The sequence below is a fragment of the Enterobacter chinensis genome, assembly GCF_034008295.1.
Taxonomy (GTDB): Bacteria; Pseudomonadota; Gammaproteobacteria; order Enterobacterales; family Enterobacteriaceae; genus Enterobacter; species Enterobacter chinensis.
This window is the reverse complement of sequence record NZ_JARDVI010000004.1, coordinates 115344-228787: the sequence shown is the minus strand read 5'-3', so window position 1 is coordinate 228787 and position 113444 is coordinate 115344. Positions and strand designations below refer to the sequence as shown.

Here is a 113444-nt window from a genome sequence, read left to right as displayed (position 1 = left end):
GACGCTCTGCCGGTGGCGTTCGACCATGACTGGTGCGGCGTGACGCAGCTCGGCTGGGATGATAAGAGCCAGCAAAAAATCACGCAGATGCTGTCGCTGGGTCTGCCTGACGAGGTTGCCCGCGCGGTGAGCCCACAGCAGGTGGCTGAAACCGCTGGCGTTGAAACGGGCTGCGGCGGTATTCAGTATCCCCTCGGCGGCTGGCTGTGCCCGGCTGAACTGACCGCTGCGGTGATTGCTCTTGCGCAGTCGCGCGGGCTGACGGTGCATTATGCCCACAAGGTGGAATCGCTGAGTCGGATAGAACACTGGAATCTGCGTTTTGCTGATGGGAAAGAGGCGAGCCATGCCAGCGTTGTGCTGGCAAACGGACATAACATCAGTCAGTTTATCCAGACAGAGACGCTGCCGGTTTATCCGGTCGGCGGTCAGGTGAGCCATATCCCGACCGCCCCCGAATTGAGCAAACTGCGCCAGGTGCTGTGCTATGACGGCTATCTGACGCCGCAAAATCCGTCAAATGGTCATCACTGCATCGGGGCCAGCTATCATCGTGGCGAGACGGATATGCGCTACAGCGAGGCGGATCAGACGCAGAACCGCCAACGCCTGATTGACTGTTTCCCGGATGCGGCGTGGGCGAAAGAGGTCGACGTCAGCAAGGGAGAAGCGCGCTGCGGCGTGCGCTGTGCCACCCGCGATCATCTGCCAATGGCGGGAAATGTGCCGGACTACGAAGCCACGCTTGAAGCCTATCATGATCTGGCTGAACACAAGGACACAGCGGTGGCCGCACCGGTCTATCCGGAGCTGTTTATGCTGGGCGGGCTGGGTTCTCGCGGGCTGTGCTCTGCGCCGCTGCTGGCTGAAGTGTTAGCCGCGCAAATGAGCGACGAGCCGATTCCGCTGGACAGGGTTACGCTTGCGGGACTTAATCCAAATCGCTTGTGGGTAAGGAAACTGCTGAAGGGGAAGAAGGTTAAGTAGGGTATGGTCTGGTGCCCTCACCGCGTCCCTCTCCCACAGGGAGAGGGAGGTGAAACGCTTACTTCGCTTTCGCCTGCTTGAACAAATTGTCCCACATGCCCAGCACCAGAGACTGGTCGCGTGGAGAGAGTTCCCCTGCCTGAATGGCTTTCTCCAGGCTGCGGGTCACTTCGTCGTGAACGGCCTCGGCAGAGTGATCGTCCCCTGCCTCCAGCTCGGCAACAGCCAGCGTCAGGTGACCACGCAGATAACCGCTGGCGAACAGCTCATCATCACTGGCGTGTTCCACCATGTCATCAATTAACGCCAGAATGCGTGATTCAAATTCTGCGATCATCTTCTTTCCTCTGTTAAAGATCTTCCGGCCAAGGGAAGCATTCCGCCGTCATCTCCGGCGTGTGGTAATAATTCTGTAAGGCCTTGATCAGACGTGCCGGACGTTCCGGGATGCCCTTCTCAAGATATTCCATCACCTGCGCGTGAACGCGGCGCTGGAAGACGATACGGTCCGGCTCGAAGTCGCCTTCGAGGTTGTCGCAGCTAACGTTGAACGGGAAGCCCGCCGCCACGCAGAATAGCCACTCCAGCGCCTGCGGTTTCACTTCCACATCTTCAAACTGCCCCTGCGTGGCGGCGTCACGTCCGTCCGGGCAGTACCAGTAACCGAAGTCCACCAGCTCGCGACGCGCTTTCCCCGCGATGCACCAGTGAGAAATCTCGTGAAGACCGCTGGCGTAAAAGCCGTGCGCAAAGACGATACGGTTGTACGGTACTTCCGCATCAGCAGGAAGATAGATCGGTTCGTCGTCGCCTTTAATCAGACGGGTATTAAAATCATCAGCAAAACAGCCGTCAAAAATCTCAATCAGCTGTTCGTATTTATGCGTACTGTTCATTAGTTCATCCCCAACCAGGTGAGGATCTCCTGTCCATGGCTGTCATAAAGCAGTTTGGCGCTCATTACCGCCGAGACGATAACAATCATCGGGCGAATCAGTTTTTGTCCTTTGCTTAACACCAGACGTGAGCCCGCGCGCGCGCCCAGAAACTGCCCTGCCATCATCACAAAGCCGGTTGCCCAGATGACCTTGCCGCCAATGATAAACAGCAGCAGGCCGCCGACGTTCGAGGTCGCGTTGAGCACTTTGGCATGAGCGGTGGATTTGGCAAGGTTAAACCCGGCCAGCGTCACAAACGCCAGCGCGTAAAACGAGCCTGCACCCGGGCCAAAGAAACCGTCGTAAAAACCCACACAGCCCCCGGCAATCAGGGCAAACGGCAGGCCGTGCAGACGACGCTGGCGATCCTCTTCACCGAGCTTGGGCATCAGCAAGAAGTAAAGACCGATGCAGATAACCAGAATCGGCAGGATCTGACGCAAAATATCAGACTGCACGTGCTGAACCAGCAGCGCGCCCGACGTCGAGCCGATAAAGGTCATCAGAATATTCAGCTTCTGATCGGCAAGGTTTACCACTTTTCGCCGAATAAAGTAGAGCGACGCGGAGAGCGATCCGCCGCAGGCCTGAAGTTTATTCGTGGCGAGCGCCTGGGCAGGGCTCATCCCCACCGCCAGCAGTGCCGGAACGGTCAACAAACCGCCCCCACCCGCCAGGGCATCGATAAAACCGGCTAACATCGCAACAAAAAACAGTGCCGCCAGCATCCACGGTGACACCATAAACAAATCGACGAAATTATCCATTAAAGTACATGCTCATCCAGTAGCGCCTGGCAGGAAGGCGGCAACGGAGGCGGTGTCTTCTTCTCAGGCTTAGAGGTTCCAGGTTTTGCCGGTTCAAACCAGCTTTGCAGTTCCGCACCGCAGCCATCGCCTGGCGGAGGTAACGGCTGATCTTCACACTCCAGGCTGTTCGCCGGGCAGCGCAGACGAACGTGCATATGCGCACGATGCTGGAACCACGGGCGCACTTTGCGCAGCCAGTCGCGATCGGTTCCGGCATCCAGGCAGAGCTGCTGCTTGATGGCCGGGTTGACGAAAATCCGCGTGACGTCGTTATCTTCTGCCGCCAGCTTGATCATGCTGGAAACATCCCGCGTCCAGAGTGATGGCACAACGCGCTTACCGTCGCTCGCCACCAGATCCAGCGCCTGCGGTTTCAGCAGTTGGGCTGACGTCCAGCGCGCTTTCGGCAGCTGCAGGAAGATATCAACATCCAGTCCGGTCTGGTGACTGGCGTGTCCACCGTTAAAACGACCGCCAGCAGGCATCCCCATATCGCCGATCAGCATCGTGCCCAGCCCCAGGTTATGCACCTGGTTTCCCAGACGCTGGATGAACAGCACCAGATCCGGGTGGCCGAAATAGCGTCGCTGATCGGTACGCATCACCTGGTAGGTATCAGACTGCAGAGGCAGCTCCTGAGCACCAACGATACATCCGTTCGAAAAGGCGCCAATAGACTGGGCGCTCCCCGCTACCGGGTGGGTGATTTTTTGCCATGGCGTCGCGGCCAGACTGGCCCCACTGACCAACAACGCCAGCAGAGCAATTGCGGTTTTTTTCATGTTTACCAGCGTGGAATGGTGGTCGTCACATCCGCATTCTGCGCGCGCTGGCGCAGGAAGTGATCCATCAGCACGATCGCCAGCATCGCTTCTGCGATCGGCACCGCGCGGATCCCCACGCACGGATCGTGACGTCCTTTGGTGATCATCTCAACTTCTTCGCCATCGCGGTTAATCGTGTGGCCCGGCACGGTAATGCTGGAGGTTGGCTTCAGCGCGATGTTGGCGATAATCTGCTGTCCACTACTGATCCCCCCGAGGATGCCGCCCGCGTGGTTGCTCTGAAAACCCGCTTTCGTGATTTCGTCGCGGTTCTGGCTGCCACGGAGCTGAACCACGTCAAAACCGTCGCCAATCTCTACGCCCTTCACCGCGTTGATGCTCATCAGCGCGTGGGCAATGTCGGCGTCGAGACGGTCGAATACCGGTTCGCCCCAGCCAGCCGGGACGCCGTCGGCAACTACGGTCACTTTCGCCCCAATGGAGTCGCCCTCTTTTTTCAGGCCGCGCATCAGTTCATCCAGCGCTTCAAGCTTGTCTGCGTCAGCGCAGAAGAACGGGTTTTGTTCTACCTGATCCCAGTCTTTGATCGCCAGCGGAATGTCGCCCATCTGGGTCAAACAGCCGCGGATGACGATGCCAAACTTCTGCTGCAGATACTTTTTAGCAATCGCCCCTGCTGCCACGCGCATCGCGGTTTCACGCGCCGATGAACGTCCGCCGCCGCGATAGTCGCGAAAGCCGTACTTTTGTTCGTAGGTGTAATCAGCGTGCCCCGGACGGAAGACGTCTTTGATAGCACCGTAGTCCTGAGAGCGCTGATCGGTATTTTCGATCAGCAAACCAATGCTGGTGCCGGTGGTGCGGCCTTCAAAAACGCCAGAGAGAATTTTGACCTGGTCCGGCTCGCGACGCTGCGTGGTGTAGCGAGAGGTACCCGGACGACGACGGTCAAGGTCGTGCTGTAAATCTGCTTCGGTCAGTTCTATGCCTGGCGGTACGCCATCAACGATACAGCCCAGCGCCAGCCCGTGCGACTCACCAAACGTGGTCACCCGGAATACCTGTCCAATACTGTTTCCTGCCATCACGGCTCCGATGTTGTTGTTTGTGTTTGAGCGTTGTGAAACGGGCCGAAGCCCGCTGGATTAATCTTTATAGATGCTGAAGTGTTCGCGCGCGTCGAGCAGCTGCGCTTTGGTCAGCATAAAGACGCCGTCACCGCCGTTGTCGAACTCAAGCCAGGTGAATGGCACATCCGGGTACTGCTCTATCAGATGTACCATGCTGTTGCCTACTTCACAAATCAGAACGCCGTCATCGGTCAGATAATCCGGCGCGCAGGCCAGGATGCGGCGGGTCAGCTTCAGGCCGTCAGAGCCTGACGCCAGACCCAGCTCCGGCTCGTGACGGTATTCGTTTGGCAGATCGGACATGTCTTCAGCATCGACGTACGGCGGGTTCGTGACGATGAGATCGTACTGCAGCGTCGGCAGGTCGCGGAACAGGTCAGAGCGAATTGGCGTAACGTGATGGATCAGGCCGTGCTCTTCAATGTTGTGCTCGGTCACGGCCAGCGCATCGGTGGAGATATCTACGGCGTCGACTTCCGCTTCCGGGAAGGCGTAAGCGCAGGCAATGGCAATGCAGCCGCTGCCGGTACACATATCCAGAATGTGCTGCGGCTGATGGCCAATCAAACCTTCAAAGTGGTTGTTGATCAGTTCACCAATCGGCGAGCGCGGCACCAGCACGCGTTCATCGACATAGAACTCATGGCCGCAGAACCAGGCTTTGTTGGTCAGATAGGCGACCGGAATGCGCTCGTTCACGCGACGGATCACGCGCTCAACGATACGGTGTTTTTCGCTGGAGGTCAGACGCGCGGTGCGCATGTCTTCCGGGATATCCAGCGGCAGGTAGAGGGATGGCAGCACCAGCTGCACGGCTTCATCCCACGGGTTATCGGTACCGTGACCGTACCAGATATTAGCGGCGCTGAAGCGGCTAACCGACCAGCGCAACATGTCCTGTATGGTATGCAGCTCGTTTACTGCTTCATCGACAAATATTTTATCCACTCTTTCCTCCAGGGCATGCTCGCATAATTTTCGGCGGCTAGTTTGCCATGAAGACGGCGATAAATCAGCAATGACGCGTCGCGCTTGAGGTTAAAAAATGCGTTTAGTCGGGTACACTATCGGAAATACGAGATGAGAATGACAAATGAAAAAGAAAACATCGCTCAGCGAGGAGGATCAGGCGCTCTTCCGGCAGCTGATGACCGGGACGCGTAAAATCGCGCAGGACACCATTGTCCATCGCCCGCAGCGTAAAAAAATCAGCGAAGTACCGGTCAAGAGACTGCTGCAGGAGCAGGCGGATAACAGCCACTATTTTTCAGATGAATTTCAGCCTCTGCTCAACACGCAAGGGGCTGTGAAGTATGTCCGTGAAGACGTAAGCCATTTTGAGCTGAAAAAGTTACGCCGTGGGGATTATTCGCCAGAGCTGTTTCTCGATCTGCACGGGTTAACGCAGATGCAGGCCAAACAGGAACTGGGGGCACTGATCGCAGCCTGTCGTCGCGAACATGTTTTTTGCGCCTGCGTGATGCACGGCCACGGTAAACATATCCTCAAGCAACAGACACCGCTGTGGCTGGCTCAGCATCCACACGTGATGGCTTTTCATCAGGCACCCAAAGAGTACGGCGGAGATGCCGCATTACTGGTGTTGATTGAAGTGGAAGAGTGGCAGCCGCCGGAATTACCCTGATACGACGGCGGGAGGCTGATATTGTTCCCTCCGCGCTATCGTACGTCACGTCAGATGGCTTTTGCCATCTTCAGGTTGCACGGACTCATTTGCCAGTTGAAGACACCTTTGCCCGTTTCGTCCAGGGAAACATTGGCAATGGCAGATGTCGTGAACATCGGCGGGGTTTCGCCCGGGCACAGCTCAGATACCAGATAGCCAACCAGTGGCAGGTGGGAAATGACCAGCGCGGAAGCGACACCTTCATTGCACAGCGCCTGGAGATAAGCGCTGACAAGGCCTACATCGCCACATGGGGTGAGTTCAGGGAGAACATCCACACTGGCCGGCAGGTTCATACACTCCCCCACCACATCCAGCGTCTGTTCTGCACGCAGGAACGGACTCACCAGAACGCGTTCGATGTCCACTTTTTGACCGTTAAGCCAGGTCGCCATCTGACGAGATTCGTCGCAGCCACAGACGGTCAAAGGACGTACTGAGTCACTGGCGGCATCGAGTGCCGCGTCGCCGTGACGCATGATAAAAACTTGCATATTGCACCGCTTTTGTTAACCAGAATCACCGGCGTTAACTACCCGCTATAAATACTGAGAGGTAGAAAACCCGATGGTCGGGCATTGTGCCTGATCCATTCGGTGAATGAAACGCTGTTTTTTACCTCAATGGCGTAAGTATAGTCAATCTCTGTTTACAAAATCGCCAGAACAGGTTCATTCACTTCAGGATTTACCCTTCTTTGACCTCAGCTTACGAGGACAGTTTCCCTTGCAGGCCAAAATGTCTGGCCCCGTTCCGCCATCTGCAATAATTCGTCACACGGTGTAAACCGGGGACCATATTGCGAAGCCAGACGTTGCAGGATAGCAACCACTTCACCCGCGCCGAGCGTATCCATGTAACGGAACGGACCGCCAAGGAATGGCGGGAAACCAATGCCAAATACCGCGCCGATGTCACCATCGCGCGCGCTCTTGATCACCTGCTCACCAAAGCAGCGCGCCGCTTCATTGAGCATCATCATCACACAGCGTTCAGCACACTGGACGGCGGACAGTTTTCCCTGACCGGTGGTCGAAATAAGTCCATAAACCGAAGGGTCGACCTGTTTCCTGCTTTTACGCCCTTTCGCGCCGTAAAGATAGAAACCGCGTTCATTTTTTCTTCCTTTGCGATCGTCCTTCAAAATTGCAGAAACAATGTTTGCAGGTGGGCTAAAACGATCGCCATATGCAGCTTCCAGCACTGGTATAATTTTAGTGCCGGTATCTATTCCCACCTCATCCAAAAGTTGGATTGGGCCAACGGGGAAACCAAACTTTACCAGCGCCTCGTCGACGTGCTCTATCTTCTCGCCTTCCGTCAGCAGCCGCATGGCTTCATTAATATAGGGTGCCAGAATGCGGTTGACGTAAAAGCCGGCTTTGTCCGCCACCACGATCGGCGTCTTGCCCTGCATTTTAGCCAGCTTCACTACGGTGGCGATGGTTTGCGGGCTGGTCGTGGCATGTGGGATCACCTCCACCAGCGGCATTTTTTCAACCGGACTGAAAAAGTGCAGGCCTATCACCTGCTCCGGACGCACGGCGTTAGCCGCAATATCGCCAATCGGTAATGACGACGTGTTTGAGGCAAAAATGGTATGCGGCGCGCAATGTTGCTCAACGTCAGCGACCATCTGCTGCTTCAGCGCCAGGTCTTCAAACACGGCTTCAATCACCAGATCGCGATGCGCAAAACCGCTATAATCCGTCGTGCCGGAGATCATCGCCAGGGTCTTATCGCGCTCGCTTGCTCTGATATGGCGGCGTTTAACCTTTTGATCAAGGTTCTGCCAACTGTACTGCAGCGCATGGTTGATCCCTTTCGCAGCGATGTCTTTGATCCGTATAGGCAATTTACCTTTGCTTGCAGTAACAAATGAAATGCCTCCGCCCATGAGTCCCCCACCCAGCACGCCAATAGCACGCAGCGGCGCAGGCTGCGCCTCGCTACCGGGATCTTTTTTCACGTCAGTGCTGGCGAAGAAGATGCTGCGCAGCGCCTGCGACTGGGGCGTCATCGCCAGTTCGCCAAAGGCTTTAGCCTCCGCGGCATAGCCGCTGCTGCTTCCCTGGGACAACCCGGTTTCAATAACCTCCAGGATCCGCTTTGCCGCCGGGTAGTTGCCTTTGGTTTTTTGTTCGGTCTTTTTGCCCACCATGTTGAACAGGAGCGTTCTCCCCAGCGGACCGGCCAGCACGCGCTCGCGTACCGGCAAAGGACGCTTTGCCTGACGTCCTTTCAGCGCAAGCTCAACGGCGGCCTCCAGCAAAATGGAATGCGGTACGACGTCATCGACCAGACCTACCTTCTGCGCCTGGCGGGCACGCAGCTGTTTACCGGTTAAGATCATCTCCAGCGCCGTGCTGACGCCTACCAGGCGCGGCAGACGTTGCGTTCCGCCGGAGCCAGGCAGCAAGCCGAGCTGCACTTCAGGCAGTCCTAAAACGGTTTTTGCATCGTCAGTGCAGATGCGGCTATGACAGGCCAGTGCCAGCTCCAGTCCCCCGCCCAGGCAAGCGCCGTGGATCGCTGCGACGACCGGGATCGGCAGGCCGCTAATCTCCGCCATTACCTGCTGGCCCTGACGTGCCAGTTCTTCAGCTTCCAGAGCGCTTTGCGCCCGGGCAATCATGTTGATATCGGCCCCGGCAATAAAGTTGTCCGGCTTGGCAGAGATAAACACCAGACCGCGGATAGCCTTGTTTTCGCGGATCTGCTTTAGCATTGCGCGCACCTGAACACCAAACTCGGCTTTCAGGGTATTCATCTTTTCACCAGGAACATCAATGGTTATCACGGCGACGTTATCGAGGCGAACCGTCAGATTAAAGGCAGATGTCATTTCCATTATTCAGCCTCCAGAACCATTGCTGCACCCAGTCCACCCGCCGCACAGGCGGTGACGAGACCAAAACCACCGCCACGGCGGCGTAGCTCGTGTAATGTTTGCGTAATCATCCTCGCCCCTGTCGCCGCAAATGGATGACCATAGGCGATGGAGCCCCCCAGCACGTTAAATTTACTCTGATCCACTTCGCCTGTGGCATGCGCGCGGCCCAGCACATCGCGCGCAAAACGCTCGCTTGCCAGCAGCTGTACGTTAGCCAGGGTTTGCGCGGCGAACGCTTCGTGCATATCAATCAGGGTTAAATCAGCCAGCGTCAGCCCCGCGCGATCCAGCGCCAGCGGCGTGGACCAGGCCGGACCTAACAGCATGTCCTGCCAGACATCAATGGCGGTAAAAGCATAGCTGCGTAAATAGCCCAGCGAAGTGATGCCCAGCTCTTTTGCGCGGGATTCGGTCATCAGGATCACAGCGGCAGCCCCATCCGTCAGTGGCGTACTGTTAGCCGCCGTCACCGTGCCATGTTTACGGTCAAACGCAGGGCGCAGTTTTGCGTAATCCGCCAGCGTCGAGGTGCCGCGAATATTGTTATCTTCCGCGAGCGGTTCGCGGTAGGGCGGAATATAGGCAGTCATGACTTCATCGGACAGCTTGCCTTCCGACCAGGCTTTTGCCGCAAGCTGATGTGAACGATGCGCCAGGGCATCTTGCTGTTCACGGGTAATGCCGTACGTTTTTGCCATCTGCTCAGCGGTATCTCCCATGCGCAGGCCGGTAGAGTATTCCGCTACGGCAGGTGGCACAGGCATGAGGTCGCGCAGGCGTAAGCGCGAGAAGAGTTTGAGTTTCTGACCCGTCGTGCGGGCTTTGTTGGCATCCACCAGGATGCGCGCCAGCTTTTTACTGACCCCAATCGGCAGTACCGAAGAGGAGTCCGCCCCACCTGCAATCCCGGCGCGGATCGTGCCCGCCATCAGGCTTTCGGCAACGTTAGCAACGGCCTGGAAACTTGTCGCACAGGCGCGGCTAACGCTGTAGGCATCGGTATGAACGTTCATCCCGGTACCGAGTACAATTTCCCGCGCAATATTGGGGGCTTCCGGCATCTGCACGACCTGGCCGAAAACCAGCTGCTCGATAACTTCAGGCGGAATTTCGCTGCGAGCCAGCATCTCTCCCACTACCATTTTCCCCAGGTCGACAGCCGGTATGCCATGAAACGCCGTTGCCTGACGCGCAAATGGCGTGCGCAATCCGCTGACGATGGCAATGCGATCGCCCTGACGGGTAATAAGCGGTAATGCCTGACTCATAACACTCCCCTGTAAAAATTATCTCAAACATAAAGTGGTCTGACCTGATAATAGTCTTAACCATTTTTTTACATTCAGCCAATCGGGGAAACGAAAAAGTGCGAGCTAAGACACAGAGAAGAAAAAGAAAATGCCCCGAGGTAAAAGCAAAACGGTAACCCATAGGTTACCGTTTTTAGTGTTTGCCCCCTCTCCCGTGGGAGAGGGCTGGGGGTGAGGGCATCAGGCCGCAGAGATTAACGCAGGCCTAACTGGAAAATCAGCGTTTCGGCTTCGCAGGCGAAGACAAAATCGATGTCCAGCTGCACGCCACCGTCCACCTCGGTGAAGGTAGATTTGATTTCGCACGGTTCGGATTCAACATCGCGCGCACGCTTGCTCAGCGCGGTCAGGGTCTCTTCCGCTTCGGCACGGTTGGTGAATACACGGCTGTAAGAGGCGGTGCAATCGGTGTTGTCCATGATGGTCCCAACATCCATACAGCAGCAAACCGGGGTTTCATCAGCACTGCATTTACTCATAGCTCAATTTCCTCTGTATTCGCGCAGCGCGCGAGATAAACACGATGCTGATATTTTACGCCCCGGCGCTGGCTCTCTCCAGCCGTTAATGGCGTAAAAGCGGATAAGTGACCAATATCACACTAAAAAATGATCTAAAACAAAAACCACCCTTTTGGGTGAGTCGCGATGGTCACAATTTTGCCAACCAGATCTCGTTTCACGAAACATGTTTGAAAATATTAACAAACAAACTTGCAACATTCTAGCTGGTCAGACCTATACTCACGCCACTGGTCTGATTTGTATGTCATACCTCAGACCCTACACTTCGCGCTCCTGTTACGGTATGTAACAATTATTGAATAAAAATAACTCAATGAGGTTATGGTCATGAGCCAGAAAACCCTGTTCAACAAAACTGCGCTGGCAGTCGCAGTGGCAATCGTGTCAACTTCCGCCTGGTCAGCGGGCTTTCAGTTAAACGAATTTTCTTCCTCTGGCCTTGGCCGTGCGTATTCCGGGGAAGGTGCGATTGCAGATGATGCGGGTAACGCGAGTCGTAACCCTGCGCTGATCATGATGTTTGATCGTCCGACCTTCTCTGCTGGTGCTATTTTTGTCGATCCCGGCGTTGATATTTCAGGTCGTTCTCCGACAGGCGCCAGCCTGAAAGCGGATAACATCGCGCCAACGGCATGGGTGCCAAACATGCACTTCGTCGCGCCAATCAACGATCAGTTTGGCTGGGGGGCCTCCGTCACCTCTAACTACGGTTTAGCGACTGAGTTTAGCGACAACTACGCCGCTGGGGCGTTTGGCGGTAAAACCGACCTGGAAACCCTGAACCTGAACCTGAGCGGTGCTTACCGTCTGGACAATCACTGGAGCTTTGGCGTTGGCTTTGACGCTGTGTATGCCAAAGCGAAGATCGAACGCTACGCGGGCGACCTGGGCAAAATCGTGGCTGGCTCAGGCGCACTGCCACCGGCACTGGCGCAGCGAGTGGCGGGAATTCCGGCAGACACCCAGATTGCGTATCTGAAGGGTGACGAGTGGGGCTTTGGCTGGAACGCCGGTATCTTGTATGAACTCGATAAAAACAACCGTTACGGTTTTACTTACCGTTCCGAAGTGAAAATCGACTTTGATGGCGACTATAAGAGCAGCCTGCCTTCCGCTTATAACCAAATCCTCGGCAACTTCGGTCTACCTATGGGTACCAACGGCCGTACCACCGGCGGTTCTCTGAGCCTGCACCTGCCAGAAATGTGGGAACTGTCAGGTTATAACAAAGTGGCGCCGCAGTGGGCAGTTCACTATAGCCTGACCTATACCAGCTGGAGTCAGTTCCAGGAGCTGAAAGCAACCAACAGCAAGGGCGACACGCTCTTCTATAAAGATGAAAGCTTCCGCGACGCTTACCGCATCGCGCTGGGTACGACCTACTATATGGATGACAACTGGACGTTCCGTACCGGTATTGCCTTCGATGACAGCCCGGTCCCAGCAGACAAGCGTTCCATCTCAATTCCGGATCAGGACCGCTTCTGGCTGAGCGCAGGTGCGACCTATGCCTTCAACAAAGATGCCTCGGTTGATGCCGGTATCTCTTATATGCATGGTCAAAAAGTTAACTTCAAGGAAGGTCCGTATGAGTTCTCTTCCGAAGGTAAAGCCTGGCTGTATGGCATGAACTTCAACTACGCGTTCTAATCGCGCTTGAAGCAAAAAAGGTGAGCATTGCTCACCTTTTTATTTACTGCGAATCGATATCTTTTAGTTCGTTTTCGATAGCCTTCGCGTTTGGATTCTCTTCCGGCTTCAGCTTACCGCCGTTGGCAATAAAGTCATGATTCTGGAAGTACGCTTCACGCACCATAATGTACGGATCTGAAGACTGACGCAGCAGGCCATCAGAGTCGAGCAGTTGCGCGCGCGTTTCAATCCCTTCTACCGTCCATTTACCAATCGACAGCGGCCAGGTCAGCCACGACAGGACCGGATACAGCGTATCCACCATATCGCCGCCCTCATCACGGATCGTAAAGCTACCGTAGAACGGTAACTGCACGTAAGGGCCATATCCGACGCCATAATGTCCCAGCGTGCTGCCGAAACGGTGCGGCTGTTCACGCTGCAGTTTCTGGTTAGCCATGCCGGCAACATCAATAAAGCCCCCCATACCCAATATGGAGTTGAGGAAGAAGCGGGTAAAGTGCACCATCCCCTGATACGGGTCACCCTGCAGGAAGTAGTTCACCATTACCGCAGGCTCTTCGAGGTTGCTGGTAAAGTTACTTAATCCGTTACGCGCAGGTTGGGGAACGTAATCACGCCATGCTACAGCCACCGGACGAACCACATACGGGTCCAGCACGTTGTAGTTGAAGCTATACATTGAACGGTTAAATCCTTCGAGAGGATCGGAGCGTCCCGTTTGCTCCCCGGAGCTGGCGCAGCCCACAAGCATCGTCGCGCCCAGCGCAAGCGCCGACAGCCGAAGTTTCATAAATATCTCCCTGTTCAGTATGGCTATCGTTGATTGCCATCCGTAACGGAGCCGTTGACGCTCCGTCTGTAAACGTGCAAGCGATTGTAACAGCACGTTTACCGATGTCTATGAGCACAATTACGGGCAGTAACCACCGTGACTCTGATCTCAGCATAGCCTGGCTTTTGGAATTCGTTTCGCTGGCAATTTTATAATGTCTTTGAAAGAGATGTATCACCTTTGTTGTCATTCCCGCCAATTTAAGACCATCCCCACAGGCATCCCGATAAAAGCCGCTACGCTTAACAGAAAGATCAACCTCCGGGAGCAGATATGAAAGAAGTGGGCGAAGAAAAAATTGGCGAGAGCAGTGAGGAGCTTGAAATTGAAAGCGAGGAGAAAGCGCGCGGCGAGAAGATAGAAATTGATGAAGATCGCCTCCCTTCCCGCGCAATGGCGATCCACGAGCATATACGTCAGGATGGCGAAAAAGAGATGGAGCGCGATGCCATGGCCCTCTTCTGGTCTGCTATCGCTGCTGGTCTGTCAATGGGCGCATCTCTGCTCGCAAAAGGGATATTTCATGTTCAGCTGGAAGGTGTGCCCGGTGGGTTTTTACTCGAAAATCTCGGCTACACCTTCGGCTTTGTGATTGTCATCATGGCCCGCCAGCAGCTGTTTACCGAAAACACGGTGACGGCCGTTTTGCCAGTGATGCAAAACCCTACCCTCGGCAATTTTGGTTTATTGATGCGTCTGTGGAGCGTGGTCCTGCTGGGTAATATCATCGGCACGGGCATTGCGGCCTGGGCATTTGAGTATATGCCGATCTTTGATGAACCCACCCGAGACGCGTTTGTGAAAATTGGCATGGACGTGATGAAAAATACGCCAATCGAGATGTTCTCAAATGCCATCATCTCCGGCTGGATTATTGCCACGATGGTCTGGATGTTTCCTTCAGCCGGCAGCGCCAAAATAGTGGTGATCATATTGATGACCTGGCTAATTGCGCTCGCCGACACCACGCATATTGTGGTCGGTACCGTGGAAATCCTCTATCTGGTCTTTAACGGTACGCTTCACTGGAGCGATTTTTTCTGGCCGTTCGCCCTGCCGACGCTTGCGGGAAACATCTGCGGCGGAACGTTTATCTTCGCGCTGTTAAGCCATGCCCAAATTCGTAACGACATGTCTAACAAACGCAAAGCTGAACTTAAGGCGCGGGAAAATGATGATAAATCGACAAAAAAATCGACCTGAACGGTGACTCTTTGAGCAGTCAGGCGGCAATGCGCTTAACGCAAAGTGTAAATAAGGCTATACTCGTGCCGCCTCGTCCCCTTAGTTAAATGGATATAACGAGCCCCTCCTAAGGGCTAGTTGCAGGTTCGATTCCTGCAGGGGACACCATATTCAGTCGGTCTTTTCAGCACAACGATAAACCGGCACGCGTCGGGTCGTTCCGGTCAGATTCTCAAATACCTCTGTTTCAGCCGTTGTAATCCTCATGCCCGCCTTTCTCAGGCGCGACACCTCAGCGGCAATCCGTTGGATGCCAAACCAGAAAAGCGCGTCCAGTGCGGTCACTTCCAGGCCGCTCAGCAGCGCACGCTTCAGGCGTTCAGCGGGAGGCTTAATCTCTTTCGCAATCTGCAAAAAAGGTTCCGCGGTTTGATTGACTGACCCCAGTCGTCGTATACGGGTGGATAGACGGTATTGAAAATGTTCAGGAACATCGCTCAGATCGGTTTTCACACTCCAGACGCAACCGAAGCGTTTACCGTTAAAAATGACGTTCTTCTGGCTGAGCTGCAGCTCATTGCGAAGCCCGGCTATTAACTGGGGCGTGCGCACGAGCAGCAGGCGGAAAGGCAGCTCAAAGCTGGTCACGTAATCGACATTGAGCAGGGCAATACGTAAGCGCTCCTCGGCCCCGGCTTTACTCTCCCGGCACTCGCTCAACACATCACTCCACTGCTTTGTGAGGCGGGAAGATTCATTCACTTCCGTAAAACTGTACTTTTCAATCTGATAATCGATTCGCTCAGTCACCCGGGGTTTTCCTGTCAGCCACGTTTTAGCCCATAAAAGAGACTTTATCAGTACCTATTGTAATGCTCCACAGATGACGCGAAACATCGTTGAAATCTATAAAAACTGTAAAATCAAACACCTCCCAAACTGCCGCTTTTTTAATCAAAAACGAGTAATAGCACATATCGTATAACGGTGTTACATTATACCGCCCACCCAATGTCAGCTATGGCCAGGTAACGTCGTAAAGATCGGTAAAGCCTGCAACCATGACCTTGTACTACGGTCTAATAGGCACGTGGTATCGCTCTATGCGTTACTTTCACCGGCTCTACATAGGTTTCTCTATTTTGTCTCAATCCAATTTCAAGCGCGAATTTTTGCACCCGCGTTACTGGTTTACATGGTTTGGTCTTGGCTTGCTCTGGTTGCTAGTACAGCTTCCTTATCCGGTGATTCGCATACTGGGCTCAAGGCTCGGTAGTACATCCCGCTATTTCCTGAAACGTCGCGAGTCCATCGCGCGTAAAAATATTGAGCTTTGCTTTCCGCAGTACAATGCCGAACAGCGTGAAAAACTCATCGCTGAAAACTTCAAGTCTATCGGCATGGCGCTGCTTGAAACCGGCATGGCCTGGTTCTGGCCAGATGAGCGCGTCCGCAAGTGGTTTGATGTGGAAGGACTGGATAACCTTAAACGCGCGCAGATGCAAAAACGCGGCGTGATGGTCGTCGGGGTTCACTTTATGTCGCTGGAACTGGGTGGTCGCGTGATGGGTCTGTGTCAGCCAATGATGGCCACCTACCGTCCTCACAACAGTGCGCTGATGGAATGGGTTCAGACCCGTGGCCGCATGCGTTCCAACAAGGCGATGATCAGCCGTAATAACCTGCGCGGTATGGTCGGTGCCCTGAAGAAAGGTGAGGCCGTCTGGTTTGCACCCGATCAGGATTATGGACGTAAGGGCAGTAGCTTTGCACCGTTCTTCGCGGTCAAAGACGTTGCTACGACCAACGGCACCTTTGTCATTTCGCGTCTGTCGGGTGCCTCCATGCTGACCGTGACGATGGTGAGAAAAGCGGATAAATCAGGCTATCGTCTGCACATCTCCCCTGAAATGGCTAACTATCCGGAAAACGAGTGCGAAGCCGCAGCGTTTATCAACAAAGTCATCGAAACTGAAATCATGCGTGCGCCAGAGCAGTATCTCTGGATGCATCGTCGTTTCAAAACGCGCCCACTTGGCGAAGCCTCGCTCTATATTTAAGCCCTTATGAAGGTTAGTTTCGCTAAGAAACTAACCTTTTCAATCACCTGCCATCCCGTACCCAAACCGTCTTTTATTGCGTCGCTCAAAGTGAATTTATTGCGTTGCGAAATCAAACTGTCGCCGTTCCACGACACTCGTAAGTGACGGAAATTATTTAAAAAAATCCCTCTTGTCACCCCCCATTTTTAGGCGTACATTAGCGCCGTCTGGCAACAGGAAAGCACAGAATTCTGAGCGGGAGTCGGCGGCGTAACGGGAAAATTCTCATTTCCGTTTTGACCGGATTTCAGTTCTCTATAATCAGGTGGACTCTGTTTTTAAATGCGTACCACAAGATACGCGGAGCGATGAAACGTGAAATATTTCTTTATGGGCATTTCGGTGATTGTTTTAGTCTGGGCCGGAACCTTTGCCCTGATGATCTAGTGAAGAATATGCAGTCAAAAAAACAGGAGCCATTGGCTCCTGTTTTTTTATGTCATGACGACGCGGGGTTCTCAGCGACGCTCTTTGAGGAGAGCAGCCCGTCGGCCCGGAACATACTCTTGATGCCCCTCACCGCCTGACGAATACGGTCGCTGTTTTCAATCAGGGCAAATCGCACATGGGTGTCACCATAATCACCAAAGCCAATGCCCGGTGATACACACACCTTCGCGTCCTGAAGCAGTTTTTTGGCAAACTCCAGGGACCCCATCGCCGCGTACGGCTCCGGAATTTTAGCCCAGACGTACATGGACGCTTTCGGCATTTCTACCATCCAGCCCGCTTCATGTAACCCTTTTACCAACACGTCGCGGCGGCGCTTATACTGAGCCGCAATCTCGTGAACACATTGCTGATCGCCCTCCAGAGCAGCGATAGCAGCGACCTGTAGCGGCGTGAAGGTGCCGTAGTCGTGGTAACTCTTAATACGCGCCAGTGCATTCACCAGCGTTTTGTTACCCACCATAAAGCCAATACGCCAGCCCGCCATGTTGTAGCTTTTCGACAGGGTAAAGAACTCTACCGCCACGTCACGCGCGCCCGGGACCTGCATAATCGACGGAGCCTTCCAGCCGTCATAGACGATGTCAGCATAGGCTAAATCGTGAACCACCAGCACGTCATAACGCTTAGCCAGCGCGACAACTTTCTCGAAGAAATCGAGCTCCACGCACTGGGCCGTTGGGTTCGACGGAAAACCGAGGATCATCATCTTGGGTTTTGGATAACTTTCGCGAATCGCACGTTCCAGTTCGTTAAAGAAATCGACACCTTCCACCAGCGGCACAGAACGGACCTGCGCCCCGGCAATCACCGCGCCGTAGATATGGATTGGGTAGCTTGGGTTAGGGACCAGCACCGTGTCGCCATGATCCAGCGTGGCCAGCATCAGGTGTGCCAGCCCCTCTTTCGAGCCAATGGTGACAATGGCTTCACTTTCAGGATCGATATCAACCTGATAGCGATCCTGATACCAGCGCGAGATCGCGCGACGTAATCTGGGAATACCGCGAGACGTTGAATAGCCATGGGTATCCGGGCGCTGGGCAACCGTGCAGAGTTTCTCAACAATGTGCGGTGGCGTGGGGCCGTCAGGGTTACCCATACTGAAATCGATAATATCTTCGCCGCGCCGACGCGCAGCCATCTTCAGTTCAGCGGTGATGTTGAAAACGTAAGGGGGGAGACGATCGATACGCGTAAAACGGCGTTCAGGACTGAATTCAGCCATAGATTCCTCAGATTAACGTTAGCGCCCGGACCGTCCGAGCGACGCTGCCACTGATGTGGCGTGTTTAGAAAATAACCTGAAAAAAAACATGCTGTCGAGAGGGAAATGAAAAAAAAAGCGTTCGCACGAAAACCGGAAGCCGGCTGGGCGTAAAAGCGGAAGCCTCTGTTCCGGAATCATCGTTCTGATAGCTGTTATTTAACATCATGATATCAAAACAGTTACCAGATGCCGAGCAGACGATTAAAAACCGGTACGGGTCAATCTCTGACAGATAATCCCCTTTGTAAATTATGGTTTTTCCCCATTTGATAAACCTGACGGATAGCTGGTCAATACGCGCCAGGTTTTTTATCATGGTTCTTTCCCGTTTTCCCAGGTCCACTCGTGCACGAAATATTTACTATGCTGCTGGCGGTTTTTGACCGTGCGGCATTAATGCTGATTTGCCTGTTCTTCCTTATCCGCATTCGCCTGTTTCGCGAGCTGTTGCACAAATCAGCCCACTCGCCAAAAGAGCTGCTGGCCGTCACCGCCATCTTTTCGCTGTTCGCCCTGTTCAGCACCTGGTCCGGCGTGCCGGTAGAGGGTTCGCTGGTTAACGTGCGCATTATCGCCGTCATGTCCGGCGGGATTTTATTTGGCCCGTGGGTGGGCGTAATCACCGGTCTGATTGCCGGGACACACCGCTACCTGATTGATATCGGTGGCGTAACGGCGGTACCGTGCTTTATCACCAGCATTATCGCCGGGGTGCTGTCCGGCTGGATCAGCCGCAAAATCCCGAAAAAACAGCGCTGGCGCGTCGGGATCGTCGCAGGCATGGTATGCGAAACGCTGACCATGATCCTGGTCGTCGTCTGGGCCCCCACCACCGCGCTGGGGCTGGATATCGTCTCGAAAATCGGTATTCCGATGATCCTCGGCAGCGTTTGCATCGGTTTTATCGTGCTGCTGGTGCAGAGCGTTGAAGGGGAAAAAGAGGCCAGCGCCGCGCGTCAGGCCAAGCTGGCGCTGGATATCGCCAACAAAACGCTGCCGCTTTTTCGCCACGTTAACGCAGAATCGTTGCGTCAGGTCTGCGAGATTATCCGCCACGACATCCATGCTGATGCCGTCGCCATTACCAATATCGACCACGTGCTGGCCTACGTCGGCGTGGGGGAGCACAACTATCGCGACAACGATGACACCATAAGCCCGACCACCAGACAGGCGATTAACTACGGTAAAATCATTATTAAAAACAATGACGAAGCCCACCGAACGCCGGAAATCCACTCGATGCTGGTGATCCCGCTGTGGGAGAAAGGCATCGTAACGGGTACGCTGAAAATTTATTACTGTCACGCGCATCAGATAACCTCCTCACTGCAGGAGATGGCGATTGGCCTGTCGCAGATTATCTCTACCCAGCTTGAGGTTTCCCGTGCAGAACAACTGCGTGAGATGGCAAATAAGGCAGAGCTGCGCGCGTTGCAGAGCAAAATCAATCCCCATTTCCTGTTTAACGCCCTGAACGCTATCTCCTCTTCCATTCGTCTTAATCCGGACACCGCGCGCCAGCTGATTTTCAACCTGTCGCGCTATCTGCGCTACAACATCGAGCTGAAAGATGACGAGCAGATCGACATTAAAAAAGAGCTGTATCAGATCAAAGACTACATCGCGATTGAGCAGGCGCGCTTTGGTGACAAACTCACGGTCATTTACGATATTGATGAAGAGGTCAACTGCGTGATCCCGAGCCTGCTTATCCAGCCGCTGGTCGAAAACGCGATCGTTCACGGGATACAGCCCTGTAAAGGCAAAGGTGTCGTCACCATCAGCATCACCGAAAGCGGCAACCGCGTGCGAATTGCCGTGCGCGATACCGGCCACGGGATTGATCCAAAAGTCATTGAGCGCGTGGAGTCTAACGAGATGCCCGGGAATAAAATCGGCCTGCTGAACGTGCACCACCGGGTCAAACTGCTTTATGGCGACGGACTGCATATTCATCGTCTTGAACCGGGTACCGAAATTGCTTTTTACGTCCCGAATGAACGCTCTCTCGTTCATACGACGACATCACTGTTACCCCATGTGGAGTAACCCATGAAAGTCATCATCGTAGAAGATGAATTCCTGGCTCAACAGGAGCTAACCTGGCTTATCAAAACCCACAGCCAGATGGAGATTGTGGGTACCTTTGACGATGGTCTGGACGTGCTGAAGTTTCTGCAGCATAACCGGGTCGACGCCATTTTCCTGGATATCAATATTCCGTCGCTGGATGGCGTATTACTGGCGCAAAACATCAATCAGTTTGCCCATAAGCCGTTTATCGTTTTCGTCACAGCCTGGAAAGAGCACGCCGTGGAGGCTTTCGAGCTGGAGGCGTTTGACTATATTCTGAAGCCTTATCAGGAGTCGCGGATTGTCAGCATGCTGCAAAAGCTGGAAGCCGCCTGGCAGCAGCAGACTGCGCCCGCGAACGCCAGCCCAACGGTACGGGAAAACGACACCATTAATCTGGTCAAAGATGAGCGCATCATCGTGACGCCGGTCAATGACATCTACTATGCCGAAGCCCATGAAAAGATGACGTTTGTTTATACGCGGCGGGAATCGTACGTGATGGCGATGAACATCACCGAATTTTGCAGCAAGCTGCCAACGGCACACTTTTTCCGCTGTCACCGGTCGTTCTGCGTGAATTTAAACAAGATCCGCGAGATCGAACCGTGGTTTAACAACACCTATATTTTGCGTCTGAAAGATCTGGATTTTCAGGTGCCGGTGAGCCGCAGCAAGGTGAAAGAGTTCCGTCAGCTGATGCACCTGTAAAGCGCCCTCTCCTGCCGGAGAGGGCTCTGTGTCAGAGGATTTGACCGAGAACCTGACGCAGGTGAGCACCCGAGCCAAGCAGGCCAGGGTTATCATGCACTATCAGATAAACCGGAATGTCCTGCACATAGCTTCTGAAACGGCCTTTATCTTCAAACCCGCCGCGGAAGCCTGAGGCTTTAAAGAAGTCGAGGAAGCGCGGTACGATCCCGCCGGCAATATAGACCCCACCGAAGGTGCCCAGCGTCAGCGCCAGGTTGCCACCGAAACGACCCATGATTACGCAGAACAGCGACAGCGCGCGGCGGCAGTCAATGCAGCTGTCCGCCAGCGCGCGTTCGGTGACGTCTTTCGGCTGCAGGTTTTCCGGCAGACGACCGTCCGATTTCACAATCGCACGGTACAGGTTCACCAGCCCCGGACCGGAGAGCACACGCTCGGCAGAGACGTGGCCGATTTCAGCGCGTAATTCTTCGAGGATAATGCCCTCCTCTTCGCTGTTTGGCGCAAAGTCCACGTGGCCGCCTTCACCCGGCAGGCTCACCCAGCGCTGAGCCACATGCACCAGATGCGAAACGCCCAGACCGGTACCGGCCCCGTACACCGCAATCGGCTTGCCTTCAACCGGTTCAGCGCCGCCAAACTGGATCAGATGCTCTGGCTTCAGCATCGGGATCGCCATGGACACCGCGGTGAAGTCATTGATGATTTCAAGATGCGCAAAACCGAGGTTTTTTTTCATCTCGGCGATGGAGAATGCCCAGGTATGGTTGGTCATTGCGACCCAGTCGCCGGTTATCGGGCAGGCAATCGCGATGCAGCCGTCTTCAACGCTCACCTGCTGCTCTTCCAGGTAGACGAGGACAACAGCCTCAAGGCTTGGATAATCCAGCCCTGAGTAGGTTTTCGCCCGGGAAATTTCACCGCTACTTACATCGCATAATGCGAGGCGCGCGTTCGTGCCACCCACATCACCTACCAAAGCATACTTTGTCATTCTTCTACTGCTCCGCTAAAGTCAGAATAAATCTTTTGGGACACTGTAAATTCAAGGCGTGATAACAACAACGACCGGAAGGTGAATGCCCATGGATTATCGATCTTCGTCACAGAATAACTTTACCGTTTCAGCACCTTTTGCACTATTGCCATAAAGCTGATTGTGCAAAGTAACGTAATACCGTTTTGTACAAGGAAATCATCATGCTCCACCCGCGAGCCAGAACCATGCTGTTGCTGGCAATCCCGGCGTTAATCATTGGCGTGGCCTCAAGCCTGGTGCTCATTGTCGTGATGAAAGTCGCGTCAGTGCTGCAAACGATGTTATGGACAGCGCTTCCGGCAAAACTGGGCGTCAGCGCTGATTCCTCTGCCTGGATCATCATGATGCTGACGTTGACCGGTATTGCAGTGGGCCTGGTGATCCGTTTCAGTCCCGGGCATGCTGGACCAGACCCGGCGCAGGAACCGCTGATTGGTGCCCCGGTTCCGCCTTCTGCGCTGCCGGGGCTGATCGTTGCGTTGATTGTGGGCCTGGCCGGCGGCGTTAGCCTGGGGCCTGAGCATCCCATCATGGCCGTAAATATTGGTCTGGCGGTTTTCCTCGGTTCACGCATTTTACCCCGCGTTGGCGCGCTGGACTGGACCATTCTCGCCTCCGCAGGCACCATCGGGGCGCTTTTCGGCACGCCCGTTGCTGCGGCACTGATCTTTTCTCAGACGCTCAGCAGCAATAACGATGTCCCGCTGTGGGATAAACTCTTTGCTCCGCTGATGGCCGCAGCCGCCGGGGCGTTGACGACCAGCCTGTTTTTCCACCCCCATTTTTCCCTCTCCCTGCCCCACTACGGGCAGATGCAAATAGCCGATATTTTCAGCGGCGCCATCGTCGTCGCGATTGCCATCGCGCTGGGGATGGTGGCGGTATGGTGTCTTCCACGTCTGCACCGGCTGATGCATAAACTCAAACACCCGGTATTGATTCTGGGGACCGGCGGTTTGATCCTTGGTGTTTTAGGAGCAATCGGCGGGACGGTGACGCTGTTTAAAGGTCTGGACGAAATGCAGCAGCTGGCTTTCAGCCAGGTGTTTAGCGTGTCCGATTATCTGCTGTTTGCCGTAATCAAACTGGCCGCGCTGGTAGTGGCTGCAGCCTGCGGTTTTCGCGGCGGACGCATCTTCCCGGCGGTCTTTGTCGGCGTAGCGCTGGGGCTGATGCTGCATGAGCACGTCGATGCCGTTCCGGCAGCAATTACCGTTTCCTGCTCGATTCTGGGGCTGGTGCTGGTAGTCACGCGCGACGCGTGGCTGAGCCTGTTTATGGCCGCTGTGGTGGTTCCGGATACCACCCTCATTCCGTTACTTTGCATCGTGATGTTGCCCGCCTGGCTCCTGCTGGCGGGCAAACCGATGATGATGGCCTGGCGAAACGACAGGTAATCAGGCGCTATTGCGCGCTTCCAGCGCTTTGGTAATCGCCCCCAACAGCGGCGGGATGTCGGCTTTCGGCAGCATCACCTCAATCAGCGAGAGCCGCTCGTGGTGCGCCACTTTTTCAAGGACGTCCGCCAGCTGCTCCGCTTCACTGACCCGCCAGCACTGGGCCTGAGGATCAAGGCTCAGCGCCTGTGGGATTTGCGTCCAGTTCCATAACGCAATGTCGTTATACCGCTGCTCAGGCCCGTGGATCGCCCTTTCCACCGTGTACCCTTCGTTGTTAAGGACCAGAATGATGGGGTGTTGTTTATCCCGCAGCATCGAGCCGAGCTCCTGAATGGTGAGCTGCGCCGCACCGTCCCCCGTCAGCACAATCACGCGACGGTTCGGGCAGGCGGTTTGCGCGCCAAATGCCGCCGCCAGCGTGTAGCCAATCGACCCCCACAGCGGCTGGACGATAAAATTCACGTCTGCCGGAAGGCGAAGATCGATCGCACCGAAGGCTGAGGTTCCCTGATCCGCAAGGATAATGTCTCCCGGGCGAATAAACGTCTGCAACGTTCTCCAGAAATTCTCCTGGGTCAGCGAGCCATCCGGCTGCGGGTAGGACATCGCGCTTTGGGACAGTGGAACAGGCGTGCCGTGCACGTGCTGCTTGCACAGTTCCACCAGCGTCTCGATCGCCTGCAGCATAGGGATACCGGTAAACCAGATATCACCGACGCGGACGGCATGAGGCTGAACTTCTATCGTTTGCGACGGGGTTAACTGGTGGGTGAAGCCGGCGGTCAGGGTATCGGTAAATCGCGTGCCGATGCACAGCACCGTGTCAGCCCCTTCAATCGCCTCTTTTACCGCGCCGGCGCTCGCCGAACCGCTGTACGTACCATAAAAACCGGCGTGACGCTCGTCAAATATACCTTTGCCCATCAGCATGGTAGCGTGCGCCATCGGCACTTCCTTGACCCATTTCTGTAGTGCATGTTTCAGACCATGGCGCAGGACGAGGAAATCGGCCAGCAGCGCCGTGCGCTTGCTCATGGCCAGCTTGTTCTCTGCGGCATCCCGGAACGCCTTCAGGCAGGCACTATCGGCATGCGCATGTCTGAAAGTGAGAGCGTTTACAGGCGGTGTGGCGGCTTTTTTTGCCACATCGGCAGGCAACATCAGGTAGCCAGGCCGGCGTTCCCGAAGCATGGTAGTTAACACCCGGTCAATCTCATAGCAGGCATTTTGTTCGGTCAGGATCGCCTGTGCGGCAGTGATCGGTTCGCTCATATGGTAAAAGTGACGAAATTCACCGTCGCCCAGCGTATGGTGCAGCAGCTCCCCTCGCTGCTGTGACGCCGTTCCCGGCGCCCCCACAATATGTAACACCGGAACGTGCTCAGCATAGCTGCCCGCTATGCCGTTCATGGCGCTTAACTCTCCTACGCCAAATGTCGTCAGCAGCGCGGCGAAGCCCTTACATCGGGCATATCCGTCAGCGGCATAAGAGGCGTTTAATTCGTTGGCACAGCCCACCCAACAGATATCCGGGCTGTCTATCACGTGGTCGAGAAACTGCAGGTTATAGTCGCCCGGCACGCCAAACAGATGATCGGCTCCACAATCTGTAAGACGGTCCAGCAGGTAATCGGCGACGCAGTATGGGGTACGCATGAACAGGTATCCTTCTAATGTTGACCTCACTTTGAGTATTAAAGAAGCGTGATGGCTGTCCAGAATTGGCGGTAAGAAGGGCATGGAAAGAATGCTTTACAAAAAAGGCTGCGCTATGCTGCTTTTAATCACGCGAATGTAAACGTATACACAGATTTTTCTCTTCAGCGCCAGAGGTCATAAGAATGGGTTATCAGCCGGACAAAAATCGTTATCAGACAATGGAGTATCGCCGCTGCGGGCAAAGCGGACTCAGGTTGCCCGCCATCTCGCTAGGGCTGTGGCATAATTTTGGCGACACCACGCTTATCGAAAATAGCCGTCAACTTTTACAGCGTGCGTTCGATCTGGGCATTACGCATTTCGACCTTGCCAATAACTATGGCCCGCCTCCCGGATCTGCCGAACGTAATTTCGGACGTATTTTGCAGGACGATTTCCTGCCCTGGCGCGATGAGCTAATCATCTCCACCAAAGCGGGGTATACCATGTGGGATGGCCCCTACGGCGACTGGGGGTCACGCAAATACCTGCTGGCAAGCCTGGATCAAAGCCTGAAACGCATGGGGCTGGAGTATGTTGATATCTTCTATCACCACCGTCCTGACCCACAAACGCCTCTGCTCGAAACCATGAAAGCGCTTGACCATGTGGTGCGTCAGGGAAAAGCCCTGTATGTCGGGTTATCCAACTATCCTGCTGAGCTGGCCCGCAAGGCGATTGATATCCTTGATGACCTCGGTACGCCATGCCTGATCCACCAGCCGAAATACTCCCTGTTTGAACGTGCGCCGGAAGAGGCGCTACTGGACGTGTTGCAGGAAAAAGGGGTCGGCTGCATTCCCTTCTCACCGCTGGCCGGCGGGCAACTGACCAACCGCTATCTGAACGGCATTCCGGCAGATTCACGCGCGGCAAGCGACAGTCAATTCCTTAACCCTGACCAGATCACCGAAGAGAAGCTGGAGAAGGTAAGAAAGCTGAACGCCATGGCGGAAGACCGCGGCCAGAAGCTGTCGCAGATGGCGCTGGCCTGGGTATTACGCCATGAGAATGTGACGTCAGTGCTGATTGGGGCAAGTAAAGCGGCTCAGATTGATGACGCGGTGGGTATGCTGGAAAACCGCCATTTCTCCGCCGAAGAACTGGCCCGTATTGAAGCCATTCTGAACAGCTCAAAATAAAATCACTTTTAGCAAAAAGTGCTCTCATTCAGGAATTCGGAGTTGAGGCGATGAAACGAGGCTTTACCAACTCGTAATATTGCGTTAACAGGCCCAACAAAGGCCCCGATCGTGAAGGAGAAAGAGTATGTTCAGGTCACTGATTCTTGCAGCGGTATTACTGGCTTCGGCCCCGCTCATCGCCACTGCGGGCGAAATCACCCTGTTGCCATCAGTAAAATTACAAATTGGCGATCGTGACGACTACGGCAGATACTGGGACGGTGGCTACTGGCGCGACCGTGACTACTGGCATCGTAACTATGAGTGGCGCGGCGATCGCTGGTGGAAACATGACAACGGCAGACACCGTGGCTGGTATAAAGATAAAGCTTATGAGCGCGGCTACCGTGAAGGCTGGAACGATCGTGACGACCGCCGCGGCGGCTGGGGTCGCGGTAGAGGTCACGGACATGGCCATCACGGTCATGACGACTAACAGCAAAAAGGAGCCTCCCGGCTCCTTTTTCTTTTAGAGTCCCAACGCGGTGCCAATCAGCAGCCACAGGTTCAGCGCCACCACCACCACCACGATGGCCCACCCGGTCCGTTTCACCAGCGTCGTGTTGACCAGTTCGCCCATCAGGGTTTTGTTGCTGGTAAAGATCAGCAGCGGCACCAGCGCCAGCGCGATACCAAAACTCAGCAGCACCTGGCTCATGACCAGAATTCGCGTTGGGTCGAGCCCCATCAGAATCACGATAAATGACGGGAGCATGGTAACAGAACGACGCACCCACAGCGGAATGTGGAACCGGACAAATCCCTGCATCACCACCTGGCCTGCCAGCGTGCCCACCACCGTTGAAGAGAGACCGGCAGCCACCAGGCTCAAACCAAATATCGTGGCGGCAGCATGGCTCAGCAATGGCTCCAGCGTGAGATAAGCCTGGTCGAGATCGGTAATGCCGGTATGGCCGTTAAAGTGGAAAGCGGCGGCTGCGGTGGCCATCATCGCCAGATTCACAAACCCCGCGATGGTCATGGCGATAGCCACATCCCACTTGGTTGCGGAGTAACGCTCTTTACGCGTCCCACCGTGGAGATGTTGGGTCAGCGAGGAGTGGAGATAAATCACATGCGGCATGATGGTCGCCCCCAATACCCCGGCGGCCAGGAATACCGCTTCGGAGGTTGGCAGGCTTGGGATCACCATGCCTTTACCGAGCTGCGCCAGATTCGGTTGTGAGAAAATCAGCTCGACAATGTACGCCGCCGCGACAAACAACAGCAGACCGCCGATAACCTTCTCCAGCGGTTTTTGACCGCGACGCTGCAGCATCAGGATCAGGAACGTGGCAATCCCGGTCAGCACCGCCCCCTGCAACAGCGATACCCCCAGAATCAGTTTAAAGCCGATCGCTGCGCCGATAAATTCAGCGAGGTCAGTTGCCATCGCGATAATTTCCGCCTGAATCCAGTAGAGCCAGACGGCCGGACGCGGGTAATGGTCACGAATTTGCTCCGCCAGGTTTTTACCGGTGGCAATCCCCAGCTTCGCAGAGAGCATCTGAATCAGCATTGCCATCAGGTTAGCCCAGACAACCACCCACAGCAGCTTATAGCCGAAGCTGGCCCCGGCCTGAATGTTGGTCGCAAAGTTACCTGGATCGATATAGCCAATGGCAGCGATGAACGCAGGTCCCATTAATGCGAACCGCAACTTGCGCGCTGCTCTGCCACTGCTACCCTCTACGCGACTGTTTGTCATTTCTGCCTCTGAAATATAGCCTTTGCTATGTTTAATGCTACCAAAATGAGAATGATTATCAAGATCATTTATGAAGTTTACAGTGATTTCTCTGATAGCTTTGAACGATAGACGGGCGGGTAAGCGGGGGGCGATCTAACGAAAACAGAAATCGCGCGCTCTTTTGTGAAGACTAGCACACAAACTTAACTTTTCACTCATTTACCTAACATAACAAAAATGTATTGTGGATCACTATTTTTGAGACTCGTCACAGGATGTAACTATAGTGTGTTCTTGATCTCGTTTTCTTTTCGCTTGTTACATAGAATGTGCACGAAAATTAAACCTGCCTCATATTTGGAGCAAATATGGACCGCGTCCTTCATTTTGTCCTGGCACTTGTTGTCGTTACTGCACTCGCATTGCTGGTCAGCACAGACCGCAAAAAAATTCGTATTCGTTATGTTGTCCAGTTGCTGGTCATTGAAGTTTTACTTGCGTGGTTCTTCCTGAACTCCAACGTCGGCCTCGGCTTCGTGAAAGGCTTCTCCGAAATGTTCGAAAAACTGCTCGGATTCGCCAATGAAGGGACGAACTTTGTCTTCGGTAAAATGAACGACGAAGGTCTGGCGTTCTTCTTCCTGAAAGTTCTTTGCCCAATCGTCTTTATCTCCGCACTTATCGGTATTCTGCAGCACATCCGTGTTCTGCCGTTCGTGATTCGTGGAATTGGTTTCCTGTTATCCAAAGTGAACGGCATGGGTAAGCTGGAATCGTTCAACGCCGTAAGTTCCCTGATCCTCGGTCAGTCTGAGAACTTCATCGCGTATAAAGATATTCTCGGCAAAATGTCCCGCAACCGCATGTACACCATGGCGGCAACCGCAATGTCTACCGTTTCCATGTCAATCGTGGGCGCGTATATGACCATGCTGGAGCCGAAGTATGTTGTTGCTGCGCTGGTTCTGAACATGTTCAGCACCTTTATCGTTCTGTCGCTGATCAACCCGTACCGCGTTGACGCCAGCGAAGAAAACATCCAGATGTCCAACCTGCATGAAGGTCAGAGCTTCTTCGAAATGCTGGGTGAATACATTCTGGCCGGTTTCAAAGTGGCAGTTATCGTTGCCGCCATGCTGATCGGCTTCATTGCGCTGATTTCTGCGCTGAACGCCCTGTTCGCAGCGGTGCTGGGTATCTCCTTCCAGGGTATTCTGGGCTACATCTTCTACCCTGTTGCATGGGTGATGGGTGTTCCGGCTCACGAAGCGCTGCAGGTGGGCAGTATCATGGCGACCAAACTGGTTTCTAACGAATTCGTTGCGATGATGGATCTGCAGAAAATCGCCAGCACGCTTTCTCCGCGCGCGGAAGGCATTCTGTCCGTGTTCCTGGTCTCCTTCGCGAACTTCTCGTCCATCGGTATTATCGCCGGTGCGATTAAAGGTCTGAACGAAGAACAGGGTAACGTGGTTTCTCGCTTTGGTCTGAAACTGGTTTACGGCTCTACCCTGGTGAGCGTTCTGTCTGCTTCTATCGCAGCACTGGTTCTGTAACGTTTACCGTTAAACAAAAAACCGGGAGCCTGGCTCCCGGTTTTTTTATGCCCGTAATTCTTCCAGCGGTTTGGGCTTGCCTATCAGGTAGCCCTGCAGATAATCCACACCGAAGCGGAGCAGCATCTCGCGCTGCGCCGGTGTTTCTACGTATTCAGCGACGACGCACAGCGATTTTGTCTTCGCCAGATTACACATCGATTGCACGATCATCGCATCCATGTCATCGGTACAAATGTCTTTCACAAAGCAGCCGTCAATTTTAATGATGTCCGCCTGCAGACGCCTGAGACGCTCATAGTTAGCGTAGCCGGTACCAAAATCATCAATGGCAATCCGGAAACCGTAATCCCGCAGCTGCTGGAGATTGCTGATACTGCTTCCTGAATTCGAGAAGGCCTGCTCCTCGGTGATTTCAAGAACGACGGCCTGAGGCGCAATGCCGTACCGTTCAAAGAGGGAGCAAATCTCGCCGGCGACCTCTTTTTGCATCAGCGTGAGCGGCATCAGATTGACGGAGAAGCGGGCGCCAGCCTGCGTTGCAGGATGATCGCGCAGCCACGCCAGTAATTTTTCCATAACGCACATATCGAACCGGTGGCTCAGGTTGAACTGAGCAATCAACGGAATAAAGCGATCGGGTGTAATCATCTCTCCCTCGCTTTCCATACGCGTCAGAATTTCGTAGTACCCGCTTCCATCCGCCTTCTGGATGGGCTGCGCGTATAAGTGGAACTGACCGGCCTCCAGGGCATGCTTAATCCGCGCCAGCATCAGCACGCGCTCTGTCGTTTGTCCTGATGCCGCCTCGAGGCTATTCGTGAGCGCAAGAACGTTATGCGCCCCACAAGATTGCTCTGCCAGCCAGCTCAGTTGCCCCAGCGTGTGGTGCAGCTTTTCGCCGTTTTCGACCATTCCCCAGGACGCGCCAAATTCAATATCCAGCCCGGTGTTGTTCCAGAAAATCTTACGGCTGTTCAGGCGATCGACCATATGCTGAAGACGCTCAGCGGTTTCCGGACCCAGCAATACCAGCACCAGCTCGCTTCCCGGAAGCTGGAAGAGTGCTTCATCTTTTTGCAAAAGCGGCTGAAGCGACGCGGCGATCGTTCGTTTGCAATGGACCCGCATGAGGATCCCATAGTGGCGGCTCAAAAACTCCAGGTTATCCATACGCAGAATGCTTACTTTTGCATCCGGGTGAATTTCAAGATGATCCTCCAGCGCGCGAATATTGGGCAAACCGGTCAGCGGATCGGTGAGCGCCCTACCCTGCCAGCCCCGCTTCAGCCACTCGCTGCGCTGGTAAATTCGCGACATGTAAAGCAAACAGATGGCGAAAGAGATAAGTACGGAGAGGATAAAGGAGAGCGAATGGCCCGATTCCACCCCGTTAAGAAAGTTGTAGTTGTAGGACAACAGCAGGAGCGCAGATGCGGCCCACAGCAGAGAGATAAGCGCATAGGTCAGGCGACTTATCGCTAAGGTAAAAAGAATAAAAATCAGCGGCATCAAATAGCCCGCAATGACGGGTGATTCAAAAGGACCACATAAAATGACGAGAATGAAACTTAAAAGCATCAGCCAGACAAAAATATATAATGAATTCTTGTGAAAAAACACGGGCTTCACGCTTCGCCGCCAGAAGTTCATCGCATAACGAGGATTAATTATCATTCTTAACGGGTAATAGAACATCATGGTGAAAATCAGCGCCGCGCATATCAGGCTTTGTATATCCACAACGTTATAAATTACCGTTCCTTCGCCGAAAAAGGTTGAAATAGTCACCGGAAAATCAAACAAATAGCCCGCCATATACATCGACAGCTTAATACCTATTGGCACGATAAAACCGAGCCAGAATATACGTAAACCGATGTGCTTGTTGGGGATGCAGTAACGCCAACGCTTGCCCAGCATGAGGCGCAGAAGGCCGCACGCCGCGAACAACGCAAAGGTCTGACAAAACAGTAATACTGAATATTGTAGCGGTGCTAAATTAACATAAAATAAATTAGTGACAGTAAAACCTAACAAAATGGGAAGAATGGCCCTGCGTCCAAATAGCAGAATTACCGCCAGCATAACGCTTAGCGGTAACCATGCTAAATAAACGTCGTGACCATTAACAATTGCGCGGGGAGAGAGATAACGGGAGACAGGTACCGCAATCAGGCAAAGTGCCAGGGCAATCATAAATATCTTTACATTATTGTAAGTTTTTCTATTCATTAATCAGGGGCGTTATTTTCCGGGAGAATCATTGACCGGATGGATAATAGGTTTATTAATTGCGCGAATCAAGTTCAAGTCTATTTATAGACTGGTTTATTGATGTCGATTGAGGTGAGGTACAGGAATACCTTCTTTTTGATAACAAAATGCGGCGATGGACTTTACAAACACATAAAAAAACCCCCGTCTTTCGACGAGGGTTTACAATTTTGGTGGAGCTAAGCGGGATCGAACCGCTGACCTCTTGCATGCCATGCAAGCGCTCTCCCAGCTGAGCTATAGCCCCACATGTTACTTTACTGACCGCACTCTGTTGGGTTCAGAGTTTGGTGGAGCTAAGCGGGATCGAACCGCTGACCTCTTGCATGCCATGCAAGCGCTCTCCCAGCTGAGCTATAGCCCCATCGTAAAGCTGTCATGTTGACGGGCGGCATAATATGAATTCCGCTGCAGAGTGTCAACGGCAAAATCAATGACTGCAACTCAATCGCCGAAAAATCATGCAAATGAATCACTTTGCGAGCCTTCTCGCAGTCATGAGTTAAGCCTGTCACGTTTTCAGCTAAAACGGTGCTATAAAATGAGCCGTTAATTAACCCCACGAATATTCAGGAAATTGCATGATCAAGGAACGAATGACGCCAGAAGAGTTAGCCCTGCTCACTGGCTATAGCCGCCAGACCATCAATAAATGGGTACGCAAAGAGGGTTGGATTACATCGCCAAAACCAGGAGTCCAGGGCGGGAAAGCGCGCCTGGTGCATGTGAACGAAAAAGTGCGCGACTTTATCCGCAGCGCACGTCGGGCAACTGAAACGTCCGATTTACCAGAAAGCGCCAACCATGACAGTTCGCTTCACACCCTACTCCTGACGCTGGCCAATGAAATGACGCCGGAAGAGCAGAAGCAGATGACATCGCTATTACTGCGGGAAGGGATTACCGGATTGTTGCAACGTTTAGGAATTCGCGACCAGAATTAATATGAAAAAATTACGTAGCAAAATGACCACGGAAGAGCTGGCGGAAAGTTTAGGCGTTGCCAGACAAACGGTTAATCGCTGGATACGCCAGCAAGGATGGAAAACCGAAGGGCTCAACGGCGTGAAAGGCGGTCGGGCGCGGCTCATTCATATTGATGCCCGCGTGAAAGAACATATTATGAGCCTCCCGGCGATCCGAAACCGTCAGGCAGTTTATCATCTCGCTGAGGTCACCTCTTCCTACAGCGAACCGTCTTCAAACCTGCGTCCGGGCATTATTGAGACGCTGGAAAGTATGACTCAGCCAGAGCAGAAGCGTCTCGACTCCCTGTTGAAACGCGAAGGTATACGCGGCTTTCTTACGCGTCTGGATATTGCTGAATGAAACGCATAAAAAAACGGCAGGTAACACCCCTGCCGTTCTTCTTATCCTGGACTTAACTACTGCTGATTTTCGCGTTCAGCAATAAAGTCCAGCGCCTTGTTAATGCGCGCCACACTGCGTGACTTGCCGATGGCATGGACAGTTACATCCAGCGCCGGAGACTGCCCCGCACCGGTCACCGCAACGCGCAGTGGCATACCGACTTTACCCATGCCGACTTCCAGCTCGTCTGCCGTCGCCTGAATGGCGTGATGCACATTCTCAGCGGTCCACTCGGTGAGTGCGGCCAGCTTGTCGCGCACCACTTCCAGCGGCTGACGCGCAACCGGGCGGAGGTGTTTCTTCGCGGCGTCCGCGTCGAACGCATCAAACTCTTCATAGAAGTAGCGGCAGCTTTCGGCAATCTCTTTCAGCGTTTTGCAGCGCTCGCCGAGCAGTTTCACCAGATCCGCCAGCTCAGGGCCAGTGCGGGTATCAATATTTGCCTGCTCAATGTGCCACTGCAGGTACGTCGCCACATATTCTGGCTGCATGGTATTGATGTAGTGATGGTTCAGCCACAGCAGCTTGTCGGTATTAAATGCGCTCGCTGATTTGCTCACTGAGCTCAGAGAGAACAGTTCGATCATCTCTTCGCGGCTGAAGATCTCCTGGTCACCGTGGGCCCAGCCCAGACGCACCAGATAGTTCAGCAGCGCTTCCGGCAGATAACCGTCGTCGCGGTACTGCATAACACTTACCGCACCGTGACGTTTCGAGAGTTTCTTACCGTCGTCACCGTTGATCATCGAAACGTGTGCATAGACCGGAACAGGCGCATCCAGCGCTTTCAGGATATTGATCTGGCGCGGGGTGTTGTTGATATGGTCTTCACCACGGACAACATGGGTAATTTCCATATCCCAGTCATCAACCACCACGCAGAAGTTGTAGGTTGGGGAACCATCGGTGCGGCGGATGATCAGGTCATCCAGCTCCTGGTTACTGAACTCGATTGGGCCACGGATCTGATCGTCAAAGATCACAGAACCCTCTTGCGGGTTAGCAAAACGCACTACGCAAGGCTCATCAGCAGCATGCTCGCTGTGGTCGTGGCGGCAGCGGCCGTCATAACGCGGCTTTTCACCGTTCGCCATCTGCTCTTCACGCAGCGCATCCAGACGCTCTCTGGAGCAGTAGCATTTATACGCCGTGCCCGCGACCAGCATCTCATCAATGACAGCGTTATAGCGGTCAAAGCGCTTGGTCTGGAAATACGGACCTTCGTCCCATTCCAGATTCAGCCAGTTCATCCCATCCATAATGGCTTCAATTGCTTCCGGCGTGGAGCGCTCAAGATCGGTGTCTTCAATACGCAGCACGAACTCACCTTTATTGTGGCGTGCAAACAGCCAGGAATAGAGAGCGGTACGTGCACCACCGACGTGCAGATAGCCTGTCGGGCTCGGCGCGAAGCGAGTTTTGATTTTCATGAAATGGCCTTACGTTATAAAGATGCCGGCAATCGGCAAATCCTGGGGAAAAAACGATGGGCAATATTCTATCACTGTGGGGGGAATCCTCAATGTTGATCCCTTTATCGTGACCAGGTTTGCGATTTTTGTTTAGAAATCATGCGCCACAGCCCGTTCCGCGATCGTTTTGTTTAATTTTACGACGAACGAATAAAAACTTTAGAAAATGCGTTGACTCATTTTCAACTCTCCCTATAATGCGACTCCACACAGCGGGGGTGATTAGCTCAGTTGGTAGAGCATCTCCTTTACACGGAGGGGGTCGGCGGTTCGAGCCCGTCATCACCCACCATCTACTTCGGTAGACTCGCAGTGTAGATAAGAATTGAGATTGGGCGATTAGCTCAGTTGGTAGAGCATCTCCTTTACACGGAGGGGGTCGGCGGTTCGAGCCCGTCATCGCCCACCATTCTCACCTTATCGCAGCAGTTCCGAAATGGGCGATTAGCTCAGTTGGTAGAGCATCTCCTTTACACGGAGGGGGTCGGCGGTTCGAGCCCGTCATCGCCCACCATTTCGGGTCGTTAGCTCAGTTGGTAGAGCAGTTGACTTTTAATCAATTGGTCGCAGGTTCGAATCCTGCACGACCCACCAATGTAGAAAGGCGCCCTAAAGGCGCCTTTTTGCTATCTGCGATCAATACACTTTCGCCGCCCCATCAATACTGGTTGTGTATTAATGCAACGCCCTGCCAGATATGGCAGTTTTGCTCAAGCTAATCCCGTCGGTGCCGATACCTCTGTTTTATAACGCGAGGAAAAAGTATGACGACCATTCAGGCTTCAACCCAACCTATTCAAACCAGCGGCGCGAGTGGAACTTCGAGCAGTAACGATATCTCTGCGCAAATCACCCGCATTCTCGACAAGATCAAAAAGCTGACTCAGCAGTTAAAAGAACTGGCAAACAGTCCCGTCAGCACCGATGAGAAGAAGAAGCAGCAGGAACTTATTCAGACCCAGATCAAAGTGCTGCAGGCGCAGCTCGCCGCACTGCAGCGCCAGCAGGCCGAAGAGGCCCAGAAAAAGCAGGATCAAAAGCTGGCCAAAGTGGAAGGGGTGAACAGCCCGTCAGACAATAATCAGATTGATATCTACATCTAATCTTCTGATGCGTTAAACAGTGGGTCGCGTATGCGGGCTTCGGTTAATCGTTGTGCCTGGATACGCACCACTTCCCAGATAGCCTGCGCCGCACCCGAGAGTGAACGATTTTTTCGCCGCACCAGCATCAGTTTTCGCTCAACAACGGGCGTTAATCGCTTGACGGCCAGCCGGCTTCCCTGCGGCAGGGGAAGCGCCAGGGCGGGCAAGACGCTGATGCCAATGCCGGCTTCCACCATCGGAAACAGCGTCGCCGGGTGACCAATCTCCTGCACAATCGTTGCCTTTACGCCCTGATTCACCAGCGCGGAATCAATCAGCGGACGGCTGCCAGAGGCATAATCCTGTAAAACCAGGTTCGCGCCCGTCAGGGACTGCCAGCTGACCTCCGGCAACGTGGCCAGCGGATCGTCATCCCGGCAGAGCAGCAAAAAGGGCTCTGAAAGCACGATCTCGCACTCCAGATCGTTCACCTGGCCGGGGTCGATCACAATACCAAAATCCACATCCCCCTGACGGATGCTTTCCAGTACCCACTGTTGTGGCCTGTCATGCAGCACAAAATCGATATCCGGATAGCGGTGGTTACCCTCGGCAATGCACTGCGGGATAAGATGTGCAGAAATGGTCTGGCTGGCCGCCACCCGCACGGTGCCCGAAAGCTGCTGCCCAAGCCTTCCCACGTCTCTGAGCGTGCTGTTCAGTTCGTCCAGCAGCCGTTCCAGGCGCTGCGCCAGCTGTTGCCCTGCCTCGGTAAGCACAACTTCCCGCGTCGTTCTGTCCAGCAATTTCACGCCTGTCTGATTTTCCAGCCCTTTCACGCTGTGGCTGACCGCAGACTGACTCAGCCCGATGATATCCCCTGCCCGGCTAAAGCTGCGGGCATGGGCCACGGTGACAAAAACGCGAAGCTGGCGTAGTGAATAATTCATCTGTTTAATTCATGAATGGATGCAATAAATCAATTTTATTTCTCAAATGGAAAAAAGCACAATAGCGATATCTGATTTCAGGAGTCATTATGAAACTGTTTCGTATCCTTGATCCGTTCACGCTTACCCTGGTTGTCACCGTTTTACTGGCCTCCTTCCTCCCCGCACGCGGCGGTTTTGTCCCGTTCTTTGAAGGACTCACTACGGCAGCCATCGCGTTGCTGTTCTTTATGCACGGCGCCAAACTTTCCCGTGAAGCGATCATTGCAGGCGGTGGTCACTGGCGGCTGCACCTGTGGGTGATGTGCAGCACCTTCATTCTGTTCCCGATACTCGGCGTGCTGTTTGCCTGGTGGGCACCGGTAAACGTCGATCCGGCGCTTTATACGGGTTTCCTCTATCTGTGCATACTGCCCGCTACCGTTCAGTCCGCCATTGCGTTTACCTCGCTGGCGGGGGGTAACGTTGCGGCGGCGGTTTGTTCAGCTTCAGCATCCAGCCTGTTAGGGATTTTCGTCTCACCGCTGCTGGTAGGCTTGCTGATGAACATGCACGGTGCGGAAGGTAACCTTGAGCAGGTTGGCAAAATCTGTCTGCAGCTGCTGCTGCCGTTTGTCCTGGGTCATCTCTCCCGACCGTGGACCGGCGCGTTTGTGGCGAAGCATAAAAAATGGATCTCAAAAACCGACCAGACCTCGATTCTGCTGGTGGTTTACTCCGCCTTCAGCGAAGCGGTCGTGAACGGAATCTGGCACAAGGTGGGCGCAGGTTCACTGCTGTTTATCGTGGTGGTCAGCATCGTCCTGCTGGCGATTGTGATTGCCGTAAACGTCTTTGTGGCACGCAAGTGCGGCTTCAACAAAGCAGATGAAATTACGATTGTGTTCTGCGGTTCGAAGAAGAGCCTGGCGAACGGTATCCCGATGGCCAACATTCTGTTCCCAACCTCAATGATTGGGATGATGGTACTGCCGCTGATGATTTTCCATCAGATCCAGCTGATGGTCTGTGCGGTGCTGGCGCGTCGTTACAAACGCCAGACGGAAAAACTGGCGCAGGAAGAGACCCGCGCCGCGAAGGCTTAAGGGCGTTTCAGGGGCTGAACCAGCTGGGTCAGCCCCTCGGTTTTGATCAGTAACGTGATAGCCATCAGCTCGCCCAGTCGTCCGGCCGGGAATTCATCTTTACGGGCAAACCACAGCAGATACTCCTCTGGCAAATCGATCAGCCTGCGGCCTTTATATTTACCGAACGGCATCTCCGTGTTGGCGATCTCAACGAGCTGCTCTTTCTCCACCTTACTCTCCTAACAGACGCATCATTTCTGCTTCGTCGATAACCGCAATGCCGAGCTCCTGGGCTTTCGCCAGCTTTGAACCGGCGGCTTCTCCGGCAATCACCAGGTCGGTTTTCTTCGACACGCTGCCCGCCACTTTTGCCCCCAGCGCCACCAGACGCGCTTTCGCATCGTCGCGTGAAAGCTGGCTCAGGCTGCCGGTCAGCACCACCGTTTTACCGGCGAACGGGCTGTCGATCTCTTCGGCGTTGACCACCACCGGCGCGGGCCATTTGATGCCCTCTTCCAGCAGTTTGCCAATCACTTCGCGGTTGCTCTCTTCGGCAAAGAAGTTAAAGACGTGGGTGGCGACGACGATGCCGACATCCGGGACTTTCTGCAGCTCATCGATACTCGCTTTTTCCAGCGCCTCCAGCGTGCCGAAGTACGCCGCCAGCCCTGCCGCCGTGGCTTCACCCACTTCACGAATGCCCAGCGCATAGAGGAAGCGGGCAAAGGTCGTCTCTTTTGCGGCGTCCAGGGCATTGACCACATTCTGGGCCGACTTTGGCCCCATGCGGTCAAGTCCAGTCAGTTTACCTGCCGTCAGCTTGAAGAGATCCGCTGGCGTGTGGACATACTCCTTCTCAACCAGCTGATCGATAATCTTGTCACCCATGCCGTCAACGTCCATCGCCCGACGGGAGACAAAGTGCTTCAGCGACTCTTTACGCTGTGCACCACAGATTAAGCCGCCCGTACAGCGCGCCACCGCTTCACCCTCAACACGCTCAACGTCAGAGCCACACACCGGACAATGGGTCGGGAAGACGACCTCGCGCGTATCGTCAGGACGTTCTGACTCAACGACGTTAACCACCTGTGGGATAACATCGCCCGCGCGGCGAATCACCACTTTGTCACCAATACGCAGACCCAGGCGTTCGATTTCATCGGCGTTATGCAGCGTAGCGTTACTCACCAGCACGCCCGCAACCTGCACGGGCTCCAGACGGGCAACCGGGGTAATGGCGCCCGTCCGCCCCACCTGGAACTCCACGTCGCGAACAAAGGTCATCTGCTCCTGGGCCGGGAATTTGAACGCAACCGCCCAGCGTGGCGCACGCGCCACAAAGCCCAGCTGCTCCTGCAGCGCCAGCGAGTTAACCTTGATGACCACGCCATCGATATCAAAGCCGAGCGTCGGACGGTCCTCTTCCACCTTGTGGTAGAACGCCAGAACCGCCTCCGGGGAATCACAAAGCTGAACGCGGTTGCTCACCGGCAATCCCCACGCTTTGAACTGCAGCAGACGGCCGAGATGCGTATCCGGCAGCTCGCCGCCCTCCAGAATACCCACGCCGTAGCAGAAGAAAGTAAGCGGTCGCTTCGCGGTGATACGCGGATCAAGCTGGCGCAGAGAGCCTGCTGCCGCATTACGCGGGTTAGCAAACACCTTCCCGCCGGTGCGACGTGCCTCTTCGTTAATTTTCTCGAAGCCCGCCTGGGGCAGGAACACCTCGCCACGCACTTCCAGACGCGCAGGAATATTGTCACCCTGCAGTTTCAGCGGGATTGCGCGAATGGTACGAACGTTGGTCGTAATGTCTTCACCCGTCGTACCGTCGCCACGCGTCGCGGCACGCACCAGCACGCCGTTTTCGTACAGAAGACTGACCGCCAGACCATCCAGCTTCAGTTCACAGCACCAGGTGAGAGAGTCGCTACTTTTCAGGCGATCCTGCACGCGCTTGTTAAACGCGAGGAAGCTCTCTTCATCGAAGACGTTATCCAGTGACAGCATAGGTACTTCATGACGCACCTGGCTGAAGGCACCCAGCGGCTCAGCACCGACGCGCTGGGTGGGGGAATCCGGCGTGATAAGCTCCGGGTGCTGCGCCTCTAATTCACGCAGCTCACGCATCAGGCGGTCATACTCCGCGTCCGGTACTTCCGGTGCGTCCATGACATGATAGAGATATTCATGATGGCGAAGCGTGGTTCGCAGTTCAGTGAGTTGTTGTTCGATTGAGTCCATATCACACCATCAATGAGAAAAAACCCCCGACATGCGGGGGTTGAGGAGGAGTTGAAGTAAACGCGACGATTACGCGTTGGCTTCCTTAACTTCGCGGATGCGGTCCTGATACTCGCGCAGCTTCTGCGGGGTCATCATTCGACGCTGATCGTCGAGTACCACACCGCCCACTTCGTCAGCAATGTGCTGAGCGGATTGCAGCATCAGCTTAAAGTTCTGCAGTTCGTCGCCGTAGGACGGCACCTGCATAAAGATAGTGACACCCGGCGTCACGAAATCACCGGTCATTTCCGGATCGAAGGTGCCAGGGTTAACCATGTTAGCCAGGCTGAAGAGCGCCGGGCCGCTGCCGTCAGGGCTCAGGTGGCGATGGAAAATATTCATATCGCCAAACTTGAAGCCTGCCTGTTGAATACTGTTAAGCAGCACGTCACCGTTGAGATGGCTGCCGTGATGCGCGGCCACGTTCATGATGATCACTGCTTCTTTACGCTGCGGTTTTTCAACAACCGGTTCAGGCTCTACAACCGGCTCAGGTTCAACGTGCGGAGCCGGAGCGGGCTGCACATGAACAGGCTGCTGCGGTTGTTGTACCGGCTGTGCAGGCTGTTGTTGCACGGAGTGTTGTGCAGGTTGCTGTTGAACCGGCTGTGGCGCAGCAGGCTGCTGCTGAACAGGCTGTTGCGGCGGCTGGCGCACCGGCTCTTCCACAGGCTGCGGCGCGGGCTGGCGCGGCTGTGCAGAAGCATACGGCGGTTGATACTGGTGCTGCGAAGGACGAGGCGCTTCATGCTCCCCATGGCCTGCGCCGGGCGCAGTATTGACCCGATGAACACGAACTTCACCCACGCCGTCGTCGTCGCTGCCGTCGATGTCATCTTCACTGTCATCGTCGTCACGACTGGACTTCATGCGCTTCAGTGGGCGATCGCGAAACATTGAGGAACGCTCTTTACGGCTGGTCCAGAAACCATGTACCAGTAAAGCGATTATGGCGATCGCGCCAACAATGATTAATATCAGACGCAAATCCTGCATCATTATATTCTCTGTTGTTCTAACACCTTGCCACCACGGCAAACATTTACTCACTAAGAGTATTTGCCGTTTACGTCAAGTGCAAGTGTGTGCAGAGCATTCACAGCATAAAGATGAAGGAAATCGTGCTTTTTGCTGGTTTTTCGAACATTTCCGAACTGGTCATTGGTCCGTAAGTGGATAATATAGGCGGGCAATTCCACTGGTTGTGAAAAAAGGAGTACAGCCTGGTTATGGTTTCAACATCTTCTTCTCCGCCGCGCAGCGGTGTCTGGTATTTTTCTCAGGGCTGGAAACTAGTCTCCCTGCCGGGTATTCGACGCTTCGTCATTCTGCCGCTGCTGATCAACATTATTCTGATGGGCGGCGCATTCTGGTGGCTGTTCACAAAGCTGGAGAGCTGGCTCCCGTCGCTGATGAGCCATGTACCAGACTGGCTGCAGTGGCTTAACTATCTGCTCTGGCCGGTAGCGGTGATCTCCGTCCTGCTGGTGTTTGGGTACTTCTTTTCGACGATTGCGAACTGGATAGCCGCCCCGTTTAACGGCCTGCTGGCGGAACAGCTGGAAGCGCGGCTTACCGGCGCGACGCCACCGGACACGGGCGTGCTGGGGATCATGAAAGACCTTCCGCGTATCATGAAACGCGAATGGCAGAAATTTGCCTGGTACCTGCCCCGTGCGATTGTCCTGCTGATTCTTTACTTTGTGCCGGGCATTGGCCAGACGGTGGCACCGGTGCTGTGGTTCCTGTTCAGCGCCTGGATGCTGGCGATCCAGTACTGCGACTACCCGTTCGATAACCACAAGGTGCCGTTTAAAGAGATGCGAACTGCCCTGCGCACCCAGAAGGTCGCCAATATGCAGTTCGGCGCGCTGACGAGCCTGTTCACGATGATTCCTTTCCTCAATCTGTTCATCATGCCCGTGGCGGTGTGCGGTGCGACGGCGATGTGGGTGGACTGCTACCGTGCTAAACATGCGTTATGGAAATAATGCAAAACTGTGTAAATGAGGGAGGGCTTATGCTCTCCCTTATTCCATACTGATCCCCATTATTTCCTTGCAGTATATAGATATGCGAATTCCTTACTTCCCCCTACCTGCTCAACAGGTATGCTGGGTCGGTATCCCAATTTCATACAGTTAAGGACAGGCCATGAGTAAGATTTATGAAGACAACTCGCTGACTATCGGTCATACGCCCCTGGTTCGACTGAACCGTATCGGTAATGGACGCATTCTGGCGAAGGTCGAATCACGTAACCCGAGCTTCAGCGTAAAATGCCGTATCGGTGCAAACATGATTTGGGATGCTGAAAAACGTGGCGTACTGAAGCCGGGCGTTGAGCTGGTGGAACCGACCAGCGGCAATACCGGTATCGCTCTGGCCTATGTGGCTGCCGCGCGTGGCTACAAGCTGACGCTGACCATGCCAGAGACCATGAGCATCGAGCGTCGCAAACTGCTTAAAGCACTGGGCGCGAACCTGGTGCTGACCGAAGGCGCGAAAGGCATGAAAGGCGCCATTCAGAAAGCCGAAGAGATTGTTGCCAGCGATCCGGCGAAATATCTTCTGCTGCAGCAGTTCAGCAACCCGGCTAACCCGGAAATTCACGAAAAGACCACCGGTCCGGAAATCTGGGAAGATACCGACGGCCAGGTTGACGTCTTTATCTCCGGCGTGGGTACCGGCGGTACGCTGACCGGCGTGTCGCGCTATATTAAAGGCACAAAAGGTAAAAAAGACCTGATCACCGTTGCGGTTGAACCGACTGACTCACCGGTTATCACCCAGGCACTGGCGGGCGAAGAGCTCAAACCAGGCCCGCACAAAATTCAGGGTATCGGTGCAGGCTTCATTCCGGGCAACCTGGATCTGAAACTGATCGACAAAGTGGTTACCATCACTAACGAAGAAGCCATCTCTACCGCGCGTCGCCTGATGGATGAAGAAGGCATTCTGGCGGGTATCTCTTCCGGTGCAGCTGTTGCGGCAGCGCTCAAACTTCAGGAAGACGAAGCCTTTACCAACAAGAATATTGTGGTTATCCTTCCTTCTTCGGGTGAGCGTTACTTGAGCACCGCACTGTTTGCCGATCTCTTTACTGAAAAAGAGCTGCAACAGTAATGCCAGCATGTTAATAACGCGTAAAAAAGCACCTTTTCAGGTGCTTTTTTGTGGCCTGCTTCAAACTTTTACCCCTCCTGGCATTGCTTCACCCCGTTGGGTCTGGTATTTAAACCAGCAATTATTTTGATGCGTGAAATTAATCAGTGAACGAAATAGCCTTGCTGAATCGATTTTATGATTTGGTTCAAGTCTTGCTTTCGCTGCATAATGTTTAATGACGATCGAAACGTCAGCGCTAACAATACAGGCTAAAGTTCAGTCGCCAGGCTAGACTTTAGTTCCACAACACTAAACCTATAAGTTGGGGAAATACAATGTTCCAGCAAGAAGTTACCATTACCGCTCCGAACGGTCTGCACACCCGCCCTGCTGCTCAGTTTGTTAAAGAAGCGAAAGGCTTCACTTCTGAAATCACTGTGACTTCCAACGGCAAAAGCGCCAGCGCAAAAAGCCTGTTCAAACTGCAGACTCTGGGCCTGACTCAGGGCACCGTAGTCACCATCTCTGCGGAAGGTGAAGACGAGCAGAAAGCAGTTGAGCATCTGGTAAAACTGATGGCTGAGCTCGAGTAAGTTTCCGGGTTCTTTTAAATATCAGTCACAAGTAAGGTAGGGTTATGATTTCAGGCATTTTAGCATCCCCGGGTATCGCTTTCGGCAAAGCACTGCTGCTGAAAGAAGACGAGATCGTCATCGACCGGAAAAAAATTTCTGCCGACAAGGTTGATCAGGAAGTTGAACGTTTTCTGAGCGGTCGTGCCAAGGCATCTGCGCAACTGGAAGCAATCAAGACTAAAGCTGGCGAAACTTTCGGTGAAGAAAAAGAAGCCATCTTCGAAGGGCACATCATGCTGCTCGAAGATGAGGAGCTGGAGCAGGAAATCATAGCCCTGATTAAAGATAAAGGCATGACGGCCGACGCGGCTGCGCATGAAGTTATCGAAGGTCAGGCAACTGCCCTGGAAGAACTGGATGATGAATACCTGAAAGAGCGTGCGGCTGACGTACGTGACATCGGTAAGCGCCTGCTGCGCAACATCCTGGGTCTGGCCATTATCGACCTGAGCGCGATTCAGGATGAAGTTATCCTGGTTGCCGCTGACCTCACCCCGTCTGAAACCGCACAGCTGAACCTGAAAAAGGTCCTCGGTTTCATCACTGACGCGGGCGGCCGTACCTCCCACACCTCTATCATGGCGCGTTCTCTGGAACTGCCTGCCATCGTGGGTACCGGTAGCGTCACCTCTCAGGTGAAAAATGGCGACTATCTGATTCTGGATGCCGTAAACAATCTGGTTTACGTCAACCCAACCAACGAAGAGATCGATAAACTGCGCGCGGTTCAGGAGCAGGTTGCGACTGAAAAAGCGGAACTCGCTAAGCTGAAAGACCTGCCAGCCATCACCCTTGACGGCCATCAGGTAGAAGTGTGCGCGAATATCGGTACCGTCCGCGACGTTGATGGCGCCGAGCGTAACGGTGCGGAAGGCGTGGGTCTCTATCGTACTGAATTCCTGTTCATGGACCGTGACGCCCTGCCAACTGAAGAAGAGCAGTTCGCGGCATACAAAGCGGTGGCTGAAGCCTGTGGCTCTCAGGCCGTTATCGTCCGTACCATGGACATCGGTGGCGACAAAGAGCTGCCGTACATGAACTTCCCGAAAGAAGAGAACCCGTTCCTGGGCTGGCGTGCAATCCGTATCGCGATGGATCGTAAAGAGATCCTGCGTGACCAGGTTCGCGCGATCCTGCGTGCCTCCGCTTTCGGTAAACTGCGCATCATGTTCCCGATGATCATTTCTGTTGAAGAAGTGCGTGCACTGAAGAAAGAGATCGAAATCTACAAACAGGAACTGCGTGACGAAGGTAAAGCGTTTGACGAGTCAATCGAGATCGGCGTGATGGTGGAAACACCTGCGGCCGCGACCATTGCGCGTCATTTAGCCAAAGAAGTTGATTTCTTTAGTATCGGTACCAATGATTTAACGCAGTACACCCTGGCAGTTGACCGTGGTAATGATATGATTTCACATCTCTACCAGCCAATGTCACCGTCCGTACTGAACTTGATCAAGCAAGTTATTGATGCTTCTCATGCAGAAGGTAAATGGACTGGCATGTGTGGTGAGCTTGCAGGCGACGAACGTGCTACACTTCTGTTGCTGGGTATGGGTCTGGACGAATTCTCTATGAGCGCCATTTCCATCCCGCGCATTAAGAAGATTATCCGTAACACGAACTTCGAAGATGCGAAGGTGTTAGCAGAGCAGGCTCTTGCTCAACCGACAACGGACGAGTTAATGACGCTGGTTAACAAGTTCATTGAAGAAAAAACAATCTGCTAATCCACGAGATGCGGCCCAAATTACTGCTTAGGAGAAGATCATGGGTTTGTTCGATAAACTGAAATCTCTGGTTTCTGATGATAAGAAAGACTCCGGAACTATTGAGATTGTTGCTCCGCTCTCCGGCGAGATCGTCAACATCGAAGACGTGCCGGATGTAGTGTTTGCTGAGAAAATCGTTGGTGATGGCATTGCTATCAAACCAACTGGCAACAAAATGGTTGCTCCAGTTGACGGCACCATCGGTAAAATTTTTGAAACCAACCATGCGTTCTCTATCGAATCTGATAGCGGTATCGAACTGTTCGTTCACTTCGGTATCGACACCGTTGAACTGAAAGGCGAAGGCTTCAAACGTATCGCGGAAGAAGGCCAGCGTGTTAAAGTTGGCGACCCGGTCATTGAATTCGATCTGCCACTGCTGGAAGAAAAAGCCAAGTCTACCCTGACACCGGTTGTTATCTCCAACATGGACGAAATCAAAGAACTGATCAAACTGTCTGGCAGCGTCACCGTGGGTGAAACCCCGGTTATCCGCATCAAGAAGTAATTCTTGCCGCACAGAAAAATGGCGCCTTCGGGCGCCATTTTTGTTTATGCGGGGAGGATAAGCTCGTCGTACCCTTTCGTCTGCGTATACAGCATCACGTCAGTCACCCGATCGCCGGCCATGCGAATGGCATCGGCAACGGTTTTCCCCTCAACGATTCCGCTCACCAGTTCTGAACAGAACAGATCGCCCGTTCCTTTTAGATCGGTTTCTACGCGCGGATGCGCGCTGACGGTAACGCCCTCATGCGTCACCAGCACCACGTGGATGTTTTGCGGGTCGTCAGCGACCGGCGCGCTGGTGATCGCCACCCATTTCAGGGTATCGGAGAGCAATCCCTGAGCCGCCGCGATGGCGCTTTCCGGCGTGCGGCACGGTTTGCCGCTTAGCACTTCCAGTTCATAGACGTTTGGCGTAATCCCCTGCGCCAGCGGCAGCAGGTGCTCCCGATACGCTTGCGGAATATCGGGCTTCACGTACATCCCGCTGTCGATATCGCCGATAACCGGGTCGACCAGCACCAGCAGGTCAGGATGCTGCACTTTCACCGCCTTCAGCCACTGTGCCAGCAGGGCGATCTGGCTGGCGCTGCCCATATAGCCGGTGGTGACTGCTTTAAGCTCGCGCAGGATCTCGCGCTCTTCCAGCGCCTTCAGGTAGCCGCTGAACCACTCGTCGGGGATCACCCCACCGTAGAAGGTGTCATAGTGTGGCGTGTTGCTAAACAGCACCGTCGGCACGGCGGTAACGTTCAGCCTGTGGGTACGAATATTCGGTACCGCAATACTGTTCCCCACGCTGCCGTAAACCACCTGCGACTGCACCGCGACAATATCGGTTTGCTGCGCCCGGGTATTATCCCGGAATAGAATCATCTCCATGACGCTTAAATCCCCGCCCCCTGCGAATAACTCTCTTCACCAAAGACGCCGGTAGACAGATAGCGATCGCCGCGATCGCAAATAATCGCCACCACCACCGCTCCCGGGTTTGCCTGCGCAACCCGAATGGCACCCGCTACCGCGCCGCCCGAGCTGACGCCGCAGAAGATACCTTCGCGCACGGCCAGCTCACGCATGGTATTTTCCGCCTCGCGCTGATGAAGATCCAGCACCTGATCCACCAGCTGCGCATTAAAGATGCCGGGCATATACTCCGCAGGCCAGCGGCGAATCCCCGGAATGCTGCTCCCCTCTTCCGGCTGCAGGCCAACAATGGTTACGGCTTTTTCCTGCTCGCGCAGAAAACGCGATACCCCGGTAATGGTGCCGGTGGTGCCCATGCTGGAGACAAAATGGGTGATCCGTCCGTCGGTCTGCTGCCAGATTTCCGGGCCGGTGGTGGTGTAGTGCGCGTAAGGGTTGTCCGGATTGTTGAACTGATCGAGGAGTTTACCTTCACCGCGCTCGGCCATTTCTAACGCCAGGTCGCGCGCGCCTTCCATTCCCTGCTCTTTGGTCACCAGAATCAGTTCGGCCCCGTAGGCACGCATCGCGGCGCGGCGCTCCTGGCTCATGTTATCCGGCATCAGCAGCTTCATGCGGTAGCCTTTCAGCGCCGCAATCATCGCCAGGGCGATACCGGTGTTGCCGCTGGTGGCCTCAATCAGCACGTCGCCTGGCTTAATTTCTCCGCGTTTTTCGGCCTGGACAATCATCGACAGCGCCGCACGGTCTTTCACCGACCCCGCCGGGTTATTGCCTTCGAGTTTGACCCAGATCTCGCTGCCGTTATCCGGCCCCATGCGCTGAAGTTTGACCAGCGGTGTGTTGCCGATGGTGTGTTCGAGTGTATTCACGATTTTTACTCAATAAAAAGCCCGGTAAGCATTACGCCACCGGGCGAAAACATACTCAATAACCTATCAGGCTGACTCCGCCAGAGCAATATCCTCGCGCGTCTCGATACGTTCCTTCCCGTGATAAATACGGGCATGCTGCAGACCGACAAACAGGCGCTCTCCCCGGTGCGGTGGAACGTCGTCGCGCATAACCACGGTCAGCGGTTCGGTATACCAGCCCAGCGGTTGTACCACCAATTGTGTGTAGTGCCCTTTAGGGCTAGCTTCCAGCACCTGCACCGGCAGCGGTGAATCCAGGCTGGTTCGGCGGCTCACGTCCACTTCCCATGGGCGCAGGAACAGATCGACCGGCCCCTGGTGCGCGGAGGTATAGCCCAGCGGCCAGCGGTGCGCCCCCACGTGGAATTGTCCACCACGAATGGTGCCCTGCAGACGGTTCACTTCACCCATAAACTCCAGCACAAAACGGGTCGCCGGTTCACGCCAGAGCTGCTCTGGCTCGTCAACCTGCTCAATGTTGCCCTGGCTCATGACTACCACGCGATCCGCGACTTCCATCGCCTCTTCCTGATCGTGGGTCACGAAGACGCTGGTGAATTTCAGCTCTTCATGGAGCTGTCGCAGCCAGCGACGCAGTTCTTTACGCACCTGCGCATCCAGCGCGCCGAAGGGTTCATCCAGCAGCAGAATTTGCGGTTCAACGGCTAACGCACGCGCCAGCGCCACGCGCTGTTTCTGCCCGCCAGAAAGCTGCGCCGGGAAACGGTCCGCCAGGTGAGCCAGCTGCACCATCTCGAGCAGTTTGGTCACTTTCGCTTTAATGGCCGCCGCATTCGGGCGCTCGCCACGCGGCAGCACGGTCAGGCCAAATGCGATGTTGTCGTATACGGTCATGTGGCGGAACAGCGCGTAATGCTGGAACACAAATCCAACCTTACGGTCCCGGGCATGCAGGCGGCTCACGTCGGTGCCGTGGAAGCGGATGTGCCCACTGGTCTGATGCTCAAGTCCGGCAATAATACGCAGCAACGTGGTTTTACCCGAGCCAGACGGCCCCAGCAGCGCCACCATTTGTCCGGAAGGGATATCCAGCGAGATATCATTCAGCACCTGGGTGCGACCAAAAGACTTCTTAATATTGGCAATCTCAATGCTCATGATTTCCCTCCTGATGCTGACGTTTTTCCTGATTTTCTAAACGCCACTGCACCACACTCTTCAAAAACAGGGTCAAAATGGCCATCAGCGTCAGCAACGCTGCGGCAGTAAACGAGCCGATGGTGTTGTAGTCCTGCTGCAGTAACTCGATCTGTAGCGGCAGCGACAGGGTTTCACCCCGAATGGAGCCGGAGACGACGGAAACGGCACCGAACTCACCAATCGCGCGGGCATTGGTCAACACCACGCCGTAAAGCAGCGCCCAGCGGATATTCGGCAGCGTCACGCGACGGAACATCTGCCAGCCTGACGCGCCCAGCAGCACGGCCGCTTCGTCTTCGTTGCTTCCCTGGCTTAACATCACCGGCACCAGTTCACGCACCACAAACGGACAGGTCACGAAAATGGTGACCAGCACCATGCCGGGCCAGGCGAACATGATCTGCAGATTATGCTCATCCAGCCAGCCGCCCAACGGGCCGTTGGAGCCGTAAAAGAGCAGATAGACCAGGCCCGCCACCACCGGCGACACGGCAAAAGGAATATCCAGCAGGGTCAGCAGCAGCTGACGTCCCGGGAAGTTAAAGCGCGTAACCAGCCAGGCCAGCAAGGTACCGAACACCAGGTTCACCGGCACGGTGATCAATGCAATCAGTACGGTCAGCCAGATGGCATGCAGCATATCCGGGTTCGCCAGGTTTTCCAGCGCAGGCATCAACCCCTTGCTGAACGCCTGAACGAAGATATAAATCGTCGGCACGACGAGAATAAAGGCGGAAACCAGCACGCCCGCCCCAATCAGAAACCATTTACCCCAGTTGATACGGGGTGCATCGTATCGCTTCAATTGCGTAACTTCCGCCATCAATGACCTACCACACGCCGACCAAAGCGACTTTGCAGAGTGTTAATCGAGTACAACAGCAGCAGCGAGGCCGCAAGGATCACCGAAGCAATGGCGCTCGCCGCCGGATAATCAAACTCCTGCAGACGGATGAAAATCATCAGCGAGGTCACTTCCGTTTTCCAGGCGATGTTCCCGGCGATAAAAATCACCGCACCGAACTCACCGAGGCTGCGGGTAAACGACAGCGCAACACCCGCCATCAGCGCCGGTGACAGCTCAGGCAGAACCACTTTGCGGAAGCTCTGCCAGCGCGTAGCGCCCAGCGTTTCCGCCGCTTCTTCGTATTCCGGACCCAACTCTTCCAGCACCGGCTGCACGGTACGCACCACAAACGGGATACTGGTAAAGGCCATCGCCACCGCGATACCGAGCCAGGTATAAGTCACTTTGATGTCGAATTTCGCCAGCCACTCTCCGTACAACCCGTTCACGGAGAAGAGCGACGCAAGGGTTAAGCCTGCAACCGCCGTCGGCAGCGCAAACGGCAGATCCATCAGTGCATCAAGCAGCGTACGGCCCGGGAAGCGATAGCGGGTTAAGATCCACGCCATCAGCAGGCCAAACACGCCGTTAAAAATGGAGGCGACAAACGCTGACAGCAGCGTCACTTTATAGGCCGCCACCACCTGCGGGTTGGTGATCACGTCCCAGTACTGCGTCCAGCTCATCTGCGCAAGCTGCATCACCAGCGCGCTGAGCGGCAAAAGCAAAATCAGGCAGACGTACAGCAGGCTGGTTCCGAGGCTTAAGGTAAAGCCCGGCAGCACGCGTTTAGTCGATACTGCAAACATTACTTATGCCCCGCCGCCAGCAATTTGTCTAACTCACCGCCGCTGGCAAAATGCGTTTTCATCACATCAGGCCAGGAGCCGAAATGATCTTCCACGCGGAACAGCGCGGTCTGCGGGAATTTGTCTTTCAGTTTGTTCATCACGTCCGGGTTATTCACGCGGTAGTAGTAATCGGTAATGATGGTCTGCGCTTGCGGGCTGTACAGGTAGTTGAGATAGGCCTTTGCCGCTTTCTCGGTACCGTTTGCCTGCACGTTTTTATCCACCCACGCCACCGGGAACTCGGCCAGAATGTTGGTTTTCGGGATAACCACCTCAAAGCCCTGCGCTTCATACTGTTTGCGGATGTTATTCACTTCTGATTCAAAGCTAATCAGCACATCGCCCAAACCGCGTTCTGCGAAGGTCGTGGTTGCTCCGCGTCCGCCGGTATCAAACACTTCGACGTTTTTCAGGAACTGGGTCATGAACTGCTCGGTTTTGGCTTTATCGTTACCGTCAGCCTTGTCCGCCGCCCCCCACGCCGCTAAATAGGTATAACGCGCGTTACCGGAGGTTTTTGGGTTCGGGAAAATCAGCTTCACGTCGGAACGCACCAGGTCGCTCCAGTCGTGGATATTCTTCGGGTTGCCCTTGCGCACCAGGAAGCCCATGGTGGAATAGAACGGCGAGCTGTTGTTGGGCAGACGGCTCTGCCAGTCCGCCGGGATCAGCTTGCCTTTGTCGTGCAGGATCTGCACGTCAGTGACCTGGTTGTAGGTCACGACGTCCGCTTTCAGTCCCTGAAGAATGGCAAGCGCCTGCTTGGATGAACCGGCGTGAGACTGCTTAATGGTCAGCTTATCGCCATTGTTTTCTTTCGCCCACTGCTGTTCAAACGGTGGATTAAGGGCGGCAAACAGCTCGCGGGAGACGTCATATGAACTGTTCAGCAGCTCAGTCGCCTGCGCCTGTGCCACCAGCAGTAAACCTGCCAGCGCCAGAGTTCCTTTTTTCAGTACAGTAACGGCCATTGCGCACCCTTATAAATGTGATGACTATCTTATAGTCATAATATTTATAACGAGGACCAAAGGAGTAACGGTTTTATATACCGTTTGGTGATTTAGAAGCAGAAAAGGGAATAAGGATGCGGGAGAAATTGCCGGGTGGCGCTAACGCTTACCCGGCCTACGCGTGGAGAGCGGTTTTACAGCGCCAGCAGACGCTCAACGGACGGCGCGAAGTAGTAGCCGCCGGTCACCGGTTTGGTGAAGCGCAGCATGGCGTCACGCTTGCCGTCGGTATCGCCGAACATGCTCAGCAGCTGCTGCTCAATGTTATGCAGGCGCGCGCAGTACGCGCAGAAGTAGAGGCCGTGCGTGCCGCTTGCTGTGCCGTACGGCAGGCTCTGGCGAACAATCTTCAGCCCTTTGCCGTCTTCTTTGAGGTCAACGCGGGTCAGGTGAGAGGTGACCGGGCGGTCATCGCCGTCGATCTCTTCGTTGGCTTCTTTGGTACGGCCAATCATCATCTCCTGGTCATGCACGCTCATGCGATTAAGCTGCTTGAGGTTGTGTTCCCAGCGCTGCACGAACACGTAGCTGCCGCCCGCGTCCACGCCGTCTTTGATCACCGCGACTTCACGACGCGTCTCTTCACCCGCCGGGTTTTCGGTTCCGTCGACAAAGCCGCTCAGATCGCGCTCTTCCACCCAGCGGAAACCGTGCACCTCTTCCTGCACCTCAATGCTGTCGCCAAAAGCCGCCACCGCCGCCTGCGCAACCGAGAAGTTCACGTCATGACGCAGAGAGAGAATATGGATCAGCACGTCGTATTGCGTCGCGGGTGCAAGACCTTTGCCGTAGGGGATGAAGTCTTTCAGCTCGTCCGCCCCTTCGCCACCGCTCAGCTGACGCCAGACGTTATTGCCAAAAGCGACAACGGCGCCGAGATGGGCTTCCGGGAATTTAGCCTGGAAGGTCGCCAGCTTATCAACAAACGCTTTACTGGCCGCACACAGGGCATCCACGTCCCCTTTTACATTGGCTTCAATCCAAATCGCCGCGCGGCAATGTTCTGGCAAAATGCCACTCTGAACCTGAGACATCGCTCCTCCTGAAATAAAGATGCCACGTCAGCGTGGCATGGATGGCGGGTATTATACCCGGATTTCAGCGAGGCGGTTTGTTCAGGCGCAAATTACTGCTTCCAGAGTATTTTGCTCACCTTCCAGCTCTTCAGCGTGTCGTCAGACGGCATCAAACCTTCCGGGCCGCTCCAGGTGCCGGTAAAGACGTAGCTGATGTGCTGGCTGCCTTCTGCCTTACACTCCACCGCCACTTTATCGTCGGATGGCGCACTGGTACAGTTACCAAAGGCCTGCTTATAAAGTTCGCTAAACGGCGTACCCACTTTCACACCGCTCGCCGTCGGAATATCTTCATCCATCACGGCAATTCGGTTTACCGTGCCTTTGTCACCGTTGATCACCAGCGCCAACTTGTCGCCCTTCAGCGCTTCGTAATAGCGAACAATATTGCCATTCTCCGTTTTCATACCGCTGCGCAGGCGGTAATCGCTGCTAAGCGCATCCTGAATGGCATTCTGATCCAGCGCCGTCGCGGCGGTAATTTTTCCCACTCCCTGCTCGGTCACTTCCGTTGATGAGCCAAACCAGTTCCACGGATACGCAGCGGACCAGTTAATGGAGGAGAGCGTCGAACAGCCGGTCAATGCCAGCGGGAGAGCGCATAAAAGTAAACGCAGCGATTTCATTGAAACGTCCTTTCTTGTTAAATCAACGCTTGTTGGAGTGCGACATCGGCAAAAAGTGCCGGATTAATCATCCTGATGCGCAAAACAGGCGCGAAGACGAGGGTTAGTCAGCAGCCACAGCAGCGCCACAATATCGGCAACCACCAGCGCAACGCCGAGGCCCGTCAGCGGTTCACCGTACCACCAGAGTACCGGCTGCCAGAAAAGCAGCGCAATCTGCGCAAGGATCAGCAGCCAGCGAAGCGCACGCCACAAACGCGGGATCGCGTGCCGTCGGCCGCTGCACAAAAAAGCCACCACCGCCGGTACGCCCGGCAATAAGCCGAGCCAGAAGGCGTCGTGATCGGGATAAAAGAGATTCAGCAGCGTGTCGCCCTGCCCGCGTGACGCAGCGGCCATCACAAACAGCACCCAGGTGCGGGCCTGCAGCAGCAGAACGCACCAGAATAAAAAGGGCAGCCTGACACGGCCCTGCGCGTCATAATCTGCGGGATGGATCTCAGTACTCTTCATCTTCGATCAGGCGCTTACCTAAACTCAGCACGTCAGCGTGTTCATAGCCCAGGCGTTCATACATGCCCAGCACCACGTCGTTATCTTCCCGCACCATGATCTGGATTTTCGGGCAGCCGCGGGCGATAAGCTTCTTCTCAAGACGATTAAGCAGCGCATTGGCGATGCCACGGGCACGGTATTCCGGGTGAACGCCCAGATAATAGGCCGAGCCGCGGTGGCCATCATAACCGCCCATCACTGTTCCCACGACCACGCCATTGACTTCCGCAACCAGAAACAGACTGACGTCGTGATTCACCTTACGTTCGATATCCATTTCCGGATCGTTCCACGGACGCAGCAAATCGCAGCGTTCCCAAAGGGTGATCACCTCTTCGAAATCTTCCTGGCGAAAAACGCGTATCTCCATGGTATTAACCGCCTTTTCGGGTTTAAAAACAGTGATTATGGCGCGAACGGTGCGTTTAGCCAATAACCGGGGAAAATCTCGCCAAAATTTGGCATAATGTCACTTTGTCACGTATTGAAATGAAAAGTAAAACAATTCTCAATATGGACTGTCGTAACGGGAAACACGATACGATATAACACCAGGACCCCAATTTTTAGTATTCAGGCCGCATGAGCACATTCAAACCATTAAAAGCACTCACATCGCGTCGTCAGGTTCTCAAAGCGGGGCTGGCGGCCTTAACGTTAACGGGCATCGCAAAGCAGGCTCAGGCGAAAGACGAGAGCACGCTCAAAACCAATAACGGACACAGCAAACCCAAAACCAAAAAGCCGGGCGCGAAGCGTCTGGTAATGCTTGACCCGGGCCACGGCGGCATTGATACCGGCGCCATCGGCAAAAACGGTTCGAAAGAAAAACACGTCGTGCTGGCGATTGCAAAAAATGTGCGCGCAATTTTACGCAGTAACGGCATTGACGCCCGACTGACGCGCTCTGGCGATACCTTTATTCCGCTGTATGACCGCGTAGAAATCGCCCACCAGCACGGTGCGGATCTGTTTATGTCGATTCACGCCGACGGCTTTACCAACCCTTCTGCGGCAGGTGCCTCGGTGTTTGCGCTTTCCAATCGTGGCGCCAGTAGCGCCATGGCAAAATATCTCTCCGACCGTGAAAACCGGGCGGATGAAGTCGCCGGGAAGAAAGCCACCGACAAAGATCATCTGCTACAACAGGTACTGTTCGACCTCGTGCAGACCGATACGATCAAAAACAGCCTGACGCTCGGCTCGCATATTCTGAAGAAGATTAAGCCGGTGCATCGTCTGCACAGTAAAGGCACCGAGCAGGCGGCGTTTGTGGTGCTGAAATCACCGTCAATCCCGTCCGTACTGGTGGAAACCTCCTTCATTACCAACCCGGAAGAAGAGCGGCTTCTCGGCACCACGGCGTTTCGTCAGAAGATCGCCAACGCCATTGCCTCTGGCATTATCAGTTACTTCAACTGGTTCGATAACCAAAAAGCGCACTCCAGGAAACGTTGATGAAACCCAATGCTCAACTGGTCAAAACGTTCCTGCTGCAGCTGCAGGATGAGATTTGCCAGAAACTGGCCGCCGCAGACGGCGGTGAATTTCAGGAAGATAACTGGCAGCGCGAAGCCGGCGGCGGCGGGCGCAGCCGGGTGCTGCGTAACGGCGGTATCTTTGAACAGGCGGGCGTGAATTTTTCCCACGTTCACGGAGACGCCATGCCCGCGTCTGCCACCGCACATCGCCCTGAACTCGCGGGCCGCAGCTTCGAAGCGATGGGCGTCTCGCTGGTGGTGCATCCGCACAACCCGTTTGTGCCGACCAGCCACGCCAATGTCCGCTTTTTCATTGCGGAAAAACCGGGGGCCGATCCGGTCTGGTGGTTCGGCGGCGGTTTCGACTTAACGCCCTACTACGGCTTCGAAGAAGATGCCGTGCACTGGCACACCACCGCGCGGGACCTTTGTCTGCCGTTTGGCGAAGACGTTTACCCGAAATTTAAAAAGTGGTGCGACGACTACTTTTACCTGAAGCACCGCGATGAGCAGCGCGGCATCGGCGGGCTGTTCTTTGACGATCTCAACACCCCTGATTTTGATACCGCGTTCAGCTTTATGCGCGCGGTGGGCGAAGGCTATACCGACGCCTATCTGCCCATCGTCGAACGCCGTAAAAATACCGACTACGGCGTGCGCGAACGCGAGTTCCAGCTTTACCGCCGCGGGCGCTACGTGGAATTCAACCTGGTGTGGGATCGCGGGACGCTGTTCGGCCTGCAGACCGGCGGGCGCACGGAGTCGATTTTAATGTCGATGCCGCCGCTGGTGCGCTGGGAGTACTGCTACGAGCCAAAAGAAGGCAGCCCGGAGGCTGCCTTGAGGAAGTTTATTCAGATCCGCGACTGGGTGTAATTTACCTGGCCGTTTTTTTTGCCTGATGACGGCTAGCGCCTAATCAGGCCTACAACTACGACGGCACCGCCCCGTAGGCTGGATAAGACGCAAAGCGTCGCATCCGGCACAATAATGTCATCACACCCACTGGCGCATACGCTGATGCAGCGTCAACGACGGTTTCTCCGCAAACAATTGCTGGTAGTCAGTGGCAAACTGCCCCAAATGCCAAAATCCCCACTGCATGGCGGCGTCTTTTACCGTCGCGCTTTGCGACCACGGGCTTATCAGCTCGCGACGCACGGCGTTCAGACGAATACGTTTTAACCAGGCATTCGGACCAATTCCGAGTATCGTATGAAAGGCGTTTTGCAGCGTCCGACGGCTGACGTGCAACTGATTACACAGGTCGAGTACGGTCAGCGGCTCTGACATATTTTCCAGCACATATTCGCGCGCACGCGACAGCAGGCGACGATAGCTCTGATGGCTGATGCTCTCGGCCGTGATTATCGGCTGCGCTTCTTCCAGCATGGTGCCCATCGCCAGCAGCAGGTTATCGCCCAGCATTTTGCGTACTGCAGGTTGATGGAGGTTTACCGGATTCTCGCTAAATGTCGCCAGCGCCTGCTGCACAAAGCCCCATAGAGCAGCTTTGTGATGTTCTTTCACTTCCAGCGCCGACTGGTTACGCAGCATATGCAGCACCCTTTCCGGGTTATGCAGGAAGTTGGCCTGACGGGCAATCACCTCTTCCGAAATAACGACCCCCAGAATGGTGTAATCATCCGGCGTACTCAGTTCAAACTCCGTCCCGCCCGGGCGGGTGGCAATTTCAGCGTTACCCAGACACTGGGTGCCAATAAATCCCTGTTCGCAGCGCGTGGCCGGAATACCAAACCAGAACGAGTTCGGCCAGACAAGACATGACTGACGCAGCGCCAGTCCGGTGTATTCACGGAACACCTGAATATCGTCGAGCAGGATTTCCGTGAACTCGCCATGAAATTTTCCCGGATGCAGCTGGTCGTATATTTGCTGCCAGGCGGTAATCGTCAGCGCATGCTCATACACATCCGTTGTTCGCCGCTGGTGAACGTTGTCCATCTCCACTTTCGGCGTAAGTTTAACGTCTTCGGGTAATGCTTCATGATAAAGATGGTGCAGGTTTGCAGTTCGGGTCTTTTTCATGATCTTTTAAGCCGGAAGCCTCAACGAAGCCCCCGACCCTCCGACAGGTTAATTTTTTAAGCGATAGCGACTACTGCGTTTACGCAACGCTCCTTGAGAAAAGAGCTGATCCAGCGCCTTTCTGGCTTCATCAAGTGACCAGCCAAAGTGAGCAGCCACTTCCCCTGCAGTCATTCCTTGACGGACCGATGCCAACAGCGTCAGAAGTTGCTCAGAGGATTCAGACGTCAACGGGGTATCCTGCGTCTTCTGCGTATTTACGTCTGTTTTCACTTCTGGCTTCTGTTCTGGTTTCTTCGGCTGGCGCGTAAAACCGCCGATCAGCCACTGGGTGTCATCGTCCGGCCGGCCTATTTCCTTACGGCTGATAACACGGCCTGTACGCGCTGCGGCAGCGCTGCCGGCATCCAGCGCTGCGCGGCACGCAGCCAGATCGCCTTCCACCACCAGCGTCAGCCGGCCAGGATCGAGCACTTCGTGGCTCAGCAGACGCACGTTAGCGGCTTTCAACATGGCATCTGCCGCGTCTACGGCAGCCACCATGCCATCCACTTCCAGTAATCCCAGTGCATTGATCATCACTACCTCTCTTACGCGCGCTGGACTGGATTACGGGCAATATCCAGCACGGCATCAGCAAAGGCGTTACAGGCGGCTTTACAGGCAGCCTGGCTACCGGTCAAAAACGCGGCCGAATAGTTGGTTTCTGACGGTGGCGGCACATAGGTGGCAATCTGCACATCAGCAGATTTCAGCGCAGCATCAATACCAAACGTCGCCTCCAGCGGCGGCGCCACCAGATACGCCATCGGATCGCCAGGTCGGCATCCTACGGTCGCCGAGAGATACGACCCGGTACGCGAAACCACATGTGCCAGGAAAGCGGTATCTTCTGCGTCATTTGCCCACTGGAACGCCGCACCGCTTTCAATATTGGCCACCATCGCGTCCAGACCTGCGCGAACTTCGGCCGGGTTTGGCCCTCCGAGCATAATCAGCACTTCGCCCGAGGTTGGAGAGGGATTGTGCGCCGCGCCGGCATACAGCGAGCGGCCATAAACCACTTCGACCATTGCCTGTTTTGTCGCTTCGTCTGCGGCAATATACGCCACGTCATCAGAATCTGCTGTGATGAGTCCAAGGCTACGTATATGTGGCGGTAATTTAAGTTCACGGGCAAAATCGTCATTTACCGAGGCAATCACGCGCATTGCGGTGACTGAAGGTCTAATCAAATCTAATGCTGGCATGATGCCTCCTTAACGGGTCATATTGATGCCGGATGCTTTTTGCTCCAGCATGCGCCTGGCCAAATCCACAATCACCGCCGCCGCTTCAACCGGTGGCGTACCGCCCTGGTGAATATTCGAGATACAGGTACGGTCAGCTTCAACGGTCGTCGCCACGCACGGCGAATAGACGGCATAACAGGAAAGGCTTTCAGACTGGCCAAGGCCCGGACGTTCCCCAACCAGCAGGATCACCGCTTTCGCACCAAGCAGTTCGCCGATCTGATCTTCGATTTTCACGCGACCATAGCGAACAAAGAACGGCGTCCCAACCTTCAATCCGGCCTGTTTTAAGCCCGACAACAGCGGCGGCAGGATCTCTTCGTAGTTGGCGGTAATGGCGTCGGTAGACAGGCCATCAGAGATAATCACCTGCACATCCGGGTTCATTACACACTGTGATTTCAGCGCTTCAATGGCTTCCGCACTCAGACGACGTCCCAGATCCGGGCGCGTCAGGTACAGGTTTTTGTCACTGATTTCCGAGCGTACTTCCAGCAGCCCCTGGGCTTTTACCCACTCTTCGGGCACTTCTTTCAACACCGTGTCTTTTGAACGCGAGTGATCGGCCAGGAAACGCAGCAGCGCCTGAGTGCGCGGGCGTGGACCGGCACGCCCGGTACATACACGCGCGGCGGTGCTGCGGCGCAGCTCGGTCAACACCTCTGCACGGTGCGGGTTCTCAACGCCAATCCACGCTTTGGCCTCGGCTGAGCCTAAATCCATTGCACAGCTTTCACCCGTTGGTGCAACACACTGCGCGGTGCTACATTTCTCTTCTGGTGACGACGCTTGCGCCTGCGGCTGCGACTCTCCCATTGACGCCATAACGCTGCGTACAATTTCTTCAATCTGTTTTTGATCCATCTGTGTCATCCCCGCGTCATCAGAAGAACAGTGACGGATCGCCCGCCCGTTTGGTCAGGCGACCGTTTGCCATAATGCCCATGGTTTCCAGCCAGCGTTCAAACTCCGGCGACGGCCGTAAATTCAGCAACTGACGGACGGTGGCGGTGTCGTGAAATGCGGTGGTCTGATAGTTGAGCATGATGTCGTCACCGAGCGGCATGCCCATGATGTAGTTGCAGCCAGCGGTGGCGAGCAGAATCATCAGGTTTTCGTTGAGGTTCTGATCAGCCTCAGCATGGTTGGTGTAACAGCAGTCGCAGCCCATTGAGATGCCACTCAGCTTGCCCATAAAGTGATCTTCCAGACCCGCGCGAATAATCTGACGATCGTTGTACAGATACTCCGGCCCGATAAAGCCCACTACGGTGTTCACCAGAAACGGATCGTAGTGACGCGCCAGTCCGTAGTTACGCGCTTCCATCGTCACCTGATCGGCACCGAAGTTAGCGCCTGCGGAGAGCGCAGACCCTTGCCCGGTTTCGAAGTACAGGCAGTTTTCCCCGGCAATGCGGTTGAACTCCGCGCCCACCGTGCGTGCTTCATCCAGCATAGCCAGCTCAACGCCGAACTCTTTTAAGCCTTTCTCGCTGCCGCAGATACTCTGGAAAATCAGCCCACCCGGCGCGCCGCGACGAATCGCTTCAATCTGGGTGGTAACGTGTGCCAGTACACAGCCCTGGGTCGGGATGTTGAATTTATCGATGACGCCGTACACGGTATCCAGTACGCGGCTTAAGTTTTCCACATCATCCGTTACCGGGTTTACGCCAATTACCGCATCGCCCGCACCGAAGGACAGTCCCTCGTAAATTTGTGCCGCAATACTCTGCACGTCATCACGGGTGTCGTTCGGCTGTAAACGGCAGCTGAATGTGCCCGGCAGACCGATAGTGGTGTTGGCCTTTTTGATCACCGGCATTTTCTTACCGCCGTAGATCAGGTCCGCGTTAGAGCATATTTTCGCTACCGCGGCGACCACTTCCGAGGTTAACCCTTTGCGCGTAAAAGCAATGTCATCAACGGAGGTTTCATCGCTCAGCACGTACTCGCGCAGTTCGCTGATGCTCCAGTTTTTGATGCGGTTATAGGCCGTTTCGTTGACGTCATCCTGAATCAGACGCGTGACGCAGTCCTCTTCATAGGAAATCACCGGGTTATTGCGGATATCCGCCACCGTCATTTCTGACAGCACCTGCTTGGCCGCCACGCGCTCCTGCGAACTGGTTGCAGCTACCCCTGCCAGCACATCCCCCGAACGCAGTTCGTTGGCTTTTGCCAGCACCTCTTTCACATCCTTAAACTGATAAACATTGCCGAACAATGTGGTCTTTAGTTTCATAAGTCGTTCCCTCAGGAAGGAAATGCGAGTGATTTCACCGTCACCGGCACAACCGATCCGCCAAAAAGAGGCGTACCAATGTCGATATAGTCCCCCGCCCGGACAACCACCTCATCGATGACCGCCAGCGGGTGTTGCTGTAACTGTGGGCGTAACAGCATGCCCAGGGCTTTACCAAAATCCTGCTCGGCTACCACCAGCAGGGGATGCGGATTCGGATAGCGCGCGACAAAGGCCTGCAGCGCATCAATCACCGTTAATAGCGCGGCGTAGCGCACCGGCAGCGAACCGGGCAGCGCCAGCACGTAGGCGTCCGTTTGCGGATCCAGATCGAGTTGCATCAGCGCTTGCTGCCAGGCGGCAACCAAATCAGCCTCATCAACTGGAATCGCCACCGGCAGATTGCGCAGCGGAAGCGCTACACCTTCCAGCCAGATAGTGCTGCCCGAAAGCGACAGCGTATGCGCTCCGGCACCAATCACCGTGGCACGCACGGTCTGCGCCGGGAACTGCACGTTCATATCACGCAGGCGCGGATGTTCGTGCAGCGCCGTGGCGAGCAGCGGCCCGATATCGGAAAAACAGAACGGATCGGCAGGTTGGTTGCGGTAGCATTCGCCCACTCCCCCTGAAAGCGTAATCACATCCGGTTTCACGCCCGCAGGCAGTAAACCGGTTTGCATCAGCGCCTGCGCCAACGGTGAAAGCGTGCCGTCAATCACCTCCACAATCAGCGCCGCCATCCGTCGAGCCACCTGAACAAGCTGCGCCGCATTGAGGGTTCGGGCGTCAAAGCCCGGACCAAATGCGTCATCAACAATCATCTGTCCCGGTTGATGCGCATGCACCACTCGCCCCTGACCATCCGTTTCCAGAAGCCGTCCGCCAACGTTCAGGCAGGCCGAACCGCTGACCTTTCCGGCATCGAACAGGACGAAGTTCGACGTCCCGCCGCCGATGTCGATATTCAGTACGCGGCACATTTTTTGCTCGGACAGGGTTTGCACTCCCGCTCCTTGACCGGCAATCACCGATTCCAGATGCGGACCGGCGCTGGCAACCACAAAGTCCCCCAGCGACTGGGCGAGCGTCATCACTGCGGGTCGTGCGTTGCGGGTTTTGGCGCTTTCTCCGGTAATGATGATCGCACCGGAATCGACGGCCTCAGGCTTGATGCCCGCCGCCTGATACTGGGCGAGGATCAGTGCCTTAAGTTCGGCCTCTTTCAACCCGCCCTGCTTATCAACGGGGGTAAAGAACACCGGGCTTTGCCAGCTAATTTCGCGTTTGATGAATTCGTAGCGCGGCACCTGCGACACTGCCGCACGGTTGACCAGCTCAAGGCGCGAGAAGATCACCTGAGTGGTAGTGGTGCCGATATCGATACCGACGCTGAGTAGCTGGCGAGTATTCACGATTGCGTCTCCGGATTAGTTTCTGCTGGTGCCGGAACATCTTCGTCTTTTGGTACTAACAGCATAGCCACGCCAATCGCCGTCACACCGCCGATCAACTTGCCGACAATCATTGGGAAGATCATTGCGTTCATGTTGGCAGCGGCGAAGCCTAAGTGGTCACCCAGAGCAAAGGCCGCGGAGACCGCAAAGGCACAGTTGATCACTTTGCCGCGGGTATCCATATTCTTCATCATGCCGAACATCGGGATGTTGTTCGCCAGCGTCGCGACCATCCCCGCAGCCGCAATGTTATTAACGTTTAACAGGTTGCCGACGCTCATCAGCGGTTTTTCAAACCAGCGGGTCAACAGCAGTACCATCGGGTAGGCGCCCAGCAGCACACAGGAGATAGAACCGATAACTTCGATGGCGCGCATCACTTCACCCGGCCTGTCTCCCGGTGCCATGAAGATAGGATCAAGACCCGGAATTAGCTCCCAGCCGAGCAGAAATTTGATCACCGCAGCTGCCAGACCGAGGGTGATCAGCGCCACGAGGAATTTCGCGAAGATCTGGAAGCCGCTGATCATTTTTTCCGGGATGAATTTCAGTCCCAGCGCCACAAGCACGGCCACAATCAGCACCGGGATCATGTTCATCAGGATCAGCGCAAAGGTGAACTCCACCGGCTGACCATTGATTTCGACGCCGGAGTACATCGCGACCAAACCACCCGCAATACAGCCAACTGGAATGGTGACAATACCGGCCAGTACGCCCAGCGCCAGATAACGACGGTCAGACGGTTCAATAATTCCCAGCGCAACCGGAATGGAGAAGACCAGCGTCGGCCCCATCATCGCTCCGAGGATCAGGCCAGAGTACAGCCACGCCGCAACGTCGCCGCCCGCCAGTTCTTTCGCCAGGAAGAAGCCACCCATATCGCACGCCAGCAGCGTTCCGGCAAACATCGACGGGTTTGCGCCCAGCATTTCGTACAGCGGAATAATCACCGGCCCAAGCACATGCGCCAGTACTGGTGCCAGCGCGGTCATACCGACCATCGCCAGGCCCAGCGCGCCCATCGCCATGAAACCTTCTTCAAACTGGCCGCCCGAACCCTCAATACTCTTACCGAACTTACCGAGGAAGCGCGCCGAACCGCCGAACTGCGACAGGATCCTGTCCACGGCGGCAATCAGCATAAAGAACATCATGATGTACATGATGATTTCGTTAATTCCCATAACCTTCACTCCCTGTCATATGTGTATTTATTATGCCGTTGCATACAATGCGATAATGTCGGCATGCGTGGCGGTGCGTGGGTTACTGCGAATACATATATCCTCCAGCGCGGCATGCGCCCATGCGCTGTAATGCTCGAGCTTTGCCCCAACATCAGAGAGTCGTTTTGTCTGGCCCACTTCACTAATCAGCTCGCTGACGGCGTTGATGGCATCGCGATCGTCCGACTTCTTGTTGGTTAACGCCCGTCCGATATGGCTGAAGCGCTCACGACACACCATGCGGTTGAACCCCATTACCGTGGGCAGCAGCATGGCGTTAGCCTGTCCGTGCGGGATATGCAGCGCTGCGCCCGGCTGGTGCGCCATCGCATGACACAATCCCAGTCCCGCGCTGGAAAACGCCATTCCCGCCATGCAGGACGCCAGCAGCATGCTTTCCCGCGCAGCCAGATCCTGACCGTATCCGACGGCCTTCGGCAGCGATTTACCGATCATCGCAATCGCGCCAATCGCCAGGCTGTCGGTAAACGGCGTCGCGTTCAGCGCGCTATACGCTTCAACGGCGTGCGTCAGCGCATCGATCCCGGTCATCGCCGTGACGTGTGCGGGCACACCTTCCGTCAGCGCGGCGTCAAGGATCGCCACATCCGGCATCAGCATTGCGTGGGCCAGCACTTGTTTAAGTCCTGTCGCGGCGTCGATAATCACCGTGACGTTAGTGGTTTCTGAGCCCGTTCCGGCGGTAGTTGGCACCGCAATTAGCGGCAGACGCGGACGCAACACGCTGTGCTCCGTCATGTCAGCCAGCGTCTGCGTGGGGTTGGTCACCAGCAACGCTACTGCCTTTGCGGCATCCAGTACGGAACCGCCGCCGAAGGCCACAACGCTATCGCACTTCGATTCACGCAATTGCGCGACCGCCGCGCAGACATCCGTAATGCACGGTTCGCCCGCCGGACATGGCCACAGCGTCATCGCCACGCCTTTCATCGCCAGGCTGCGTTCCAGTGCAGCAGTCATCCCCGCCTGATGCAGGAAACTATCAACCATGACGAACATATGCGTCAGTCCGCGCGTTTTTGCTTCCTGTCCACAGGTACTCAGCGCTCCCAGTCCACATAACGTAACCGGTGGAACGCTAAACGTTTTTACGCGTTGCAGATTCAGGGTATCGAATGCCTGAAAGAGCGCGGTCTGCAATTCAGCTTGCATAGATTCCTTCCGCTTTTTCTTTTCCGCTATTTGCAATCGCCAGCGGAGTCATAAACAGGCTGTGCTGGGGTAAATGCACCTGCAGCTCCAGGAAACGCTTACGGAACAGTTCATCAACGCCCGGCTGCATACAGGAGCCACCGGCCAGCCACAAGTCAGCGACGCCCTGTCCGGCTATATGGTGAGCCACGATTTCCGCCATCTTTTCGTAGACCGGCTTAACCACTGGCCAGATTTCTTTGCCATTGCTGCGCTTGTACTGCTCGGCTTCCTCCAACTGGATGCGACGGTTCCCGGCCAGCGTCAGAGAAATATGGTGCCCGCCGGTCGCTTCATCGGCGGAATAGATCACTTTGCCCTGTTTAACAATGGCAATCCCGGTGGTACCGCCCCCGATATCCACCACGCCAGCGTTATCGAGCTGCAACAAGTCCGCCAATGCGGTCGGTTCGTCGAGCACATGACTTACTTCAAGCCCGGCAGACTCCAGCACGTTGATCGAAATTCGCCGGTCCGTTCCCGGTGGAAACGAGGTTGCCGCATGAGTAAAGCGGCAACCCAGCTGTTGTTCGAGCGTATCGAGATGGCGACGAACGATGGTCACCGCGCCGAAGAAATCCCAGACGATGCCATCGCGCACAACATCAGCCCAGTCCAGGCAAACCGCAACCGGCTGTCCGTCACTGTCGACAACCATCGACACCACATCACACGTTCCCAAATCAACGCCCAGCCACAGCGGTGAATCGCTCACAGCAGGGGTCTGGTTACATAGCGTTGCCGCTTTTAGCAGCCTGGGTGTCAGCCAACGTTGTTCGTCGTGCGCCATCTCTTTTACTCCTTATACAATTCTGAAGGCGTCAACCAACACACAGCGACGCAGACGCACAAACGTACGCGCGCTGGTCACCCCTTCCCCGGTTGGCGTGGTAATGGTCATTGTGGTCCAGCCTTCTCCGCCGAGCCCAAGACCAGCAATACACGGTCCGTTCTTGACGAAAATACTGGTATCAATGGCGTTTGCCATGCGGTTCATGTTGTCGATATTGCGTGAATGCATCGCCGCCGTATGGTGACAGCCACCTTCAAGCTTGACCGCCAGTTCAATGGCTTCATCGACGCTGGCGACCCGCACGACAGGCAGCACCGGCATCATCAATTCGGTGACGGCAAACGGATGCGTCGCTGAGGTTTCGACGAATAACAGCCGCGTTTGCTCTGGTACGTTCAGACCAATCGTCGCAGCGATTTTTCCTGCATCGCGGCCTACCCAGTCACGACTGACCGTGCCTTTACCGCGCTCATCTATATTTTTCAGCAGCACAGGTTGCAGCTGTTCGGCCTGAGCCGCAGTCATTTTCACCGCATGCTGGCTTTCCATCAGGCGCATCAGTTCGTCGGCAACGCTATCCACGACGATCAGGACTTTTTCATCGGCGCAAATGATGTTGTTGTCAAACGAAGCGCCTTTGACGATCGACTGCGCCGCGCGCGCCAGGTCGGCCGTTTCATCCACCACCACCGGCGGATTACCTGCACCGGCGGCAATCAGACGCTTGTTGGTGTGCTTACGCGCGGCATCCACTACGGCTTCACCGCCGGTTACGACCAGCAGTCCGATGCCTGGGTACTTGAACAACCGCTGGGCGGTTTCGATATCCGGGTTGGCAACGGTAACCAGCAGGTTGGCCGGTCCGCCTGCGGCGACCACCGCCTGGTTGAGCAGAGTGATAGCGCGCTGAGACACGCCTTTAGCAGCCGGATGCGGTGCGAAGACCACGCTGTTGCCAGCGGCAATCAGGCTGATGGCGTTGTTAATAACGGTCGCGGCCGGATTGGTGGACGGCGTCACCGAGGCCACCACTCCCCACGGCGCATTTTCAATCAGCGTCAGGCCGTTATCGCCGGTCAGGACCTGTGGAGACAGGCATTCCACCCCTGGCGTACCGCGCGCCTGCGCCACGTTTTTGGCAAATTTATCTTCAACGCGTCCCATGCCGGTTTCTGTGACGGCAAGTTCCGCTAATTCTCTGGCGTGCTTTTCGCCCGCCTCACGTAGAGCCGCGATAGCCAACTGACGCATGGCGACGCTTTTCAACCCCTGCTGGGCCAGTTTTGCTGCCGTCACTGCGTCATCCAGGGAGGCAAAAACGCCCATGTCTTGAACAGCACTGACGGGCTGGCTGCTGTCTTTCATTTTCAGCAGCACCGCTTTCACGACCTGTTCAATATCCTGTTGATTCATGATTTTCTGCCTTATTTATGGAAGATCACCTGGCCACCTGCCACCACTTCATCGACGATGCCAATCACGCACAGATCGACAGGTGATGATTCGTTACGGTGCGCCTGACGGGCTGAGCTTCCGCTGACCAGCAGCACCCACTCCCCGGTTCCCGCCCCGATGCTGTCGATAGCAACGGCACACTGCCCGTCGGGATTACCGCAGGCATCAATCATTTCCACCATCAGCAACTTGTCGTGCGCGAGCCCCTGATGGCGTACGGTACAAACAATTTGTCCTTTGACGATTGCCAGTTTCATACGCGCCTCCGTGGCATATTTCAGGTAAAACCTCCCCCTACCCTCCGCAGAAGGTAATGTGAAAAGGAGAGAGGGTGACGCCAGCAATGAAGTTTGTGGCGTCACATGGACGACTTACATGTCGCTGCTGTCGCCTTTAAAGCTGATCGGGAACACTTCTTCCAGATCGCCATGCGGACGCGGGATCACGTGTACGGAAACCAGCTCGCCAATACGCTGTGCAGCCGCAGCACCTGCGTCTGTTGCCGCTTTACATGCCGCTACGTCGCCACGGACCATAGCAGTGACCAGACCGCCACCGATCTGCTTCACGCCAACCAGTTTCACACGTGCCGCTTTAACCATTGCGTCAGAAGCCTCAATCAGTGCAACCAGGCCCCGGGTTTCAATCATTCCTAATGCTTCCATTTTGCTTTCCTCTTAAGTCAAAGGGGTCCAGAACGGGACCTTATACAACCAGTGTGTGCGAGGCGTTCTCACGACTCACGTCAGTCTGGCGCGGCACAGCTGCCACCAACGCCAGTTCGATAATTTCCTGTACGCTACAGCCGCGAGAGAGGTCGTGAAGCGGTGCGGCAAGTCCCTGAATCAAGGGTCCAACGGCGCGATACCCTCCCAAACGCTGGGCGATTTTGTAGCCAATATTGCCTGCCTCCAGCGACGGGAAGACCATCACGTTGGCATTGCCCTTTAACGGACTGGCGGGCGCTTTTTGCGCGGCGACATCCGGAACAAAGGCGGCATCAAATTGCAGTTCTCCATCCACGATAAGCTGCGGGGCACGCTCACGAACAATCTCCGTCGCCTGCTGCACGTTAGCGACGTTGGGATGACGAGCGCTGCCATTACTTGAAAACGACAGCATGGCCACGCGCGGCTCTTCACCGGTGATCCCCTGCCATGTCTGCGCGCTGGCAATTGCAATATCCGCCAGCTGTGCGGCGGTGGGCTGCGGCACGACGCTGCAATCGGCAAACCCTAATGACGGCCCGAGGTACTGCGGCAGCATCAGGAAAATTGACGACAGCGTTTTACAGCCTGGCTGTAGCCCAATAATGCGCAAACCGGCGCGCAGCACGTTTGCCGTCGACGATAGATTGCCCGCAATACAGACGTCTGCTTTGCCCGCGCTGACCATTGCCGCAGCGAACATCAGCGGATCGTTGAGTTTTTCCCACGCATCCGCAGGCGTTTTATCTCCCGCGCGGGCCAACCAGCGCAGCGCAAACTCTTCGCGCATTGGCATGTTGCTTTGCGGATCGATAACCTGAATGCCATCCATCGCCACCCGGTGGCTGAGAGCAAACTGGCGCAGCGCAAACGGACTGGCGACGAGAATGGGACGCGCCAGACGGTGCTGACGCAGGTAATTTGCCGCCTGCAGTACCCGAATATCCAATGCATCCGGGAACACCACACGTGCAGGTGAGCGGTGGGCGAGTTGACGAGCACGTTCAATGATCATGGCTTCTCCCCCAGTCGCTGTTGAATTTGGCTAACCGTCAGCGGGTGCTTCGCAACGCTCAGAATCATCATGACGTAGACCGTACTGGAAAGGCGGTTGAGCGCCTGCATGATGTCCGGTCGCATGACTTCAAAACTACGGCTGATGAAAACCTGGGCCGCCACCGTCTCCGTTTCACGGACTTTGGTACGCAGCAGATTAAGCAGCGCGCAATCATGTCCGTGACTGGCTTCAGGCACCAGATGGTCGTGGTCCAGATAGCGCAACGGCTGATGCGAAAGGCGGTGTAAATCGTCGTCACTTAAACCGACGATAGCTTGTGCTGCCAGCAGCTCGTCCATCGCATCGGCGCGCATAATGTTGCCCAGGCGCGAACGGATATCCGAAAGCCACGGCTGCCACGGCTGCCCCAGCTCTATCTGCAACCACACGGCCAGCGCGATGGTGCTGTCCAGCGCGGCGCGAAATCCCAGGAGCGGGTCACTTTTGGCAACCATCTTGTCCGCCGTCAGATGCGTCAGCGTGTCGGGTTTCTTCACCACCGGTTGATGACACAGTTCGCAGCTGGCCTGTTGATGCGTATCGCTGCTGGTTAACCCATGAACCGGCTGCGGCTGCTGGTCTTCGTCAGCAATAAACAGGCTGCCCTGCTCGTCGATAAACTTAATGCGCAGATGTCGGCTTTCCAGTAATTCCCGGGCAGACGGCGTCAGGCGAGCGTCAGCGGGGAGATGAATTTCAGCCCCTTCGCTGAGCGTATGATTCGCTCTGAGCCATGCTTCGGTAATGAAATCCTTCATACATCCGCCTTAGCAGGACTGCCAGTTCGCAGGCCAGGCCACATACAGAAACTTCACCGTCGAGGGCGTACCAAATTCGATGCTGGAGCCTTTCGGGATAAACATCACGTCCCCGGCTTTAGCAATCATGGTTTCGCCTTCGTGACGAACGTGCAGCTCACCTTCCAGAATCATGTCGATTTCGTCGTAGTTCAACGTCCATGGGAAAAAGGCGTTATCCCACTGCATGAACCCGGCGGCCATACTGCTGCCGTCCTGGTCGGTCACCAGATCGGTTAAACCCACACATTGCGGCTGTGCGCCGTCAAAACGACCAAACTTCACGCTACTGCCGTCGATGACTTTGACGCCGCCTTTGCCGGTCACCGAGTTAAAGCTTGGCTGCATTCCGCCCTGCTCCAGCGACTGTTTCTCCTTCATGACTTTGTCCATCAGTTGGGCAACCAGGCTTTCGGTAAACTGTCCTTCCGGTAACTGTGCAATGATGGTTTCGCGAATGCGTTGGTTTTCCGTTTTGCCATCAATCACCGCAGCCGGTTTAGCAGCGGCTACGTATGGCGTGGATTCATCGCATTCGCTAATGGTGACGCCCAGCAGCTCCGCAACTTCGCGCGCCTCCGGGGTGATGATGCTGGCGCGCAGAACAACTGACATTTCCTGTTCGCCGCGTGCGTGGGCCGCACGAATATCGTTAGCTGTAATGAGTTTTTTCACCTGCCCTTTTCTCCTTTTGGCTGAGCTCAGTCAGATAATCCACCAGGTACTGCACGCTGCGCGGGTCATGGCTATTGAGCTCAAAAATCGGCTCCTGAAACCCCATCTCGCGAAGAAGTTGTCGCGTTGCGGCGACGTCGACATCTGGCACGTCCGTTTTGCTGATAACGGCGATTTGTCGTTTACTTGCGCCAATATCCAACAGCCCGGCAGGTAAGCGACTTTCTTTATCATTTGCCGCGTGTATATAAATCAACGTATCGACATCCTGCAGCGTGGTAATCAAGGCGTGATACCAGCGCGGATGGCTAAAATATTCTCCTGGCGTATCGATATCGCCATTCTCATTAAACTCCACGGCCTGCGTTTTTCTGGCGAGGGAATAATTCCCCTGTAGCGCATTAAAGAGCGTCGTTTTTCCCGCCCCCACCGTACCGACAAACGCAATACGTTTCATCGCCGCCTCTGATTAACTTTTTGTCAGATTGCACAATGTGAAATTTAATAACCGGCCCAGACCACTTACCGTTTGTAATAACGCTTCTTCTACCGCGCCTACCGAGCCGTAGATAACCAGCGCACCACTGAATCTATCGAGAAAACCGATATGTACATCTGCCGCCTTCAGGGCTAAGTCACCGGCAATCATCGCAGTTTCCCCTGGCGTCAGCGTCATGATGCCGATGGCACCTGCTTCGGGAACGCCGATCTTTTTCGCCAGTTCCTCTCCGGGGTGTGCAATGAGATGCGCCAGCGTGACCTGTTTCCCCGGCACAAATTCCTGAATAATGCGTTCTTTTTCCATTGCTCACCGCCTCCTCTAAAACTGCCCTCATCGTGGCAATTTTTTGTCAGAGTAAATAACAAAATTCGGCAACCAGGTTTAAAAGGTGAAGTGGATCACTAAGAAAGGGAAAATAAAAAGGCGCGGGAGAAACCCGCGCCGGAAATAAATTAAAGTGATATTACAGCGGCTGCGTCTGCGCCTCCACCACCGCCAGCGCTACCATATTCACGATACGGCGCACAGAGGCTATCGGCGTTAACACATGCACCGGTTTCGCCACACCCATCAGCACCGGCCCTACGGTCACCCCTTCAGAGCTGGAGACGCGCAGCAGGTTATAGCTGATACGCGCCGCTTCCACGTTCGGCATAATCAGTATGTTCGCCGATCCTTTCAGCGGACTGTCCGGCATACGTTCGTTGCGGATGCTCTCCACCAGCGCCGCATCGCCGTGCATTTCCCCGTCAATCATCAGCTCCGGCGCACGCTCGCGCACCAGCTCCAGCGTCTGACGCATTTTGCAGGCCGCCGCGGATTTAGACGAACCAAAGTTTGAGTGCGACAGCAGCGCCACCTTCGGCTCGATACCAAAGCGGCGCACGGTCTCCGCGGCCATCACGGTGATCTCCGCCAGCTCGTCAGGAGTTGGATCGTCATTAACGTAGGTGTCGGCAATAAAGGTGTTCCCGCTCGGCAGCAGCAGGGCGTTCATCGCCCCGGCGGTATGGACGCCGTCGCGATAGCCGAAGATCTCCTGCACCACGCTAAAGTGCTCGTGGTAATCGCCGATGGTGCCGCAGATCAGCGCATCCGCTTCGCCGCGATGAACCATGATCGCGCCGATCACCGTCGTGTTACTGATGACAGCTTTCTGCGCCTGCTCCTGGGTGATCCCCCGGCGCTTCATGATCGCGTAGTATTCGCTCCAGTACTCTTTGAAGCGCGGATCGGATTCGTTGTTGACGATCTCGAAGTCGACGCCCGGCTTAATCTGCAGGCCCAGCTTTTGAATGCGCATCTCAATCACGCTCGGACGACCAATCAGGATCGGCTTCGCCAGACCTAAGGTGATCAGCTCCTGGGTGGCGTGGAGCACGCGCGCCTCTTCCCCTTCCGCCAGTACAACGCGTTTCGCGTCGGTACGCGCCTGCGAGAAGATCGGCTTCATGAACAGGTTGGTTTTATAGACAAACTCGGTGAGCTTATCGACATAAGCGTCGAAATCCTGAATCGGTCGCGTCGCCACACCGGAGTCCATCGCCGCTTTGGCCACCGCTGGCGCAATTTTAACAATCAGACGCGGGTCGAACGGTTTTGGAATGATGTAATCCGGACCAAAGCTCAGATCCTGATCGCCATAGGCTGACGCAACCACTTCGCTCTGCTCGGCGTGAGCCAGCTCCGCGATGGCGTGAACGGCGGCAAGCTTCATCTCTTCGTTGATTGCCGTCGCGCCGACGTCCAGCGCGCCACGGAAGATGAACGGGAAGCAGAGCACGTTGTTAACCTGGTTCGGGTAGTCGGAACGGCCGGTACAGATAATGGCATCTTCACGCACCGCTTTCGCCAGCGGCGGCAGGATTTCCGGTTCCGGGTTTGCCAGGGCCAGGATCATTGGCGCGCGCGCCATCTTCTTGACCATCTCCTGGGTCAGCACTTTCGGACCCGAGCAACCGAGGAAGATATCCGCGCCATCGATGACGTCCTCAAGCGTGCGCTTGCCGTCGTCTTCCACCGCATACGCCGCTTTGGTTTCCGCCATGTTAGGCTCGCGATCTTTATAGATAACGCCTTTGGAGTCGCAGACCACAATGTTGTGTTTCTGCATCCCCAGCGCCACCAGCAGGTTCATACAGGCGATGGCCGCGGCGCCTGCGCCAGAGACCACCATGCGCACGTCAGAGAGATTTTTCTCAACCACGCGCAGGCCGTTCAGAATAGCGGCGGTGCTAATAATCGCAGTGCCGTGCTGGTCATCATGGAACACGGGAATGTTCATACGCTCGCGCAGCTTCTGCTCGATATAGAAACATTCCGGCGCTTTGATGTCTTCCAGGTTGATCCCGCCGAAGGTCGGCTCCAGCGCGGCCACCACGTTGATGAATTTATCGGGATCGAGTTCGTCCACCTCGATATCAAACACGTCGATACCGGCGAATTTCTTGAACAGAACGCCCTTCCCTTCCATCACCGGTTTACCCGCCAGGGCGCCGATATTACCGAGACCCAGCACAGCCGTGCCGTTCGAGATAACGGCCACGAGGTTGCCGCGCGCGGTGTATTTGTAGGCTGCCAGCGGGTCTTTTTCGATTTCCAGACACGGCGCAGCAACGCCTGGCGAATAGGCCAGCGCCAGATCGCGCTGGGTCGCCAGCGGCTTGGTTGGGGAGACCTGGATTTTGCCCGGGACAGGGAACTCGTGAAAATCGAGGGCACTCTGTTTTAACTGATCGTCCATCTTGTTATTCCTTTTACGTATCGGTCAGATAGTATCGCCGCAGGACAGCGCATAAACTTTGAAGGCTGCCAAACTCTCACCATCACACATTAAAAATTGTTATCAATTTATAACAGCCATGTTACCCGTCTCAAAAGCAATGCCTCCCCCGTCTGCTATGCTTTTTTGTTAAGTCCATCATGATTTTCTCAGAAGTGTGAACTAGCGCACTCATCTAACTCTTTTATTTCCAAGGAGTAATTATTTATGAACCAGCTAGACGGCATCAAAAAATTCACCACCGTGGTTGCAGACAGCGGCGATATCGAGTCGATTCGCCACTATCAGCCGGAGGATGCAACCACAAACCCTTCGCTCCTGCTCAAGGCAGCCGGTCTTGCGCATTTTAGTCATCTGATTGATGACGCCATTGCCTACGGTAAACAGCGCGGGAAAACGCAGGAGCAGCAGGTCGCAGAAGCCAGCGACAAGCTGGCGGTTAATTTCGGTGCGGAAATTCTTAAAAGCATCCCGGGGCGCGTCTCAACCGAAGTCGACGCCCGCCTCTCGTTCGATAAAGAAAAAAGTATTAATAAGGCCCGCCGCCTGGTTGAACTCTACCAGGAACAGGGGATCGATAAGTCACGCATTTTGATCAAACTCGCTTCCACCTGGGAAGGCATCCGCGCGGCGGAAGTGCTGGAAAAAGAGGGAATTCACTGCAACCTGACGCTGCTGTTCTCATTTGCTCAGGCACGCGCCTGTGCCGAAGCGGGCGTGTTCCTGGTCTCGCCGTTTGTTGGCCGCATCTACGACTGGTATCAGGCAAAACAGCCAATGGACCCGTACGTGGTGGATGAGGACCCGGGCGTGAAATCTGTCCGTAATATCTACGACTATTACAAGCAGCACCGCTACGAAACCATCGTGATGGGGGCCAGCTTCCGCCGAACCGAGCAGATCCTCGCCCTGGCAGGCTGCGACCGCCTGACTATCTCCCCTAATCTGCTCAAAGAGCTGCAGGACAAAGAAGAGACGGTGATCCGCAAACTGGTGCCCACCTCTACCGTTCTGCCAAAACCGAAAGTCATGACCGAAGCGGAGTTCCGCTGGGAGCACAATCAGGACGCCATGGCCGTGGAAAAACTGGCGGAAGGTATCCGCCTGTTCGCCGTCGACCAGCGCAAACTTGAAGATCTTCTCGCCGCCAAACTTTAACCTTGCCACGGAGTGAACTATGTCCCGTAAAGAGCTAGCCAATGCCATTCGCGCCCTCAGCATGGATGCCGTGCAGAAAGCCAATTCCGGCCACCCTGGCGCACCAATGGGCATGGCTGATATTGCCGAAGTGTTGTGGAACGACTTCCTGAAGCACAACCCCAGCGACCCCACCTGGTACGATCGCGACCGTTTTATTCTCTCCAACGGTCACGCCTCAATGCTGCTCTACAGCCTGCTGCATCTCTCCGGCTACGACCTGCCGCTTGAGGAGCTGAAAAACTTCCGCCAGCTGCACTCCAAAACGCCGGGTCACCCGGAAATTGGCTATACCCCAGGCGTGGAAACCACCACCGGGCCGCTCGGCCAGGGGCTGGCAAATGCGGTCGGGCTGGCAATTGCCGAGCGCACGCTGGCGGCACAGTTTAACCAGCCGGACCACGAGATTGTCGATCACTACACCTATGTATTTATGGGTGACGGCTGCCTGATGGAGGGGATTTCCCATGAAGTCTGCTCGCTGGCGGGCACGCTGGGGCTGGGCAAGCTGATCGGGTTTTACGATCACAACGGCATCTCCATCGACGGGGAAACCGAGGGCTGGTTTACCGACGACACGGCGAAGCGCTTCGAAGCCTACCACTGGCACGTGGTGCATGAGATCGACGGCCACGATCCTGAGGCGGTGAAAAAAGCGATTCAGGAAGCGCAAAGCGTGAAGGACAAACCGTCCCTGATTATCTGCCGCACGGTTATCGGCTTCGGCTCTCCGAACAAGGCCGGCAAAGAAGAGGCGCACGGTGCGGCGCTGGGCGAAGAGGAAGTGGCGCTAACCCGGCAGAAGCTGGGCTGGAAACATCCGCCGTTTGAGATCCCAAAAGAGATCTACAAGGCCTGGGATGCCCGCGAAGCGGGTGAAAAAGCGCAGCAGTCCTGGAACGAGAAGTTTGCCGCGTATAAAAAAGCGTACCCGGATCTGGCCGCCGAGTTTTCCCGCCGCATGAGCGGCGGCCTGCCGGAAGACTGGGACGATAAAACCCAGGCGCTGATTGAAAATCTGCAGTCCAACCCGGCGAAAATCGCCACCCGCAAGGCCTCACAAAACACGCTGAATGCCATCGGCCCTATCCTGCCTGAACTGCTTGGCGGCTCGGCGGATCTGGCGCCCAGTAACCTGACGATCTGGTCCGGCTCGAAATCGCTGAAGGAAGACATTGCCGGGAACTATATCCACTACGGCGTACGTGAATTCGGGATGACCGCCATTGCCAACGGCATCGCCCATCACGGCGGCTTCGTGCCCTACACCGCCACCTTCCTGATGTTTGTCGAGTATGCCCGTAACGCGGCGCGCATGGCGGCATTGATGAAGGCGCGACAGATTATGGTCTATACCCATGACTCCATCGGGCTGGGGGAAGATGGCCCGACGCACCAGGCGGTTGAACAGCTGGCGAGCCTGCGCTTAACGCCAAACTTCAGCACCTGGCGTCCGTGCGATCAGGTCGAAGCGGCGGTCGGCTGGAAGCTGGCGGTAGAACGTCACAATGGCCCAACGGCATTGATTCTGTCACGCCAAAATCTGGCGCAGATTGAGCGTACCCCGGAGCAGGTGAAAAATATCGCCCGCGGCGGCTACATCCTGAAAGACAGCGGCGGCAAGCCGGACGTGATCCTGATTGCGACCGGTTCAGAGGTGGAAATCACGGTGAAAGCGGCGGAAAAACTGACCGCCGAAGGCCACGCGGTACGCGTGGTGTCCCTGCCCTCAACGGATATCTTTGACGCCCAGGACGAAGCGTACCGGGAATCGGTCCTGCCTTCCAGCGTCGCGGCGCGCGTGGCGGTGGAAGCCGGTATTGCCGACTACTGGTACAAATATGTCGGGCTTAAGGGGGCGATTGTTGGCATGCGGGGCTACGGTGAGTCCGCCCCTGCCGACAAGCTGTTCCCGTACTTCGGCTTTACCGTTGAGAACGTAGTAGAGAAGGCGCTGAGCGTGATTTAGTGCGGCCTGCGTGCCCTGTGGCGCTACGCTTACCGGGCCTACATGGTTTGAAACGTAGGCCGGGTAAGGCGCAGCCGCCACCCGGTAAAAGCTACCGCGTGATCCACAGCGTGGGCCAGGCATCTGGCCCGTTCCAGCTATCGCAGCTGGGCTCCTCGGCGTAGCGCACCAGGCGAAAACGCTGGCCGTCAAAGCGCCAGCGCGTCTGGATCCCGCAATCTCCCATGCCGCGCCCGAGCGCGAGCGTGGTCAGCTCGCGCGTTTTCTCATCGAAGCTGGCGTTCATTAACTCCATTTCACTGCTGTCGCTTGACGGCGTAAACGGCAGACGCAGCCTGACGCTGCGGGCAGAGAAGGGTTTTTTACGTGATACCAGCCACGCCAGATCGACCGTATTATAGGCCCCCGCCTCGCAGCTGACGATCAGCAGCGCTTTGTCATCGGTTAATGCAGTAACGCGCACTTCCCGGCGGTTAGGATCCAGCGAACACTGGCTACTGTTCATCCGCCCGGTACCATAATCCAGCAGGTCGTTCAGTTCAGCGTGGGAAAGCGGTGTTGGGGTGGGATTCACGACAGTCACTTTTTTCAGGGCGGGTGCGGGCGGCACGCTTAACGGCGGATCGTCACCTTTCTTAATCCATGCGGTTTCGCTGCCGACACGCTTTTGCTGTGCATCAATGAACAGCAGCGCTGCTTTCAAACCGCTCAGGGAAATAACCTGCTTGCCACCGCTCAGGGTGAGCGCTTTCCCTTCCTGGATATTTTTCAGAAAGGCGGTGATGGTGGCCGCATCGTCCGTTTTCAGATGCCAGGATGTGAACTGCCAGTGCTGCTTGTCCAGCTTCAGGGGGACGTTATCCAGCAGCAGCCGGGGGGCAATCTCTGGCTCTTTGACAGAGGGCGTTTCAAGGCCGCCGAGATCGATACGCAGCGTGGCATCCGTTTTCGCCCCGGCGCTTCGGGTGAGCGTCATGACCAGACCACGGTGTTCACCCGTATTGCGTGCAAGGCAAAAGTTCTGGTTATTGCAGGTCACCTGCCAGTCAGAAAAGGCTTGCTGAGCAGGCGCAGCCCGCACCTGCGGCGCGAGAAGCACACAAAACAGGGAAAATAAAAAGACGCTGTAGCGCATGAATGACACAATCCCGGAACGAAAACGCTTAACTGGGCAGTATCTTCGTGTTCCCGCCGGGGTTGCTCAATCGGATTTATCAGATATACCCGAAAAACACGCTATATCCGTTCGAAAGCGGTGTTCATTAACCCGGTCGTCTGTAAATACTGCAGTAATATCACTGCCTTACCATCCCTGATTTCCCCTGAACGCATCATCTCCAGCGCCCGAGAAAAGGGGAGCTCCAGCACTTCGATATCTTCATCTTCTACGCCACCGCCCCGGTGAGTGCGCTGCGCGTCGCTGTATTCCGCAATGAAGAAGTGAACGATTTCCGTCACGCCGCCGGGCGACATAAACAGCTCGAAGACCTTTTTAACCTCTCCCACTTCGAAGCCGGTTTCTTCTACGGCCTCTTTACGGATGCAGACTTCCGGCTCATCATCATCGAGCAGGCCCGCACAGCTTTCAATCAGACGTCCGTCAGGGTTGCCATTGACCCATGTCGCCACCCTGAACTGACGGATCAGCACCACGCTCTGCTTCTCACGGTTATAGAGCAAAATGGTTGCCCCGTTACCGCGATCGTAAACCTCGCGTTTGTGGCGGATCACTTCACCGTTATTACGTGTAAGATCATAGGTGATGTTACGCAGGACAAAGTAGTTTTCAGAGAGAATTTTGTCTTTGATAACGTCAATTTTCAGGGTCATACGGGCTCCACAACACAATGAGTCATCCTATACTACGCCGTGAATCCCGCTTTGTCGCCCGCCTGTTTAATGATGTTTTGGTGCATTAACCCCAAGCCAGTCGAGCATCCCTTGCGCCGCATGACGCCCTTCCGCCATGGCGGTCACCACCAGATCCGCACCGCGCACCGCATCACCGCCGGCGAAGATTTGCGGGTTGGTCGTCTGGTAACGGTAGCGGCTCTCGACCGAGGCAACGATCCGCCCGCGCTCGTCCGTTTCAACGCCCTGCGCCTGCAGCCACGGCATCGCGTGCGGGTTAAAACCAAACGCCATAATGACCGCATCAGCCGCCATCACAAACTCGCTGCCCGCCACCGGAACGGGCCGACGCCGCCCCTGCGCATCCGGCTCACCGAGTTCGGTACGCAGCATCCGGATACCGTTGACCTTTCCGTCAGGATCCAGCGTCAGTTCAACCGGCTGGACGTTAAATTCAAACGCTGCACCCTCTTCTCTGGCATTCTTCACCTCTTTCTTCGAGCCCGGCATATTGGCCTCATCCCGACGATAGGCGCAGGTGACGTTCGTCGCGCCGTGACGTAACGCTGTGCGGACGCAGTCCATCGCGGTATCGCCCCCGCCCAGCACCACCACGTTTAAACCACGGGTGTCGATGAACGGTTCGCTGGCCAACTCGTCCAGCCCCATAACATGCCGCGTATTGCCTGCCAGGAAAGGCAGCGCGTCATAGACACCGGGCGCGTCTTCATGCGGGATACCTGCCTTCATCGAGCGATAGGTACCCACGCCAATAAACAGGGCGTCGTAGTCGTTCTGTAACTGTGACATCGACACGTCCTGGCCCACCTCGCAGTTCAGCTCGAAGCGGATCCCCATCGCGGTAAATATCTCTCTGCGCCGCGTGAGCAAAGATTTGTCCAGTTTGAATGCCGGGATGCCAAAGGTCAGCAATCCGCCGATTTCCGGATGCCGGTCATAGACCGTCACGTTCACGCCGCTGCGCGCCAGCACGTCGGCACACGCCAGCCCGGCAGGCCCCGCGCCGACAATCGCGACACGTTTACCCGACGGCATGACGGCGGACATATCCGGCCGCCAGCCCATCGCCAGCGCCCGTTCGGCGATATAGCGCTCGATGTTACCGATGGTCACGGAACCCGTCTCGTCACGTAGTGTGCAGGCACCTTCGCATAATCGGTCCTGCGGACAGACGCGGCCGGTAATTTCAGGTAAACAGTTAGTCTGATGAGAAAGCTCGACCGCGCCGGCAATGTCACCCGCGCTGAGGCGCTCAATCCACTGCGGGATGTGGTTGTGCAGCGGGCAGGTCCATTCGCAAATGCTGTGCTCTCCGCACTTCAGGCAGCGCGACGCCTCGCGGGCGGCCTGCTCTGTCCGATACGGCAGGTAAATTTCGTTAAAATGGCCCACGCGCTCTGCGCCAGCCAGTTTATCGGGCTCGCCGCGTGGCAGGGTTGTTTGCATCTGCTGCAGTTTGGTGCGCGGGACGTTCTCTTTGACGGCCTCCGCATGCCAGGGCTGCGCCTCCAGGGAGGCAGCGCGCTGTCGGCGCGATTTCGCCAGATTATCCAGGACAGCAGGCGTCGCCAGGGAGAGGACATCTGCCGGGCAGTTTTCGATACAGGCCGGGCCATGTGGACGCGTCAGACAGAGATCGCATTTATTCGCCGAGGCCTTCACGCTGCCGTTGTCGAGCGGGGTGACGATAATCTCCATCGTGCCAAACGGGCAAGCCACCGCGCAGGCCTTACAGCCGATGCATTTTTGTTGATTCACCTGTACGCTGTCATCACATTTGCTGATGGCGCCGTTCGGGCAGCTTTGCGCGCAGGGCGCATTTTCACAGTGATGACAGGTGACAGGGCTTCGCTTCTCGCCGGATCTCAGGACCGTAATACGGGGATGAAAATGGCGCTCGCTCAGGACATGCTGCTCACCGTTGTGCGCCATCACGCAGGCCACTTCGCAGGCACGACACCCAATGCATTGCTGGCTGTTAGCCATAATAAAACGATTCATAATCACACCTGTTTTTGGTTCAATAACCTTATTCTTTGTATGAATATGGTATTTACGCATCACGGCGCGATCGGGCAATGTTCAAATGCCCAGGATGCCCAATTATTTCCAGTGAACCTGTGGCAGATCAATTTTATTCAGAGAGCCGTTCTGTGACCGTTAAACGACCCGTTTCCGGAAGCCTCGCCTGGGCTTTCTTTTCGATCATTGTCTTATCCGTGCTGACCAGCACCGTCGCGCTGCTGACGCTTGCCAGCAGCCAGCGTGATGCCGAAGCAATTAATATCGCGGGCTCGCTGCGCATGCAGAGCTATCGTCTGGGCTACGAGATGCAGCGCAACAGCCCTTCCCTTGCCGAACATCGCGAGAACTGGCAACAGACGCTGAGTGCGCCAGCCCTGCAGAAGCTGAACCGCTGGTACGTCCCGGACAATGTGAAAGCACGCTATCAGCAACTGCATGTGGCCTGGCTGGAGATGGATGCGCGCATCGCCCGCGGCGACAGCGCATGGTATCAAAGCCACATTGGTGATTTTGTCGGCCGCATTGATGCCTTTGTGCTCGCCCTACAGCACTACACCGAACATAAAATTCAGACGGTCACCCTGCTATCTCTGGCGGGCGCGCTTGGGATCCTGCTGCTGACGCTGTTTACCCTGCGACGCATCCGTCGCCAGGTGGTATTGCCGCTGAACAATCTGGTGGCGGCCAGCGAACGGATTGAGCGAGGCGAGTTTGCGACCCCTGCGCCGGATACCGCCCTGCCGAACGAGCTGGGTCAACTATCGCGTGCCTTCAACCACATGTCCGCCGAGTTAGCCACGCTCTATCGCTCGCTTGAAGCCTCAGTTGCGGAAAAAACGCGGCATTTGCATGACGCCCACCAGCAGCTCGACATGCTGTTCAAATGCTCTCAGGCGCTGAATACCGGCCAGATTGACAGCCACTGCTTCCGGCATATCCTGCAGATTGTCCGTGACTATACGCAGATGAGTTATCTGGAACTGCGCACCAGCGACGACTGGCGGCTGTGTGAAGGGACGGAGTCAAGCGGCCTCCCGCTGCAAAACCTGCCGGTCCTGATGCAGGACACCCTTTACGGCGAGCTGCGCTGGCAAAGCGAGACGGACAGCGTTCCCCTCCCGCTGATGAGAAGCGTGGCGACCATGCTCGGGCGCGGGCTGTACTTTAACCAGGCGCAAAAGCACTACCAGCAGCTGCTGCTGATGGAAGAGCGCGCCACCATCGCTCGCGAGCTGCATGATTCGCTGGCGCAGGTGCTGTCGTATCTGCGCATTCAGCTTGCCCTGCTTAAACGCGCCGTGCCGGAGGAAAATACCCCGGCACAGACCATCATCACCGACTTCTCCCGCGAGCTTAACAACGCCTGGCAGCAGCTGCGCGAGTTGCTCACCACCTTCCGTCTGACGCTGAACCACGCGAATTTACCCGCGGCGCTACAGGAGTCTCTCGACGCCCTGCAGAGCCAGACGCAGGCCAGACTGCACCTCGACTGCCGCCTCTCCTCGCTGGCGCTGGACGCGCAAAAGCAGGTGCATCTTTTACAGATCGTGCGTGAGGCCGTGCTGAATGCCATTAAGCACGCGCAGGCCAGCGAGATCGCGGTGAGCTGCGTGACGGCAGCGGACGGCACGCACTGCGTCAGCATTCGTGACAACGGCATCGGGATTGGCGAGGCCAGCGAGCCGCCGGGGCACTACGGACTGAACATTATGCGTGAACGCGCGCAACGGCTTGGAGGAACGCTACACTTTTCGCAGCCGCAAAACGGCGGCACGCTGGTCAGCGTCACGTTCCCCGTGCCTGAGGCACCGGCGGGTAAATAACGGTAAAGGGGGAAGCGCAGGGAAAAGCGCATGATAATTTACATTATCTCCTTTATTTCTCCACGTTTGGCCTGGGCCTTACCGCTAAAGTTATGCGGGCAATAAACAATAATGACGTGCAGCAAAACGAGGTCACTTTTTCATGGCGAATTTTTTCATCGATCGCCCCATTTTTGCCTGGGTGCTTGCCATCCTGTTGTGTCTGACAGGTGTCCTGGCGATTACATCACTTCCCGTTGAGCAATACCCCGATCTGGCACCGCCAAACGTGCGTGTCACCGCAAACTACCCCGGCGCTTCCGCACAAACGCTGGAAAACACCGTGACGCAGGTTATCGAGCAGAACATGACGGGTCTGGATAACCTGATGTACATGTCTTCGCAAAGTAGCGCGACGGGCCAGGCGACGGTCACCCTGAGCTTTAAGGCGGGCACCGACCCGGACGAGGCAGTGCAGCAGGTACAAAACCAGCTGCAGTCGGCCATGCGCAAGCTTCCCCAGGCGGTGCAGAACCAGGGCGTGACCGTACGTAAAACCGGTGATACCAATATTTTGACCATCGCGTTTGTCTCGACAGATGGCTCGATGGATAAACAGGACATTGCGGACTACGTCGCCAGTAATATTCAGGATCCCATCAGCCGTATCAACGGCGTGGGGGATATCGATGCTTACGGCTCGCAATACTCGATGCGTATCTGGCTCGATCCCAACAAGCTTAACAGCGTCCAGATGACGGCAACCGACGTGACGAATGCCATCAAAGCCCAGAACGCCCAGATTGCCGTGGGGCAACTGGGGGGAACGCCGTCCGTCGATAAACAGGCCCTGAATGCCACCATTAATTCGCAATCCCTGCTGCAGACGCCGGACCAGTTCCGCAATATCACCCTGCGCGTGAATCAGGATGGATCGGAAGTGCGCCTGGGCGATGTCGCCACGGTGGAAATGGGGGCGGAAAAATACGACTACCTGAGCCGCTTTAACGGCAAACAGGCCTCCGGTCTGGGGATTAAGCTGGCCTCCGGTGCGAACGAAATGGCCACCGCGAAACTGGTGCTGGACCGTCTGGATGAGCTGTCGCAGTATTTCCCGCACGGGCTGGAGTACAAAGTCGCCTATGAAACCACCTCTTTCGTTAAAGCGTCGATTGAGGATGTGGTGAAGACCCTGCTGGAAGCCATCGCGCTGGTGTTCCTGGTCATGTACCTGTTCCTGCAAAACTTCCGCGCGACACTGATCCCAACCATTGCCGTTCCCGTGGTGCTGCTGGGGACCTTTGCGGTGCTGTACGCGTTCGGGTATAGCATTAATACCCTGACAATGTTTGCGATGGTGCTGGCGATTGGCCTTCTGGTGGATGATGCCATCGTGGTGGTTGAAAACGTCGAGCGCATCATGAGTGAAGAAGGCCTTTCTCCACGCCAGGCGACGCGAAAATCCATGGGACAAATTCAGGGGGCGTTAGTCGGTATTGCGATGGTGCTGTCGGCCGTCTTTATCCCGATGGCCTTCTTCGGCGGCACAACCGGGGCGATTTACCGTCAGTTCTCCATCACCATCGTCTCGGCGATGGTGCTCTCCGTGCTGGTGGCGCTGATCCTCACCCCTGCACTCTGCGCCACCATCCTGAAGCCGCTGCACAAAGGGGAACATCACGGTCAGAAAGGGTTCTTCGGCTGGTTTAACCGGATGTTTAACCGCAATGCCGCCCGGTATGAATCTGCCGTCGGCGGCGTGCTGCACCGCAGCCTGCGCTGGATGATGGTTTACGTTGTGCTGCTGGGCGGCATGGTCTGGCTGTTTATGCATCTGCCCACCTCGTTCCTGCCGATGGAAGACCGGGGGATGTTCACCACTTCGGTGCAGCTCCCGAGCGGCGCAACGCAGCAGCAGACGCTGAAAGTGGTTCAGAAAGTGGAACAGTACTTCTTCACCAAAGAGAAAGATAACGTCGTTTCGGTCTTCTCCACCGTCGGTTCCGGCCCCGGCGGGAACGGGCAGAACGTCGCCCGCATGTTCGTCCGCCTGAAGGACTGGGACGAGCGCGACACCAAAACGGGAACGTCATTTGCCATCATTGAGCGTGCGACGAAAGCCTTTGCGCACATCAAAGAAGCGCGCGTCTTTGCCAGCAGCCCGCCTGCGATAAGCGGTCTGGGCAGTTCTGCCGGGTTTGATATGGAACTGCAGGATCACGCCGGTGCGGGCCATACGGCACTGATGGCAGCGCGCGATAAGCTGCTAGCGCTGGCGAGCAGCGATTCAGGCCTGACCCGCGTTCGCCATAACGGTCTTGATGACAGCCCGCAGCTTCAGGTGGATATCGATCAGCGTAAGGCGCAGGCGCTGGGCGTCTCGATCAACGATATCAATGACACCCTGCAAACGGCATGGGGCTCGAGCTATGTGAATGACTTTATGGATCGCGGTCGCGTGAAAAAAGTGTATGTACAGTCCGCCGCACCGTTCCGCATGCTGCCGGATGATATTAACCGCTGGTTTGTCAGGAATAATGCCGGCGGCATGGTGCCCTTCTCCGTCTTTGCCAACTCGCACTGGGAGAGCGGTTCACCGCGTCTGGAGCGCTATAACGGCTATTCCGCGGTTGAAATCGTCGGGGAAGCCGCGCCGGGCGTCAGTACCGGTACCGCCATGGACACCATGGAAAAACTGGTGCAGCAGCTGCCCGCCGGTTTTGGTCTGGAGTGGACGGCCATGTCTTACCAGGAGCGTCTCTCCGGCGCGCAGGCCCCTGCGCTTTACGCGCTCTCGCTGCTGGTGGTCTTCCTCTGCCTTGCCGCACTGTATGAAAGCTGGTCAGTCCCGTTCTCCGTCATGCTGGTGGTGCCCCTTGGCGTCATCGGTGCTCTGCTCGCGACATGGATGCGCGGCCTGGAGAACGATGTCTACTTCCAGGTCGGGCTGCTCACCGTGATTGGGCTATCGGCGAAAAACGCCATTCTGATTGTTGAGTTTGCCAACGAGATGAATGCCAAAGGCCACGAGCTGATGGCCGCCACGCTGCACGCCTGCCGTCAGCGCTTACGTCCGATCCTGATGACGTCGCTGGCGTTTGTTTTTGGTGTACTGCCGATGGCAACCAGTACGGGCGCAGGCTCCAGCAGCCAGCATGCCGTAGGCACGGGCGTCATGGGGGGCATGATTTCGGCCACCATCCTGGCCATTTACTTCGTTCCGCTGTTCTTTGTGCTGGTGCGTCGCCGCTTCCCGCTGAAGGAGCGTCTGGAGTAAGTGGTTGAAATAAAAAAAGGCGGCTTTATCGGCCGCCTTTTTATTGTGTGATTAATTCACACTATGGTTATTTTACTTATTTTAGTGCTCTTGCAATTCTTACTGAATGTCATTTACGAAGCATGCCTTCGATAAAATCTTTCCAGTTCCCCAGTTCACGTTCAATCATAACAACCTCTCTTATTATTATGCGCATTCTACAAAAACGGACCATCATTGTGAAGACTCTTTAACCAATTGCTGTGATTGTACCCCACGTCCTGCGGGGATTTATGATAAATATGAACGGATAGCCCTCAATTTTTTGTGACGGCTAGCAATATTTTGAAATAACCCCACGAATGGGTGAATTTTATTTTACCTGCTGAGTTTATTCGAAATTTAAACCTTATGGACATCTATGCTTAAAGGGTGAAAGAATATTCAGCGTACAGTTGTGAGTTGAATTAAGAAGAAGTGTAAATCCAGACGATTCCTGAATGTGTTATATTCTACTTAAGGATATATCTTCGAATTTACTGAACATTTAATCATCATTAGGTCAAAAGGATTCACCATGGTTGTGATGTACGGCATTAAAAATTGCGACACCATCAAAAAAGCCCGCCGCTGGCTGGAAGCAAATAGCGTGGAGTACCGCTTCCACGATTACCGTGCCGATGGGCTTGATGCAGAATTTCTGCATAACGCTATCAACAAACTGGGGTGGGAAGCACTGCTGAATACGCGCGGCACTACCTGGCGTAAACTGGACGAATCTCTGCGCGCCAGCATCAAAGATGCCGACAGCGCGGCAAAACTGATGCTCGAAATGCCGGCAATCATCAAACGCCCATTGCTCTGCGCGCCAGGGCAGCCTATGCTGCTGGGTTTCAGTGAAACCGTTTATTCAGAATTTTTTCGTTGAGGTGTAGTCTATGTCATGCCCGGTCATTGAGCTGACTCAGCAGCTTATTCGCCGTCCTTCCCTTAGCCCGGACGACGCAGGTTGTCAGGCATTAATGATTGAACGCCTGCGTGCCATCGGTTTTACCGTTGAACGCATGGATTTTGGCGATACCCAGAACTTCTGGGCGTGGCGCGGCCAGGGTGAAACGCTGGCCTTTGCCGGGCATACTGACGTCGTTCCCGCGGGTGACGCGGATCGCTGGATTAACCCACCGTTTGAACCGACCATCCGCGATGGCATGCTGTTTGGCCGCGGTGCGGCAGACATGAAAGGCTCTCTGGCGGCGATGGTCGTGGCAGCAGAGCGCTTTGTTGCTCAGCATCCGAACCACAAAAACCGTCTCGCGTTTTTAATCACCTCCGACGAAGAAGCCAGCGCCCATAACGGTACCGTGAAGGTCGTTGAAGCGCTGATGGCGCGTAACGATCGTCTCGACTACTGCCTGGTCGGTGAGCCGTCCAGTACCGAAGTGGTGGGTGATGTCGTCAAAAACGGGCGCCGCGGCTCGCTGACCTGTAACCTGACCATTCATGGCGTTCAGGGACACGTTGCTTATCCGCATCTGGCCGATAACCCGGTCCATCGCGCGGCGCCGATGCTGAGCGAATTAGTGGCAATTGAGTGGGATAAAGGCAACGAGTTCTTCCCGCCGACCAGCATGCAGATTGCAAACGTCAAGGCCGGGACCGGCAGCAATAACGTGATCCCGGGAGATTACTTCGTCCAGTTCAACTTCCGTTTCAGCACTGAACTGACCGATGAGATGATCAAGGCGCGCGTTGTCGCCCTGCTGGAAAAATATAACCTGCGCTACACCGTCGACTGGTGGCTTTCCGGCCAGCCGTTCCTGACGCAGCGTGGCAAACTGGTGGATGCGGTGGTGAACGCCATCGAGCACTATAATGAAATTAAGCCACAGCTGCTGACGACGGGTGGCACCTCAGACGGACGCTTTATCGCCCGCATGGGTGCCCAGGTTGTCGAACTGGGTCCAGTGAACGCAACCATTCATAAAATAAATGAGTGTGTCAATGCGGCAGATTTGCAACTGCTGGCCCGTATGTATCAACGTATTATGGAGCAACTCGTCGCCTGACGAACGCTCTGAGAGGAATAGCGAATGGACTGGCTTTCAAAGTACTGGTGGATTCTGGTGTTGGTTTTTCTGGTCGGCGTATTGCTTAACGTGATTAAAGATCTTAAGCGCGTTGACCATAAAAAATTTCTCGCCAACAAACCGGATCTTCCCCCGCATCGTGATTTTAACGATAAGTGGGACGATGACGACGACTGGCCGAAGAAGGATCAGAAGAAGTAATCGATCTGTTTCCCCTCTCCCAGGGAGAGGGGGCAACCTCACATAAACTCAACAATATGATCGTTATCCGGCTTGCCGCCGCTGAGCGCTTCATCAAAGTAGTGCTTCGGTACGGTATAGCGCAAACGATCGAGCGCAAACTGCATGCTACGGTCGTCAATCGCGTGGCCCAGCTCGTCAACGATATCCAGCGTCACATCTCCACCTTCGCGAATCAGCGCTTCCTGCGCGGCAACCGCATGCGAAAGCTCAATCACCCGGTCTTCACCACCGTGGATCAGGTGGATCGTCGTCTGCGTGGACGCGCTGGTCGGTAGCGTCGCAAAACGACCGTTAAACGCGATCACTCGCGAAACCAGACCTGGCTGCGCTTTTACGCTTTCCAGGGACATGATTGACCCCTGCGAGAAGCCAATCAGCGCGGTTGCGTCGGCACCGACGCCGCTCTGCTGCTGCCAGTAGCGAACAATGTCGATAAACGTGGGCATAATGGCATCAATGCGCGCCTGACGGTTCTCCTCGGTTACACCCTGAACAGAAAACCACTGCCGACCGTTTGGACCACATGGCTCTACGCCACCGATGCTGACAATCAAGGCCTCCGGAAATACAGGCGCAAACCAGCTGCCAATCTGACCCATATTGACGGCGTTATCGCCAACGCCATGAAACAGAAGCAGTAACTGTTTAGCCGGTTTGTCAGGGCTTTGAACAACAAAATGGTCGTGTTTCATGGCGGTCTCCTTAATAGATGACCTGGATTCTACGCCTCGCAGCGGGAATGACCATGCCACTTTACTGAAGAAGTCATTGAAAAAATTGCCATTGCAAAATGTCTTCTTTCAACTGCTGGCAGCGCGGATAATCAAGACTTTCAATCGCTTGCGCGGTTTCACTCCGCAACTTTGCCAGCAACGCTTTTCGCCCGACTTCTTCCGCTTTTCCTTCCATTTTCCCACGCAGGGCCGGAAGCGGCATGTCCACGGTTAACAACAGCCGCGTCAGTGCGGCAACCGAGGTTGAAAACGCCCGGTGGGCGAAGGCAAACCCTGCCAGCTCCAGCCAGTCGTCATGATTAAGGGTAGCTTCCCATTCATCTTCCACCGGGATCTTTTCACCGTTCCAGGCCGATAACACCCGCGCATCGCGCTTCAGACGCTGCTGTGCCTGCTCACACAGCAGGCGCCCGGCCTCACTCTGCGCCAGTAGCGCCATCGCGGTGTAACAGCCGCTGCTGGCTTCACGATGGCTCCCCATCCGCACCAGCACAAACCCGCACTGCTGCCAGAAGCGCCAAAGCTCATCGGTATAGCCAAAGCTCACCGACAGATAATCTTCTCCGCTGGCGCTGCGGATAAGCGCCTGACCAATCCCTTCCCGCTGACGATGAGGGTGCACGGCAATGCGGGTCACCCGTCGGCCCCTGAGCGTTGCCGCCAGCGGGCAGCCGCCGTGCGCCGCCAGAGACTGCGCCACCAGGTTCCCGCGAGGACGCCGGAACCCCGCCCACACGGCGCGGCTAAGCTCAGGGGATAGCCCGCCCTCCTCCACCAGCCAGAGCGCCCCGGCGATGACCGGGTTCGCTTCTGCGACAGCAAACTGCTGCCCGGGCGCGTCCATCATGCGGCGTAAATCGAGCGGCGAGGTACGATAATGCGCGGCGCAGAGTAGCTCGTATATGCTCGCTGCCAGCGTCGGACGGCTTTCCCATGTAGCAGACGTCAGAGAAGTTAAATGCACCTCCCCTTCCGGGCGGCGGTCAAGCAGCGTATCGTCAAACAGCAGCGCGCTGGCGACGACCCGCTCAAGCGGGCAGCCCGAAGCCCAGCGTACCGGCGCTGATAGGCTGTAACGCTGTAGCCCGGCAAACCGACCGCAGAACTTAAGCAAGAATCCCCGGCCCGTCCCTTCATAACCCTGCACCGTGGTGGTCAACAGCACGCGAGGGAAACGACGCACCAGCTTTTCCAGCAGCGGGCCGGGGATCGCGGCAGCTTCATCAACAATCAGCCAGTCAGCCTGGCGTGAAGAGGCAAGCAGCGCGTCCGGAGCCATAAAATAAAAATGCTCTCCGGCAAAGCGGGCGATAATATCCGTTGCCCCCTTCGCCGGGGCGGTGACCACGGCGCTGCCCGCAATGCGGTTCAGCAACATTCCCGCCAGGGCTGACTTTCCGCGCCCGCGCGCGGCGGTAACGGCCACGATGCCACCCTGCATCCCCTGAAGCACATCCAGGATCTCCGCCTGCTCTCGCTGCGGTGCGCCGCTGGCAGGCTGCCAGTCGGGTGTGTCGGGTAAAGGCGGAAGGGATAAATCGCTACCCTGAAGCCAGACGATCGCATCGGGATCGGCGGTAATGGTCTGGCAGAAATGGTGGACAAAATGCGGCGTGGCTATCGCTTCGGCGCTATCGCTCCAGCGTAGTGAATCACTGTCAGGAAGTTCAGCCCACGCGTCGAGCGGCGGCACCCGCAGCACCAGAAGGCTTCCGGCGCTCAGCGTTCCGCTCAGGGCGGCAAACGCGGCGACATCAAACCCGGTACTGGCGTTAAAAACGGCATGCCGGAACTCGCGTCCCAGCAGGCCGCTGATGGCTTGTGAAGGGCGTTCATCCAGCCAAACCCAGTCTCCGGGTAGGGCGTCACGCAGGGCGACCGCCTGGGTTAACGTCCACTGCGCGTCACCGCTGAGCACCACCAGCCGGCGATGGCCGGTGCGCTCAAGCTCGCTTATTAGCTGTTCAAACAGCAGCATTACATCGCTTTACCGAAGGTATTGCACTGCGCCGGATCGCCGCTGTCGAAACCACGTTTGAACCAGCTATAGCGCTGTTGCGAGGTACCGTGAGTGAAGCTGTCCGGCACTACGCGCCCCTGGCTCTGCTGCTGAAGACGGTCGTCACCGATAGCCTGAGCGGCATTTAACGCCTCTTCAAGGTCACCGGATTCCAGAACGCCCTGCTGCTTCATGCTGTGGCCCCAGACGCCCGCGAAGCAGTCCGCCTGCAGTTCCATTTTGACAGAAAGGCGGTTCACTTCAGCCTGAGACGCATTTTGCTGAAGCTGGCGTACTTTTGGCTCAATCCCCAACAGCTTTTGCACGTGATGGCCGACTTCATGCGCGATCACGTAGCCCTGAGCAAAATCACCGTCAGCGCCAAGCTTGCGTTTCATGTCATCGTAAAACGAGAGATCGATATAGACCGTGCCGTCTGCCGGGCAGTAGAACGGCCCCATCACAGATTGCCCGGTACCGCATCCGGTGCGGGTTGCACCACGATACATCACCAGCTTCGGCTGCTGGTAGGTACGCCCCATCTTCTCGAACAGCTGACTCCAGGTGTCTTCTGTTGTGGCGAGAATAACGGAGGTAAATTTGGCCGCTTCATCTTCATTCGGACTGATGGAGCGCTGAGATTGCTGCTGCTGTTGCAGCGGCTGCCCGGTCATTAAACCGGTGAGATCGACGCCGTAATACCCCGCGACCAGCACCACAATCAGCAGGATTATCCCGCCCTTGCCGCTGGGTAACCGGAAGCCGGGCCCGCCCATTGAAGGACCGCCGCCACCATCACTGCGTCTGTCTTCTACATTGTCACTTTCACGACGCCCTTGCCAGCGCATAACCACCTCGAACTATTCCATTTATAATAGCTATGATCGTAGGCGGTTAACGGCAAGATTACCATAGGAAACAAAGGTAAGACGCCAAAGGATGTAAACATCCTTTGGCAAGTGAGGGAGTTAGTCGAGCTTAACGCCTAAACGGTGAGCAACCGCTTCGTACGCTTCAATCAGGCCACCCAGGCTCTGACGGAAGCGGTCTTTGTCCATTTTATCCAGGGTTTCTTTATCCCACAGGCGGCTACCGTCTGGTGAGAACTCATCGCCCAGCACCACTTCGCCTTTGAACAGACCAAACTCCAGCTTGAAGTCGACGAGGATCAGGCCCGCGTCATCAAACAATTTTTTCAGCACGTCGTTGGCTTTGTAGGTCAACTCTTTCATGCGCGCCAGGTTCTCCTTATTCACCCAGCCGAAGGTTTCGCAGTAGGAATCATTAACCATAGGATCGTGCATAGCATCGTTTTTCAGGAACAGATCGAACAGAGGTGGATTCAGTTCGATACCTTCTTCAATGCCCAGACGCTTCACCAGGGAGCCCGCTGCACGGTTACGAATAACGCACTCAACCGGAACCATATCCAGTTTTTTCACCAGACATTCCGTATCGGACAGCAACGCTTCCATCTGAGTCGGGATACCCGCTTCGGCCAGTTTGGTCATAATGAAATGGTTGAACTTGTTGTTCACCATGCCCTTACGATCGAACTGCTCAATGCGTGCGCCATCCCCTGCTGACGTATCATTGCGGAACTCGAGCACCAACAGATCCGGGTTTTCCGTGCTGTATACGGTCTTCGCTTTGCCACGATACAACTCAGCTTGCTTCTGCATCTTCATTACTCCTGGTGTGATGATTTGTGTTCAAAACTGGGGATATTATGCCACGCACACGTTTGCGTGGCACTAAAATAAAAAGGGCTGGATTAACCAGCCCTCGTATTTATTTGCTGAATGCCGCCTGGAAGACAGCGACCAGCGCATCGTTCTGCGACTGGGTCAGCGTGTGACCTTTTGGATCGATAAACTGCAGACTGCTGCGGTTATCAAGGTCGCCAACCTGAATCTTGTAGTCACCGGAGGCAAGCTGAGGATCTTTCGCACCCAGTTCCTGCCACGCGCTGTCGGAGAGCGGCTTATACGTTGCCGTCATGCTGCCGGTCGAACGCGTGCTGTCGGTCACTTTCATGCCCACTTTTTCAAGCGTCGCTGGCAGACGCTGCCAGGTCTGGTTAAACGGTGCACGAACCACCAGCATTGGCAGGCCGGTATCATCCGCACCGCTTTGCACATCGAAGGTCGCACCGTTGCGGCTCTGCGCGGCATTGGCGGCATCGGTAGCGGTCTTATCCAGGCCCGCGGCAATCACGTTCAGCATTTCGGTGCTGTAACGCTGCAGGGACGCGGCATCCGCAACCGGTTTACCCGCCTGCTCCAGGTTCAACAGCTTAACGTTAACCGCCTGCTGATAACCCTGTGGTTTTACGGAGACTTGATAGCGACCGCGGTACTGCTGATCTTCATCCAGACGGTTCCATTCGATCCAGTCGGTGGTTAACGTCTGGCTGGCGTCATCGCGTTTATCGATGGTGTAGTTCTTCGACTGAATAACGCTGACAACCTGCGGCCACAGGGTGCTACCGCGCGCGCTCTCAACCATCAGAGACGCCGTATCACCGGTGAACTGGGTACGCGCCCCGCTCACCAGCGCCAAAGGCTGTGCTGGCGGACGAATATCAAGCGCTTTACCAACCAGGCCGCTGCCGTTGGTCACGGGAATATTATAATCGCCGTTCTGAATCGGCAGGATCATACCAGCCGGTGCGTGAAGTTCAGCAAGCGGGGTCGCATCCAGATAGGATTCATCACCGCTCACCTGGCGCTTGTAGCGCGAGTCTGAACTACAGGCAGCGAGCAGCATAACAAGCGAAACACTCGCAACCTTCGCCAGGCGCGACTTCTGTACTGAATAAGCCATCAAATCTCCCTAAACTTTACAGCAAACCGGCATGCTTCAGCGCTGCCTTGACGATGTCACGACCGTGGTCGGTAATCGGTGTCATTGGCAGACGCAGCGTATCGGTTGCTACAAGCCCCAACTCCTTACACGCCCATTTCACTGGGATCGGATTGGGTTCGACAAATAATTTATTGTGCAGCGGCATCAGACGCTGATTAATGACACGCGCTTCATCAAAGTGACCGGCTGCGGCCAGCTTGCACATTTCAGCCATATCGCGCGCCGCAACGTTTGCCGTTACGGAGATCACGCCATGACCACCGAGCTGCATAAAGTCCAGCGCGGTCGCATCATCACCACTCAACAGGATAAAGTCATCTGAAACCAGCTCTTTGAGCTGATGAACGCGGCTTAAGTTCCCTGTCGCCTCTTTAATAGCGATAATATTTTTTACTTCCGAGAGACGACCAACGGTTTCCGGCAGCATATCGCAACCGGTACGGGACGGCACATTATACAGAATTTGTGGCAAGTCAGTATGTTCAGCGATGGCTTTGAAGTGCTGGAACAAACCTTCCTGGGTAGGACGGTTGTAATAAGGGGTCACCGTCAGACAGCCTACGATGCCGCTGTCGTTAAAACGTTTGGTCAGACTGATAGCTTCTGCGGTTGCATTAGCCCCTGTCCCCGCGATAACCGGAATACGTCCGTCAGCCAGTTCCAGGGTCAGCATAACCACATCGCCGTGCTCTTCGTGGCTCAGCGTTGCAGATTCACCGGTAGTCCCTACCGAAACGATCGCCGAGGTTCCATTGGCGACATGGTAATCAATCAGCTTCTTCATGCTTGACCGGCAGACATTACCTTTTTCATCCATCGGTGTTACAAGCGCGACAATACTTCCCGTGAACATGAGCCATCCTCTGTGCGAACAAGAGCCTCAATGGTACGTTTGGAACTGTAATAAAAGCAAGCGACCTGAGGCCCTCAGGCGGTTGTATGCATGTTTTTTTTATGCTTTCCTTAGGAAGACTTAACCATGCAAAGGAAGAACAGGTTTGACAACCTCATCACAACATTACCTGGTTATCACTGCGCTGGGTGCCGACAGGCCGGGTATCGTGAACACCATCACCCGTCACGTGAGCAGCTGCGGCTGTAATATCGAAGACAGCCGTCTGGCAATGCTGGGCGACGAGTTCACGTTTATTATGCTGCTGTCCGGAACATGGAATGCCATTACGCTCATCGAATCGACCCTGCCGCTGAAGGGCGCGGAGCTGGATTTGCTGATCGTGATGAAACGTACTACCGCGCGCCCGCGTCCGGCCATGCCCGCGACCGTCTGGGTGCAGGTTGAAGTCCCTGACTCCCCCCATCTGATTGAGCGCTTTACCGCGCTGTTTGACAGCCATCAGATGAACATCGCTGAGCTTGTTTCCCGCACACAGCCGGGTGACGAGAGCACGGTTCCTACGCTCTTTATTCAAATTACCGCGCACAGCCCTGCCTCACAGGATGCGTCAAATATCGAGCAAGCGTTCAAAGCCCTCTGTACAGAATTAAACGCGCAGGGCAGTATAAGCGTCGTCAATTATTCGCAGCACGAACAGGATGGAGTTGAGTAATGAATCCACTGAAAGCCGGTGACATCGCACCGAAATTTAGCTTACCGGATCAAGACGGCGAGCAAGTAAATTTGACCGACTTCCAGGGACAGCGTGTTCTGGTCTATTTCTACCCGAAAGCCATGACCCCCGGCTGCACCGTACAGGCCTGCGGCTTACGCGACAACATGGACGAGTTGAAGAAAGTCGGCGTGGAAGTGCTGGGTATCAGCACGGATAAACCGGAAAAGCTGTCACGATTTGCTGAAAAAGAGCTGCTGAACTTCACGCTGCTTTCTGATGAAGATCATCAGGTGTGCGAGCAGTTCGGCATCTGGGGCGAGAAGACGTTTATGGGTAAAACCTACGACGGTATTCACCGCATCAGCTTCCTGATTGATGCTGACGGTAAAATTGAACACGTGTTTGACGACTTCAAAACCAGCAACCACCACGACGTGGTGTTGAACTGGCTGAAAGAGAACGTCTGATACTTGTTGTGCCGGGTGGCGCTGCGCTTACCCAGCCTACATTCCGAGTGTAGGTCGGGTAAGCGCAGCGCCACCCCGACAAACCTACTTCTCTTCCACTGCCGGCACATCCGGCCACGCGTGGACCACGGCTTTAATCAGCGTTGCCAGCGGGATCGCAAAGAACACGCCCCAGAACCCCCACAGCCCGCCGAAAATCACCACGGACAAGATAATCACCAGCGGATGCAGGTTCACCGCTTCTGAGAACAGCACCGGAACCAGCAGGTTACCGTCCAGCCCCTGAATAATCAGGTACACCGCGAAGCAGCTCCAGAACTCCGTCCCCAGCCCGAACTGGAACAGCGCGACCCCAACAACCGGAATGGTCACCACAAACGCGCCGATGTACGGAATCAGGACCGATAGCCCCACCAGCACCGCCAGCAGCAGCGAGTAGTTCAGGCCGAAAATCAGGAAGCCAATCCAGGTGGCTACCCCCACGACAATCATCTCCAGCACCTTGCCGCGAATGTAATTGGTGATCTGCTGGTTCATCTCTTCCCAGACCTGCCCCGCCAGCCCGCGGTTGCGCGGTAAAATACGCCGCACGGCGTTGAGCATCTGGTCTTTGTCTTTCACCAGGAAGAAGACCATCAGCGGCACAAGCACAAGGTAGACCGCCAGGGTGAGCAACCCCACCAGCGAGGCCAGAGAGTATTTCACCACCGAGTCGCCCATCGTCATGATGCGGGCGCGCATATTTTCCGCCATCGCGTCGATGATCCCGGCGTCCATTAACGCGGGGTAACGGCGCGGCAGCGTGGCGGCAAAATCAGAGAGTTTATTCAACATGCCGGGCATATCGCGGATCAGGTAGATCCCCTGCTGCCAGGCGACGGGCATCACCACAAAGGCCATCAACAGCAGGATGCCGACAAACAGCACCAGTACGATGCTGGTTGCCCAGCGGCGGGAACAGCCGATATGTTCCAGGCGCGCCGTTGGCCACTCCAGCAGATACGCCAGCACAATCGCCACCAGCAGCGGCGCAAGCAGACCGCTGAAGAAGAACAGAATACCGAAACCGGCGACCAGAATAACCAACAAAGCAATGGCTTCCGGGTCGCTGAACCGACGCCGGTACCACTGCATTAACATTTCGAGCATACAACCCTTCCCTGAATCGAATGGCGGGAGTGAGACGGTGAATTGTATCTAACTGTCACAAAAAAGACTTTCGCTTTTTGTATCGCCGACACAATCCGCAAAAGCCTGATGAATGGGATTTTCTTCATGCGGTAACACGGCTACACTCGCAGGGCAGCAGAGATGAACGATATGCCGGTTCATTGGTCAAATTAGCACATCCAACATACAGGACAGTGGTTATGTTCAGGCAGTTGAGAAAAACACTGGTTGCAACACTGATTGCCGCAGTTACGGTCGGTCAGGTGTTACCCGCTTTTGCTGACTCGTCCGATTCATTGCCGGACATGGGCACCACAGCAGGAAGCACGCTCTCTATTGGGCAAGAGATGCAAATGGGCGATTACTATGTTCGCCAGCTGCGCGGCAGCGCCCCGCTGATTAACGACCCTTTGTTGGTACAGTACATAAACGGGCTTGGGATGCGTCTGGTGGCGCACGCCGACTCGGTAAAAACGCCTTTCCATTTCTATTTAATTAATAATGACGAAATCAACGCCTTCGCCTTCTTTGGCGGTAACGTGGTACTGCATTCGGCGTTATTCCGTTACTCAGACAACGAAAGCCAGCTGGCCTCGGTGATGGCGCACGAAATTTCGCACGTCACGCAGCGCCACCTGGCGCGTGCGATGGAAGACCAGAAGCGTAACGCCCCGCTCACCTGGGTGGGCGCGCTGGGCTCTATTCTGCTGGCGATGGCCAGCCCGCAGGCCGGGATGGCCGCCTTAACCGGTACGCTGGCCGGTACGCGTCAGGGGATGATCAGCTTTACCCAGCAAAACGAGCAGGAAGCGGACCGCATCGGCATCCAGGTCCTGCAGCGCTCGGGCTTCGACCCGCAGGCCATGCCGAGCTTCCTGGAAAAACTGCTCGATCAGGCACGTTATTCTTCCCGCCCACCGGAAATTCTGCTCACGCACCCGTTACCGGAAAGCCGTCTGTCGGATGCGCGCAACCGTGCCAACCAGATGCGTCCGGTCGTGGTCCAGTCTTCGCAGGATTTCTACATGGCGAAAGTGAGAACGCTGGGGATGTACAATTCCGGGCGTAACCAGCTCACCAGTGACCTGCTGGATGCCCTGGGAAAAGGCAACGTGCGTGAGAAGAACGCCGCACAGTATGGTCAGGCGCTACAGGCGATGGAAGCCAGTAAATACGACGAGGCGCGTAAAGCCCTGCAACCGCTTCTGGCTGCCGACCCGAATAACCCGTGGTATCTCGATCTATCAACGGATATCGATCTGGGGCAGAAGAAACCTGCCGATGCGATCAACCGCCTGAAAGGGGCGAAAGACGTCCGTACCAACCCGGTGCTGCAGCTTAACCTGGCGAACGCTTACTTACAGGGCGGCCAGCCCGGGGAAGCAGCGACCATTCTGAACCGCTACACCTTTAATAATAAAGACGATCAAAACGGCTGGGATCTGCTCGCACAGGCGGAAGCTCAGCTTGGCAACCGCGATCAGGAGCTGGCGGCCCGTGCCGAAGGCTTTGCCCTGGTGGGGCGTCTCGATCAGGCGATTTCCACGCTCAGCAGCGCCAGCGCGCAGGTAAAACTCGGCAGCCTCCAGCAGGCCCGTTACGACGCGCGTATCGATCAGCTGCGCGGCCTGCAGCAGCGCTTTAAGCCTTACGAAAAGATGTAATAAAGGAGAGTTCACGTCATGACAGACGCCGTAAAAATCTATCACAACCCTCGCTGCTCCAAGAGCCGCGACACCCTGAGCCTGCTGAAATCTAACGGCGTTGAGCCGGAGGTGGTGCTGTATCTCGACACCCCACCTGACGCGCAAACCCTCCGCCAGCTGCTGCACATGCTGGGAATGGGCAGTGCAAGAGAGCTGATGCGCCAGAAAGAAGATCTGTATAAGTCGCTTAACCTGGACGACAGCCGCCTCACCGAGGCTGAGCTGATCCAGGCGATGGTTGACAATCCAAAGCTGATTGAGCGACCGATTGTGGTGGCCAACGGCCAGGCACGGATTGGTCGCCCGCCGGAAGACGTGCTCGAAATTCTCTAATCGTTACGCCGCAGCGCTTCGAGAAAGGCCTGCGGCGTCCTCTCTCCTAACTTTTTCTGCGCCTTTCCCCGGTTGTAAAATTCGCATAGCTGAATCAACAGCTCACCTGCCGGCTCACTGTTCAGACGCGGAATGATGTCGCATAGCGGCAGACCAACCTGAACGGCGCGGTATTGCTGTGGGCGTACTTTCACAGCGGCGTTACATTCCAGTTGGCTCACCTCTAAACCGAAAGTCTCAACAGATTGAATATCAGCCGGACAGGCTTCCAGCACGTCGTTCACCCAGCGGGTCAGCAGTTGCGGAGAAATGCCCGCATACAGCCGGGCGTAGCACCAGCCGCTCACGGGTTCACGCGCCCAGAGCAGATGCTGTTGCCCGCCATCGTCCATATGCAGCGACAGAGGCTGATAATGCAGCAGAAGTTTTTGCGGCACGATGCCCGCCTTCAGCGCCTTTTTCCCCTGTAGAGTCGCGCCCTTGTGCTTTGCTGAAGCCGGTTTAAGGTAACGGTTCAGGGTCGCGCGGGAGACGGCGATCCCGAGTCCGTCATTGACCATCAACAGCAGTTCGTCCAGCGGTGCGCCTGTAGCTTCTCGCAAAGCATTCACCAGCGCAACCTGCTCTTGTCTCAGTGCTTTGTGTATCACTTTTGGCGTTGTCTGGTTATCGGTAATCTTTTCGCGGTTACGCCAGCGCCTGACGGTCGTGACAGAGATCCCGAGCTCAGTTGCCAGCTCTCTGTCGCTTTTAGCGGACTGCTGCAAATAGCGACGAATGCGTGGCGTGGTGGTGGCATTGGCATGCAGTTTAATTTCCATCGCAACAATTCCGTTAACTAATCATATGAGATTTATATAGCACAGGCGGTTGCTTTGTGACCGATTTCACCTTTCGCTCGCCACGCTTCACTGATAATCCACAGACATAACATAAACCGCACCACTCAATCTTGTACGGAGTTCACAATGAACAATGTTCTGGGATTTCTTGAAGCAAAGCTGATGCCGCTGGCGGCCAAAACGGCACAGCAGCGCCATCTCGGGGCCATTCGCGGCGCCTACGTGTCGTTCATGCCCTTCATCATCGTCGGTTCTATTCTGCTGGTGATCTCGTCGTTCCCGAATCAAACCTATCAGCAGTTTATGTCTCAGGCCTTTGGTGCCAGCTGGAGCGCCATCATCGAAATTCCGTTCAACGCGGTGTTCTCGACCATGTCGCTGTTTATCAGCTTCCTGGTGGCTTTCCGCCTGGCCGAACACTACGGCGAAGACCGCATCTCCTGCGGCATTCTGGCGCTGGTCGCGTTTCTGATCCTGACCCCGTTTATCAAAGTGGCGGAGAACGGCGGGATCACCGTGATCCCGGTAGAGTGGATTGGCAGTAAAGGGCTGTTCGTGGCGATGATTGGTTCCCTGCTGTGGACGGAGCTGTTCTGCTGGCTCAAGCGCAAGAATCTGGTCATCAAAATGCCGGACGGCGTGCCGCCAGCGGTGCAGGAGTCTTTTGCGGCGCTGATCCCGGCACTGCTGGTCATGATTCTGGTGCTGATTATCCGCATCGTCTTTGAAAACACCCACTACAACACGATTCATCAGTTTATTTATGAGGTGGTTGCCACACCGGTGCGCCACTACGGCACCTCTTACTTTGGCGCACTGATGACGGTGTTCAGCATCACCATTCTGTGGTCAGTGGGCATTAACTCCGGCTCGATGATTAACGGCATTATTCGTCCCCTGTGGATGGAAAACCAGACCGATAATATCGCGGCCATTCAGGCAGGCACGACGCCGCCGCATATTATTACGGAACAGTTTTTTGACATGATCTGGATGGGTGGCGCAGGCGCTACGCTGTCGCTAGTCATTGCGATGCTGATTTTCGCCCGCAGCAAAAACATGCGGGAAGTCGCGCGACTCGGCGCAGGGGCATCGGTGTTTAACATCAACGAACCGATTCTGTTCGGCCTGCCCGTTATCATGAACCCGATCATGCTTATCCCCTTCAACCTTGTCCCGCTGGTGCTAGTCACCGTGCAGTATGCCGCCATGAAAATTGGCGCTGTCGCCGTGACCACCGGGGTCTTTATTCCCTGGACGCTGCCGCCGGTGATCAGCGGTTTTATCGTCACCGGGCATCTCAGCGGCAGCGTGATGCAGCTTATCAATCTGCTGATTGGCGCCATGCTGTATCTGCCTTTTATGCGCATTGTGGACAAGCAGTACCGCGCGGCGGAAGTGGCTACCGCGACGCAAACCGACACGACACTTGCAAAACAGGAGTAAAGCATGTGGGGAATTATCGCCACCTGGCGAATGGCGCTTGAAGGCGTCACGGAGTCTGCCTCTGCGCTGGCTGCGGGAAAACCGGTCTCTGCGGCAGTGGTAGATGCCGTGGCCGCCGTCGAGGACTTTCCATTTTATAAATCCGTCGGCTATGGCGGACTGCCCACCGAAAATGGCGAGGTTGAGCTGGACGCCGCCTACATGGACGGCGACACGCTGGCGTTTGGTGCCGTGGGCAATCTGGTGGATATCGCCAACCCGGTACGCGTGGCGCAGGCGCTTAGCCGCCAGCGATACAACAGCCTGCTGGTCGGCCAGGGCGCGCGCGAATGGGCGCTGAACCAGGGCTTTGCGGACAAAACCATGCTCACCGACCGCGCCATGCAGCATTACCGCAAGCGCTGCCGGGAGACGCTGGATAAAGGCTTAAGCCCGTACGACGGCCACGACACCGTCGGCATTATCGGCCTCGACAAACAGGGGTCGATGAGCGTCGCCACCTCCACCAGCGGCCTGTTCATGAAAAAGCGTGGCCGACTCGGCGATTCGCCAATTATCGGTTCCGGCTTTTACTGCGACAGCGAAACCGGCGCCGCCACCGCCACGGGCGTGGGGGAAGATCTGATGAAAGGCTGTACCAGCTACGAAATCGTCCGCCGGATGGCGCAGGGCATGACGCCGCAGCAGGCGGCGGATTCGGTCGTGTTCGAGCTGGAAGACAAGCTGATGTCGCGCTTTGGCCGCGTGGGCGATCTCTCAGTGGTGTGCATGAATAACAAAGGCGAGTTCGGCGCGGCGACGAACATCAAAACCTTCTCGTTTGTGGTCGCCACCGCCCGCCAGCCGCTTACCGTATTTCGCACCGAGCGCCGGCAGGAGAAGACGCACTATCAGGCCGTGGATGACGAATGGATGCAGGCCTACGCTGCGCGGATCCGCGCGCCGATTGAGGAACAATGATGATTACGTATCAATTTATCACCACGCTGTCAGACGCGAGGCCAAAAAGCCATTTAATCGCCCGCGCCTCCTGCTGCCTGTTGCCGGATACGGCGCTTATCGCTGAAATGCGCGACCAGAACGCCATCGCGGACACGCGCTTTGGCTGCGCGCCTTTTGCCCGCATCTCTTTGCTGCCCGATACGCTCTGGCAGGACAGTCTGACCGAAGGATTACTTGCGGCGCTGCGCCCCCTGCTGGCCTCCCCCGTCAGCCCGGATGTAGTTATAGACATTACTCATATCGATGACGTTGTGCTGGTACAGGTGCTGCGTTTTCTCTTTAACCAGGCGCACAGGCTGAGCGATTTGCAGCTGAAGAAAACCGCCAGCGACGTTCGTCTTGAGCGGATTACCGCGCTCTGCCTGCCGGAACAGCAGGACAAGCTGGAAGCTATCTTCCGCCAGCAGCAGGCTATCGCCAGGGGGATGGTCAGCGCGCGTCGTCTGGCGGATACCCCTTCTGACCGCTGCACGCCGCAGTTTGTGGTCGAAGAGGCGCAAAAGCTGTGTGCCGCCTTCCCGGCCCTGCGGTGTGAGGTGCTCAACGAAACAGATATTGTTGAGCAAGGCATGGGGCTTCTTCATGCCGTCGGCAAAGGCGCCTCCTGCCCGCCGCGGCTGCTGGCGATCCACTATGATGGTGTTTCTGACGGCCCGGTGCGCTGCTATGTAGGAAAAGGTATTACCTTTGATACCGGAGGCCTGTGGCTAAAGGAAGGCGCAGGCATGTACACCATGAAATATGACATGTGCGGGGCGGCAAACGTGCTGGGCCTGATGCTCGCGGTCACAGAACTTGGCCTTCCCGTTCGCATCATGGGCGTGCTGGCGCTGGCGGAAAACGCGATTGGTCCGGACGCCATGCAGCCCGGCACGGTCGCGAGGGCCAGCAACGGCACTACGGTTGAAATCAACAATACCGATGCCGAAGGCCGTCTGGTACTGGCAGACGCGATTGCCTGGGCCAGCCAGCGGCATCCGCAGGCGCGCTATATCATTGATATGGCGACCTTAACCGGTGCGGTGGTGAAAGCGCTGGGATATGAGCTGAGCGGGCTGATGACCCAGGATGAACCGCTGCGTAAGACGCTAACGCAGGCGGGTAAACAGAGCGGCGACGAAGTGTGGTCCCTGCCGCTGGACGCGCGGCTGAAAAAGCAGACCGACAGCGCGATTGCCGATCTGTGCAACACGCCGACCAACAATGCGGCGATCAGCGCCTCGGCGGCGTGGCTGCTGCATCACTTCTGCCCGCCGACCATTCCGTGGGCGCATCTGGATATCAGCGGTACAGCGCTGTGGCGTGAAAACGGACGGAGCGTGGCATCAGGGAGGCCGATTCCGCTGCTGGTGAAGCATCTAATGGGAGATCTCTAGCCCGGTGGCGCTACGCTTACCGGGCCTACGAAACCCGAAGGCTCCTGTAGGCCGGGTAAGGCGCAGCCGCCACCCGGCACAACTACAGCTTGAGAATATCTTTCACAAACGGAATGGTCAGCTTGCGCTGGGCGGTAATGGAAGCGCGATCGAGCTGATCGAGCGTATCAAACAGCGTGCGCATTTCCCTGTCCAGACGCTTAAGCAGGAAACGCCCCACGTCCTCCGGCAGCTCAAATCCACGCTGCTTTGCGCGCAGCTGTAACGCCTGGAGTTTGTCTTCATCCGACAGCGGCTGGAGCTTGTAGATTTGGCCCCAGTCCAGACGGGAAGCCAGATCCGGTAGCCCAAGGTTAAGCTGGCGCGGCGGACGATCGCCGGTGATCAGCAGCCGGGTTTTGCCCGACTCCAGAATGCGGTTATAGAGGTTAAAGATCGCCATTTCCCACGGCTCATCCCCCGCCACGCATTCGATATTATCGATGCAGACCAGCGAGAGATGTTCCATTCCCTCCAGCACGTCAGGCACAAACCAGGTACGTTTATCCAGCGGCACATAGCCTACCGCATCACCCCGCGCGGAAAGCTCCGCACAGGCGGCATGCAACAGGTGGCTGCGCCCCGCGCCTTCGCGTGACCAGATATAGATGTATCCGCTGTGATCCTGGCGCAGCACGTTTTGCAGTGCAGCCAGTAAAGAGGGGTTATCACCCGGCCAGAAACTCGCAAAAGTTTCGTCGTCAGGGAGATAGAGTGGCAGAGAGAGCTGTGCCGGTCCGTTCAGAAGTACCTCAACCAGATCTTACATAAAATCGGAACGGAGTTTAACACGGAACCTGCAAGGAGAGAACCGGGCGATCCTTCGCCCGGTTAAACGATCAATGTGACGATTTTTCGCTATCGTCAGCGTCCAGTATCTCTTCTTCCGGGCGGAGCACAGAGATCAGCTTGAAGATCAGGCTCAGGCCGACACCGACAATAGTCGCCAGCGCCATGCCTTTCAGCTCGGCCGCACCAATGTGCACCTTCGCACCGCTCACGCCGATGATCAGGATAACGGAGGTCAGGATCAGGTTCTGCGCTTTGCTGTAATCCACTTTAGATTCAATCAGCACGCGAATACCGGATGCACCGATCACGCCATACAGCAGCAGAGACACACCGCCCATTACCGGCACCGGAATGATCTGAATCGCGGCCGCCAGCTTACCGACGCAGGAGAGCAGAATGGCAATGATCGCCGCGCCGCCGATAACCCAGGTACTGTAGACGCGGGTAATGGCCATCACGCCGATGTTCTCACCGTAGGTGGTATTTGGCGTGGAGCCGAAGAAACCGGAGATAATGGTCGAGAAGCCGTTGGCAAACATGGAACGATGCAGACCCGGATCGCGGATCAAATCGCGCTTGACGATGTTCGCCGTCACCACCAGGTGGCCGACGTGTTCTGCAATCACTACCAGCGCCGCAGGCAAAATGGTGAAGATAGCAAACCATTCGAAGCGTGGCGTATAGAAGGTTGGCAGAGCGAACCAGTGCGCCTGAGCGATTGGAGTGGTATCCACCACGCCCATTGCGAAGGAGAGCGCATAGCCCGCCAGCACGCCGATCAGGATCGGGATAATCGCCATGAAGCCGCGGAACAGCACGGAGCCAAACACCGTTACGCCCAGCGTTACGAGCGAGATGATAATGGTTTTGGAATCCGGTGACTGGCCGTCAGCTGGCAGCAGACCGGCCATATTCGCCGCCACGCCCGCCAGCTCCAGACCGATGACCGCAACGATGGCGCCCATCGCGGCAGGCGGGAACATGACGTCCAGCCAGCCGGTACCGGCTTTCTTCACGATAAAAGACACCACGCAGAACAGGACGCCACACATAATAAACCCGCCCAGCGCCACTTCATAACCCAACGGCAGCAGCAGTAAAACCGGCGAGATAAAGGCGAAGCTCGACCCCAGATACGCCGGGATTTTGCCTTTACAGATAAAGAGGTACAGCAGCGTACCAATGCCGTTGAACAGCAGCACGGTAGCCGGGTTAATGTGAAACAGGATTGGCACCAGCACGGTTGCGCCAAACATGGCGAACAGGTGCTGCAAACTAAGCGGGATAGTCTGTAAAAGCGGCGGTCTTTCACTCACCCCGATAGCACGGCGCGTCATAGTGTTTTCCTCTGAGTAGTATTGTTGTTGGTGTTTTATTCAAAAAAAAGCCGACTATCAAAGTCGGCTTATTTATCGTTATTCGATTATTTCGTACCAAAGATCTTATCGCCGGCATCGCCCAGCCCCGGGATGATGTACCCGTGCTCGTTAAGGCCCTGGTCGATAGAGGCGGTATACAGCTCAACGTCCGGGTGCGCTTTTTCCAGCGCCGCGATCCCTTCCGGCGCCGCAACCAGCACCAGCACTTTGATGCTGCTGCAGCCCGCTTTTTTCAGCAGGTCGATGGTCGCGATCATTGAACCGCCGGTCGCCAGCATTGGGTCAACCACCAGCGCCATACGCTCGTCGATGTTAGACACCAGCTTCTGGAAGTAAGGAACCGGCTCCAGCGTCTCTTCATTACGGTAGATCCCGACCACGCTGATACGCGCGCTTGGCACATGCTCCAGCACGCCTTCCATCATGCCGAGACCGGCACGCAGGATTGGCACAACGGTAATTTTCTTACCTTTGATCTGCTCAACCTGCACCGGACCATTCCAGCCTTCGATGGTCACTTTTTCCGTTTCCAGGTCAGAGGTCGCTTCGTAGGTCAGCAGGCTGCCGACTTCAGATGCCAGTTCGCGAAAACGCTTCGTGCTGATGTCATGCTCACGCATCAGGCCCAACTTGTGTTTAACGAGTGGGTGTTTCACTTCCACAATCTTCATTCTCTTTCTCCTCTGAGGTGGCATCCGCAAAAAAATCGCGGGATTATACCGCTTTTTTCGGATTAGGCCATACCCATCTTGCTTGACGTATATCAAGCAAAGTGATTTAGAGATAAAAAAACCGGAGGCGAGACTCCGGCTTGGGTGCGGGTTCTGCCCGGTGGCGCTACGCTTACGCGGGCCTACGTGTAGTGTAGGTCGGGTAAGCGTTAGCGCCACCCGACAATTACAGGTTATCGCCGTTACTCGCGATCGCCTGCTTATACCAGTCGAACGACTTCTTCTTGCTGCGGTTCAGCGTGCCGTTACCTTCATTATCTTTATCGACAAAGATAAATCCGTAGCGCTTTTTCATTTCGCCCGTGCCGGCAGAAACGAGGTCGATACAGCCCCACGGGGTATACCCCATCAGGTCAACGCCATCTTCCACTACCGCTTTTTTCATCTCGCGGATGTGTGCGGCCAGGTAGTCAATGCGGTACTGGTCGTCCACCGTGCCGTCGCTCTCCTGGACGTCAATAGCGCCAAAGCCATTCTCAACGATGAACAGCGGCAGCTGGTAGTGATCCCAGAACCAGTTCAGGGAGTAGCGCAGCCCTACCGGGTCAATCTGCCAGCCCCAGTCGGATTTCTGCACGTACGGGTTAGAGACCAGGCTCTTGCTCTCGTCGTAATCCAGCTGCGGGTTATCCGCCGTCGCTTTGGTGGCGAAAGACATGTAATAGCTGAACCCGATGTAATCCACGCAGCCCTGCGTCAGCGCCGCTTTATCTTCTTCGGTGATATCCAGCGCGAAACCGCGACGCTCAAAGTAGTTGAGCAGATGCTGCGGATACTTGCCGCGCACGTGAACGTCGGTGAACCAGTAACGACGGTGCATGGCGTTCATCGCCATCATCATATCGTCCGGCGCGCAGGTCAGCGGATAGATAGGGCACATGGCAATCATGCAGCCGATGTGCAGCGACGGATTAATCTCGCGCCCCGCCTTCACCGCCAGGGCGCTGGCCACCAGTTCATAGTGCGCGGCCTGGAACATCACCGGCTCACGGTCTTCACCCGGCTCATACTTCAGCCCGGAATTGGTGAACGGCGCAAAGTCTTCGTGGAAGTTGGCCTGGTTGTTGATCTCGTTGAAGGTCATCCAGTACTTCACTTTATGCTGGTAGCGCTGGAAAACGACTTGTGCGAAGCGAACGAAGAAGTCGATCAGCTTACGGTTGCGCCATCCACCGTACTCCGTGACCAGATGGAAAGGCATCTCGAAGTGAGAAAGCGTGATAACCGGTTCAATGCCGTATTTCAGACATTCGTCGAACAGATCGTCATAGAATTTCAGGCCAGCCTCGTTAGGCTCCAGCTCGTCCCCTTTCGGGAAAATACGCGTCCAGGCGATAGAAGTACGGAAGCATTTGAACCCCATCTCGGCAAAGAGTTTGATGTCTTCTTTATAGCGATGGTAGAAATCGATGGCTTCGTGGTTCGGGTAGTTTTTCCCTGGCAGCACGCCGTTGGTGATTTCACGCGGTACGCCATGCGCGCCGGCGGTCATGACGTCGGCGACGCTCACCCCTTTGCCGCCCTCTTTCCAGCCGCCTTCCAGCTGATGCGCGGCAACCGCGCCGCCCCACAGAAAACCTGCTTTAAATCCTGACATACTCTTTCCCTCATTCGATGTTGCGGATTGCTGACGGATACTGCTGTCTGAAGTGGTAAACCGCGCCAATTAACCCGGCGCGGTTGCCGTGGCTGGCAACATCGGCGATATCCGCGATGCCAAACCACGAGAGATGGGTGCGGAGCAAATCCATAAACCCGGGCCGCTCCGCAATTCCGCCGCCAATGAATATGGTCTGCGGATCGAAAACATTCGCCAGGTTGTAGAGCCCTGTCGCAATGCCGTTAAGAAAATCATCCACCAGGCGGCGGCACACGGCGTCGCCTGCGTCATAACCGTCAAAAATGGCTTCGCCGGTCACGTCATCAAGCGCCAGCCCGTAAAAATCGCTGTAACGCTTGCGAAGGGTGCGTAACGTGCAGTTTTCATTCATGGAGTGGCGGGCAACGCGTCTTGAGTCCGCCCTTTCCGTGAGCATGTAGCCAAACTCCCCGGCGCGAAAACGTGCCCCGTGAACCAGCCTGCCATTGCAGAAAATCGCCCCGCCGATCCCGGTGCCGATAGTCAGCACCAGAAAGTTGTCGATATCCGTCGCCTTGCCCTGCCAGCGCTCCGCCAGCAGAACGCAGTTAGCATCATTCTCTACAGTGACCGGTAACCCCGTCTGCGCCTCAAGCCAGGCTTTCATCGCGAACTGGTCGAAGCGGCGAATCGCCCCGCCCATGTCGATAAACCCGGTATGCGGATTCACATACCCCGGCGCGCTGACGGCGATCCCCGCAAGCCCGGGATGCGCCGCCACCCAGCCCAGCATCTGCGAAAGGATGGCCTCGCCGTCGCTGTTTTTAATAGGGGCCTTATCCCTCTGCAGCAGCGCTCCCTGCCCTGTCGCGATACCCATTTTTAATGCGGTGCCACCAATATCAAATGCGGCGATGTTCATGCGTTCATCCCTCCTGAATGAAACTGAAACCGGTTTCAGTTTATGATGTTCATTCCGCAAACCGCTTGCAAGCGGATCGCCGAAACCGGTTTCATTTTCGTGAACGGAGTCAAGTTTGCACGCCGTCCGAGACGCAACAGAAAAAAAAATCCTCTTGCCGAGAATAGGCTCGCAAACGTTTGCCTGGACTGTTAGAATTGCGCCGATTTTTCTTACTAGCTATGCAATCGCGTGGGGATTTAAGCCGTGACCAACAAAACTTCTCTCAGCTACAAAGATGCCGGTGTTGATATTGACGCAGGTAATGCGCTGGTTGACCGAATCAAAGGTGTGGTGAAAAAAACCCGCCGCCCGGAAGTGATGGGTGGTCTGGGTGGATTCGGCGCACTGTGCGCGCTGCCGCAAAAATATCGTGAACCTGTTCTGGTCTCGGGTACTGATGGTGTAGGCACAAAACTGCGCCTGGCGATGGATTTAAAACGTCACGACACGATCGGTATCGATCTGGTCGCGATGTGCGTAAACGACCTGGTGGTTCAGGGTGCAGAGCCGCTGTTCTTCCTCGACTACTACGCGACCGGCAAACTGGACGTGGATACCGCAGCCAGCGTGATTAACGGTATCGCTGAAGGCTGCTTACAGTCAGGCTGTGCGCTGGTCGGTGGCGAAACCGCGGAAATGCCAGGCATGTATCACGGCGAAGATTACGACGTCGCAGGCTTCTGCGTCGGCGTGGTAGAAAAATCAGAAATTATCGACGGCAGCAAAGTGGCCGATGGCGATGTGCTGATCGCGCTGGCCTCCAGCGGCCCGCACTCAAACGGCTACTCTCTGGTGCGTAAAATCCTTGAGGTGAGCGGTTGCGACCCACAGACCACCGAGCTTGAAGGTAAACCACTGGCGGACCATCTGCTGGCGCCGACCCGCATCTACGTGAAAAACGTGCTTGAACTTATCGAGAACATCGACGTTCACGCTATCGCTCACCTGACCGGCGGCGGCTTCTGGGAAAACATTCCGCGCGTGCTGCCAGACAACACGCAGGCGGTGATCGACGAATCGTCATGGCAGTGGCCAGCCGTGTTCAACTGGCTGCAGACCGCAGGCAATGTGAGCTCTCACGAAATGTATCGCACCTTTAACTGTGGCGTGGGTATGGTTATCGCCCTGCCGGCAAGTGAAGCGGATAAAGCGGTTAAACTGCTGACAGAGAAAGGTGAAAACGCGTGGAAAATCGGTACGATTAAAGCTTCCGATTCCGAACAGCGTGTGGTCATTGAATGAAAAACATCGTGGTGCTCATTTCCGGCAACGGAAGCAATTTGCAGGCGATAATCGACGCCTGCAAACAGAAGAAAATCAACGGCACCATTCGGGCAGTATTCAGCAACAAGGCCGATGCGTTCGGCCTTGAGCGCGCCCGGGAAGCGAACATTCCCGCGCACGCGCTGGAAGCCAGCCAGTTCGCCGGTCGTGAAGCCTTTGACCGTGAGCTGGTTCAGGAGATTGATGCCTACGCCCCTGACGTCGTGGTGCTGGCGGGGTATATGCGAATTCTGAGCCCGGCTTTTGTCGCGCATTACGCCGGACGTCTGCTGAATATTCACCCTTCGCTTCTGCCGAAATATCCCGGCCTGCACACCCATCGTCAGGTTCTGGAAAACGGCGATGAAGAGCATGGCACCTCCGTGCATTTCGTTACTGACGAACTGGACGGCGGTCCGGTGATCCTGCAGGCGAAAGTTCCAGTCTTTGACGACGACAACGAAGAAGACGTGACCGAACGCGTGCAGACCCAGGAGCATGCCATTTACCCGCTGGTGGTCAGCTGGTTTGTTGACGGGCGTCTGGCGATGCGCGACGGCGCAGCATGGCTGGATGGCGTTAAGCTCCCCCCGCAGGGTTATGCGGCGGAAGAGTAGTTGGTTATGTCGGGTAGCGCTGCTGCGCTTACCCGACCTGTACATCGCATTACCCGATATTCCCTTCTCCAACCTTCTAAAATCCCCAACAAAAAAAATAACTGTCATACTTTTCTGGCACTGTTGGACATATCGTGGAAATGCTCGCCATAATAAGGACGAGACGGATTTACCACGTCCTGTGATTGAACTGGAGTGTGAGCTGTAATGGGTCAGGAAAAGTTATATATCGAGAAAGAGCTAAGCTGGTTAGCATTCAACGAACGTGTACTCCAGGAAGCGGCTGACAAAAGTAACCCGCTGATCGAGCGCATGCGTTTTTTGGGCATTTATTCCAACAACCTGGATGAGTTCTATAAGGTTCGCTTTGCCGAGCTGAAAAGACGCATCATCATTAGCGAAGAACAGGGCTTAAACTCTCACTCGCGTCATCTGCTGGGCAAAATACAGGCCCGCGTGCTGAAAGCCGATCAGGAATTTGACGGCCTGTATAACGAACTCCTGCTGGAGATGGCGCGTAATCAAATCTTCCTGATTAACGAACGCCAGCTTTCCGTTAACCAGCAAAACTGGCTGCGGCACTACTTCAAACACTATCTGCGCCAGCACATTACCCCGATTCTGATCAACCGCGAAACCGATCTGGTGCAGTTCCTGAAAGATGACTACACCTACCTGGCGGTGGAGATCATTCGCGGTGAATCTATCCGTTACGCGCTGCTGGAGATCCCGTCCGACAAGGTGCCACGCTTTGTGAACCTGCCGCCGGAAACCCCGCGCAGACGCAAGCCGATGATCCTGCTGGATAACATCCTGCGCTATTGCCTGGACGACATCTTCAAAGGCTTCTTCGATTACGATGCGTTAAACGCCTACTCGATGAAGATGACCCGTGACGCCGAATATGACCTGGTGCACGAGATGGAAGCCAGCCTGATGGAGCTGATGTCATCCAGCCTTAAACAGCGTCTGACGGCCGAACCGGTGCGCTTTGTTTATCAGCGCGATATGCCAGACGCCATGGTGGAAATGCTGCGCGAGAAACTGACCATTTCGCGCTATGACTCCATCGTGCCGGGTGGCCGTTACCACAACTTTAAAGACTTTATTGGCTTCCCGAACGTCGGCAAAGCCAATCTGGTGAACAAGCCGCTGCCGCGTCTGCGCCATTTGTGGTTTGATAAATTCCGCAACGGGTTCGACGCCATTCGCGAACGCGATGTCCTGCTCTACTATCCGTATCACACGTTCGAGCACGTGCTGGAACTGCTGCGTCAGGCCTCTTTCGACCCGAACGTCCTGGCGATCAAAATCAACATCTACCGCGTGGCAAAAGATTCCCGCATCATCGACGCGATGATCCATGCGGCGCACAACGCCAAAAAAGTCACCGTGGTGGTTGAGCTGCAGGCGCGCTTCGACGAAGAGGCGAACATTCACTGGGCGCGCCGTCTGACGGAAGCGGGCGTACACGTCATCTTCTCCGCGCCAGGACTGAAAATTCACGCCAAGCTGTTCCTGATCTCGCGTAAAGAGGGCGATGAGGTGGTGCGTTATGCCCACATCGGTACCGGAAACTTTAACGAGAAAACCGCGCGAATTTATACCGACTACTCGCTGCTGACCGCCGATGCCCGCATCACGAACGAGGTGCGCCGGGTGTTTAACTTTATTGAGAACCCGTACCGTCCGGTGAGCTTCGATTATCTGCTGGTGTCGCCGCAGAACTCGCGCCGTCTGCTGTACGATATGATCGACAAAGAGATCGCCAATGCCCAGAAAGGGCTGTCGTCAGGCATCACGCTGAAGCTCAACAACCTGGTCGACAAAGGTCTGGTGGACAGGCTGTACGCGGCGTCCAGTTCCGGCGTGCCGGTTAACCTGCTGATCCGCGGCATGTGCTCCCTGATCCCTGAACTGGAAGGCATCAGCGACAATATTCGGGTGATCAGCATTGTTGACCG

108 protein-coding genes and 7 tRNA genes (2 of these 115 cut by a window edge) are annotated in these 113444 nt (G+C 55.6%); 45 read left to right on the top strand and 70 right to left on the bottom strand.

The features are described 5' to 3' along the window. Window positions 1–987, top strand: the end of a protein-coding gene (mnmC, locus tag PYW49_RS13810) for a bifunctional tRNA (5-methylaminomethyl-2-thiouridine)(34)-methyltransferase MnmD/FAD-dependent 5-carboxymethylaminomethyl-2-thiouridine(34) oxidoreductase MnmC (protein WP_320386723.1). 1011 nt of this gene lie to the left of the window's left edge; only the last 987 of its 1998 coding nucleotides appear in the window; its start codon lies off the left edge, out of view; it ends in the stop codon at window positions 985–987. A 58-nt stretch (window positions 988–1045) separates the two neighbouring features. Here mnmC and PYW49_RS13805 read toward each other — a convergent pair whose 3' ends face one another. The 6 genes from PYW49_RS13805 to prmB are packed head-to-tail and all read right to left on the bottom strand — an operon-like array spanning window position 1046 to window position 5597. Continuing rightward, window positions 1046–1324, bottom strand: coding sequence for a YfcL family protein (locus PYW49_RS13805; protein ID WP_134347746.1), 279 nt, complete (start codon window positions 1322–1324; stop codon window positions 1046–1048). A 13-nt stretch (window positions 1325–1337) separates the two neighbouring features. Beyond that, window positions 1338–1883: an elongation factor P hydroxylase gene (locus PYW49_RS13800; protein WP_134347745.1), complete on the bottom strand. Its 546-nt coding sequence runs from the start codon at window positions 1881–1883 to the stop codon at window positions 1338–1340. Next, window positions 1883–2692, bottom strand: coding sequence for a sulfite exporter TauE/SafE family protein (locus PYW49_RS13795; protein WP_131634830.1), 810 nt, complete (start codon window positions 2690–2692; stop codon window positions 1883–1885). Before PYW49_RS13795 ends, PYW49_RS13800 begins: the two co-directional genes overlap by 1 nt. Then, a complete protein-coding gene (gene mepA, locus PYW49_RS13790; protein ID WP_134347744.1) occupies window positions 2692–3516 on the bottom strand; it encodes a penicillin-insensitive murein endopeptidase in 825 nt (274 codons plus the stop codon). Before mepA ends, PYW49_RS13795 begins: the two co-directional genes overlap by 1 nt. Window positions 3517–3518: 2 nt before the next feature. Next, on the bottom strand, window positions 3519–4604 hold the full coding sequence (gene aroC, locus PYW49_RS13785) for a chorismate synthase (RefSeq protein WP_023312577.1): 1086 nt from the start codon (window positions 4602–4604) through the stop codon (window positions 3519–3521). 60 nt (window positions 4605–4664) lie between these two features. Further along, complete coding sequence (prmB, locus tag PYW49_RS13780; RefSeq protein WP_008502612.1) at window positions 4665–5597, bottom strand: 50S ribosomal protein L3 N(5)-glutamine methyltransferase; 933 nt, start codon at window positions 5595–5597, stop codon at window positions 4665–4667. A gap of 145 nt (window positions 5598–5742) precedes the next feature. On the opposite strand from prmB, the gene smrB reads away from it, so the two are divergent. After that, on the top strand, window positions 5743–6294 hold the full coding sequence (gene smrB, locus PYW49_RS13775; RefSeq protein WP_008502613.1) for an endonuclease SmrB: 552 nt from the start codon (window positions 5743–5745) through the stop codon (window positions 6292–6294). A 50-nt stretch (window positions 6295–6344) separates the two neighbouring features. Here smrB and sixA read toward each other — a convergent pair whose 3' ends face one another. The 4 genes from sixA to PYW49_RS13755 form a co-directional block, all read right to left on the bottom strand. Continuing rightward, the gene (gene sixA / locus PYW49_RS13770) at window positions 6345–6830 is read right to left on the bottom strand and encodes a phosphohistidine phosphatase SixA (protein ID WP_134347743.1); all 486 of its coding nucleotides are present in this window, start codon (window positions 6828–6830) and stop codon (window positions 6345–6347) included. Window positions 6831–7039: 209 nt separating this feature from the next. Then, window positions 7040–9187 (bottom strand): fatty acid oxidation complex subunit alpha FadJ, encoded by a 2148-nt coding sequence (fadJ, locus tag PYW49_RS13765; RefSeq protein WP_320386722.1) that lies wholly within the window; start codon window positions 9185–9187, stop codon window positions 7040–7042. Continuing rightward, window positions 9187–10497, bottom strand: coding sequence for an acetyl-CoA C-acyltransferase FadI (gene fadI / locus PYW49_RS13760; RefSeq protein WP_320386721.1), 1311 nt, complete (start codon window positions 10495–10497; stop codon window positions 9187–9189). Before fadI ends, fadJ begins: the two co-directional genes overlap by 1 nt. Window positions 10498–10733: 236 nt before the next feature. Then, window positions 10734–11018, bottom strand: a complete 285-nt coding sequence (locus PYW49_RS13755) for a YfcZ/YiiS family protein (RefSeq protein WP_134347740.1) — start codon at window positions 11016–11018, stop codon at window positions 10734–10736. A gap of 372 nt (window positions 11019–11390) precedes the next feature. On the opposite strand from PYW49_RS13755, the gene fadL reads away from it, so the two are divergent. Then, window positions 11391–12713, top strand: a complete 1323-nt coding sequence (gene fadL / locus PYW49_RS13750) for a long-chain fatty acid transporter FadL (RefSeq protein ID WP_166790901.1) — start codon at window positions 11391–11393, stop codon at window positions 12711–12713. A gap of 43 nt (window positions 12714–12756) precedes the next feature. On the opposite strand, the gene mlaA is transcribed toward fadL, so the two are convergent. Then, window positions 12757–13509 (bottom strand): phospholipid-binding lipoprotein MlaA, encoded by a 753-nt coding sequence (gene mlaA, locus PYW49_RS13745; protein WP_134347738.1) that lies wholly within the window; start codon window positions 13507–13509, stop codon window positions 12757–12759. A 315-nt stretch (window positions 13510–13824) separates the two neighbouring features. On the opposite strand from mlaA, the gene PYW49_RS13740 reads away from it, so the two are divergent. Both PYW49_RS13740 and PYW49_RS13735 read left to right on the top strand, forming a co-directional pair. After that, the gene (locus PYW49_RS13740; RefSeq protein WP_134347737.1) at window positions 13825–14754 is read left to right on the top strand and encodes a formate/nitrite transporter family protein; all 930 of its coding nucleotides are present in this window, start codon (window positions 13825–13827) and stop codon (window positions 14752–14754) included. 75 nt (window positions 14755–14829) lie between these two features. Then, window positions 14830–14904, top strand: a tRNA-Arg gene (locus PYW49_RS13735). 3 nt (window positions 14905–14907) lie between these two features. Here PYW49_RS13735 and PYW49_RS13730 read toward each other — a convergent pair. Next, window positions 14908–15546 carry an ECs1377 family protein gene (locus tag PYW49_RS13730; RefSeq protein ID WP_134347736.1) on the bottom strand — a complete coding sequence of 213 codons (639 nt, stop codon included), beginning with the start codon at window positions 15544–15546 and terminating at the stop codon, window positions 14908–14910. 293 nt (window positions 15547–15839) lie between these two features. Here PYW49_RS13730 and lpxP point away from each other — a divergent pair, with 293 nt between their 5' ends. Beyond that, window positions 15840–16796: a kdo(2)-lipid IV(A) palmitoleoyltransferase gene (gene lpxP / locus PYW49_RS13725; RefSeq protein WP_134347735.1), complete on the top strand. Its 957-nt coding sequence runs from the start codon at window positions 15840–15842 to the stop codon at window positions 16794–16796. A 357-nt stretch (window positions 16797–17153) separates the two neighbouring features. Next, window positions 17154–17225, top strand: a complete 72-nt coding sequence (gene ypdK, locus PYW49_RS13720) for a membrane protein YpdK (protein ID WP_099458937.1) — start codon at window positions 17154–17156, stop codon at window positions 17223–17225. Window positions 17226–17277: 52 nt separating this feature from the next. On the opposite strand, the gene alaC is transcribed toward ypdK, so the two are convergent. Continuing rightward, entirely contained in the window at window positions 17278–18516 is a 1239-nt protein-coding gene (gene alaC / locus PYW49_RS13715; RefSeq protein WP_134347734.1) for an alanine transaminase, read from the bottom strand. A 64-nt stretch (window positions 18517–18580) separates the two neighbouring features. Beyond that, entirely contained in the window at window positions 18581–18874 is a 294-nt protein-coding gene (locus PYW49_RS13710; RefSeq protein WP_320386719.1) for a hypothetical protein, read from the bottom strand. A gap of 29 nt (window positions 18875–18903) precedes the next feature. Between PYW49_RS13710 and PYW49_RS13705 the strand changes: the two genes are divergently transcribed. Together PYW49_RS13705 and PYW49_RS13700 are read left to right on the top strand one after the other, a co-directional pair. Continuing rightward, entirely contained in the window at window positions 18904–20610 is a 1707-nt protein-coding gene (locus PYW49_RS13705; protein WP_320386718.1) for a sensor histidine kinase, read from the top strand. A 3-nt stretch (window positions 20611–20613) separates the two neighbouring features. Beyond that, the gene (locus tag PYW49_RS13700; RefSeq protein ID WP_134347731.1) at window positions 20614–21345 is read left to right on the top strand and encodes a LytR/AlgR family response regulator transcription factor; all 732 of its coding nucleotides are present in this window, start codon (window positions 20614–20616) and stop codon (window positions 21343–21345) included. Window positions 21346–21376: 31 nt separating this feature from the next. On the opposite strand, the gene glk is transcribed toward PYW49_RS13700, so the two are convergent. After that, window positions 21377–22342, bottom strand: a complete 966-nt coding sequence (gene glk / locus PYW49_RS13695; RefSeq protein WP_134347730.1) for a glucokinase — start codon at window positions 22340–22342, stop codon at window positions 21377–21379. A 206-nt stretch (window positions 22343–22548) separates the two neighbouring features. Between glk and PYW49_RS13690 the strand changes: the two genes are divergently transcribed. Then, the gene (locus PYW49_RS13690) at window positions 22549–23784 is read left to right on the top strand and encodes an ion channel protein (RefSeq protein WP_320386717.1); all 1236 of its coding nucleotides are present in this window, start codon (window positions 22549–22551) and stop codon (window positions 23782–23784) included. Here the strand turns inward: PYW49_RS13690 and ipdC are convergent, their stop codons facing one another. Beyond that, entirely contained in the window at window positions 23785–25443 is a 1659-nt protein-coding gene (gene ipdC, locus PYW49_RS13685) for an indolepyruvate decarboxylase (protein ID WP_320386716.1), read from the bottom strand. It lies immediately after the preceding gene. A gap of 185 nt (window positions 25444–25628) precedes the next feature. Here ipdC and mgrA point away from each other — a divergent pair, with 185 nt between their 5' ends. Beyond that, a complete protein-coding gene (gene mgrA, locus PYW49_RS13680) occupies window positions 25629–26627 on the top strand; it encodes an L-glyceraldehyde 3-phosphate reductase (RefSeq protein WP_320386715.1) in 999 nt (332 codons plus the stop codon). A 127-nt stretch (window positions 26628–26754) separates the two neighbouring features. Continuing rightward, complete coding sequence (locus tag PYW49_RS13675) at window positions 26755–27105, top strand: DUF2502 domain-containing protein (RefSeq protein WP_134347726.1); 351 nt, start codon at window positions 26755–26757, stop codon at window positions 27103–27105. 33 nt (window positions 27106–27138) lie between these two features. Here the strand turns inward: PYW49_RS13675 and PYW49_RS13670 are convergent, their stop codons facing one another. Further along, window positions 27139–28377 (bottom strand): Nramp family divalent metal transporter, encoded by a 1239-nt coding sequence (locus tag PYW49_RS13670; protein WP_320386714.1) that lies wholly within the window; start codon window positions 28375–28377, stop codon window positions 27139–27141. A gap of 350 nt (window positions 28378–28727) precedes the next feature. Between PYW49_RS13670 and PYW49_RS13665 the strand changes: the two genes are divergently transcribed. Beyond that, complete coding sequence (locus tag PYW49_RS13665) at window positions 28728–29915, top strand: NupC/NupG family nucleoside CNT transporter (RefSeq protein ID WP_014884725.1); 1188 nt, start codon at window positions 28728–28730, stop codon at window positions 29913–29915. A gap of 45 nt (window positions 29916–29960) precedes the next feature. Here PYW49_RS13665 and PYW49_RS13660 read toward each other — a convergent pair whose 3' ends face one another. The 3 genes from PYW49_RS13660 to PYW49_RS13650 all read right to left on the bottom strand — a co-directional run bounded on the left by PYW49_RS13660 (window position 29961) and on the right by PYW49_RS13650 (window position 32556). Continuing rightward, window positions 29961–32150 (bottom strand): sensor domain-containing phosphodiesterase, encoded by a 2190-nt coding sequence (locus PYW49_RS13660; protein WP_134347724.1) that lies wholly within the window; start codon window positions 32148–32150, stop codon window positions 29961–29963. Window positions 32151–32363: 213 nt separating this feature from the next. Further along, window positions 32364–32439, bottom strand: a tRNA-Ala gene (locus tag PYW49_RS13655). Between the two features lie 41 nt (window positions 32440–32480). After that, a tRNA-Ala gene (locus PYW49_RS13650) sits at window positions 32481–32556 on the bottom strand. Between the two features lie 217 nt (window positions 32557–32773). On the opposite strand from PYW49_RS13650, the gene PYW49_RS13645 reads away from it, so the two are divergent. Both PYW49_RS13645 and PYW49_RS13640 read left to right on the top strand, forming a co-directional pair. Beyond that, the gene (locus tag PYW49_RS13645) at window positions 32774–33136 is read left to right on the top strand and encodes a YfeC-like transcriptional regulator (RefSeq protein ID WP_320386713.1); all 363 of its coding nucleotides are present in this window, start codon (window positions 32774–32776) and stop codon (window positions 33134–33136) included. A 1-nt stretch (window position 33137) separates the two neighbouring features. Continuing rightward, window positions 33138–33521 carry a YfeC-like transcriptional regulator gene (locus tag PYW49_RS13640; protein WP_320386712.1) on the top strand — a complete coding sequence of 128 codons (384 nt, stop codon included), beginning with the start codon at window positions 33138–33140 and terminating at the stop codon, window positions 33519–33521. Between the two features lie 56 nt (window positions 33522–33577). Here PYW49_RS13640 and gltX read toward each other — a convergent pair whose 3' ends face one another. Then, window positions 33578–34993 (bottom strand): glutamate--tRNA ligase, encoded by a 1416-nt coding sequence (gltX, locus tag PYW49_RS13635; protein WP_320386711.1) that lies wholly within the window; start codon window positions 34991–34993, stop codon window positions 33578–33580. Window positions 34994–35251: 258 nt separating this feature from the next. Here gltX and PYW49_RS13630 point away from each other — a divergent pair. The 5 genes from PYW49_RS13630 (at window position 35252) to PYW49_RS13610 (ending at window position 36138) form a co-directional block, all read left to right on the top strand. Further along, a tRNA-Val gene (locus PYW49_RS13630) sits at window positions 35252–35327 on the top strand. A gap of 41 nt (window positions 35328–35368) precedes the next feature. Beyond that, window positions 35369–35444 (top strand) — tRNA-Val (locus tag PYW49_RS13625). Between the two features lie 29 nt (window positions 35445–35473). After that, window positions 35474–35549 (top strand) — tRNA-Val (locus PYW49_RS13620). Between the two features lie 4 nt (window positions 35550–35553). Continuing rightward, window positions 35554–35629, top strand: a tRNA-Lys gene (locus PYW49_RS13615). A gap of 170 nt (window positions 35630–35799) precedes the next feature. Next, window positions 35800–36138 (top strand): FlxA-like family protein, encoded by a 339-nt coding sequence (locus PYW49_RS13610; protein ID WP_320386710.1) that lies wholly within the window; start codon window positions 35800–35802, stop codon window positions 36136–36138. Here PYW49_RS13610 and PYW49_RS13605 read toward each other — a convergent pair. Beyond that, the gene (locus PYW49_RS13605) at window positions 36135–37070 is read right to left on the bottom strand and encodes a LysR family transcriptional regulator (protein WP_320386709.1); all 936 of its coding nucleotides are present in this window, start codon (window positions 37068–37070) and stop codon (window positions 36135–36137) included. The two genes, PYW49_RS13610 and PYW49_RS13605, sit on opposite strands and share 4 nt — an antisense overlap. 89 nt (window positions 37071–37159) lie before the next feature. Between PYW49_RS13605 and PYW49_RS13600 the strand changes: the two genes are divergently transcribed. After that, complete coding sequence (locus PYW49_RS13600) at window positions 37160–38155, top strand: bile acid:sodium symporter family protein (protein ID WP_320386708.1); 996 nt, start codon at window positions 37160–37162, stop codon at window positions 38153–38155. On the opposite strand, the gene PYW49_RS13595 is transcribed toward PYW49_RS13600, so the two are convergent. The 3 genes from PYW49_RS13595 to zipA all read right to left on the bottom strand — a co-directional run bounded on the left by PYW49_RS13595 (window position 38152) and on the right by zipA (window position 41425). Beyond that, the gene (locus PYW49_RS13595) at window positions 38152–38367 is read right to left on the bottom strand and encodes a DUF3820 family protein (protein ID WP_003861328.1); all 216 of its coding nucleotides are present in this window, start codon (window positions 38365–38367) and stop codon (window positions 38152–38154) included. The genes PYW49_RS13600 and PYW49_RS13595 overlap by 4 nt on opposite strands. A 1-nt stretch (window position 38368) precedes the next feature. Beyond that, window positions 38369–40384 (bottom strand): NAD-dependent DNA ligase LigA, encoded by a 2016-nt coding sequence (gene ligA / locus PYW49_RS13590; RefSeq protein ID WP_134347718.1) that lies wholly within the window; start codon window positions 40382–40384, stop codon window positions 38369–38371. Between the two features lie 69 nt (window positions 40385–40453). Then, window positions 40454–41425, bottom strand: coding sequence for a cell division protein ZipA (zipA, locus tag PYW49_RS13585; protein WP_134347717.1), 972 nt, complete (start codon window positions 41423–41425; stop codon window positions 40454–40456). Between the two features lie 230 nt (window positions 41426–41655). Here zipA and cysZ point away from each other — a divergent pair, with 230 nt between their 5' ends. The 5 genes from cysZ to crr all read left to right on the top strand — a co-directional run bounded on the left by cysZ (window position 41656) and on the right by crr (window position 46449). After that, window positions 41656–42417, top strand: a complete 762-nt coding sequence (gene cysZ / locus PYW49_RS13580; protein ID WP_320386707.1) for a sulfate transporter CysZ — start codon at window positions 41656–41658, stop codon at window positions 42415–42417. Window positions 42418–42580: 163 nt separating this feature from the next. Beyond that, window positions 42581–43552 (top strand): cysteine synthase A, encoded by a 972-nt coding sequence (gene cysK, locus PYW49_RS13575; RefSeq protein WP_014884739.1) that lies wholly within the window; start codon window positions 42581–42583, stop codon window positions 43550–43552. A gap of 317 nt (window positions 43553–43869) precedes the next feature. Further along, the gene (ptsH, locus tag PYW49_RS13570) at window positions 43870–44127 is read left to right on the top strand and encodes a phosphocarrier protein Hpr (RefSeq protein ID WP_000487600.1); all 258 of its coding nucleotides are present in this window, start codon (window positions 43870–43872) and stop codon (window positions 44125–44127) included. 44 nt (window positions 44128–44171) lie between these two features. After that, the gene (gene ptsI / locus PYW49_RS13565) at window positions 44172–45899 is read left to right on the top strand and encodes a phosphoenolpyruvate-protein phosphotransferase PtsI (RefSeq protein WP_023332954.1); all 1728 of its coding nucleotides are present in this window, start codon (window positions 44172–44174) and stop codon (window positions 45897–45899) included. Window positions 45900–45939: 40 nt separating this feature from the next. After that, window positions 45940–46449 carry a PTS glucose transporter subunit IIA gene (crr, locus tag PYW49_RS13560; RefSeq protein WP_003861316.1) on the top strand — a complete coding sequence of 170 codons (510 nt, stop codon included), beginning with the start codon at window positions 45940–45942 and terminating at the stop codon, window positions 46447–46449. A gap of 44 nt (window positions 46450–46493) precedes the next feature. Here crr and pdxK read toward each other — a convergent pair whose 3' ends face one another. The 10 genes from pdxK to PYW49_RS13510 form a co-directional block, all read right to left on the bottom strand. Then, window positions 46494–47330, bottom strand: coding sequence for a pyridoxine/pyridoxal/pyridoxamine kinase (pdxK, locus tag PYW49_RS13555; protein ID WP_134347715.1), 837 nt, complete (start codon window positions 47328–47330; stop codon window positions 46494–46496). Window positions 47331–47335: 5 nt separating this feature from the next. Beyond that, window positions 47336–48247, bottom strand: a complete 912-nt coding sequence (cysM, locus tag PYW49_RS13550) for a cysteine synthase CysM (RefSeq protein ID WP_032643539.1) — start codon at window positions 48245–48247, stop codon at window positions 47336–47338. A 66-nt stretch (window positions 48248–48313) separates the two neighbouring features. Beyond that, the gene (gene cysA, locus PYW49_RS13545; protein ID WP_320386706.1) at window positions 48314–49408 is read right to left on the bottom strand and encodes a sulfate/thiosulfate ABC transporter ATP-binding protein CysA; all 1095 of its coding nucleotides are present in this window, start codon (window positions 49406–49408) and stop codon (window positions 48314–48316) included. Beyond that, window positions 49398–50273 carry a sulfate/thiosulfate ABC transporter permease CysW gene (gene cysW, locus PYW49_RS13540; protein ID WP_134347712.1) on the bottom strand — a complete coding sequence of 292 codons (876 nt, stop codon included), beginning with the start codon at window positions 50271–50273 and terminating at the stop codon, window positions 49398–49400. The genes cysA and cysW overlap by 11 nt, the downstream gene beginning before the upstream one ends. Beyond that, entirely contained in the window at window positions 50273–51106 is an 834-nt protein-coding gene (gene cysT, locus PYW49_RS13535; protein WP_134347711.1) for a sulfate/thiosulfate ABC transporter permease CysT, read from the bottom strand. The genes cysW and cysT overlap by 1 nt, the downstream gene beginning before the upstream one ends. Further along, window positions 51106–52119 (bottom strand): sulfate ABC transporter substrate-binding protein, encoded by a 1014-nt coding sequence (locus PYW49_RS13530; protein WP_134347710.1) that lies wholly within the window; start codon window positions 52117–52119, stop codon window positions 51106–51108. Before PYW49_RS13530 ends, cysT begins: the two co-directional genes overlap by 1 nt. 176 nt (window positions 52120–52295) lie before the next feature. Further along, window positions 52296–53195 carry a Dyp-type peroxidase gene (locus tag PYW49_RS13525; RefSeq protein ID WP_320386705.1) on the bottom strand — a complete coding sequence of 300 codons (900 nt, stop codon included), beginning with the start codon at window positions 53193–53195 and terminating at the stop codon, window positions 52296–52298. Between the two features lie 92 nt (window positions 53196–53287). After that, on the bottom strand, window positions 53288–53863 hold the full coding sequence (locus PYW49_RS13520) for an RpoE-regulated lipoprotein (RefSeq protein ID WP_213328106.1): 576 nt from the start codon (window positions 53861–53863) through the stop codon (window positions 53288–53290). Window positions 53864–53926: 63 nt separating this feature from the next. Then, on the bottom strand, window positions 53927–54376 hold the full coding sequence (locus tag PYW49_RS13515; RefSeq protein WP_320386704.1) for a DUF2919 domain-containing protein: 450 nt from the start codon (window positions 54374–54376) through the stop codon (window positions 53927–53929). After that, a complete protein-coding gene (locus tag PYW49_RS13510) occupies window positions 54363–54788 on the bottom strand; it encodes a GNAT family acetyltransferase (protein WP_134347706.1) in 426 nt (141 codons plus the stop codon). Before PYW49_RS13510 ends, PYW49_RS13515 begins: the two co-directional genes overlap by 14 nt. 212 nt (window positions 54789–55000) lie before the next feature. On the opposite strand from PYW49_RS13510, the gene amiA reads away from it, so the two are divergent. Together amiA and hemF are read left to right on the top strand one after the other, a co-directional pair. Further along, on the top strand, window positions 55001–55876 hold the full coding sequence (gene amiA, locus PYW49_RS13505; RefSeq protein WP_320386703.1) for an N-acetylmuramoyl-L-alanine amidase AmiA: 876 nt from the start codon (window positions 55001–55003) through the stop codon (window positions 55874–55876). Further along, window positions 55876–56775: an oxygen-dependent coproporphyrinogen oxidase gene (hemF, locus tag PYW49_RS13500; RefSeq protein ID WP_320386702.1), complete on the top strand. Its 900-nt coding sequence runs from the start codon at window positions 55876–55878 to the stop codon at window positions 56773–56775. Before amiA ends, hemF begins: the two co-directional genes overlap by 1 nt. A gap of 120 nt (window positions 56776–56895) precedes the next feature. Here hemF and eutR read toward each other — a convergent pair whose 3' ends face one another. From eutR to maeB, 18 genes are all read right to left on the bottom strand, one after another. Continuing rightward, complete coding sequence (eutR, locus tag PYW49_RS13495; protein ID WP_320386701.1) at window positions 56896–57948, bottom strand: HTH-type transcriptional regulator EutR; 1053 nt, start codon at window positions 57946–57948, stop codon at window positions 56896–56898. A gap of 48 nt (window positions 57949–57996) precedes the next feature. Next, window positions 57997–58527, bottom strand: a complete 531-nt coding sequence (eutK, locus tag PYW49_RS13490) for an ethanolamine utilization microcompartment protein EutK (protein WP_320386700.1) — start codon at window positions 58525–58527, stop codon at window positions 57997–57999. 11 nt (window positions 58528–58538) lie between these two features. Next, a complete protein-coding gene (eutL, locus tag PYW49_RS13485) occupies window positions 58539–59198 on the bottom strand; it encodes an ethanolamine utilization microcompartment protein EutL (RefSeq protein ID WP_134347702.1) in 660 nt (219 codons plus the stop codon). Between the two features lie 9 nt (window positions 59199–59207). Beyond that, the gene (eutC, locus tag PYW49_RS13480) at window positions 59208–60104 is read right to left on the bottom strand and encodes an ethanolamine ammonia-lyase subunit EutC (RefSeq protein ID WP_320386699.1); all 897 of its coding nucleotides are present in this window, start codon (window positions 60102–60104) and stop codon (window positions 59208–59210) included. Between the two features lie 19 nt (window positions 60105–60123). After that, window positions 60124–61485 carry an ethanolamine ammonia-lyase subunit alpha gene (eutB, locus tag PYW49_RS13475; RefSeq protein WP_320386698.1) on the bottom strand — a complete coding sequence of 454 codons (1362 nt, stop codon included), beginning with the start codon at window positions 61483–61485 and terminating at the stop codon, window positions 60124–60126. Between the two features lie 11 nt (window positions 61486–61496). Next, window positions 61497–62900, bottom strand: a complete 1404-nt coding sequence (eutA, locus tag PYW49_RS13470) for an ethanolamine ammonia-lyase reactivating factor EutA (protein ID WP_320386697.1) — start codon at window positions 62898–62900, stop codon at window positions 61497–61499. Beyond that, window positions 62897–64129 carry an ethanolamine utilization protein EutH gene (gene eutH / locus PYW49_RS13465; protein ID WP_134347699.1) on the bottom strand — a complete coding sequence of 411 codons (1233 nt, stop codon included), beginning with the start codon at window positions 64127–64129 and terminating at the stop codon, window positions 62897–62899. Before eutH ends, eutA begins: the two co-directional genes overlap by 4 nt. A gap of 30 nt (window positions 64130–64159) precedes the next feature. Continuing rightward, the gene (eutG, locus tag PYW49_RS13460; protein ID WP_320386696.1) at window positions 64160–65344 is read right to left on the bottom strand and encodes an ethanolamine utilization ethanol dehydrogenase EutG; all 1185 of its coding nucleotides are present in this window, start codon (window positions 65342–65344) and stop codon (window positions 64160–64162) included. Beyond that, window positions 65334–66173 (bottom strand): ethanolamine utilization protein EutJ, encoded by an 840-nt coding sequence (gene eutJ, locus PYW49_RS13455; protein ID WP_320386695.1) that lies wholly within the window; start codon window positions 66171–66173, stop codon window positions 65334–65336. The genes eutG and eutJ overlap by 11 nt, the downstream gene beginning before the upstream one ends. Window positions 66174–66185: 12 nt before the next feature. Beyond that, window positions 66186–67589, bottom strand: coding sequence for an aldehyde dehydrogenase family protein (locus PYW49_RS13450; protein ID WP_320386694.1), 1404 nt, complete (start codon window positions 67587–67589; stop codon window positions 66186–66188). Between the two features lie 11 nt (window positions 67590–67600). After that, entirely contained in the window at window positions 67601–67888 is a 288-nt protein-coding gene (gene eutN, locus PYW49_RS13445; RefSeq protein WP_134347695.1) for an ethanolamine utilization microcompartment protein EutN, read from the bottom strand. Window positions 67889–68002: 114 nt separating this feature from the next. Beyond that, window positions 68003–68296 carry an ethanolamine utilization microcompartment protein EutM gene (gene eutM, locus PYW49_RS13440; protein ID WP_114680758.1) on the bottom strand — a complete coding sequence of 98 codons (294 nt, stop codon included), beginning with the start codon at window positions 68294–68296 and terminating at the stop codon, window positions 68003–68005. A 40-nt stretch (window positions 68297–68336) separates the two neighbouring features. Then, a complete protein-coding gene (pta, locus tag PYW49_RS13435; protein WP_134347694.1) occupies window positions 68337–69353 on the bottom strand; it encodes a phosphate acetyltransferase in 1017 nt (338 codons plus the stop codon). Then, window positions 69350–70153 carry an ethanolamine utilization cob(I)yrinic acid a,c-diamide adenosyltransferase EutT gene (gene eutT, locus PYW49_RS13430; protein WP_320386692.1) on the bottom strand — a complete coding sequence of 268 codons (804 nt, stop codon included), beginning with the start codon at window positions 70151–70153 and terminating at the stop codon, window positions 69350–69352. Before eutT ends, pta begins: the two co-directional genes overlap by 4 nt. 9 nt (window positions 70154–70162) lie before the next feature. Further along, on the bottom strand, window positions 70163–70867 hold the full coding sequence (gene eutQ, locus PYW49_RS13425) for an ethanolamine utilization acetate kinase EutQ (RefSeq protein WP_320386691.1): 705 nt from the start codon (window positions 70865–70867) through the stop codon (window positions 70163–70165). Beyond that, the gene (gene eutP / locus PYW49_RS13420) at window positions 70845–71324 is read right to left on the bottom strand and encodes an ethanolamine utilization acetate kinase EutP (protein WP_320386690.1); all 480 of its coding nucleotides are present in this window, start codon (window positions 71322–71324) and stop codon (window positions 70845–70847) included. The genes eutQ and eutP overlap by 23 nt, the downstream gene beginning before the upstream one ends. Window positions 71325–71336: 12 nt before the next feature. Beyond that, on the bottom strand, window positions 71337–71672 hold the full coding sequence (gene eutS, locus PYW49_RS13415; RefSeq protein WP_024907587.1) for an ethanolamine utilization microcompartment protein EutS: 336 nt from the start codon (window positions 71670–71672) through the stop codon (window positions 71337–71339). A gap of 160 nt (window positions 71673–71832) precedes the next feature. Continuing rightward, window positions 71833–74112, bottom strand: coding sequence for an NADP-dependent oxaloacetate-decarboxylating malate dehydrogenase (gene maeB / locus PYW49_RS13410; RefSeq protein ID WP_134347690.1), 2280 nt, complete (start codon window positions 74110–74112; stop codon window positions 71833–71835). A gap of 246 nt (window positions 74113–74358) precedes the next feature. On the opposite strand from maeB, the gene tal reads away from it, so the two are divergent. Continuing rightward, window positions 74359–75309, top strand: a complete 951-nt coding sequence (tal, locus tag PYW49_RS13405) for a transaldolase (RefSeq protein ID WP_134347689.1) — start codon at window positions 74359–74361, stop codon at window positions 75307–75309. A 19-nt stretch (window positions 75310–75328) separates the two neighbouring features. After that, window positions 75329–77317 carry a transketolase gene (gene tkt, locus PYW49_RS13400; RefSeq protein WP_320386689.1) on the top strand — a complete coding sequence of 663 codons (1989 nt, stop codon included), beginning with the start codon at window positions 75329–75331 and terminating at the stop codon, window positions 77315–77317. Between the two features lie 91 nt (window positions 77318–77408). Here tkt and PYW49_RS13395 read toward each other — a convergent pair whose 3' ends face one another. The 3 genes from PYW49_RS13395 to aegA form a co-directional block, all read right to left on the bottom strand. After that, the gene (locus PYW49_RS13395) at window positions 77409–78452 is read right to left on the bottom strand and encodes a DUF1176 domain-containing protein (protein ID WP_320386688.1); all 1044 of its coding nucleotides are present in this window, start codon (window positions 78450–78452) and stop codon (window positions 77409–77411) included. A gap of 101 nt (window positions 78453–78553) precedes the next feature. Then, a complete protein-coding gene (gene nudK / locus PYW49_RS13390) occupies window positions 78554–79147 on the bottom strand; it encodes a GDP-mannose pyrophosphatase NudK (protein WP_320386687.1) in 594 nt (197 codons plus the stop codon). A gap of 66 nt (window positions 79148–79213) precedes the next feature. Next, entirely contained in the window at window positions 79214–81190 is a 1977-nt protein-coding gene (gene aegA, locus PYW49_RS13385; RefSeq protein ID WP_320386686.1) for a formate-dependent uric acid utilization protein AegA, read from the bottom strand. Window positions 81191–81342: 152 nt separating this feature from the next. On the opposite strand from aegA, the gene narQ reads away from it, so the two are divergent. Further along, window positions 81343–83037: a nitrate/nitrite two-component system sensor histidine kinase NarQ gene (narQ, locus tag PYW49_RS13380; protein ID WP_134347683.1), complete on the top strand. Its 1695-nt coding sequence runs from the start codon at window positions 81343–81345 to the stop codon at window positions 83035–83037. Window positions 83038–83179: 142 nt separating this feature from the next. Next, window positions 83180–86293: a multidrug efflux RND transporter permease AcrD gene (gene acrD / locus PYW49_RS13375; RefSeq protein ID WP_320386685.1), complete on the top strand. Its 3114-nt coding sequence runs from the start codon at window positions 83180–83182 to the stop codon at window positions 86291–86293. Window positions 86294–86402: 109 nt separating this feature from the next. Here acrD and ypfM read toward each other — a convergent pair whose 3' ends face one another. Further along, a complete protein-coding gene (ypfM, locus tag PYW49_RS13370) occupies window positions 86403–86462 on the bottom strand; it encodes a protein YpfM (RefSeq protein ID WP_015572204.1) in 60 nt (19 codons plus the stop codon). Between the two features lie 387 nt (window positions 86463–86849). Between ypfM and PYW49_RS13365 the strand changes: the two genes are divergently transcribed. Genes PYW49_RS13365 through PYW49_RS13355 form a run of 3 tightly spaced genes read left to right on the top strand, consistent with a single transcriptional unit; the run spans window position 86850 to window position 88560 of the window. Further along, window positions 86850–87200, top strand: coding sequence for an ArsC family reductase (locus PYW49_RS13365; RefSeq protein WP_320386684.1), 351 nt, complete (start codon window positions 86850–86852; stop codon window positions 87198–87200). 10 nt (window positions 87201–87210) lie between these two features. Beyond that, a complete protein-coding gene (gene dapE, locus PYW49_RS13360; protein ID WP_134347680.1) occupies window positions 87211–88338 on the top strand; it encodes a succinyl-diaminopimelate desuccinylase in 1128 nt (375 codons plus the stop codon). A 24-nt stretch (window positions 88339–88362) separates the two neighbouring features. Next, window positions 88363–88560, top strand: a complete 198-nt coding sequence (locus tag PYW49_RS13355) for a YpfN family protein (RefSeq protein WP_014171111.1) — start codon at window positions 88363–88365, stop codon at window positions 88558–88560. Between the two features lie 38 nt (window positions 88561–88598). On the opposite strand, the gene ypfH is transcribed toward PYW49_RS13355, so the two are convergent. From ypfH to dapA, 6 genes are all read right to left on the bottom strand, one after another. Beyond that, on the bottom strand, window positions 88599–89294 hold the full coding sequence (gene ypfH, locus PYW49_RS13350) for an esterase (protein WP_320386683.1): 696 nt from the start codon (window positions 89292–89294) through the stop codon (window positions 88599–88601). Between the two features lie 73 nt (window positions 89295–89367). Continuing rightward, the gene (locus tag PYW49_RS13345; RefSeq protein WP_320386682.1) at window positions 89368–91314 is read right to left on the bottom strand and encodes a tRNA(Met) cytidine acetyltransferase TmcA; all 1947 of its coding nucleotides are present in this window, start codon (window positions 91312–91314) and stop codon (window positions 89368–89370) included. After that, on the bottom strand, window positions 91314–92183 hold the full coding sequence (gene ypfJ / locus PYW49_RS13340) for a KPN_02809 family neutral zinc metallopeptidase (protein WP_134347678.1): 870 nt from the start codon (window positions 92181–92183) through the stop codon (window positions 91314–91316). The genes PYW49_RS13345 and ypfJ overlap by 1 nt, the downstream gene beginning before the upstream one ends. Before the next feature lie 120 nt (window positions 92184–92303). Continuing rightward, window positions 92304–93017 (bottom strand): phosphoribosylaminoimidazolesuccinocarboxamide synthase, encoded by a 714-nt coding sequence (gene purC / locus PYW49_RS13335; RefSeq protein ID WP_008501631.1) that lies wholly within the window; start codon window positions 93015–93017, stop codon window positions 92304–92306. A 109-nt stretch (window positions 93018–93126) separates the two neighbouring features. Beyond that, window positions 93127–94161, bottom strand: a complete 1035-nt coding sequence (bamC, locus tag PYW49_RS13330) for an outer membrane protein assembly factor BamC (protein WP_033146169.1) — start codon at window positions 94159–94161, stop codon at window positions 93127–93129. Window positions 94162–94177: 16 nt separating this feature from the next. Then, a complete protein-coding gene (gene dapA, locus PYW49_RS13325) occupies window positions 94178–95056 on the bottom strand; it encodes a 4-hydroxy-tetrahydrodipicolinate synthase (RefSeq protein WP_320386681.1) in 879 nt (292 codons plus the stop codon). A gap of 145 nt (window positions 95057–95201) precedes the next feature. Here dapA and PYW49_RS13320 point away from each other — a divergent pair, with 145 nt between their 5' ends. Further along, the gene (locus PYW49_RS13320; RefSeq protein ID WP_320386680.1) at window positions 95202–95771 is read left to right on the top strand and encodes a glycine cleavage system transcriptional repressor; all 570 of its coding nucleotides are present in this window, start codon (window positions 95202–95204) and stop codon (window positions 95769–95771) included. Beyond that, window positions 95771–96241, top strand: coding sequence for a thioredoxin-dependent thiol peroxidase (bcp, locus tag PYW49_RS13315; RefSeq protein WP_134347674.1), 471 nt, complete (start codon window positions 95771–95773; stop codon window positions 96239–96241). The genes PYW49_RS13320 and bcp overlap by 1 nt, the downstream gene beginning before the upstream one ends. Window positions 96242–96325: 84 nt before the next feature. On the opposite strand, the gene PYW49_RS13310 is transcribed toward bcp, so the two are convergent. Next, window positions 96326–97390, bottom strand: a complete 1065-nt coding sequence (locus PYW49_RS13310) for an AI-2E family transporter (RefSeq protein WP_024907566.1) — start codon at window positions 97388–97390, stop codon at window positions 96326–96328. A gap of 221 nt (window positions 97391–97611) precedes the next feature. Between PYW49_RS13310 and bepA the strand changes: the two genes are divergently transcribed. Both bepA and arsC read left to right on the top strand, forming a co-directional pair. Then, entirely contained in the window at window positions 97612–99075 is a 1464-nt protein-coding gene (bepA, locus tag PYW49_RS13305; RefSeq protein WP_134347673.1) for a beta-barrel assembly-enhancing protease, read from the top strand. Between the two features lie 18 nt (window positions 99076–99093). Further along, the gene (arsC, locus tag PYW49_RS13300) at window positions 99094–99450 is read left to right on the top strand and encodes an arsenate reductase (glutaredoxin) (RefSeq protein WP_134347672.1); all 357 of its coding nucleotides are present in this window, start codon (window positions 99094–99096) and stop codon (window positions 99448–99450) included. Here the strand turns inward: arsC and PYW49_RS13295 are convergent. Next, on the bottom strand, window positions 99447–100271 hold the full coding sequence (locus tag PYW49_RS13295; protein WP_320386679.1) for an XRE family transcriptional regulator: 825 nt from the start codon (window positions 100269–100271) through the stop codon (window positions 99447–99449). The genes arsC and PYW49_RS13295 overlap by 4 nt on opposite strands. A 147-nt stretch (window positions 100272–100418) precedes the next feature. Between PYW49_RS13295 and celB the strand changes: the two genes are divergently transcribed. The 3 genes from celB to PYW49_RS13280 are packed head-to-tail and all read left to right on the top strand — an operon-like array spanning window position 100419 to window position 104116. Next, window positions 100419–101738: a PTS cellobiose transporter subunit IIC gene (gene celB, locus PYW49_RS13290; RefSeq protein WP_320386677.1), complete on the top strand. Its 1320-nt coding sequence runs from the start codon at window positions 100419–100421 to the stop codon at window positions 101736–101738. 3 nt (window positions 101739–101741) lie between these two features. Then, window positions 101742–102698, top strand: coding sequence for a N(4)-(beta-N-acetylglucosaminyl)-L-asparaginase (locus PYW49_RS13285; protein ID WP_320386676.1), 957 nt, complete (start codon window positions 101742–101744; stop codon window positions 102696–102698). After that, complete coding sequence (locus PYW49_RS13280) at window positions 102698–104116, top strand: leucyl aminopeptidase family protein (protein ID WP_320386675.1); 1419 nt, start codon at window positions 102698–102700, stop codon at window positions 104114–104116. Before PYW49_RS13285 ends, PYW49_RS13280 begins: the two co-directional genes overlap by 1 nt. A gap of 82 nt (window positions 104117–104198) precedes the next feature. On the opposite strand, the gene PYW49_RS13275 is transcribed toward PYW49_RS13280, so the two are convergent. From PYW49_RS13275 to bglK, 5 genes are all read right to left on the bottom strand, one after another. Next, window positions 104199–104900, bottom strand: coding sequence for a DnaA inactivator Hda (locus tag PYW49_RS13275; RefSeq protein ID WP_216821201.1), 702 nt, complete (start codon window positions 104898–104900; stop codon window positions 104199–104201). Between the two features lie 94 nt (window positions 104901–104994). After that, window positions 104995–106284, bottom strand: coding sequence for a uracil permease (uraA, locus tag PYW49_RS13270; RefSeq protein WP_320386674.1), 1290 nt, complete (start codon window positions 106282–106284; stop codon window positions 104995–104997). A gap of 86 nt (window positions 106285–106370) precedes the next feature. Then, a complete protein-coding gene (gene upp, locus PYW49_RS13265) occupies window positions 106371–106997 on the bottom strand; it encodes a uracil phosphoribosyltransferase (RefSeq protein ID WP_008501641.1) in 627 nt (208 codons plus the stop codon). Between the two features lie 226 nt (window positions 106998–107223). Beyond that, window positions 107224–108654: a 6-phospho-beta-glucosidase gene (locus tag PYW49_RS13260; RefSeq protein ID WP_320386673.1), complete on the bottom strand. Its 1431-nt coding sequence runs from the start codon at window positions 108652–108654 to the stop codon at window positions 107224–107226. A gap of 10 nt (window positions 108655–108664) precedes the next feature. Continuing rightward, window positions 108665–109558: a beta-glucoside kinase BglK gene (gene bglK / locus PYW49_RS13255; protein ID WP_320386672.1), complete on the bottom strand. Its 894-nt coding sequence runs from the start codon at window positions 109556–109558 to the stop codon at window positions 108665–108667. Window positions 109559–109804: 246 nt separating this feature from the next. Here bglK and purM point away from each other — a divergent pair, with 246 nt between their 5' ends. The 3 genes from purM to ppk1 all read left to right on the top strand — a co-directional run. Next, window positions 109805–110842 (top strand): phosphoribosylformylglycinamidine cyclo-ligase, encoded by a 1038-nt coding sequence (gene purM, locus PYW49_RS13250; protein ID WP_320386670.1) that lies wholly within the window; start codon window positions 109805–109807, stop codon window positions 110840–110842. After that, window positions 110839–111480 carry a phosphoribosylglycinamide formyltransferase gene (gene purN / locus PYW49_RS13245; RefSeq protein ID WP_320386669.1) on the top strand — a complete coding sequence of 214 codons (642 nt, stop codon included), beginning with the start codon at window positions 110839–110841 and terminating at the stop codon, window positions 111478–111480. Before purM ends, purN begins: the two co-directional genes overlap by 4 nt. A gap of 207 nt (window positions 111481–111687) precedes the next feature. Next, on the top strand, window positions 111688–113444 hold the 5' portion of the coding sequence (gene ppk1 / locus PYW49_RS13240) for a polyphosphate kinase 1 (protein WP_134347663.1). Its footprint extends 304 nt past the window's final position; the window shows 1757 of its 2061 coding nt (coding positions 1–1757); its start codon is at window positions 111688–111690; its stop codon lies off the right edge, out of view.

What these genes read in the sequence shown, in the direction of transcription:
- PYW49_RS13805 (WP_134347746.1), bottom strand. Translation starts at nt 1,324, where the DNA reads ATGATCGCAGAATTTGAATCACGCATTCTGGCGTTAATTGATGACATG.
- PYW49_RS13800 (WP_134347745.1), bottom strand. Translation starts at nt 1,883, where the DNA reads ATGAACAGTACGCATAAATACGAACAGCTGATTGAGATTTTTGACGGC.
- PYW49_RS13795 (WP_131634830.1), bottom strand. Translation starts at nt 2,692, where the DNA reads ATGGATAATTTCGTCGATTTGTTTATGGTGTCACCGTGGATGCTGGCG.
- mepA (WP_134347744.1), bottom strand. Translation starts at nt 3,516, where the DNA reads ATGAAAAAAACCGCAATTGCTCTGCTGGCGTTGTTGGTCAGTGGGGCC.
- aroC (WP_023312577.1), bottom strand. Translation starts at nt 4,604, where the DNA reads ATGGCAGGAAACAGTATTGGACAGGTATTCCGGGTGACCACGTTTGGT.
- smrB (WP_008502613.1), top strand. Translation starts at nt 5,743, where the DNA reads ATGAAAAAGAAAACATCGCTCAGCGAGGAGGATCAGGCGCTCTTCCGG.
- sixA (WP_134347743.1), bottom strand. Translation starts at nt 6,830, where the DNA reads ATGCAAGTTTTTATCATGCGTCACGGCGACGCGGCACTCGATGCCGCC.
- fadJ (WP_320386722.1), bottom strand. Translation starts at nt 9,187, where the DNA reads ATGGAAATGACATCTGCCTTTAATCTGACGGTTCGCCTCGATAACGTC.
- fadI (WP_320386721.1), bottom strand. Translation starts at nt 10,497, where the DNA reads ATGAGTCAGGCATTACCGCTTATTACCCGTCAGGGCGATCGCATTGCC.
- PYW49_RS13755 (WP_134347740.1), bottom strand. Translation starts at nt 11,018, where the DNA reads ATGAGTAAATGCAGTGCTGATGAAACCCCGGTTTGCTGCTGTATGGAT.
- fadL (WP_166790901.1), top strand. Translation starts at nt 11,391, where the DNA reads ATGAGCCAGAAAACCCTGTTCAACAAAACTGCGCTGGCAGTCGCAGTG.
- mlaA (WP_134347738.1), bottom strand. Translation starts at nt 13,509, where the DNA reads ATGAAACTTCGGCTGTCGGCGCTTGCGCTGGGCGCGACGATGCTTGTG.
- PYW49_RS13740 (WP_134347737.1), top strand. Translation starts at nt 13,825, where the DNA reads ATGAAAGAAGTGGGCGAAGAAAAAATTGGCGAGAGCAGTGAGGAGCTT.
- lpxP (WP_134347735.1), top strand. Translation starts at nt 15,840, where the DNA reads ATGCGTTACTTTCACCGGCTCTACATAGGTTTCTCTATTTTGTCTCAA.
- alaC (WP_134347734.1), bottom strand. Translation starts at nt 18,516, where the DNA reads ATGGCTGAATTCAGTCCTGAACGCCGTTTTACGCGTATCGATCGTCTC.
- PYW49_RS13710 (WP_320386719.1), bottom strand. Translation starts at nt 18,874, where the DNA reads ATGATAAAAAACCTGGCGCGTATTGACCAGCTATCCGTCAGGTTTATC.
- PYW49_RS13700 (WP_134347731.1), top strand. Translation starts at nt 20,614, where the DNA reads ATGAAAGTCATCATCGTAGAAGATGAATTCCTGGCTCAACAGGAGCTA.
- glk (WP_134347730.1), bottom strand. Translation starts at nt 22,342, where the DNA reads ATGACAAAGTATGCTTTGGTAGGTGATGTGGGTGGCACGAACGCGCGC.
- PYW49_RS13690 (WP_320386717.1), top strand. Translation starts at nt 22,549, where the DNA reads ATGCTCCACCCGCGAGCCAGAACCATGCTGTTGCTGGCAATCCCGGCG.
- ipdC (WP_320386716.1), bottom strand. Translation starts at nt 25,443, where the DNA reads ATGCGTACCCCATACTGCGTCGCCGATTACCTGCTGGACCGTCTTACA.
- mgrA (WP_320386715.1), top strand. Translation starts at nt 25,629, where the DNA reads ATGGGTTATCAGCCGGACAAAAATCGTTATCAGACAATGGAGTATCGC.
- PYW49_RS13675 (WP_134347726.1), top strand. Translation starts at nt 26,755, where the DNA reads ATGTTCAGGTCACTGATTCTTGCAGCGGTATTACTGGCTTCGGCCCCG.
- PYW49_RS13670 (WP_320386714.1), bottom strand. Translation starts at nt 28,377, where the DNA reads ATGACAAACAGTCGCGTAGAGGGTAGCAGTGGCAGAGCAGCGCGCAAG.
- PYW49_RS13665 (WP_014884725.1), top strand. Translation starts at nt 28,728, where the DNA reads ATGGACCGCGTCCTTCATTTTGTCCTGGCACTTGTTGTCGTTACTGCA.
- PYW49_RS13660 (WP_134347724.1), bottom strand. Translation starts at nt 32,150, where the DNA reads ATGAATAGAAAAACTTACAATAATGTAAAGATATTTATGATTGCCCTG.
- PYW49_RS13645 (WP_320386713.1), top strand. Translation starts at nt 32,774, where the DNA reads ATGATCAAGGAACGAATGACGCCAGAAGAGTTAGCCCTGCTCACTGGC.
- PYW49_RS13640 (WP_320386712.1), top strand. Translation starts at nt 33,138, where the DNA reads ATGAAAAAATTACGTAGCAAAATGACCACGGAAGAGCTGGCGGAAAGT.
- gltX (WP_320386711.1), bottom strand. Translation starts at nt 34,993, where the DNA reads ATGAAAATCAAAACTCGCTTCGCGCCGAGCCCGACAGGCTATCTGCAC.
- PYW49_RS13610 (WP_320386710.1), top strand. Translation starts at nt 35,800, where the DNA reads ATGACGACCATTCAGGCTTCAACCCAACCTATTCAAACCAGCGGCGCG.
- PYW49_RS13605 (WP_320386709.1), bottom strand. Translation starts at nt 37,070, where the DNA reads ATGAATTATTCACTACGCCAGCTTCGCGTTTTTGTCACCGTGGCCCAT.
- PYW49_RS13600 (WP_320386708.1), top strand. Translation starts at nt 37,160, where the DNA reads ATGAAACTGTTTCGTATCCTTGATCCGTTCACGCTTACCCTGGTTGTC.
- ligA (WP_134347718.1), bottom strand. Translation starts at nt 40,384, where the DNA reads ATGGACTCAATCGAACAACAACTCACTGAACTGCGAACCACGCTTCGC.
- zipA (WP_134347717.1), bottom strand. Translation starts at nt 41,425, where the DNA reads ATGATGCAGGATTTGCGTCTGATATTAATCATTGTTGGCGCGATCGCC.
- cysZ (WP_320386707.1), top strand. Translation starts at nt 41,656, where the DNA reads ATGGTTTCAACATCTTCTTCTCCGCCGCGCAGCGGTGTCTGGTATTTT.
- cysK (WP_014884739.1), top strand. Translation starts at nt 42,581, where the DNA reads ATGAGTAAGATTTATGAAGACAACTCGCTGACTATCGGTCATACGCCC.
- ptsH (WP_000487600.1), top strand. Translation starts at nt 43,870, where the DNA reads ATGTTCCAGCAAGAAGTTACCATTACCGCTCCGAACGGTCTGCACACC.
- ptsI (WP_023332954.1), top strand. Translation starts at nt 44,172, where the DNA reads ATGATTTCAGGCATTTTAGCATCCCCGGGTATCGCTTTCGGCAAAGCA.
- crr (WP_003861316.1), top strand. Translation starts at nt 45,940, where the DNA reads ATGGGTTTGTTCGATAAACTGAAATCTCTGGTTTCTGATGATAAGAAA.
- pdxK (WP_134347715.1), bottom strand. Translation starts at nt 47,330, where the DNA reads ATGGAGATGATTCTATTCCGGGATAATACCCGGGCGCAGCAAACCGAT.
- cysA (WP_320386706.1), bottom strand. Translation starts at nt 49,408, where the DNA reads ATGAGCATTGAGATTGCCAATATTAAGAAGTCTTTTGGTCGCACCCAG.
- cysW (WP_134347712.1), bottom strand. Translation starts at nt 50,273, where the DNA reads ATGGCGGAAGTTACGCAATTGAAGCGATACGATGCACCCCGTATCAAC.
- cysT (WP_134347711.1), bottom strand. Translation starts at nt 51,106, where the DNA reads ATGTTTGCAGTATCGACTAAACGCGTGCTGCCGGGCTTTACCTTAAGC.
- PYW49_RS13530 (WP_134347710.1), bottom strand. Translation starts at nt 52,119, where the DNA reads ATGGCCGTTACTGTACTGAAAAAAGGAACTCTGGCGCTGGCAGGTTTA.
- PYW49_RS13525 (WP_320386705.1), bottom strand. Translation starts at nt 53,195, where the DNA reads ATGTCTCAGGTTCAGAGTGGCATTTTGCCAGAACATTGCCGCGCGGCG.
- PYW49_RS13520 (WP_213328106.1), bottom strand. Translation starts at nt 53,863, where the DNA reads ATGAAATCGCTGCGTTTACTTTTATGCGCTCTCCCGCTGGCATTGACC.
- PYW49_RS13515 (WP_320386704.1), bottom strand. Translation starts at nt 54,376, where the DNA reads ATGAAGAGTACTGAGATCCATCCCGCAGATTATGACGCGCAGGGCCGT.
- PYW49_RS13510 (WP_134347706.1), bottom strand. Translation starts at nt 54,788, where the DNA reads ATGGAGATACGCGTTTTTCGCCAGGAAGATTTCGAAGAGGTGATCACC.
- amiA (WP_320386703.1), top strand. Translation starts at nt 55,001, where the DNA reads ATGAGCACATTCAAACCATTAAAAGCACTCACATCGCGTCGTCAGGTT.
- hemF (WP_320386702.1), top strand. Translation starts at nt 55,876, where the DNA reads ATGAAACCCAATGCTCAACTGGTCAAAACGTTCCTGCTGCAGCTGCAG.
- eutR (WP_320386701.1), bottom strand. Translation starts at nt 57,948, where the DNA reads ATGAAAAAGACCCGAACTGCAAACCTGCACCATCTTTATCATGAAGCA.
- eutK (WP_320386700.1), bottom strand. Translation starts at nt 58,527, where the DNA reads ATGATCAATGCACTGGGATTACTGGAAGTGGATGGCATGGTGGCTGCC.
- eutL (WP_134347702.1), bottom strand. Translation starts at nt 59,198, where the DNA reads ATGCCAGCATTAGATTTGATTAGACCTTCAGTCACCGCAATGCGCGTG.
- eutC (WP_320386699.1), bottom strand. Translation starts at nt 60,104, where the DNA reads ATGGATCAAAAACAGATTGAAGAAATTGTACGCAGCGTTATGGCGTCA.
- eutB (WP_320386698.1), bottom strand. Translation starts at nt 61,485, where the DNA reads ATGAAACTAAAGACCACATTGTTCGGCAATGTTTATCAGTTTAAGGAT.
- eutH (WP_134347699.1), bottom strand. Translation starts at nt 64,129, where the DNA reads ATGGGAATTAACGAAATCATCATGTACATCATGATGTTCTTTATGCTG.
- eutG (WP_320386696.1), bottom strand. Translation starts at nt 65,344, where the DNA reads ATGCAAGCTGAATTGCAGACCGCGCTCTTTCAGGCATTCGATACCCTG.
- eutJ (WP_320386695.1), bottom strand. Translation starts at nt 66,173, where the DNA reads ATGGCGCACGACGAACAACGTTGGCTGACACCCAGGCTGCTAAAAGCG.
- PYW49_RS13450 (WP_320386694.1), bottom strand. Translation starts at nt 67,589, where the DNA reads ATGAATCAACAGGATATTGAACAGGTCGTGAAAGCGGTGCTGCTGAAA.
- eutN (WP_134347695.1), bottom strand. Translation starts at nt 67,888, where the DNA reads ATGAAACTGGCAATCGTCAAAGGACAAATTGTTTGTACCGTACGCCAT.
- eutM (WP_114680758.1), bottom strand. Translation starts at nt 68,296, where the DNA reads ATGGAAGCATTAGGAATGATTGAAACCCGGGGCCTGGTTGCACTGATT.
- pta (WP_134347694.1), bottom strand. Translation starts at nt 69,353, where the DNA reads ATGATCATTGAACGTGCTCGTCAACTCGCCCACCGCTCACCTGCACGT.
- eutT (WP_320386692.1), bottom strand. Translation starts at nt 70,153, where the DNA reads ATGAAGGATTTCATTACCGAAGCATGGCTCAGAGCGAATCATACGCTC.
- eutP (WP_320386690.1), bottom strand. Translation starts at nt 71,324, where the DNA reads ATGAAACGTATTGCGTTTGTCGGTACGGTGGGGGCGGGAAAAACGACG.
- eutS (WP_024907587.1), bottom strand. Translation starts at nt 71,672, where the DNA reads ATGGAAAAAGAACGCATTATTCAGGAATTTGTGCCGGGGAAACAGGTC.
- maeB (WP_134347690.1), bottom strand. Translation starts at nt 74,112, where the DNA reads ATGGACGATCAGTTAAAACAGAGTGCCCTCGATTTTCACGAGTTCCCT.
- tal (WP_134347689.1), top strand. Translation starts at nt 74,359, where the DNA reads ATGAACCAGCTAGACGGCATCAAAAAATTCACCACCGTGGTTGCAGAC.
- tkt (WP_320386689.1), top strand. Translation starts at nt 75,329, where the DNA reads ATGTCCCGTAAAGAGCTAGCCAATGCCATTCGCGCCCTCAGCATGGAT.
- PYW49_RS13395 (WP_320386688.1), bottom strand. Translation starts at nt 78,452, where the DNA reads ATGCGCTACAGCGTCTTTTTATTTTCCCTGTTTTGTGTGCTTCTCGCG.
- nudK (WP_320386687.1), bottom strand. Translation starts at nt 79,147, where the DNA reads ATGACCCTGAAAATTGACGTTATCAAAGACAAAATTCTCTCTGAAAAC.
- aegA (WP_320386686.1), bottom strand. Translation starts at nt 81,190, where the DNA reads ATGAATCGTTTTATTATGGCTAACAGCCAGCAATGCATTGGGTGTCGT.
- acrD (WP_320386685.1), top strand. Translation starts at nt 83,180, where the DNA reads ATGGCGAATTTTTTCATCGATCGCCCCATTTTTGCCTGGGTGCTTGCC.
- PYW49_RS13365 (WP_320386684.1), top strand. Translation starts at nt 86,850, where the DNA reads ATGGTTGTGATGTACGGCATTAAAAATTGCGACACCATCAAAAAAGCC.
- dapE (WP_134347680.1), top strand. Translation starts at nt 87,211, where the DNA reads ATGTCATGCCCGGTCATTGAGCTGACTCAGCAGCTTATTCGCCGTCCT.
- PYW49_RS13355 (WP_014171111.1), top strand. Translation starts at nt 88,363, where the DNA reads ATGGACTGGCTTTCAAAGTACTGGTGGATTCTGGTGTTGGTTTTTCTG.
- ypfH (WP_320386683.1), bottom strand. Translation starts at nt 89,294, where the DNA reads ATGAAACACGACCATTTTGTTGTTCAAAGCCCTGACAAACCGGCTAAA.
- PYW49_RS13345 (WP_320386682.1), bottom strand. Translation starts at nt 91,314, where the DNA reads ATGCTGCTGTTTGAACAGCTAATAAGCGAGCTTGAGCGCACCGGCCAT.
- ypfJ (WP_134347678.1), bottom strand. Translation starts at nt 92,183, where the DNA reads ATGCGCTGGCAAGGGCGTCGTGAAAGTGACAATGTAGAAGACAGACGC.
- purC (WP_008501631.1), bottom strand. Translation starts at nt 93,017, where the DNA reads ATGCAGAAGCAAGCTGAGTTGTATCGTGGCAAAGCGAAGACCGTATAC.
- bamC (WP_033146169.1), bottom strand. Translation starts at nt 94,161, where the DNA reads ATGGCTTATTCAGTACAGAAGTCGCGCCTGGCGAAGGTTGCGAGTGTT.
- dapA (WP_320386681.1), bottom strand. Translation starts at nt 95,056, where the DNA reads ATGTTCACGGGAAGTATTGTCGCGCTTGTAACACCGATGGATGAAAAA.
- bcp (WP_134347674.1), top strand. Translation starts at nt 95,771, where the DNA reads ATGAATCCACTGAAAGCCGGTGACATCGCACCGAAATTTAGCTTACCG.
- PYW49_RS13310 (WP_024907566.1), bottom strand. Translation starts at nt 97,390, where the DNA reads ATGCTCGAAATGTTAATGCAGTGGTACCGGCGTCGGTTCAGCGACCCG.
- bepA (WP_134347673.1), top strand. Translation starts at nt 97,612, where the DNA reads ATGTTCAGGCAGTTGAGAAAAACACTGGTTGCAACACTGATTGCCGCA.
- arsC (WP_134347672.1), top strand. Translation starts at nt 99,094, where the DNA reads ATGACAGACGCCGTAAAAATCTATCACAACCCTCGCTGCTCCAAGAGC.
- PYW49_RS13295 (WP_320386679.1), bottom strand. Translation starts at nt 100,271, where the DNA reads ATGGAAATTAAACTGCATGCCAATGCCACCACCACGCCACGCATTCGT.
- celB (WP_320386677.1), top strand. Translation starts at nt 100,419, where the DNA reads ATGAACAATGTTCTGGGATTTCTTGAAGCAAAGCTGATGCCGCTGGCG.
- PYW49_RS13285 (WP_320386676.1), top strand. Translation starts at nt 101,742, where the DNA reads ATGTGGGGAATTATCGCCACCTGGCGAATGGCGCTTGAAGGCGTCACG.
- PYW49_RS13280 (WP_320386675.1), top strand. Translation starts at nt 102,698, where the DNA reads ATGATTACGTATCAATTTATCACCACGCTGTCAGACGCGAGGCCAAAA.
- uraA (WP_320386674.1), bottom strand. Translation starts at nt 106,284, where the DNA reads ATGACGCGCCGTGCTATCGGGGTGAGTGAAAGACCGCCGCTTTTACAG.
- upp (WP_008501641.1), bottom strand. Translation starts at nt 106,997, where the DNA reads ATGAAGATTGTGGAAGTGAAACACCCACTCGTTAAACACAAGTTGGGC.
- PYW49_RS13260 (WP_320386673.1), bottom strand. Translation starts at nt 108,654, where the DNA reads ATGTCAGGATTTAAAGCAGGTTTTCTGTGGGGCGGCGCGGTTGCCGCG.
- bglK (WP_320386672.1), bottom strand. Translation starts at nt 109,558, where the DNA reads ATGAACATCGCCGCATTTGATATTGGTGGCACCGCATTAAAAATGGGT.
- purN (WP_320386669.1), top strand. Translation starts at nt 110,839, where the DNA reads ATGAAAAACATCGTGGTGCTCATTTCCGGCAACGGAAGCAATTTGCAG.